Genomic DNA, 115,343 nt, shown 5'->3' with positions numbered 1-115,343 from the left:
GAAAGGCTTCCAGCAGCGGGCGAATCAACAGCACGCCGAGCTTCGCCGGTTTGAACACCACGGTGTTGCCCATGATCAACGCCGGGATCAGCGTGGTGAAGGTTTCGTTCAGCGGGTAGTTGTAAGGCCCCATGCACAAGGCGACGCCCAGCGGAACGCGGCGGATTTGCCCGAGGGTGTCCTGTTCCAGTTCGAAACGGCTGGAGCGGCGGTCGAGCTCCTTGAGGGCGTTGATGGTGTCGACGATGTAGTCGCAGGTGCGGTCGAACTCTTTTTCCGAGTCCTTGAGGTTTTTGCCGATTTCCCACATCAACAACTTCACCACCGCCTCACGCTGTTGGCGCATGCGCCCGAGGAAGGCCTCGACGTGCTGGATGCGTTCGGCCACGCGCATGGTCGGCCACAGCCCCTGGCCACGGTCGTAGGCACGGACGGCGGCGTCGAGGGCGGTCAGGGCGGTGTCGGCGTCCAGCAGAGGCGTGCTGCCGAGGATCACTTGTTCGTCGCCATTTTCGCCGGTCAGGTACACCGGGCTGCGGACCTGTGCGAGAGGACCGTTCCAGGTGCGCAGTTCGCCGTCGACCAGGTATTCACGCTGCTCGGTCTGGCCGTCGAGGCGGTATTTTTCCGGGATGTCGCTGCTGTCGGGAAACAGATTGCCAAGGATGTGTGCTGTGGTCATGTCGCTACCCCGTCTGGATTCTGTGATGCGCTGATGAATCGTTTTAGCAGACCTGGGCCTTGCTTGTCATGACTCATCTCAGCGTTTGCGCCGCGAGGTCCGCTGGATGGCGGGGCGGGTCATGGCCTCAGATGCCCCCCTTGTTGGCCCCCAATGCCCTCAACCCGGGCGCGCCGGTGCCTTAGTGTTGACCTCGCCTTGATCACAATAAAAAGGTGCCTTGCACTGCGGGGCACCACAAGAGAGGACCGCCATGCGGGCACGTCGATTCACTGAAAAGCCTAGCCGTTGTTTTGCGTTGGTGGGCTGTGTCTTCGCCGCACTGCTCAACGGTTGCGGCGATGAACCGAAAACCCCGACCACCCGCATCGAAGCGGCCAACGCCATGCCCACAGACGCGGCACTGGCCCAGGTCTACGCCAACAGTTGCAAGCTCTGCCACGCCAACCCCGCCGCCGGAGCACCGCTGACCGGCGATCAAAAAGCCTGGGAACCGCGGGTGCTGCAGGGTACCGACACGCTGCTCGATCATGCGATCAACGGCTACAACGGCATGCCGCCGATGGGCTTGTGCATGCAGTGTTCGGAGCAAGAGTTCCTGGCGCTGATTGCCTTTATGTCCGGTCAGTCCATCCCACAATAAGAACGGCAGGTGCACTCATGACGATGGACCTGACTCGACGTCAGTTACTGCAACGGGCGAGCGTCATCGGTGCCTTCACCGCGCTCGGCTCAACCCCGGCGCTGGCCGAGTTCCTGCGTGCACCGCGGCTGATTCCCTGGCGCAACTGGTCCGGCGGCCAGAGTTGCCTGCCGGCAGCGCGTCTGGCGCCAAAAAACCTCGATGAGCTGACCCAGGTGATTCGCCAGGCGCCCAGTAAAGTAAGACCCGTCGGCTCGGCCCATTCCTTCAGTGCGCTGGTGCCCACCGATGGCACGCTGGTGTCCCTGAGCTACTTCACCGGTCTGCTCGATCACGACCCCAACACCTTGCAGGCCGAGTTCGCCGCCGGCACGCCGATGTCACGCATGGGTACACCGCTCAAGGACATCGGCCAGGCCCTGCCCAACATGGCCGACATCGACTACCAGACCCTCGCCGGCGCCATCTCCACCTCGACCCACGGCACCGGCAAAGCCTTTCAGTCCTATTCGGCCCACGTCTGCGGCCTGCAACTGGTGACCGCCAGCGGCGAAGTTGTGGACTGCGACAGTACCCGCCATCCCGAAGTGTTCAGCGCGGCCCGTGTGTCACTTGGCGCTTTGGGCGTGGCCACCAGAATCAGGCTGCAAAACCGCCCGGCGTATCGTTTAAGAGAGCGCCAATGGATCGCCAGGACCGAAGAGTTGCTGGAGGACATCGACAAAAACACCCAGGAAAACCAGCACTGGGAAATGCTCGTGGTCACTCATTCCGACTACGCCTTGTCCATCGCCCTGAACGAAACCACTGACCCGGCCACGCCGCCGATCCCGGCGGATGAGGAGGGCGGCAACGAGTTCGTGACCCTGATCGAGAAGATCGACAAGTACGGCAGCGACTACCCCGACCTACGCCGCACGCTGCTCAACAACCTGCGCCACCTCGCCAGCTTCGATGACCGGGTCGGCGACTCGTTCGACATCTACGCCAACGTGCGCACCGTGCGTTTTAACGAGATGGAATATTCGGTGCCGGCGGAACACGGCCCGGCCTGCTTGCGGGAAATCCTCAAGCTGATTCAGGACAAGGACCTGCGCACCTGGTTTCCCATCGAGTATCGCTATGTGAAGGCTGACGATATTCCGCTAAGCATGTTCGAAGGCCGCGACAGTTGTTCGATCTCGGTCCACCAGCATTACCAGATGGATCATCACAACTTCTTCGCCGCCGTCGAGCCGATCTTCTGGAAATACAACGGCCGGCCGCACTGGGGCAAGTTGCATACCCTGAACGCTAAAAACCTGCAGCCGTTGTACCCGCGTTGGCGGGAATTCATTGAGGTTCGACAGGCGCTGGACCCCAGCGGCAAGTTTCTCAACGCGCACCTGTCGTCGATTCTGGGGGTGAGCTGATGGCCGTCAATCGTCGCAATTTTCTGCTTGGCACCTTGGGCGTGGGCGCCTTGCTGGTGGGTGTGGGCGCCTGGCTACGGCCGGGGGATCGAGGAGGGTCGTACAGCGATTATTTCCGCGCCTTGAACCGTGAACTGAAGGCTCACGGCCCGATGCGTCCGGTGATGCTGATCGATCTGGATCGCCTCGATCACAACATCGACGTGGTAATGAAGTCGGTGCAGCGCGCCGGTAAACATCTGCGACTGGTGGAGAAATCCCTGCCGGCGCCGGGGCTGCTGAGCTATATCGCCCAGCGCGCCGGAACGAAGCGCTTGATGTCGTTTCACCAGCCGTTTCTCAACCATGACGCCGTGCAGTTTCCCGACGCCGACATCCTGTTGGGCAAACCGCTGCCGGTGCGCTCGGCGCAGCTGTTTTATGAAACCCACAAAGGGCCGTTCGACCCGGCCAAGCAGCTGCAATGGTTGCTCGATACTCCCGAACGGCTCCAGCAGTACCTGGCTTTGGCGCAAGGATTGGGCACGCGGTTGCGGGTGAATATCGAACTGGACGTTGGCCTGCACCGTGGCGGCATCAGCGACCTGGGCGTACTCGGGCAAATGCTGACGCTGATCAGCGCCCACCCGCAACACCTGGAATTCGCCGGGTTCATGGGGTACGACCCGTTCGTGGGCATGGGTGTGCCGGGGATTCTCGGTTCGCCCGAGGAGCTGTTTGCCAAGGTGATGCAGATCTACCACCGCTGTGTCGATTTCACCCGTCAGCAGTATCCGGGGCTATGGCATGAAGGGCTGACGCTCAACACTGCCGGCAGTCCGAGTTATCGCCTGCATGAGAAGGAAAGTTTGAGCAGCGAAGTGTCGGTGGGCACGGCGATGCTTAAGCCGACGCACTACGATTTACCGTCGCTGGTGGAGCATGTGCCGGCGGCGTACATCGCCACGCCGGTATTGAAAAGCACCGGGGCGGTGAACATTCCGGCGCTGGATGACAAGTCGAAGTTGTTCTCGTGGTGGGACGCCAATCAGCGCGAGACGTTCTTTATTTACGGCGGCAACTGGATGGCCGAGTTCGAATCGCCCCAAGGCTTGCAGAGCAACAGCGTGTATGGGCGCAGTTCCAATCAGGAAATGGTCAATGGTTCCAGCGCCGTGGGGTTGGCGGTGGAGGATCAGGTGTTCTTGCGTCCGACGCAGACCGAGTCGGTGCTGTTGCAGTTTGGGGATTTGCTGGCGGTTCGCGAGGGAAAAATCGTCGATACCTGGCCGGTGTATGCCTGACTTTCGTTAAAAGATCGCAGCCTGCCCCCCTGACACACAAGTGCAGCAATGTTCAGGCAACAATGGCAAAGGACGCTCGACGAACAAGAACGACAGGGAGTCATCGATGGCATTCATAGAACCCGCAGGGCTTCAAGACACTGACAATTATCGCTGCCGCGAAGTGCAAACCGAATCCTGGCTGGCGCTGGCGGCCGGGATCGAAGCCGAGGTGGCGCAGTACTTCATGGTCAGCGCAAGGTGTGGCTGCTTCATGCAGGCCGCGCGCAGCCTCAACGTCAGGACGACCGTGTTACGCAAGCAACTGGGGCAACTGGAAGCGCAGTTGCAGCGTTCCCTGTTCAACTTCCAGGGCAGCAACCTGACCCTCAGCCGCGAGGGCCTGCAACTGCATGCCCAATTGATCGCGCTGGCCCACGAACGCACATTGCCGCTGGTCGAGCAGCCGCTGATTCGCCTGGCGGTGGCCGAGTCGATCCTGCATGACATCCTTGGCCGCGACCTGATTTCGCTGCTGCGACGTAACGCCAGCGTGCGCCTGGACATCATTTCTCTGGACAGCGAACTCGCCTTGCAAGCCGTCAGCGCCGACGTGGTGCTGTGGCTGGGAGCCGTTGATTCACCGTTGCCCGGGCCGACGTTTGCGACCGATGAGCCGCAACACCTGGCGCGACTGGACTATTTTCCGCACATTGCCAAACGCTATTCACGGGTGACGTCGCGGCCAGACAGCCTCGACGATCTGGCGGATTTCATGTTGGTGCACTGGCAGCATGACCGGCAGATCGACAGCTTTGCACCTTGGAACCAGCTGGTGGAGCAACGCCTGGCCGGGGTCGTGCAATTGCAATCCTACGAACTGATGCTGGAGATGATCCGATGCAGCGCGTGCATTGGCTTGCTGCCCGGCTACATCAGCCGTTTCGACCGCGCCCTGATTGCCTTGCCAGGCTTGTTCAGCGAACCGATGCAGCGACATGCCTGGCTGGCGGTCAATGCCGATTCCCGGCAACAGACCGAGGTGCAGGAACTTGCGCAGCTGATCCGCAACACCTTCCATGAGCGGCGGGACTGGTTCGAGCCTTAATGGCCAACGCTGGAGGAGGTCGCTGCCACAGGAGATCTCGCCAGTCAGGTCGATCGCGGGTTAGAGTCAGGGGCCACTCAAGGAAGAATCACCATGGCTCCGACCGACTCCATCATCACTATCCAACGCTTCAGCGAATCCCACATCGACGGCATCACCGCGCTCTACAACGACCCGGCCATTACCCGTCAAGTGCTGCAAATGCCGTTTCAGTCCACCGAGGTCTGGCGCAAACGCCTGATGCCGGAAAACGAACGGGTGGTGCAATTGGTGGCGCTGCATCAGGGTGTGGTCATTGGCAATATCGGCCTGGAGCAGTTCTCGCGCATCCGCCGCAGCCACGCCGGCAACCTTGGCATGGGCGTCGCGGTGGAATGGCAGGGCAAGGGTGTCGGCTCAAAACTGCTGGCGACGGCACTGGACATCGCCGATAACTGGATGAACCTGCGCCGGGTCGAACTCTCGGTCTACGCCGACAACGAAGCCGCCATCGGGCTCTACCGCAAGTTCGGCTTTGAAGACGAAGGCCTGTTCCGCGACTACGCCGTGCGTGACGGCGTGCTGGTGGATGCCTTGAGCATGGCGCGCCTGCGCGCCACGCCCAAGGTCGGTTGAGTCACTCGCCTAATGCAAACGCCACCGCCGCCTGTGCATGCAGTTCGGTGGTGTCGAGCAGGGGCAGGGCGCTGTGCTCGGGTTTGATCAGCAGGCCGATTTCTGTGCAACCGAGGATGATCGCCTGGGCGCCCCGGGCAGTGAGTGATTCGATGACTTGCTGATAGACCTTGCGTGACGCTTCGCTGATCACCCCGACGCACAGCTCGTCGTAGATGATCCGGTGCACTGCCTGGCGCTCCTCGGTTTCCGGCACCAGCACCGTCAGGCCCATGGCTGTCAGGCGATCCTTGAGAAAGTCCTGTTCCATGGTAAATGCGGTGCCCAGCAAGCCCACCTTGAGCGCTCCGGCCTCGACCGCCGCTTGACCGGTCGGGTCGGCAATGTGCAGGAACGGGATGCTGATCGCGGCCTGAATCTGCGCGGCCACCTTGTGCATGGTGTTGGTACACAGCACTACGCAGTCAGCGCCACCGGCCTCAAGCCTGCGCGCGGCATCCACCAGAATCGCCGCCGCGTCGTCCCAGCGCCCGGCATGCTGGGCCTGTTCGACAGGCCCGAAGTCGACGCTGTACATTAGCAATTGCGCTGAACGCAACGGCCCGAGGCGGTCGCGAACCTGCTGGTTGATCAGGCGATAGTATTCGGCGCTGGACTCCCAGCTCATGCCGCCGATAAGGCCGATAGTGCGCATGCTGTGCTCCTGTTTGATGGCAACCCTTTGATTGAGAGTCTCCCGTGGATTCGAGCGTCGATCTATCAGGAAATTTCACATGCTGAGCCAACGCCTGCTGGACGATCAACTGTGCCTGCAACTGCTGCCGCGGGCGGCGTACAGCGCACGGGACCCGGCGCAATGGCACACGCTCGGCGTGACCCTGGAGCGTCAGCAAGGCGTGCATGCCATCGATTCCGACCGGCGGGTGGACTTCGACACCTTGCCCGGCGTACTGGCGCGCACCCCGGTTGGCGTCGAGGTGTTTTCCGAATCGGCCAGTGGTGGCGAATACCTGCTGCTGCGGATGGACGAACAGTTTGCCCGTCAACACTTGCCTTCGGTTAATCACCGCGTGCAGTCCGCAGGCCACGGCCCGGCGCTGGGATTGGCGCGGACGTTGCGGCGCCTGCTGATCAATCCGCAGCCTGACCGGTTGGCCCTGGAACAAGCGGCGCTGGCGTTCGTCGGTCTGGCGAACGGACAAGCCGATGCTGCACAAAGGCTCACGCCCAAGGCGTTCAGCCAGGTTTTGGATCAGATTGCCGTGCAGTTCCATCAACCCCTGAGCCTGGAGCAGTTGGCCGCCACCTACGGGCACAACGAACTGCGCTTTCTGCGCGACTTCACCCGCGCTATCGGCCTCACGCCCCATGCGTATCTGGTCGAAGTGCGCCTGCAAGCGGCGCGGCGGCTGATCGAGCAAACGAATCTGTCCCTGGCCACTATTGCCCTGGATGCCGGCTTCGCCCATCAATCGCACATGGGCAGCGCCTTTCGCAAACACCTGGCCATGACGCCCAGCCAATACCGCTCGCGCTTTTAGTCGTACGCCGGCCGCTGGCTTCTGCCATGCTCAAAGTCCGCAGCACTGCTTCAATCAAAGGAACACCGCAATGGACGACATACGGCAACTGGGCGAGATGCTTCGCCACTACGCAGAAAGCGAAGCGCACAAGAAGCAATTGTTTGAATCGCAATCGGCCGTGTGGGCGACGCGCATTGGTGAGGTGTTCGATCAGATCCAGCAATGGCTGGAACCGGTCCAGGCGCCGAACCTGCTGGAAGTCAGCCGCGAGCTGTACGTCGCATCCGGGCCGAGCGTGCCGGTCGAGAGCTCGACCTTCAAGACCGAAAAACTGACGATTGTGATTGCCGGAAAACCGGTGGAGTTCGTGCCGGATGTAATGGGCGCCGGTGGCCAGATTTCATTGGCGGTCATGGGCTTGACCGCAGCGCGTTACGGCAGCATTTCACTGGTGTGCCTGCCGCCGTCCACCAGCTGGCAATGGCGCAAGACCAATGGCCTGAAAGACCCGGATACCTTCGCGTTTGATGCGGATTTCCTGGCCGTGCAATTGCAGAGCCTGATTCCCCGCGAGCGCGGTTGATCGAACACCTGACGCTGTGTGGCCTCAATGACTCTCGACGTTTAGCGTGTAGGTCCGTTGCGCCGCCTGGCCGGTGCACTGGGTGCCGTAAGTGTTGAGGTAAATCGAGACTTCATAGCGTCCGGGCTTTGTCGGTGTGCCGACGATAACGGCATGGTTCTGGCCCTCTTCATAAACCAGTTTCAACCCTTCAGGCAGCGGCTGCGCCGGGTCGACATAAAACCCGGCGACGGCGACGTTCGGTCTTTCTACCTCGACATCGACGCGATAAGGCTTGCCGGTTGTAGCACTCGCGAGACTGTCGGGTTGGATCGTCAGCGGTGCGCGCCCGGCGCAGCTCGCCAGGGTGCTCAGCTCACAGCCGCCGAGCAGCAGCGAGAGCGCGATTATTGAAAAAAGTGCACGTTTCATGGTGGCTCTTCTATTGGCGATCAAGAATCCTGCTGATTGCTTGAACCCAACCGCGAACGTTCCTGGCAGTGTGTTTTCAACGGGCGGATTCTAGATCAATCCGTCGTTGAAGGACGAGCATCTTCCCGCTGCCTTGGGACTTGATCGTTCCCACGCGCAGCAAAGGAATGCAGCCCGGGACGCTCCGCGTCCCATTGGAACGCGGAGCGTCCCTTGAGGCATTCCCACGCAGAGCGTGGGAACGATCGGTATCAGACTTCGAGGTTGCCCCACCCCGGTTTCGCCTCTTCCGGCGCCACCGCTTTCACCTTCTTCCCCGTCGCCAATTCCACCCGCCGTGCCACCTCCGGGTCATCGGCAAACGGCATCAGACTCGCCTCGTCGAGGCTCTCGGGCGTTTGGTGTTTCAGGCAATACTCGATTGCTAGCCAGAACCCCACGACCCCGAACAGATTCAACGCTATCTCGATCATCTCAAACCTCACGCAATCTGCGCTTCACGCTCGGCCATCGCCACGTCGGATACCCGCACGGTGCGCCAGCAGTTGTAGGCCATCAGCAGCATGCCGCTGAGGAAGAACACCCCGCCGGCAAACCGCACCACGAACCCCGGATGGCTGGCCTGCAAGGCTTCGACGAAGGAGTAGGTCAGCGTGCCGTCGTCGTTGATCGCGCGCCACATCAGGCCCTGAGTGATGCCGTTGACCCACATCGAGGCGATGTAGAGCACGGTGCCGATGGTCGCCAGCCAGAAGTGCAGGTTGATCAGCGGCGTGCTGAACATCTGCTCGCGGCCGAAGACTTTCGGCACCATGTGGTAGATCGCGCCGAAGGTGATCATCGCCACCCAACCGAGGGCGCCGGCGTGGACGTGGCCGATGGTCCAGTCGGTGTAGTGGGAGAGGGCGTTCACCGTTTTGATCGCCATCATCGGCCCTTCGAAGGTCGACATGCCGTAGAAGGCCAGGGACAGCACCAGGAAACGCAGGATCGGGTCGGTGCGCAACTTATGCCACGCGCCGGAGAGCGTCATCATGCCGTTGATCATCCCGCCCCAGCTCGGCGCCAGCAGGATCAGCGACATCGCCATGCCGAGGGACTGCGCCCAGTCCGGCAACGCGGTGTAGTGCAAGTGGTGAGGGCCGGCCCAGATGTAGAGGGTGATCAGCGCCCAGAAATGCACGATCGACAAGCGATAGGAATACACCGGCCGGCCCACTTGTTTCGGCACGAAGTAATACATCATCCCCAGGAACCCGGTGGTCAGGAAGAAACCCACCGCGTTGTGCCCGTACCACCACTGCACCATGGCGTCGGTGGCCCCGGAATACACCGGGTACGACTTGAACCAGTCCACCGGAATCGACAGGTGATTGACCACGTGCAACATGGCGATGACCACAATGAACGCGCCGAAAAACCAGTTGCCGACGTAGATGTGCTTGGTCTTGCGCTGCACCACGGTGGTGAAGAAAACGATGGCGTAGGCGACCCAGACCACGGTCATCCACACCGCGCCGGAGAACTCGATCTCGGCGTATTCCTTGGTGGTGGTGTAGCCCAGCGGCAGGGTGATCAGCATGATGACGATCACCGATTGCCAGCCCCAGAAGGTGAACGCGGCGAGTTTGTCCGAGTACAGCCGCACCTGGCAGGTGCGCTGCACGGCGTAGTAACTGGCGGCGAATTGCGCGCTGCCGGCAAAGCCGAAAATCACCAGGCTGGTGTGCAGCGGGCGCAAGCGGCCGAAGGTGGTCCACGGCAGGTCGAGGTTCATTTCCGGCCAGACCAGTTGCGAGGCGATAAACACGCCCATGGCCATACCCACCACACCCCAGACTATGGTCGCGACGACGAATTGGCGGACGACCTTATAGTTATAGGCCTGCCCGATTGTTGCTGTGCTCATGGTCAGTTCATCCATGCAAAGTCTTGCCAGGCCACCCGGTCTGGCATGGGATGCACTGTAGAAACCTCGCGGGAAACAAAACAGACTCAGGAAAACTCGATTTATACGGATCAGATTGAGGCAGTCCTGCGGCGATCTGACGCGCTCTGATACGGTTTTTTAGGTTTCAGGTGGGTCTGTAACGTGCTGCGCCGTAGGTTCATAGTCGCTTCATCGAAAACGGGCCGCAGAGCCCGATCAACCTTGATGAGGTGGCCACATGTATCAGTACGACGACTATGACCGGGCGCTGGTGTTCGAGCGGGTTGCGCAGTTTCGCGATCAGGTCGAGCGCTTCATGGCCGGTGAACTGAGCGAAGAAGAGTTCTTGCCCCTGCGTCTGCAGAACGGCCTCTACATGCAAAAGCACGCCTATATGCTGCGGGTCGCCATCCCCTATGGCACCTTGAACGCCGGGCAGATGCGCACCCTGGCGAGCATCGCCCGGGACTACGATCGCGGCTACGGCCACTTCACCACCCGGCAGAACATGCAGTTCAACTGGATCGAATTGGCGCAAGTGCCGGACATCCTCGAACGCCTGGCCCAGGTGGAAATGCACGCGATCCAGACCTCCGGCAACTGCGTGCGCAACATCACCACCGAAGCCTTCGCCGGGGTCGCGGCGGACGAGTTGATCGACCCGCGTCCCTTGGCGGAAATCCTGCGGCAATGGTCGACGATCAACCCGGAATTCCTGTTTTTGCCCCGCAAGTTCAAGATCGCCATCTGCTCGGCGAAACAGGACCGCGCGGCGATCATGATGCATGACATCGGCCTCTATCTTTATCCGGGCAGCGACGGGCAAATGCTGCTGCGAGTGATCGTTGGCGGCGGTCTGGGGCGCACGCCGATCCTCGGGTTGCAGATTCGCGAAGGCTTGCCGTGGCAGCATTTACTGTCCTATGTCGAGGCGGTGCTGCGGGTCTACAACCGCCACGGTCGGCGGGATAACAAGTACAAGGCGCGGATCAAGATCCTGGTGAAGGCGCTGGGCATCGACGCCTTCGCCAAGGAAGTCGAGGAGGAGTGGCAGCACCTCAAGGATGGCCCGGCGCAATTGACCGACGTCGAGTACGAACGGGTGGCCAGCGCCTTCGTCCCGCCGGTGTATCAAGCGTTGGCCGGCACCGACCTGGACTTCGGCACACGCCTGGCGCAGAACCCGGCCTTCGCCCGCTGGGTCGCGCGCAACGTGCAGCCACACAAAGTGCCGGGCTACGCCAGCGTCGTGCTTTCGACCAAACCAGGCATTGCTGCACCGCCGGGAGATGTCACCGCCGAGCAGATGGAGGCGGTGGCGGACTGGTCCGAGCAGTTCGGTTTCGGCGAGATTCGCATCGCCCACGAGCAGAACATCGTGCTGCCGGACGTGACTAAGGCTGACCTGTATGCCCTGTGGTGCCTGGCCTGCGACCAAGGGCTGGGCTGCGCCAATATCGGCTTGCTGACCGACATCATCGCCTGCCCCGGCGGTGACTTTTGCGCCCTGGCCAATGCGAAGTCGATCCCGATTGCCCAGGCGATTCAGGGGCGCTTCGAAGACCTCGATTACCTTCACGACCTGGGCGACATCAGCCTCAACATCTCCGGCTGCATGAACGCCTGCGGCCATCACCACATCGGCAACATCGGCATTCTTGGCGTGGATAAGAACGGCAGCGAGTGGTACCAGATCACCCTCGGCGGCGCCCAGGGCAAGAACAGCGCATTGGGCAAAGTCATCGGTCCGTCCTTCAGCGCCGCCGAAGTGCCCGACGTGATTGAGCGGATCATCGGCACCTTCGTCCGTTACCGCGAGAGCGAGGAGTTGTTTGTCGATACGGTGCAGCGCATTGGTCTGGAGCCGTTCAAGGAACGGGTCTATCCGAAAGTGCTGGAGGCGTCGGTATGAACAATCTGTTGCGGCTGGAGGAGGGTGTGGCGCGCATTGATGTGGATGATCCGTGGACGCTGGTGCGGGAAGTTGACGCCGAATTGCCTCCGGGGCGATTGATTCTGCCGTTGGCCCGTTGGCTGGATGAACCGACTCGGCACGCGGTTTGGCTGGGGCCGGACGATGAGGTCGAAAGCCTGAAATCCTGCTTCAACCTGCTGCCGTTGATCGCGCTGGACTTTCCCAGCTTTCGTGACGGACGCGGTTACAGCCAGGCGTATCTGTTGCGCACGCGACTGGGCTGGACTGGCGAATTGCGCGCGATTGGCGATGTGTTGCGCGATCAACTGAGCCACATGCGTCAGTGCGGGTTCGACAGCTTTGCGGTGCGTGAGGACAAGTCGGCTGAAGATGCGCTCAAGGGGTTGGCGGGGATGAGTGTGTTGTATGGGCGGTCGGTGATTGAGCCTCGGCCATTGTTCAGACGCCGCTGAGTTTTTTGTAGCAGCTGCCGAGCAACGCGAGGCTGCGTTCGGCGGCGAAGCCGTCGCAAACCCTGCGCACGCGGTTTACCTGAAAGATCGCGTCGGCTGATTTTACGACGGCTTCGCCGCCGAACGCAGCCTCGCGTTGCTCGGCAGCTGCTACAGGGGCGAGCGTGTTCAGGGAGGTTTTTGCTTGGGCCAGTACTGGCATTTTGGTAGAGTCCGCGCATTCGGCCGTTTTTTTGGCTGCATGGACGAAATCAAGAAGGGAGTCTGGCGTTGTGAGTTTCGGCAAGAAGATTTTAGGGCTGACGGCATTTCTGCTGATGTTGACCCTGTGGGCGGGCTACTTTTACGTGTTCCAGGAAAACCGCGGCGGGCAGTTGGGCGGCGCCTACGACAGCACCGCCTGGTGCGGCACGCCACCGTCGGCCGATGCGCTGTCTTTGGGCAAGGATCAACTGACCCTGCGCATCACCAACAACCTGCGCGGCGAGTTCATGCTCGGCGGCTCGGTGATCGTTTCCGAGCGCACCTTCAACCGCTACGACCTGGGTCGCAATGAATTGCGCCTGCGCCTGGAACCGCTGCAATGGTCCTTCGGCGCCACGCCGATCTTCCTCGAACAGGTGCGGATCAAACCCCTGAGCCGCAACCTCGCCGCCGACAATAAAAGCGCCTACGCCGAACTGGAATCGCGTCCGATCGGCGTGCAAGGGCGGGCCACCGAGTTTCCGTTCGACACCTATCGCTACGGCTACAAACCAGTGCTGTATTACCTCAAGGGTAACGAACGCATCGACCTGCGCTTCCGTCACATCACCACGCTGATGGAGATGTCGAACACCTTTACCCCGATCCAGAAATACAACCGCGTGGAATACATCAACGAGAAGAACTCGATGGTGCGCGATGAGGATTACAAGGCTTACAGCGCCAATGAATGCGCGTTCAGCGTTGAGCGCAAGGTCTCGTTCAAGGTGATCGTTTTGCTGTTGCTGCTAGTGATATGCCTGCCGTTGATGCACGTGTTTTACCGCGACGAGCCGGGGATCGATTTCCTGGCGACGCTGGTGGGGATTGGTGCGGTGCGGGTGATGCTGGTGGGGCCGTTGCAGGATTTCCAGTTGTACTCCATCGACTTCCTGTTTGGCGCGGCGATTCTGCTGGTGGGGACGGTGTCGTTGATCAAGGCGATGCGGGCCAATAGTCGGCGGGCGTTGGCGGCGCAGAGTGGGTCGTCCTGGTGATGATTGGTCCAGAGATTTGAGTTGGCTGAGCTGACGTCTTCGCGGGCAAGCCTCGCTCCTACAAGGATTGCGCAATCCCCTGTAGGAGCGAGGCTTGCCCGCGAAGGGGCCCTCGGATCAAACCACGATCATTTCAACGCCGGATCCCCCATATTCATCTTCTTCCAACCTTGCAACAGCACCTGGGCTTTCGGCTCCTTGCCGTTCTCCAGGTAATACTGGATCAACGACAACCGCGCATTGCGATTGGCGGGCTGCACCTTCAACAACCGCTCCAGCTCCTCGCACGCTTCATCCACTTTGCCACTGTCATGCAGCGCCACCGCCAGCACATAACCATACTGCGCACTCTGCGGTTCCAGCGTCGCAGCTTTGCGCAGCAGCGGCATGGCTTGCGCCGTTTGACCCGCACGAATCAACGACAATCCCTGGGTGTGCAATAGCAACGCCGCTTCCGGGTGTTCCTTGACGCTCTGTTCCAGCAGCGCTTGCGCCTCGGCACCGCGCCCACCGGCCTCCAGCCATTGCACCAGCGTCACCAGCGCCGGGTAGAAATCCGGGTCGCGCTTGAGCGCCGCACGTAGCAGCGGCTCGACATCCGCCGGGCGTCCACTGGCTTGATAGAGCATCGCCAGGTTGAGGTTGGCTTCGGCCCGTTCCGCCAGGCTCTTCTGTACATCTTCGTACTCGGCGATGGCCGCATTCCAGTTGGCCTGGGCACTGCCCAAACCATTGCGTGCAACGTTCAGCAGGTCCCGGGCGGCGACGATCCGTACCGCCTTCACCGGATCGCCGAGCAATGGCGTCAGCAATGGCGCGCGCTCTGCTGGCGGCAGGAACGCACTGATCACCCGCACTGCGCTTTCCCGCACTTGTGGCGCCGGATTGCTCAAGTCCGCCGTCGCCAGTTTCAACGCTTGCTCGCTCGGGTACAGCGGTAGCTCGGACAGCAGGGTCGCCCGTTGAATCGCTGGCAGGTTGCTGCGCTGTAATTGCTCGTACAAGGCCTGCGCCGCGCCCGGTTGACCATTGCGGATCAGCCACAGGCTTTCGTCATAACGCGGCGCTTGAACAGCAGACGCCGACGCTGTGTTCCAGAGCTTGAATTGCTCGGTCACCTTGTCCCCGGCCTTGCCCTGGTGACAGGTCAGGCACGCATCCGGTGTCCCCAGTCTCAAAGCGCGCTCGGGGTTGGGAATGCTGAAGCTGTGGTCATGCCGAAAGTCGTTGCCCATGTAGAACTTGCCCGGCAGGTGGCAATCCACGCATTGCGAACCCGGCTGACCCATGGCGTGGCGCGTGTGTTCGACGGAATCGTAGTTCTTCGCCTGCAGGCCCTTGCCATCGACACCTTCCTCCGCGGTCTTGCCGGCAGTGTTGTGGCATTGCAGGCATACGCCAGTGCCCGGCGCCTTGAGCTGGGTGCTGTGGGGGTTGTGGCAGTTACTGCAACGCACGCCCTTGTCGAACATTTTGCTTTGGGCGAAGGAACCGTGTTCGAACACTTCGTCCTTGATCTTGCCGTCCAGCGCGTACAGCTCACGGGTCAGAGTGCTCGGTAGGTAATCGTCCATCAGCCGGTTGCCAACGGTATAACCATCGCCCAATGGCGCGCGACGTGAGTGGCAGCGGGCACAGGTCTCGAGCTCGACCGTGGCGTTCTTGTCCTTGAGGTCGACGGCAAATCCGGAGTGGATCAGATCGGTTTTTTTCGCCGTCCATTCAACGTGATTGGACGCCGGACCGTGGCACGCCTGGCAGCCGACACCGAGGCTGTTCCAGTGACTCTCGAAGGTGTTTTTCGCCGCATCGAAATTGCGCTTGTAGCCGGTGGTGTGGCACTCGACGCACATGAAATTGGCGTTCTGGCTCGGCTTGCTCCAGTGCAGCGGATTCTTGAAGTTCACCCCCTGGCCCGGATAGAGATGAAACCACTTGTGCTTCTCGGTATCCCAGGCCACGCCGAGGGCTTGCAAGCGACCTTCGCCGACCTCGATCAGGTATTGCTGAAGCGGTGCGATGCCGAAGGTGTAGGCGGCCTTGAAGTCCGCGTTCTTGCCATCGATTCCCGGGGTGTTGACCCAGAACTCGTCACCCTTGCGCGAAAACACGGTGGTCTCTTTTTCCGCCTTGAAGGTGACGTTGTTGAAGTCCCCCAGCATCGTGTCGGCGGTGGCCGGCTGCATCGCCAATTGATGATGGGAGCCTTGCCAGTCCTTGACCTGCTCGGTGTGGCAGCCCTGGCATTGCTGCTCATCGACCATCGTCGCCGGTGCGGCAATTACCGCCGGTTTGGCCGGTTGAGCGATGGGCGTGCTGACGGGGGCAGGCTTCAAAGGTGCCGGCGTGCTGCTACTGAACAGAAACCAGCCAATCGCCGCCACGGCCAGCAGCAATACGCCGATGGTGACGGGAAACAGGTAGCGGTTGATCAGGGACGGACGCGAATCAGGGTTTGGGTTTGCAGCTTTATTTTTATGCTTCGGCATTGCGACTTCCGTAGTCCGAGTGCGTTGGCCGTTCAAGGCGCGCTTTGAAGCTCGGTGCAGCTTTGCCGGATGGCAAGCGCCTGTCAAATAGGCTTTGTGCGCTAAGCCACAGCCTTAGATGAATCTTCGATGATGCTGACGGCAAATTATTGATGTTTGGCTATAACTACCTAGTCCAGTCGCGTTATCGACCTCTTACAGGAGTAACAGCATGAAGCTTGCGTTAATGATGAGCACACTGTGTATCGCCTCGATCGGGGTGGTCGGCTGCTCCAGCAAAGTGGTCGAGCCCGACCAGTATTCGGGGTTTCTCAAGGACTACAGCCAGCTAAAGGAAGCCAAGTCGCCATCGGGCGCCGAGGTCATGCGCTGGATGGACCCGAAACTCAAAATCGACAAATTCACCAGCGTCTACATCGAGCCGACCCAGCTCTACCCCCAGCCACAACCGACCGTGAAAATTCCCCAGGCCACCCTCAATGGCATCACCGGTTATTACGACCAGGCGCTCAAGCGCGAACTGGGTAAATCCTTGCCATTGGCCGCCGGTCCAGGGCCAGGCGTGATGGTGGTGCGCGCGGCCATCACCGCCGTCAGCAGCAAGACTGAAGGCCTGAAACCGTATGAAGTGATCCCGATTGCGCTGGTGGCGGCGGCGGTCAGCACGGCCAGCGGGATTCGGGATCAGGAAACGACCTTGGCCACTGAGGCAGTGTTCCTCGATGGTGGCAACAACACGGTGGTGGCCCAGGTGGTGCGCAAAGGCACCGGCAAACCGCTGGAGAACGACACCCAGGTGATGAAGGCCGATGACGTGAAAAGCGTGATCGATGGGTGGGCTTCGGATTTGCATCAGTCGTATTTGAAACTTAAGTCCAAGTAGCCCTCACAGATCGTTCCCACGCTCTGCGTGGGAATGCCTCAAGGGACGCTACGCGTTCCAATGGGTCGCGGAGCGTCCCGGGCTGCATTCCGACGCGGAGCGTGGGAACGATCAGTCAGGGGGTCACTGCCCGACAAACCACCGGTAATACGGATTCCCGCCATCCCCGCGCATCACGTCACCAATGTCCCGCGCCCAGGCATCCCGATCCCCGTCATAGGCATGCAGACTCGCCCGATAAAACTGCATCAAGCGCTGGCGGTGGGCGTTCATCCGTTCGTTGAACCCCGCATCGACATTCACCAGGGTTGGCGCGACGTGCAAGTCGAGCAACGCCGGCAACACGCGGCTGATTTCCTTGGCCCGCACCCACGGCGCGTACTCGATGCGCGGGTGATCGTCGGTCACCGCTGGCGCGTCGGCGGCAAAGTGTTCGAGCCCTGCGCGGTCCGTCACCCACGTCGCGAGCAACGCCGCAGCCGAGCCAATGCCCACATCCTGCAAGGTGCTGCGAACGCTGTCCTGCTGGAAGCGCTGGGTGATCTTCGCCGCATCCAGCTCAATCGGTTCCATCGAACCCACCAGCAGCATTTCGTGGAACTCGCTGGTCCACAGGGTGGCGTAGGGGTAGACGTCGAGGAAGCTGCGCACCAGCGAGCGCGAGTCATCGATGTTCTGCGTTGGCAGCGGCAGCCACTGCGCAACCAAACCGTTTTTCTCCAGCCGACTGGCAGCCAACTGGTAGAAGTCCCGGGAATACAGATTGACCACGCCGGCAGCGGAGGGCGGTGGCGGTTCGAGGGTGATCAGGTCGTAAGTCTGCGGGTTGCGCAGCAGTTCCTGGCGACCATCGCGCAAGCGTACATCAACGCCCGGATCGCTGGCGGCATTGAAATTGCCCTTGAACAGCGGCGCAGCCTTGACCACCGACGGCAGCAACTCGGCGACCACTCGGTGGTCCAGCCCCGGATAACGGGTCAGGGCCCCAGCGGTAATGCCGGTACCGAAGCCGATCACCAGCGCCGACCGCGGCTCGCCGTTGTGGATCAGCAGCGGCAGCAGCGCCTGGATGCGCATGTAGCGCAGGGACGGCATGGCGTCGCCAGTGTTTGAAACACCTTGAATATACAAGCGCTGAAAGGCTTTCTCGCCCTTGCCCTGGGTGACCACCGCCACGGTGCCGCCGCGTCCTTCTTCGTAGAACGCCAGGCTCGCGTTGCGAGCGCCAGGGAGCAGGCTGGCGAGTTTGTTGACCGGGGTGAAGATCGCCAGCACCACGGACAACAGGCCGACCGCGACCACGGCCTGACGCCGGCCTTTCTTCACATGGTGACCTTTGCGCACCGCGAAATAGCCGATCCCGGCGGCGACAACCGCCAGCAGTCCGAGGGTGCGCACCAATCCGAGCCATGGAATCAGCAAGAACCCGCAGAGCATCACCCCGACAATCCCGCCAAGGGTGTTGAACGCCACCACCGCGCCGACATCCTGGCCGATTCGCTCACGGCCTACGCTTAAGCGCAACGCCAGTGGAAACGCCGCGCCCAGCAGCAGGGTCGGCACAAACACGATGCTCAGCGCCGCCACGGCAAAGCGGGTGCTCATGCCCACCAGTTCACTGGCGCCCAACGACAACACCCAGGCCTCGGCGACGCTTTGCGCGAGCACCAGCCAACGGCCGAGCAGGGCGATTTCCAACAGGGCGATCAACCCTGCACCGGCAATCAGCAAACCGAATACGCCCCAGGGATCACGAATGCGATCAACCCGCCGGGCCAGCAGCGCGCTGCCGAGAAACAATCCAGTGAGGTACGTCGCCAGCACCACGGCAAAGGCATAGGTGCGAGTGCTCATGAACTGCACGATCGATTGCGACCAGACCACTTCGTATCCCAGGGCCACGCCGCCCGCGATGGAGTACAGCCACAGGGCCAGGCGATCCGGGGCTTTGTCCGCGTGATGCTTCACCGGCGCGTCAGCCACAAAGGGACGGTGACGTTGAAACCACAACGCACCGGCGGCGGCCAGCAGGTTCAGCATCGCGGCGGCCAAGGCGCTGCCGCGCACGCCGAGAGTCGCGATCAGCACAAACGCCGCAAGCAACGTGCCGGCGATGGCGCCTGCGGTGTTAGCGGCATAGAGCTGGCCGCCAGCCTTGCCCAGTTGCTGCGGATCGGCGGCCAGCGAGCGCACCAATACCGGCAGCGTGCCGCCCATCAACAACGCCGGGAGGCCGACCAATGCGAAGGGCAGGACCCAGGCCAGTACGCCGATATGCTGCTCCAGCCAGGCGAAGGGACTGGCCGCCAGGCTCATGGCGAACGTCGCGCCGACGCCGATGATCGCCACCAACACTTCCAGCCCCGCATAGAGCAACACCGGCTGCTGCAAACGATCCGACCAACGTCCAAACAGCCAACCGCCCAAGGCCAATCCGGCAAAAAACGCACTGGTGCCGGTGGTGATGGCATACACCTCGACGCCCACCACCAGGGACAATTGCTTGATCCACAGCACCTGATACACCAGCGCCGCGGCGCCGGAAACGAACAGCAGCAGGGCAGGGATCAACAGCGCCGGGGAGGCGACATGCGGGGCAGGTATGGCCGACGACTTGCTGGCGACACGTGAGGACATTGCGGGGTGCCTTGTGCATGATCGTTCCCACGCAGAACGTGGGAACGATCAGGTTCAAAAAATAAGGCCGCCCGCCGATGAAGGCGAGCGGCGGTCCAGCGTTTTACTGTGCAGCCGGTGCCGCTTTCATTTTTTCTGCGATTTTCGCATCCACGGCAGCACGGATCTGGTCGATGCTGAAGCTCGCCGGTCTTTGGCTCGGTGGATACTCGATGAACGTCTGTAGGAACTCAGCCGATTTGGTCACCGCGACGCCTGCCAGGTAGACGTTTTTGGTGTTCCAGTCGTAGAACTGGTCCGACACCACGTCGGCCCGTTCATACGGGTCCATCCGCAGGTTGAGGATTTTCGGCACCCGCAGGCACACGAACGGCTCGCTCCAGACCCGGAAACCGCCCGGTTGGCGCTGCTCGCAGAACACCACTTTCCAGTTGTCGAAGCGCATCGACACCAGCACCCCGTCATCGTTGAAGTAGTAGAACTCCTTGCGCTCGCCTTTAGGCTGTTGGCCGGTCAGGTACGGCAGTTGGTTGAAACCGTCCAGGTGCACTTTGAAGTTGGTGCCGCCAGCAGTCGGCGTCCAACCCTTGAGCAGCTTGTCCTTGACCTGGGCATCGCCCGCCGCCGCGAGCAGCGTCGGGAACCAGTCCATGCCCGAGAACATCTCGTTGGAGACTTCACCGGCCTTGACCTTGCCCGGCCAACGAATGATTGCCGGTACGCGATAGGCGCCTTCCCAGTTGGAGTTTTTCTCGTTGCGGAACGGCGTGGTCGCCGCGTCCGGCCAGGAGAACTGGTTCGGCCCGTTGTCGGTGGTGTAGACGACGATGGTGTTGTCGGCGATTTTCAGGTCGTCGAGGGTTTTCAGCAGTTTGCCGACGTCGCCGTCATGCTCAAGCATGCCGTCCGCGTATTCGTTGCCCGGCATGCCGCTCTGGCCCTTCATCGAATCGCGCACGTGGGTGAACACGTGCATGCGCGTGGTGTTCATCCAGACGAAGAACGGTTTGTCCGCCTTGGCCTGTTTCTCGATGAACGCTTGCGCGGCCGCCGTGGTTTCGTCGTCGATGGTTTCCATGCGCTTGGTGGTCAGCGCGCCGGTGTCTTCGATCTTGCCGTCGGCGAAGCTGTGGATCACCCCACGCGGGGTGTTGGCCTTGACGAACTCAGGGTCATCCTTGGGCCAGTACGGGCGTTCGGGTTCTTCTTCGGCGTTGAGGTGGTACAGGTTGCCGAAGAATTCGTCGAAACCGTGGTTGGTCGGCAGGTATTCATCCCGGTCACCCAAGTGGTTCTTGCCGAACTGGCCAGTGGAATAGCCAAGGCCCTTGAGCGCCTGGGCGATGGTGATGTCGCGTTTTTGCAGGCCCACCGGGGCGCCCGGAATGCCGACTTTCGACAGGCCGGTACGCAGGGGCGTCTGGCCGGTGATGAAGGATGACCGTCCTGCGGTGCAGCTGTTCTCCGCGTAGTAGTCGGTGAACATCATGCCTTCCTTGGCAATCCGGTCGATGTTCGGAGTCTTGTACCCGACCACGCCCATGGAATAGGCGCTGATGTTGGTCTGGCCGATGTCGTCGCCGAAGATCACGAGAATGTTGGGTTTTTCAGCGGCCCCGGCAGTCGCCGAAAACGCCATGACCGAGGCTGCCACCAGGGCGAGTTTCGGTAGCCACTTGCGTATGCGAGTCATCTGACTTGCTCCTTTTGCTCACTTGCGTCGCCTCAGGGCGACCTACGTTTTATGCGGTCCTGCGTAACGCTGTTGTTATTGCACTTGCTCGGTGGTGGCCTCGAACGGGTAGATCCGCTGCCAGTCGGCAGCCATGTCCACGATAGTCCAGCCACGGGATTTTGCTTCGTCCAGCGCCTTGTCCAGCTTGCCGACCGGGGATTGACGGTCGTAGGCCCATTCGCGCTTGGCATCGGTGTGGTGCACCAGGCCCATGAAGCGTTTGCCGGGTCCGGCGGCAGTCCACTGCAGCATTTGCAGGTCGCCGTCGGAGTTGCCGAACGCCAGGATCGGGCGTCGGCCAATCACCGCGTCGATGGTCTCCGGTTTGCCCGGGCCGTCATCGTTGTGCGCCAGTTTGGCGGTGCGCAGGATCGATGGCTGGCCGTCCTTGAGCTGGTAGGCGGTGACGAAGGTGGTGCCGATCACTTGTTCCGGCGGGATGCCATAGACCTTTTCGGCGAAGGCGCGCATGAACGCGGTGTCGCCGCCGGAGACGATGTAGGTCTTGAATTGCTGGCCGCGCAGGTAGTCGAGCATTTCCAGCATCGGCTGGAAGATCATCTCGGTGTAGGGCTTGCCGGTTTTCGGATGGCGAGCCTGGCTCAGCCAGGTCTTGGCGTAGTCGTCGAAGGCTTCGGTGGTCATGCCGGTGTGGGTCGCGCCGAAGATTTTCAGGATGCCGTCCATGCCCGCAGCGGCCAGGGCTTTGTGATCGTTTTCCAGCACGGCTTTGAAGGGTTGGGTGGTTTTCCATTCCGGGTGCTGCGGCGCGGTGCGCTTGACCTCGTCGAAGGCGAACAGCAACTCGAAATACGCTGGCTGCTCGCTCCACAGGGTGCCGTCGTTGTCGAACACCGCGATGCGTTCGGCGGGTTTGACGAAGTCCTTGCCGCTTTGATCGGTGACCGCTTGCACGAATTCGATGATGCTTTGCTTTGCCGGGCCGTCGTTCCACGAAGGCAGCGGTTCGGTGGCCTGGGCCAGCAGCGGCAGGGCCAGGGTCAGCAGCAGGGTCAACCCGTAGCGGCGGCGGATCGATAGCGGGTGCGTCATGGGAAATCCTTCTCGTGAACGGGGTTGAGTGGCCGTAACGCGGGAGGCGCCGGGGCCTTGTGACGCTGGGCCTGACTTTGCAGCGTAGCCAAGGATTGCTTGAGCTGGCGCAGGGCCTGATCTTCGGTCGGCGTGCGGCCGTAACAGGCGCGCAACAGGGTTTGCAGGCGTGGGCCGAGGTCAGTCAGCTTCAGGCCCTGGCGGCTGCGCCGGAGCCACAGGTACAGGGCGCTCAATTGCGCGGGTTTGCCTTCGATTTGCCCGGGGATCTGCTGCCAGGCGTAGTCCGCCGATTGCAGCCACGCCGTTTGCCGGACCTGATGTCGCGCCTGTCGGGCGAGCCAGGCGCGGCGGACGAGCGGGCGGAGGAAGTGGCCAAGCAACGCCACGATCACCAGGATCGCCAGCCCGCCCAGCCAATGCCCGGACAGGTGCACGCGGCTCTGCTGGCCGAGTTTTTTCAGGTCTTCGCTGATGGAGAACACCGGGCGATAAGCGCTGTTGGCGGCGGCTTCAAACGTGACGGCCGGCACTTCGGCGGTGCGGGTCTGCCGGGTGCTGGCGTCCCACCATTTCACTTGGATGGCCGGCAGGCTGTAGCGACCTTGGGTGTCGATCCGGTAGGTCACGGTGTCGATGCGCTGCCCGCCGTTGAAGTGGCCGCGCCCATCGTCCAGGGTGCTGACCTGCGGGGCTTTCGGGTAACGGCTGAGGCCGCTGACCTCGGCCATTGACGGCGTCGGCAGTGACATCGCCAGGGCGCCATCCGCTTGCAGGGTCAGTTGCCGGGTGAGGCTGTCACCGACCTTCAATGGCGTTGCCGAGCTGAAAGTTTGTTGGCTGAAACGCAGACCGCTGGCCACCAGTACCGCTTCACCAGCCTGGAACCCTGGCGGTTGCGCGGCCGTGAAGTGCAGCGGTTGGCTCTGGGCGCTCAGTGGCGCACTGGCTTGGGCCGGCGTGGCACGTACGGTCAACGCCGGAATGTCGAAACCCTGGGCCAGGCTGGGCGTGATCAGGTAGCTGTAGCGCATACCGTTGAAGGATTTGCCGTCAAGGGTCTGGTTCAAGTGTTGCGCGTGACCGTTGGGCGGCATGACCAGCGCGCCGTTGAGTGTCAGGTCGGGCAAGGTCGGGGCGTCGGTGAACCAGGTGTCGGTAAGGACATCAAGCTGCAGCTCGACGAGGCCGCCGACCATGATCGAATCCACCGGTTGCACCCGGGCCTGCACCCGCAACAGGGGTTCATCGGCGAATGCAGTCGCCGACAACAGCCACACCAGCAACGCGCCAATAATCCTCATGGCGCCCCCCGGGTCTGCTGATCCTGCAAATTGAATTTCTGCTTCAAGAACTTGGCCGGCGATGTACTGAGGTTCTGCAACCACACCTCATCCGACGCCGCTTGTTCGGTCTGCACCGGTTTGCTCTGGCCCTTGCCCGGTGCCTTGTCCATCTTGATCTCGTCCGGCTTGACCTCGGGAGCGTTCTGCTCGGCGCTGTCGGTGTCTTTTTGCAAGGCGATGGCCAGTGCCAGATTAGCCGTCGCTTGCGGGAATTGCGGTTGCAACTTCAAAGCCTGGGTGTACGCGGCAATCGCCTGATCGAACTTGAAACGCTTCACGTAGATATTGCCCAGGTAGAAATACGCCTGAGGTGTTTCCAGTCGCGCAAAACTCGCCAGTGCCAGGTCGTAATCGGCGGCGTTGTAGGCGGCAATGCCTTTCCAGTACGGATCGACAAACAGCGCCGCCGCCTGCGGAAAATGCTGGTGCTCGAAGGCCCAACGACCTTGCTGGTCCCGGGTAAAAAATGCATCGGTGAGCCCGTTGGCTTCGGCGCTGGAAGGTTGCAGGCCAATGCCCAGCGCCAGCAGCAAACCGGCCATCCAGTTCAGGCTCCAACCCTTGCGCACGCTGAAGAACGCGATCAACAGCAGCGGCCAACACAGCCAATAACCGGCGTCTTTCCAGTGCAGTTCGCGCTGTTCGGCACTGGCACTCTGGAAATGCTGCTGGGCGTGCAGTTCGACCCAGTCGAGGTCATCGTTAGTCAGCGTCAGGCTGCCCAGTGGCGCATCCACCGCCGAGGCCAGTTGCTTGAGCGCCGCCTGATCGAAACGGCCCAGCGCCGGCCGCCCATTGCTGTCGGTGCGCGGCTGGCCGCTGGCGTCGTGGATGATCCCGCCGTCTTCGCTGCCGACGGCAAGGATCAGCACTTGCAACGGGCTGTTATCCAGCAGCTTGTTGAGACCGTTCAGCTGGGGCGTGTCTGCGCCATCGGTGATCAGCAACAACGTGCCCGGAGTTTTCTCGGCGGCCAGCAGGCGCTTGGCTTGCTCGACCACCGCGCCGACGTCTTTCCCGGACTTGGCGATCAGGTCAGTGCTCAAGGCCTGGATAAAGGTGTCGAGCAACGCTGGATCGTCAGTGGGCGGTAACACCAGGTGTGCGCTGCCGGCGTAGGCGATCAAGCCGCTGCGGGCCCCGGCGCGGCGCTGGATCAGGTCGTGGAGCTTGTGTTTCGCTGCTTCCAGGCGACTCGGTGGTACATCGCTGGCGTCCATCGATGGCGACAGGTCGATGGCGATGATCAGCGGCGCACGGTTTTCCAGGAAGTCCGGGCGATCCTGTTCCCAGGTCGGGCCGGCAGCAGCGAGGGCGCCGAGGATCAACAGGGCGCAGACCAGATGCACCGGGCGCAGCCGCTGCTGGTCCTGCGGCGTGATCAACAAGTGCGGCAGCAAGTGCTCGGCGATAGTGCCGCGCAAGCGCCGTTGCAGATCATGGCTACGGCGCCACAACAGCGGTAGCAGCGCGCCGAACAGTGCAAGTAAAAGCCACAGTGGGCGCAGGAAATGGAAGTCGCTGAGATTGATCTCCATCTCAGACCTCCTGCCGTTGACGGGCCATCGACAGGCGCGGACGGAGCAGGGCGCCCAGGTGATACAACGCCAGCAACGCCATTGCAGCGCCCAACGGCCACCAGAACAGATCACGTTTGGGCTGATGGCTGAGGGTTTTCACCTGATGCGGGGTGAGTTGGTCGAGGGTGCTGTAGACCTTATTCAGCGCCGTGCGGTCTTCAGCACGGAAGAACTTGCCGCCCGTGGCCTCGGCGATTTGCTGCAAGCCTTGCAGGTTGACCTTGGTCTCGCCTTCCGCCGTCGGGTCGCCGATGCCGATGGTGTGAATCACCACGCCCTTGGCTGCAGCCATCGCGGCGGCGTGGTCCGGGGTGATGGCGCTGCTGGTGTCGTTGCCGTCGGTGAGCAGGATCAGCACTTTCTCTTGTTCGTGGGCCTGATCCAACAGTTTCAGGCTCAGGCCGATGGCATCGCCGATGGCCGTATTGGGTCCGGCCATGCCGATGCCGGTGTCGTCCAGCAACAACGACAGGCTGGCATGATCGAGGGTCAGCGGCGCTTGCGGATAAGCGCCGCTGCCGAACACGATCAGGCCCAGGCGATCATCTTTGCGCTTGCCAATAAAGCCGTGGACCACCTCTTTGACGGCGGCGAGGCGATTGATCTTCTGACCGTTGGCATCGGTGAAATCGGTGGTTTCCATGGACTGGGAAATGTCGATGGCCAACATCAAATCGCGCACCGGTTGCTGACGCTCGATGGGTTTTTCGACGTAGACCGGGCGAGCCACGGCGATCAGCAACAGCGTCCAGACCAGCAGATTCAACAGCAGCTGCCAGCGGTTGTTGCGACTGCCGGGGGTGCTGGGCGCCTGGCCGATCGCACGGCTCATGGCGCTGAAGAATGGCACGCGAACGGCGCTGCGAGCCTCGCGGTAAGCGGGCAGGTAGCGGTAACCGAACCACGGCAACGGCAGCAGCAGTAACAGCCAGGGGTAATCAAACTGCCACATGATGATGCTCCACCCAGCGTTTGCAGGTGGCGAAGAGCTGTTGGCGGTGTTCGTCCGGTAGTGCCAGCAATGTCGCGTCGGGGGCGTAGGCCAGCTGCGCCAGTTGCTGGCTGAAATCGGCGGGCAGTGGTTGCGCACTGTGCCGCACCAGAAAAGCCTGCCAGTCATCACCTCCCAACGCACCCACCCCCTGTAGGAGCGAGGCTTGCCCGCGAAGAACGATGACGCGGTCTTTCAGAGGGACCGCGTAACGGCCTTCGCGGGCAAGCCTCGCCCCTACAGGATTGGGGATCGACAGGGCGACGCGTTTTAGCAGTTCAGGAAGTTCACGCAACGCACTCAAATCATCACTACGCCGTTGCAACTCCGCCAACCGCACCAACCCTTCCCGCCGATAACGATCCCGGCGCCATTGCCAAACCTTGCGCGCGCTCACCAGCAGCACCATGACCACCAACGCACCGAGCAACACCCACCAGCCCCACGTCTGCGGCGCGTAACTGACCGGCGCGGGCAATCCCAGCTCCTGGAGCTGTTCGATACTCGGAACGTTCGGGTTCATCGCCGGCCGCCGCTGAGTTTTCCCAATTCGGCGCGCAATTGTTCGTGGGCCGCGGTGGCGGTGCTGAACATCATCAGCGGCACCTGACTGCGGCGCAGCAACGTGGCGACGTCCTTGAGCCGCCCACTGAGAAAGTCCCCCAGCGGTTCATGCACCCGCCGCTGTTCCACCGCCAGTTCCACCTGCAACTGGCCCTGGGTCACCAGCAAACGCCCGTTGTTCGGCAGGTTCAGCGCCAAGGGGTCGTAGACCTGCATGGCGATCACATCGTTGTGGGCCGCCAGTTGCCGCATCAACTTCAAGGTGCGTTCGCCGGCCCCGGCAAAGTCGCTGACGATGCAGATCAAATGATCGTGACCGGCCACGGCCAGGCAATGCTGCAAGACCTTGTCGAGTTGATCTTCATCTTCAAAGTCCGGATTGGCGGCGTTCAGCTCCTGATTGTGCTGGGCGATGCGGCTGCACAGCGCTTCGAGCCGTTTACGGCTGCGCAGCGGGGCGATGCTGTCGATGCGTTGATCGTTGAACACCAGCCCGCCAACCCGGTCGCCGGCGTTGAACACCATCCACGCCGCGAGTGCGCCGAGTTCGGCAGCGATGGCCGATTTGAAGCTGTGTTGCGAGCCGAAGAACATCGACATGCGCTGATCCACCAGGATCAAGGCCGGGCGGTCGCGCTCTTCGGTAAACGTGCGCACCACCGGTTTGCCGGTGCGCAGGGACGCGCGCCAGTCGAGGTGACGCAAGTCGTCACCCGGCTGGTAGCGGCGCAACTCATCGAAATTCAAGCCACGACCACGCAAACGCGAGGCGTGGTTGCCGGCGAGGATGCTGCCTTGCGGCTGGCGCGTGAGGAAACTCAGGTCACGGGCCTTGAATTCCAGCGCCATCAACTGCGCCAGAGAGACATAGACCAGACCGTCGGTGTTCATGCGGGAATCGCCACTGTGTCGAGCAATCGATCCAGCACCTGATCCGCCGTCACGCCGTCAGCCACCGCGTCATAACTCAATTGCAAACGATGACGCAGCACCGGATGCACCACGGCGCGCACGTTGTCCGGCGAGACGAAATCCTGCCCTTGCAGCCAGGCATCGGCGCGGGCGCAACGGTCCAGGCCAATACCGCCACGGGGGCTGGCGCCAATGGCGATCCAGCGCCCGAGGTCGGCGTCGTAATCCGCCGGGTGGCGCGTAGCGTTGATCAAGTCGATCAGGTAGGTATCGATGGCCGGGGACACATGAATGCCGCTGACCTCACGGCGTGCAGCAAAAATCACTTCCTGCGACAGCGCAAAGCCCGGCACCGGCGCGGTCTTGGCGCCCAACGCAAACTCCTCTTCGCGCAACAGCCGCAGCACCTGGCTCTCGTTTTCCGCGCTCGGGTAATCCAGCAGCACTTTCATCAGGAAACGATCCATCTGCGCTTCCGGCAGCGGGTAGGTGCCTTCCTGTTCGATGGGGTTTTGCGTCGCCACGACAATGAACAGGTCCGGCAGCCCATGGCTGTTGCCGGCCACGGTGATCTGCCGTTCTTCCATGGCTTCCAGCAAGGCAGCCTGAACCTTGGCCGGGGCGCGGTTGATCTCATCGGCGAGGATCAAATTGCCGAACAGCGGCCCGGGCTGGAAGCGGATTTCGTTCTTGCCTTCAACTTGATGCAGCACCTCGGCGCCGGTGATGTCCGACGGCAGCAGGTCCGGGGTGAACTGGATGCGGCTCATCTTCGCGTCCAGGTGCTTGGCCAGGGCCTTGACCGTGCGGGTCTTGGCCAGGCCGGGCAGGCTTTCCAGCAACAAATGACCGTTGGCCAGGAGTCCGAGCAGGATCTGCCGGATCACCTGATCCTGGCCGAGGACGGACTCGGCGATACTGGCTTGCAGGGCGTTTAAATCAGTGAGTGCGGTCATGGCTGTCCCTCGCTCAAAACATAAAGGTCGGAATGACCGGGATAAACGACAAACGGCAATTCCAGCGGCGCTCCGTTACCAGGCGTACTGCAAGCGCAAGGTCCAGGTGTTGACGTCCGGTGAACCGGTACGCTCCGAAACCGTGTCCGAGTAGGCGATCAAACCGCCGAACTGCGGCGACAGCATGAACCCGACGCTGGCGCCGAACAGGCCGTTTTCCTGTTTGTTGTCCTGCCAGTCGCCGTTGATTCTGGTTTCGCCGCCACGGTTATACGTGGCGTCGAGCGAGGCCCATAACGCGCGGTTGAGGGTGTAGCTGTAGTGGGTTTCGATGGCGTAGAGCGGTTTTTGCTCAAGCTTGCCGTTGCCGTGATAGTCGTCGTTGTCGCCGTACATCGACACGTAGGTGTTGAACTCCAGCCAGGTCGGGCCGATGGGCGTACCGAAAGCAATTTCCGGCTTGAAGGCCCAGCGGTTGGAGCCGATGTTGATGATCCGGTCCTTGTCGTAATCCCCGGTCGGGGCGGTAATCCACAGCGCACCGGTGAGGAAGGTTTCCGGGGTCCAGTTGGCGAACTCTTCCTTGGTCAGCGCCGGGCCGCCGAACAGGTTGTGCACCAGCACAAACTGGGTGTCGGCCATGCCGCCGTTGTGCTTGGTGCCATCGAAAAACTGGGCGTTGTCGAACGACGCGGAAATGTCGGCGTAGGGTTGCAGGATCTGGATCGCACTGTTGCGCCCGTCCACCGCAAAGGATCGGGCGTAGCGGGCGATGTACAGGTTGGCGTCCAGGGACAGGCCATCGATCGGCAGCGCGGTGTCGATCGGCGTGTTGGTGTCGATGCGGTTGTAATAGCCGAACACCATGTTCAGGTCGGTCGGCAGGTTCTGCCAGTCGCGGGCGTTGTCGGCCTGGCTCAATAGCGGGGTCAGGGCCAGCGTCAGCGCCGTCATTCCTTTTCGGGGTGTCATCACGCGCATGCGTTTGCTCCTGCAATGTTGTGGGCCGCGGCTCATTTCTTAGGGCCCGACTTTATTGAGCAGCGGCATTTGCCACTGGCCGCTGGCAACTTCCGGTTTTGGCAGGTACAGGCGCAAAACCCCATAGAACGGGCCGTCCGGTGCAGGCAGCCAATTGCTTTGAAGGTCCTGGGCCGGTGCCTTTTGCTGGACGTACAGGGTCAAGCCACCGTCGGCATCGAGCTTGAGGTCGGGCAGCATCCGCGAGTTGATCAGGTAGCGATTCAGCGGGTTGGCCACCAGCAATTTGTTCTTGCCGTCGTACATCGTCAGGGACCAGAACGCATCAGCCGGGGGCAGGGCGCCCTTGTTGAAATGCAGGGTGTAGTCGTGTTTCGAGGCGTCCACCGGCTGGCCGTCCTTGTCGACGAAGTAACCAATGTAGTTCGCCTCTTCCGCGGAGCCGAAGATCCCCATGTTGGCGCCGGCGTAGCGGTACAGGTAGTTGCCGTTGAGGTGATCGCGAGTGCCGAAGAAATCGCCGCTGCTGACCTCGTGGGTATCGACCTTGGTTTTCTTGAACTCGGCGAATTCCGCCTTGGCGTCGCTGATGCCGTCTTCAAGCGCCTGGCGTTGATCAGCGGTGAAGTCCGTGAGCTTGAACGGCTCGCCGGCCTCGATCCCGATTTTGGCGAAGCGCGCCAGCAGGTCTTTTTCCGCGTCCTGGGCCGGGGCGAAGGCGAGCATGAAGTTCAGGTAGCGGAACAGGTCCGGGGTGTCGCTCATGGTCGGTGTCGGCTTGGGCCAGGCGACTTTCTTTGCGGCGGGCGGGGCTTTGTGTTTGACGTAATGGCTCAGGGTTTCGACCTTGTAGCCTTTCTGGATCTGCTTGACCTTGGCCAGGTCTTTGTCGTCGAACAACTGCGTGCGGAACAGCGCATAGGCGATGTTGCTTTCGCTGCGCACCAGGCGATCCATTTCCACCGGTTGCTGGCCCTGCCAGTTCGGCCCGGCAATCATGAAATGCCCGCCATTGTTGCCGGTGCTGCGGGTGCCCAGATAGGCAAAATTCTGCGTATAGGCGTCGATCAATTGCACGGAGTAATAGCGGTGCTCTTCAATCGGCGGCAGGGTCAACACCAGTGGTTCGGCGCGCAGGTCCATCCAGATGAACGAGTAGGGCGTGTCGGCATTCGGCGTGACAAACGCGGTGTCCTTGGCGGTGAAGGCCTTGGCGGTGTTGCCGATTTTATTGAACGGCGCCTTGAAGTTCTCGCCCGTGGTGTCCACGGCCTGGGTGTAGAGGGTCTTGTACATCTCCACCACCGGGAAACCGTACAAATAGGCTTCCTTGGCGATGCCCCGGGCTTCTTCCGGGGTGGCGGTGAAGTTGGCCCAGGTGCTGCCACTCAACAGGATTGAGAGACTGGCGAGTATCAAGCGTGGGGCTTTTTCAAGCTGCATGGGGTGTCCTTTCAAAGTAAGGCCTGCCACAGGTTTTGGGTTCGCCGTACATCTGTCCGACGGCGTCATTCCACCGCCGCAATGTCATCAAGCTTCCAGCTCTTGTCGAAATAGGCTTCGGTCGGCGCATACAAACGGAAGTAGCTGAACCAGTGTTTGCCCGGCAGGGTTTGTACCCAGTTGTTCTCGAACCCCTTGGGCGCGGTCGGGCCGAAGTACAGGTCCACCGAACCGTCGGCGTTCTTTTTCAGGTCCTGGCGGGATGACAGGTCGGCCTTGCGCTGTGGGTTATCGATCAGGCACCGGCTATTGATGTCGTAAACCGTCATCGACCAGAACTGCTTGGCCGGCGGATTAGCGCCGACGTGCAGGCGATAGCTCTTGCCGCCGTCGAGCCAGTTGCCCTTGGCGTCGGTATAAGCGCCGAGGTAGGTCTGGCCCAGCCCCGGGGTTTTCGAAACCATGCCTTTGGTGTTGGTGACCGCCTCGTAGAACCAGGCGCTGCGCTCCCACAACTGGTCGTAGTAGGCGACCCGTTGCGACGGCTCGGCGATGTTGAGCACGGTGTCCCACTGCCGGTCCTTCCAGTACTGCGCATCCGGGAAACGTTTGGCGAAGGTGTTGGCCTTGGCGATCAGTTCACCGACCTGTGCACCTTGCTCCAGGGCCTTGCGCTGGTTGTCGTTGGGGTTGAACGGTTTGTCTTTCTCGATGCCGAGGCTGGCGAGCATCGCCATATAGAAACGGTCACGTTCGTTGACCGGTTCTTTCTGAATGATCTGGTGCAAACGCTGCCAATACGTCAAACCTCGTGGCTGAGTGCCGGACCAGGCCTTGCCGCCGGGGGAGAGCAGTTTGGTCTTGCTCGGTTCGGCGCGTTTGGCGTAGGGGTACATCTTGAACTGTTCGACCAGCGCCTTGCCTTTCGCCGGGTCCGGATCGAGCACGCGAAAGCCCACCAGCACGTTCATGGTTTCGGATTTGGTCAGGTAATACTTGCCGGCGTCGGCCGGTGGCTCGGCGCCCGGTGGCAGTACCAGGTACTTGCCGCCCTTGCCCTTGTCCGGGCCGGTCTGGCCCATGTCGATGATCGCCCGTTGCCAGAAATCACCGATGCCGCCAGCGGTCGGGCCGGGCGGCAGTTCAATCACCAACGGGCCAGTTTCATTGAGGTCGACAAAACCGAGGATGTACGGCGTGGTGGCGTTGGCGGTGATCACACCGAGCTTGTCCTCGTAACTGTTGAGCACCATCAGGTCGCCGCTGTGGGCGCCAAGCTTGTCGCGGAATTCTTCCTGCCACTGGGCGTAGGACACCAGCGGCAAGGCCCACAGGTAACTCTGGGTCGCCTGCTGGAAATCCAGCTCGGCGTAGAGCTTGGCGATGGATTCATGGGCCGGCAGTTCACCTTCCATGGCCACTTTGCCGAGCCGTGTATCGAGGTCCTGGGCGTGCGCCTGGGCGCCCACGCCGCAGCTGACGAACGCCGCCATGATGCTGAAACCCGCCGCACGCAGTGCAATGTGCATATCTATGTCCTTATTTGCCGAAGGTGACGTTGATCCCGGCGAACAGTGTGAATTGCGGCAAACCATCGCCTTTGCGCTCGACTGTCCATTGGGGTTCTACGAAGGCGTTGAAGATGTTGGTCCCGGATTTCCAGACCTTGCCGCCACCCAAACCGATGGGGATGTAATGGGTGTCGTTCTTCAGGTCAAAGGTCCACGTGCCGGTGGAGCGCAGGTACCAACCCTTGGGCAGGTTATGGATGATGAAGGGCTGCAGCGTCGCGGTTTCGACGTGGGCGCGATCATGGTCGCCGGCGAACGAACTCTGGTACTGCACCAGCGCGCCCAGCAGGCCACGGGGTGACGAGTCGATGGCAATCGCGGCGAGGCCGGCCTGCCACTTGCCGGTGCCCAATTCATCCTGCTCGGCGGTGGGCGCTGTAATTTGCGGGCCGATGCCCAGCTGCACGCCGTCGGTCTTGAGCAGGAAAATATCGAACAGGTTCAGGTCACCGATGCCGGTGCTGTAGCCGTTGTGCGGGTCGGGTCGGGTGCTGATTGGCAAGGTCGCGCGCAGCAATTGCGGGACGCCGATGAAATCGTTGGGGGCCACCGGCAAGGTGCCGCGCAGCAAGGCATCGTTGGTGTGGACGTTGGTGTCGTAGAGTTTGGGCGTGTAGTAGTCCTGCAGATTGGCGCCCGGCGCCAGATTCAGCGGGTTGTTACTTTTATTGGCTTCCTCGGCGTTATCGGCGTGCGCACAAAAGGCAGACGCCAGGAGTGCCACCGATAAAAAGGCGTGGTTTCCCTGGATTTTCGACATGATTCCCCGGTTCCTTGGTGGCTCAGTGGACGAACTTGGCCATATTTTTGGCCTTTACTGCGTAGTCTTTTTCCTAATGAAGCCTGTAGGACACGTCTTTTGAAGCTAGCAGCTAACCGTGGGTTATCCAGTCGAAAGGGTTAATTCTTTGGTTTTGTGAGCGAATTGGCGTTTTTTCTGTGTACTAGAAAGTTAATAAGAAACAGTAGGTTGGCGGCGGGGGTTGATGCGGGACGTGAGGATTTACAGGGGGAGGCGGGCACGCAGGCTGTGCCCGCCGGGATATCGATTCAGCTCTTTTTCGACTGCGCCCGGATTCGTTCTTCCTGCTCACGCAACTGCGGCGTGAACTCGGGACCGAAATCGTCGGCCGAGTACACCGGACGAATCTCGATCTCGGCGTCTGTCCCCGGCATCGGGTTCGGACAGCGTTTGACCCATTCGATGGCTTCCTCTTTCGATTTCACGTCCCAGAGCCAATAACCGGCGATCAGCTCCTTGGTTTCGGCAAACGGACCGTCGATGACCGTGCGTTTTTCGCCCGAGAACCGCACGCGGGCGCCTTTGCTGCTGGGTTGCAGGCCATCGCATGAAAGGAGGATGCCAGCCTTGGCCAGTTCCTCGTTGTAGTTGCCCATCGCGGTCAGCAGTTCCTCGGTGGGCATCACACCGGCCTCGGAATCCGGGCTGGCTTTCACAATGATCATGAATTGCATGGTGTTATCTCCGTTGGAGGTGAGTGATTCACTGACTAGTCGAATGGCCGTTTCCTGAATCGACACCGTTGCCAACAAAAATTTGCAACGTACCGATATCCCATGATGCTTCCTTAGAAAGATGCTCCGACATCATGGTCCAAAAACATTGAGCCACAACAGCCTCGCTCCTACAGGGTTCTTGTGTCGCTTGTAAGTGGTGTATCCAATTTGTGCGTCGGCTTATCACAATTTGTATCCGGGCATAGGTCGTTGGGCCATTTCGTGGTTAACTTCGGCCTCTTCAAATTTTCCAACAACACCTCCAGAAGGACTCCGTTCATGGCTCAAGTCACTCTTAAAGGCAACCCGGTTCAAGTCAACGGCCAACTGCCACAAGCCGGTTCCAAGGCGCCAGCCTTTTCCCTGGTTGCCGGCAATCTGTCGGACGTGACCCTGGCGAGCTTCGCCGGCAAGCGCAAAGTGCTGAACATCTTCCCAAGCGTCGACACCCCGACCTGCGCCACTTCGGTTCGCAAGTTCAACGCCCAGGCCAACGACGTCGCCAACACCGTGGTGCTGTGCATCTCCGCTGACCTGCCATTCGCCCAGGCACGCTTCTGCGGCGCCGAAGGCCTGGAAAACGTGCAGAACCTGTCGACCCTGCGTGGCGCCGAGTTCATCGAAAACTACGGTGTTGCTATCGCTGACGGCCCGCTCAAAGGCCTGACCGCTCGCGCTGTCGTGGTGCTGGATGAAAACGACAACGTGCTGCACAGCGAACTGGTTAAAGAAATTGCAGAAGAGCCTAACTACGAAGCGGCACTCGCCGTTCTGAAGTAAGGCTTTTACAATTGTTAACGGCCTGGCTCTGTCCAGGCCGTTTTCATTTGTGCTTCAGTGTCTTAGCAAAACCTCCTGATACGTAAGCCAAAGGTAAATTGCCGGTAAAGGCGCTTTGCTTAATCCCCGCCAGTGCTTATCGTTCAGCCTCCCGTAGAAGAAGCCCACGCGCCCAATGGTTGATCATTCAATGCAATCCTCCTCCCGTAGTCCCCGTCGCTGGCTGTTCGGCCTGCTTGTCCTGTTGGTCGTCGCTGGTGTGTGCTGGAAATTCTGGCCTGCCGGTTCCGAGCATAAAGCAGGCGAAAAGCCGAAAGCCGTTGCCGGGCATACGGGCAAGTCCGGGGGCATGCGTCCGGGCTTTGGCGGCGCGACCGGGCCGATCCCGGTGCGGGTGGCCCCGGCGGTCAAGGGTGACTTCCCGCTGTATTACAAGGCATTGGGCACGGTCACGGCGCTCAACACCATCAATGTGCGCAGCCGCGTGGCGGGCGAGTTGATGAAGATTGCCTTCGAGGAAGGGCAGATGGTCAAGGCCGGGGACTTGCTGGCTGAGATCGACCCGCGTCCGTACCAGAACGCTTTGCTCCAGGCTGAAGGCACCTTGCTGCAAAACCAGGCGCAACTGAAAAACGCCCAGGTCGATGTCGAGCGCTACCGCGGCCTATATAAAGAAGACAGCATCGCCAAGCAGACCCTGGACACCGCCGAAGCACTGGTCGGCCAATACCTGGGCACGGTCAAGACCAACCAGGCGGCGGTCAACGACGCCAAGCTCAATCTCGAATTCACCAAGATCCGCGCGCCGATTACCGGGCGTGTCGGCTTGCGTCAGCTCGACGTCGGCAACCTCGTCGCTGCCAATGACACCACCGCACTGGCAATCATCACCCAGACCCAACCGATCAGCGTTGTCTTTACCTTGCCGGAAAATAGTCTCGACACCGTGCTCGCCCGCTACCACACCGGCGCCAAGTTGCCGGTGGAAGCCTGGGACCGTGGCGACATGAAAATCCAGGCCAACGGCGTGTTGCAGAGCCTGGACAACCAGATTGACGTCACCACCGGCACCCTGAAATTCAAGGCTCGTTACGATAACCGCGATCAGGCGTTGTTTCCCAACCAGTTCGTCAACGTGCACCTGCTGGCCGACACCCTCAAAGACGTGGTGCTCGCGCCCTCGGCAGCGATCCAGTTCGGCACCAACGGCACCTTCGTCTACGCCATGGACGGGGACAAGAAAGTCACGATCCGTCAATTGAAAGTCGGCGCCAGCGACGGCGACAACACCGTTGTTACCGAAGGTCTGGCGGTAGGTGATCGTGTGGTCCTTGAAGGCACCGACCGCCTGAAGGAAGGCAGTGAAGTGGAAGTGGTCAACGACAGCCAGGATGTACCGACCACCCCGACCGAACACCTGCAAGGCAAATCCGCGGCAAAAACCACCGAAGCCACCGCCAACGACAAGGTGAAGAAGGGCGCATGAACATCTCGCGGCTGTTCATCCTTCGCCCGGTCGCCACGACCCTGAGCATGCTCGCCATTATCTTGGCCGGCATCATCGCCTATCGTCTGCTCCCAGTGTCGGCGCTGCCTCAGGTCGATTACCCGACCATCCGCGTCATGACGCTTTATCCCGGCGCCAGTCCGGACGTGATGACCAGTGCGGTGACCGCGCCCCTTGAGCGCCAGTTCGGGCAAATGCCCGGCCTGACGCAAATGGCGTCGACCAGTTCCGGCGGCGCCTCGGTGCTGACCCTGCGTTTCAGCCTCGACATCAACATGGACGTCGCCGAGCAGCAGGTGCAAGCCGCGATCAACGCCGCGACCAATTTGCTGCCCAAGGACCTGCCGGCACCGCCGGTGTACAACAAGGTCAACCCGGCAGACACCCCGGTACTGACCCTCGCCATCACCTCCAAGACCATGTTGTTGCCCAAGCTCAATGATTTGGTCGATACGCGCATGGCGCAGAAAATCGCCCAGATCAGCGGCGTCGGCATGGTCAGCATTGCCGGCGGCCAGCGTCAGGCGGTGCGGATCAAGGTCAACCCCGAAGCCCTGGCGGCCAATGGCTTGAACCTGTCGGATGTGCGCACTTTGGTCGGTGCTTCCAACGTCAACCAGCCCAAGGGCAACTTCGACGGCCCGACCCGGGTGTCGATGCTCGACGCCAACGACCAACTGACCTCGCCCAAGGATTACGCCAACCTGATCCTCGCCTACGCCAACGGCGCGCCGTTGCGGCTCAAGGATGTGGCGGAAATTGTCGACGGTGCCGAGAACGAACGCCTTGCTGCCTGGGCCAATGAAAACCAGGCCGTGTTGCTGAACATCCAGCGTCAGCCCGGGGCCAACGTTATCGAAGTGGTCGACCGGATCAAGGCCTTGCTGCCGAGCATCACCGACAACCTGCCGGCCGGCCTCGAGGTCACCGTCCTGACCGACCGCACCCAGACCATCCGCGCTTCCGTCACCGACGTGCAACACGAACTGCTGATCGCCATCGCCCTGGTGGTGATGGTGACGTTCCTGTTCCTGCGCCGCGCCAGTGCGACGATCATTCCCTCGGTGGCCGTGCCACTGTCGTTGATCGGCACCTTCGGCGTGATGTACCTCGCCGGTTTCTCGGTCAACAACCTGACCTTGATGGCCCTGACCATCGCCACCGGTTTTGTGGTGGACGATGCGATCGTGATGCTGGAGAACATTTCCCGGTATATCGAAGAGGGCGACAGTCCGCTGCAAGCGGCGCTCAAGGGTGCCAAGCAGATCGGTTTCACCCTGATTTCCCTGACCCTGTCGCTGATTGCGGTACTGATTCCGCTGCTGTTCATGGCCGATGTAGTGGGGCGCTTGTTCCGTGAATTTGCCATCACATTGGCGGTGGCGATCCTGATTTCCCTGGTCGTCTCCCTGACCCTGACGCCGATGATGTGCGCGCGGCTGCTCAAGCGTGAACCGAAGGAAGAAGAACAGGGCCGTTTCTACCGCGCCAGCGGCGCGACCATCGACTGGATGATCGCCGCCTACGGACGCAAGTTGCAGTGGGTGCTCAAGCACCAGCCGCTGACCTTGCTGGTGGCCATCGCCACCCTGGGCCTGACGGTGTTCCTTTATATGGTGGTGCCCAAGGGCTTCTTCCCGGTGCAGGACACCGGGGTGATCCAGGGCATTTCCGAGGCGCCGCAGTCGATTTCCTTTGCGGCGATGAGCGAGCGTCAGCAGGAATTGGCCAAGGTGATTCTTGCCGATCCTTCGGTGGAGAGCCTGTCGTCCTACATTGGTGTGGACGGCGATAACTCGACGCTGAACAGCGGTCGCATGCTGATCAACCTCAAGCCCCACAGCGCTCGCGACCTCAGCGCCACCAAGATCATTGCGCGCCTGCAACCGGAAGTGGACAAACTGACCGGAATTCGCCTGTTCATGCAACCGGTGCAGGACTTGACCATCGAAGACCGGGTCAGCCGCACCCAGTACCAATTCAGCATGTCGTCGCCGGACTCGGAGTTGCTGAGCCTGTGGAGCGGTCGTCTGGTCGAAGCCCTGGCGCAACGGCCGGAGCTGACCGACGTTGCCAGCGATTTGCAGGACAAGGGCTTGCAGGTGTACCTGGTGATCGACCGCGATGCGGCGTCGCGGGTCGGAGTGTCGGTGTCGAATATCACCGATGCGCTGTACGACGCTTTCGGACAGCGGCAGATTTCAACCATTTACACCCAGGCCAGCCAGTACCGCGTGGTCCTGCAATCGCAGTCCGGCGAGAAGATCGGCCCGGACGCGCTGAACCAGATTCACGTCAAGACCACCGATGGCGGTCAGGTGCGCCTGTCGAGCCTGGCGCATGTCGAGCAACGCCAGACGCAACTGGCGATCACCCACATCGGCCAGTTCCCGGCGGTGATGATGTCGTTCAACCTCGCGCCCGGCGTGGCATTGGGGCATGCGGTGGACATCATCGATCAAGTGCAGCAGGACATCGGCATGCCGATTGGCGTGCAGACCCAGTTCCAGGGCGCAGCCGAAGCATTCCAGGCCTCGCTGTCGAGCACTTTGCTGCTGATCCTGGCGGCGGTGGTGACCATGTACATCGTGCTCGGCGTGCTCTACGAGAGCTACATTCACCCGATCACCATCCTCTCGACTCTGCCCTCGGCGGCGGTTGGCGCCTTGCTGGCGCTGCTGTTGACCGGCAATGACCTGGGGATGATCGCGATCATCGGCATCATTTTGCTGATCGGTATCGTGAAAAAGAACGCGATCATGATGATCGACTTCGCCCTCGACGCCGAGCGCAATCAGGGCATGGCGCCGGAGCAGGCGATTTATCAAGCGGCGCTGTTGCGGTTCCGGCCGATCCTGATGACCACCCTGGCGGCATTGTTCGGCGCGGTGCCGTTGATGCTGGCCACCGGGTCCGGCGCGGAATTGCGTCAACCCCTGGGTCTGGTGATGGTCGGCGGGTTGCTGGTCAGCCAGGTGCTGACGCTATTCACCACGCCAGTGATCTACCTGTACTTCGACCGCCTCGGTCGACGCTGGGGCCGCAAATCTGAAACCGTGGAAGCGGTAGAGCAGCCATGAACCTGTCCGGACCTTTCATCAAGCGCCCGGTCGCGACCATGTTGCTGAGCCTGGCGATCATGTTGCTGGGCGGCGTGAGCTTCGGCTTGCTGCCGGTGTCGCCGCTGCCGCAGATGGACTTCCCGGTGATCGTGGTCCAGGCCAGTCTGCCGGGTGCCAGCCCGGAAGTGATGGCCTCGACCGTAGCGACGCCGCTGGAGCGTTCCTTCGGCGCTATCGCCGGGGTCAACACCATGAGCAGCCGCTCCAGCCAGGGCTCGACCCGGGTGATCTTGCAGTTTGACCTCGACCGCGACATCAACGGTGCGGCGCGGGAAGTGCAAGCGGCGATCAACGCCTCGCGCAACCTGCTGCCCAGCGGCATGCGCAGTATGCCGACCTACAAGAAGGTCAACCCGTCGCAAGCACCGATCATGGTGTTGTCGCTGACGTCGGATGTGCTGGAAAAAGGCCAGCTCTACGATTTGGCCTCGACCATCCTGTCCCAGAGCCTGTCCCAGGTGCAGGGCGTCGGTGAAGTGCAGATCGGCGGCAGCTCCTTGCCAGCGGTGCGTGTCGAGCTCGAACCCCAGGCGCTGAACCAGTACGGCGTGGCCCTGGACGATGTGCGTAACACCATCGCCAACGCCAACGTGCGCCGACCCAAAGGTTCGGTCGAGGACGACCAGCGTTTGTGGCAAGTCCAGGCCAACGATCAGCTGGAAAAGGCCAAGGATTACGAGTCGCTGATCATCCACTACAACAACGGCGCGGCCCTGCGCCTGAAAGATGTGGCCAAGGTCAGCGATGGCGTCGAGGACCGCTACAACAGCGGTTTCTTCAACAACGACGCAGCGGTGTTGCTGGTGATCAACCGCCAGGCCGGCGCTAACATCATCGAGACGGTCAGCGAGATCAAGGCGCAGTTGCCGGCGTTGCAAGCGGTGCTGCCGGCCAGCGTCAAGTTGAACCTGGCGATGGACCGTTCGCCGGTGATCAAGGCCACGTTGCACGAAGCGGAAATGACCCTGCTGATTGCCGTGGCGCTGGTGATTCTGGTGGTGTTCCTGTTTCTCGGTAACTTCCGTGCCTCGTTGATTCCGACATTGGCGGTGCCGGTGTCGCTGGTCGGCACGTTCGCGGTGATGTACCTCTACGGCTTTTCCCTGAACAACCTGTCGCTGATGGCGCTGATCCTCGCCACCGGGCTGGTGGTGGACGACGCCATCGTGGTGCTGGAGAACATTTCCCGGCACATCGACAAAGGCGTGCCGCCGATGAAGGCGGCATACCTCGGCGCTCAGGAAGTCGGCTTCACTTTGCTGTCGATGAACGTGTCGCTGGTGGCGGTGTTCCTGTCGATCCTGTTTATGGGCGGGATCATCGAGAGCCTGTTTCGCGAGTTTTCCATCACCCTGGCGGCGTCCATCGTCGTCTCGCTGATTGTGTCGTTGACCCTGACGCCGATGCTCTGCGCCCGTTGGCTCAAGCCGCACACCCCGGGCCAGGAAAACCGTCTGCAACGCTGGAGCCAGCGCGCCAACGAATGGATGGTCGGAAAATACGCCACCAGCCTCGACTGGGTGCTGCGTCACCGCAGGCTGACCTTGCTCAGCCTGTTCGTGACCATCGGCGTCAACGTCGCGCTGTACGTGGTGGTGCCGAAAACCTTTATGCCGCAGCAGGACACCGGCCAGTTGATCGGCTTTGTGCGTGGCGATGACGGCCTGTCGTTCAGCGTGATGCAGCCGAAGATGGAAATCTTCCGTCGTGCCGTCCTGAAGGACGATGCGGTGCAAAGCGTGGCCGGGTTCATCGGCGGCACCAACGGCACCAACAACGCCTTCATGCTGGTGCGGTTGAAACCGATCAAGGAACGCAATATCTCGGCGCAAAAGGTCATCGAACGCCTGCGCAAGGAAATGCCCAAGGTCGCCGGCGCGCAGTTGATGCTGATGGCGGATCAGGACCTGCAGTTTGGCGGCGGTCGTGAACAGACCACCTCGCAATACTCCTACATCCTGCAAAGCGCCGATCTTGGCTCGTTGCGCGAGTGGTACCCGAAAATTGTCACGGCGTTGCGGGCCTTGCCGGAGCTGACGGCGATTGATGCCCGCGAAGGCCGTGGCGCACAGCAAGTGACTCTGGTGGTTGACCGTGACCAGGCGAAACGCCTGGGCGTGGACATGGACATGGTCACGGCGGTGTTGAACAACGCCTACAGCCAGCGGCAGATTTCGACGATCTATGACAGCCTCAACCAGTATCAAGTGGTGATGGAGGTCAATCCGAAATACGCCCAGGACCCGATCACCCTCAAGCAGGTTCAAGTGATCACTGCCGATGGCGCGCGGATTCCGTTGTCGACCATCGCCCATTACGAAAACAGCCTGGAAGACGATCGGGTCAGCCACGAGGGCCAGTTCGCCTCCGAGAGCATTTCCTTCGACATGGCCGAAGGGGTCACGGTGGAGCAGGGTACGGCCGCCATCGAGCGAGCGATTGCCAAGCTCGGCATGCCGGAAGACGTGATCGTTAAAATGGCCGGCACCGCCGACGCCTTTGCCGCGACCCAGAAGAGCCAACCGTTCATGATTCTTGGCGCGCTGGTGGCGGTGTATCTGGTGTTGGGCGTGCTCTATGAAAGCTACATTCACCCGCTGACCATTCTCTCGACCTTGCCCTCGGCCGGGGTTGGCGCGTTGTTGTCGATCTATGCCTTGGGCGGGGAGTTCAGCCTGATCTCGCTGTTGGGGCTGTTCCTGCTGATCGGCGTGGTGAAGAAAAACGCCATCCTGATGATCGACCTCGCGTTGCAGCTGGAACGGCATCAGGGCATGACGCCGCTGGATTCGATTCGCAGCGCCTGCCTGCAACGGCTGCGGCCGATCCTGATGACCACGCTGGCGGCGATCCTCGGCGCGCTGCCGTTGTTGCTCAGCCGGGCCGAAGGCGCGGAAATGCGCCAGCCGCTGGGCTTGACCATCATCGGCGGGCTGATCTTCAGCCAGGTGCTGACCCTTTACACCACTCCGGTGGTTTACCTCTATCTCGACAAACTGCGCCATCGCTTCAATAAATGGCGTGGGGTACGTACCGATGCAGCTCTGGAAACTCCGCTATGACTGACCGTTCGCTTATCACTCTGGCTGCACCGATTGCCTTGGCCCGGGGCTCGCGCTTGTTGAGCCTGGCGCTGTGCATGGCCCTGGTCAGTGCCTGCGCCGTCGGCCCGGATTATCAGCGCCCGCGCACTGCCGAGATCGCGCAGTACAAAGAAGCCGAGGGCTGGCGTCAGGCCAGTCCGAGTGACTCCCTGGCCCGTGGCGCCTGGTGGGAGTTGTACGGTGACCGGCAGCTCAATGGCCTGGTGGAGCAACTCAACAGTGCCAACCAGACCGTCGCCCAGGCCGAGGCCCGCTATCGCCAATCGCAAGCCTTGGTGAAAAGCGCCCGGGCGGCGTTTTACCCAACGGTCGACTTGAGTGCGGGCAAGACTCGCTCCAGTCAGGGCGCCGGCAGCAGCAGTTCCAGCCTGAGCAGTTCCGCCAGCGGGATTCGCAATACCTACAGCACCGAATTGGGCGTCAGTTGGGAAGCGGATATCTGGGGCAAGTTGCGCCGCGGGCTGGAAGCCGATACCGCCAGTGCACAAGCAAGCTTTGCCGATCTGGCGGCCATGCGCCTGAGCCAGCAGTCGGAGATGGTGCAGAACTACCTTCAGTTGCGGGTCATCGACCAGCAGAAACGGTTGCTCGAATCGACGGTCGTGGCGTACCAACGCTCGCTGCAAATGACCCAGAACCAGTACCGCGCCGGCGTCTCCGGACGTGACGCGGTGGCCCAGGCCCAGGCGCAGCTCAAAAGCACCCAGGCCGACCTGGTGGATCTGATCTGGCAGCGGGCGCAGTTTGAAAACGCTATTGCGGTGTTGATCGGCCTGCCACCGGCGCAGTTCAACCTCGCGGAAACCCAGGACATCCCGAAACTGCCGCAGATTCCCCTGAGCCTGCCGTCGCAACTGCTCGAACGCCGCCCGGACATCGCTTCCGCCGAGCGTTCGGTGATCTCCGCCAACGCCAACATCGGCGTAGCGAAAGCTGCGTACTACCCGGACCTGAGCCTGAGCCTCAGCGGCGGTTACAGCAGCAGTACGTCGAGCAACCTGATCAGCTTGCCGAACCGCTTCTGGTCGGTGGGGCCGAAATTGAACTTGCCATTGTTCGACGGTGGCTCACGCTCGGCGGAAGTCGATCGCAACGAAGCGCTCTACGACGAAACTGTGGCCAAGTACCGCCAAACCGTGCTCGATGGCTTCCGCGAGGTGGAAAACTACCTGGTGCAACTCAAGGTGTTTGAAGACGAAGCGGCGGTGCGCCAGGAAGCGCTGGACGCGGCGCGCGATTCCCTGCGCCTGACCGAGAACCAGTACAAGGCCGGGTTGATTGCGTATCTGGATGTAGTGGTGGTGCAAGCCACGGCGTTGAACAACGAACAAAGCGTGTTGAACGTGTTGCAGAGCCGGTTGATTGCCAGTGTGCAGTTGATTGCCGCGTTGGGCGGTGGGTGGGATGGGCAGTTGCAGGTGAGTGACAAGGAATAACCCGCACCGATCGTTCCTGCCCACTGCGCAGAGCGTCCCTGGCTGCATTCCCACGCAGAGCGTGGGAACGATCATCGGTGGTGTCAGGCCGATTAAAAGGTGTCAAACAAGCGTTTCATCGGCTTGATGGCCTTTTGATAATTTTGTCAGTGCGTTCTTCCGCGCAATCAGTACAATCGCCGACTTTGCCCCCCGAGAACGGATGCAGTACGGCGGGCTGTCACGAGAAATCCCATGCTCATCGGCACCTATTCCCCCACGCTGGTTTTCATTTCGCTGTGCGTGGCGATTCTCGCTTCGTACACCGCCCTTGACCTGACTGGCCGGATTGCCACGACCAAGGGCCGCGCCGTTCACCTGTGGACCGCCGGCGGCGCCGTCGCCATGGGCATTGGCGTGTGGTCGATGCATTTCATCGGCATGCTCGCGTTCAAATTACCCATCGACCTCGGCTACGATCTCAGCCTGACCGTGCTTTCGCTGGTCATTGCCATCCTGTCCTGCGGCTTTGCCCTGTGGCTGGTCAGCCAGCCGAAGCTGCCGGCCTGGCAACTGGCGTTCGGCGCGCTGGTGATGGGCGCCGGGATCAGCGCCATGCATTACACCGGCATGGCCGCCATGCTCATGGTGCCGGGCATCGATTACGACCCGACGCTGTTCGGCGCCTCGCTGCTGATTGCTGTGGGTGCGTCGGCCGCGGCGTTATGGATTGCCTTCCGCCTGCGCCAGCACACGCCCTACGTCGGCCTGATCCGTGGCGGCGCCGCGGTAATCATGGGCTTCGCCATCGTCGGCATGCACTACACCGGCATGGCCGCAGCACGGTTCCCGGACGGCAGCTTCTGCGGCGCCGCCCTCAGCGGCTTGAGCGGTAAAGGCCTGGACAATCTGGTGCTGATCACCACCCTCGCGGTGTTGAGCATTGCCTTGCTCACCTCGATCCTCGATGCACGTTTGGAAGCACGCACCGCCGACCTCGCGCACTCGCTGACCGAAGCCAACCGCGAACTCACCCAACTGGCTTTGCACGACACCTTGACCGGCCTGCCGAACCGCATGCTGCTGGCGGATCGCATCGAACTGGCCATGTCCAAGGTGCAAGAGCAGGGCGGTTGTTTTGCGCTGATGTTCATCGATCTGGACGGCTTCAAACCGGTCAACGATGCCTTCGGTCACCACATGGGCGACCAGTTGTTGCGTGAGGTCAGCCTGCGTCTGCGCGAAGACTTGCGCAGCCAGGACACGTTGGCGCGGATTGGCGGTGACGAGTTCGTGCTGCTGGTGCGCCTGAGCGAACCCAACGATGCGTTGAACCTGGCGGCGCGTCAGGTCGGCTTGATCGCGCGCTCGTTCCGGGTGGCCGAGCATGACCTGCAGATTTCCGCCAGCGTCGGCATCGCCCTGTACCCGGGCAATGGCCACACCGCCCAGGAACTGCTGATGAATGCCGACGCCGCGATGTACCACGCAAAAGGCGCGGGCAAAAACGGCCACAGCTTCTTCGATGCCTCGATGAACAGCAACGCACGCAAACAGCTGCAATTGCTGCAAGACCTGCGCGCGGCCCTGGAGCAACAACAGTTCAGCTTGTATTACCAGCCCAAATTCGACGCCAGCAATGGTCGTCCGGTCGGTGCCGAGGCCTTGCTGCGCTGGGAACATCCAACCCAGGGCATGTTGCTGCCGGACAAGTTCATCGAACTGGCGGAAAAGACCGGGCTGATCATTCCCATCGGCGACTGGGTGCTCAACGAAGCCTGTCGGCAGATGCGCGAATGGTATGTGCTCGGCTACACCGACTGGCGCATCGCCGTGAATCTCTCGGCGTTGCAGTTCTGTCACGCCGGCCTGGTCCAGAGCGTGGCCAAGGCCTTGGCCACGCACCATTTGCCGGCCAACAGCCTGACCCTGGAAATCACCGAAACCACCGCCATGAGCGACGCCGATGCGAGCATGACCGTGCTGCAGGAACTGTCGGAAATGGGCGTCGATTTGTCGATCGATGACTTCGGCACCGGTTATTCGAGCTTGATGTACCTCAAGCGTTTGCCGGCCAACGAACTGAAGATCGACCGGGGTTTTGTCCGGGATCTGGAACATGACAGTGATGACGCCGCCATCGTCTCGGCGATCGTTGCGCTCGGTCAGGCACTGGGTTTGCGGATTGTGGCAGAAGGCGTGGAGACCGGTGTGCAGCAGGACTTCCTGACCAAACTGGGGTGTGATTCGTTGCAGGGTTACCTGCTCGGGCACCCGCTGCCGGCGGAGCGTTTCATGATCGATATTCACCGTGGCGAGCAATTAGCGGCCGGCTGATCCCCCGTAGCAGCTGTCGAGCACCGCGAGGCAGCGTTCGGCGACGAAGTCGTCGCAAACCCTGCGCACGCGGTCTGCCTGATACACCGCGTTGGCTGATTTTACGACGACTTCGTCGCCGAACGCTGCCTCGCGGTGCTCGACAGCTGCTACGGGGTCGCTGCCATGACAATTGATGCAGGCCCATGCAAAACCCGCCAATGGCGGTTATTCTTGCCCCCGACTGCTTAAGCTTGAAATGGGGAATGTCAGCATGGAAAAAGTCATCGTCATCACCGGCGGCAGCCGCGGAATCGGCGCCGCCACGGCGTTGTTGGCCGCTGCGCAGGGCTATCGGATCTGTATCAACTACCTGGCTGACGAACAGGCTGCGCAAAGCGTGCTTGAGCAAGTCCGCGCGCTGGGTGCGCAAGCCATAGCGGTACGGGCTGACGTCAGCATCGAAGACGAAGTCGTCGCCATGTTTCACCGAGTCGACACCGAACTGGGCCGGGTCACGGCGTTGGTGAACAACGCCGGCACCGTCGGCCACAAGTCCCGGGTCGATGAAATGTCCGAATTCCGCATCCTCAAAATCCTCAAGACCAACGTCCTGGCGCCGATCCTCTGCGCCAAGCACGCGATCCTGCGCATGTCGCCCAAGCACGGCGGGCAGGGTGGCAGCATCGTCAATGTGTCTTCGGTGGCCGCACGCTTGGGCGCCCCCAGCGAATACGTCGACTACGCCGCGTCCAAAGGCGCGCTGGACACCTTCACCATTGGCCTCTCGAAAGAAGTGGCGGGTGAAGGGATTCGGGTCAACGCCGTGCGTCCCGGCTACATCTACACCGATTTCCACGCGCTGAGCGGCGATCCGGATCGGGTCAGCAAGCTGGAATCGGCGATCCCGATGGCCCGCGGCGGGCGCCCGGATGAAGTGGCGGAGGCGATTGTGTGGTTGTTGTCGGATAAGGCTTCGTATGCGACGGGGACTTTCGTTGACCTTGGTGGTGGGCGCTGACCCTGATCGTTCCCACGCTCTGCGTGGGAATGAATCCCGTGACGCTCTGCGTCACATCCGAAGCCAAACGCGGAGCGTCCGTGGCGGCATTCCCACGCAGAGCGTGGGAACGATCAGGCGGGGCGCGTGGGAACGATCACTGTCAGAACGACCTGACGATCCTGCCCAACGTCTCCATCGCCTTCTCCGAAGCCTCATCCCACGGGCTGCCGTAGTTCAGGCGAATGCAATTCCTGAAACGCTGGGTCGGTGAAAAGATCGGCCCCGGCGCGATGCTGATGCCTTGGGCCAGCGCCATCTGGAACAACTTCAACGAATCCATCTGCGGTGGCAGCTCCAGCCACAGAAAGTAGCCGCCGGCCGGCTGGCTGACGCGGGTCTGCGCCGGGAAGTAGCGGGCGATGGCGGCGAGCATGGCGCTTTGCTGTTCTTCCAGGGCGTAACGCAGTTTGCGCAGGTGGCGGTCGTAGCCGCCGTGTTGCAGGTAATCGGCGATGGCTGCCTGGGCCGGCATCGAGGCGCAGAGCGAGGTCATGAGCTTCAGCCGTTCGATTTTCTGCGCGTAACGCCCGGCGGCGACCCAGCCGATGCGGTAGCCGGGGGCCAGGCTCTTGGCGAATGAACCGCAATGCATCACCAAACCCTCGGTATCAAACGCCTTGGCCGGTTTCGGCGCTTGTTGGCCGTAATAGAGCTCGGCGTAGACGTCGTCCTCGATCAGCGGCACTTGATGGCTGCGCAACAATTCCACCAATTCCTGCTTCTTCGCCTCAGGCATGGTCGCGCCCATCGGGTTCTGGAAACTGGTCATGCACCAGCAGGCCTTGATCGGGTGGCGCTCCAGGGTTTGCGCGAGCACGCCGAGGTCGATGCCGTCCCGCGGGTGCACCGGGATTTCCACCGCTTTGAGCTTCAGGCGTTCCAGCACTTGCAGGCTGGCGTAGAACGCCGGGGCTTCGATGGCCACCAGGTCGCCGGGTTCGGTGACGGCTTGCAGGCACAGGTTCAGGGCTTCTAGGGCGCCGTTGGTGATCAGCAACTCTTCCATCGGCAACATCAGCCCGCCGACCATGTAGCGCAGGGCGATTTGCCTGCGTAGCTGCGGGTTGCCCGGCGACATGTCGGTGACGACCATGCGCGGGTCCATCTCCCGGGCGGCACTGGCCAGGGAGCGGGACAGGCGTTGCAGCGGGAACAGGGTAGGGCTGGGGAACGCCGAGCCGAACGGCACGGTGTTGGGGTCCTTGATCGAGTCGAGGACCGAGAACACCAGTTCGCTGACGTCGACTTTGGTGGACTCGTTGACCTGGCTGCTGATCACCGGCTCCGAGAACGGGCTCGGGGCGTGGGTGTTGACGAAGTAGCCGGAACGCGGCCGCGCCCGGATCAGGCCGCGCCGTTCCAGCAGGTAATAAGCCTGGAACACCGTGGACGGGCTGACCCCGTAGGTCTGGCTGGCGTAGCGCACCGACGGCACGCGCTGGCCGGGGCCGAGGACCCCGGAGCGGATCAGTTCAGCGATGTCATCGGCGAATTTTTCGTAGCGTTTCATCTAGAACCCGGTTTGAAATTTTTCATGTGTACACAGTTGTGGCGAGGGAGCTTGCTCCCGCTGGGGTGCGTAGCGCCCCCAAAATCTTTGCGACTGCTTCGCAGCCGAGCGGGAGCAAGCTCCCTCGCCACAATGGACCGCGCCTGACAATGGGCGGCATCTTAACGGCTCAGCGATTCATCGGCGCAACAAACCGGCTCTGCGCCACGCTGTAGATGTCCGGCTCATCGCTGTCGACAATCTTGAAGCTGATGGTTTGCGAGCTGCTGCTCGGCCGTTCCGTGGTCATCGCCACCGACAGCGGCACATCGACAATCTCGCCCGGCGCCAGGCTCAACTCAGTCTTGCCTTGCAGCTGGAAACCCTCGCCATCCACCAGGCTCAAGCGGTAATCCTGGCGCTGCTGGGTCTTGTTGATGACTTTGAGGCTGTAGATGTTCTCGATCAGGCCTTCGCTGTTCTCACGGTACATGCCACGGTCCTTGGTGACGTCCAGCGACACCATCGGCCGTTCCACCAGCGCTAGGGCCAGCGCGCCGATCATGATCAGCAGCACCGCCGTGTAACCGATCAGGCGCGGACGCAGCAGGTGGGTCTTGCCACCCTGCAACTCATGCTCGGAGGTGTAGCTGATCAGTCCGCGAGCGTAGCCCATTTTGTCCATGATCGAATCGCAGGCGTCGATGCACGCCGCGCAACCGATGCATTCCATCTGCAAGCCGTCGCGGATGTCGATGCCGGTCGGGCAGACCTGCACGCAGACCTGGCAGTCGATGCAATCGCCGAGGCCGACGTCGGCCGGTTTCACCTCGCGTTTGCGCGGGCCACGGTTTTCGCCGCGGGCCACGTCGTAGGAAATGGTCAGGGTGTCCTTGTCGAACATCACGCTCTGGAACCGCGCATACGGGCACATGTGCATGCACACCGCTTCACGCAGCCAACCGGCGTTGATGTAAGTGGCGCCGGTAAAGAAGATCACCCAGAACAGACTGACGCCGGCCATTTGCAGGGTCAGCAGTTCTTCGGCCAAGGGGCGGATCGGCGTGAAGTAACCGACAAAGGTCAGGCCGGTGAGCAGGCTGATTGCCAGCCACAGCGTGTGCTTGGCCGAACGCCGCAACAGTTTGTTCAGGCCCCAGGGCGCGGCTTGCAGCTTGATCCGCTGGTTGCGCTCGCCTTCGGTGATCTTCTCGCACCACATGAAGATCCAGGTCCAGGAGCTTTGCGGGCAGGTGTAGCCGCACCAGACCCGGCCCGCAAACACCGTGATCGCAAACAGGCCGAACGCGGCAATGATCAGCAACGCGGAAAGCAGGATGAAATCCTGCGGCCAGAAGGTCGCGCCAAAAATGTGGAATTTGCTTTCGGACAAGTCCCAGAGCACCGCCTGGCGGCCGCCCCAGTTCAGCCACACCGTGCCGAAGAAGGCGAGGAACAGGAAACCGGCACCGCTCATGCGCAAGGTGCGGTACAGGCCGGTGAAGCTGCGGGTGTGGATCAGGTTGTCGCTGGATTTGGCCTTCATCTTTGGACGCGAAGGCTCGTATGTCTCTACGGTTCGGACGGGGATTCTCTCGCTCATGGTCGTTCGCTCATCAGCCTCCATCAGGCCGGTGCACTATGAGCGGCGATCTGTTTGCATAACAGACTCAGGTATAGCAATAAAAAGCGGATCAGATGGGATTTGAACGGGTGCCTGCGACAACTTGATGCACCCGCGAACGCAGGCCGCAGGCGCCTATCCCAGGCGCCTGCAGGCGTTGTTGATCCGGGTCAGTCAAATCACCGAATCACTGTCGGTGGCCTTCAAATGCTTACGACCGTCAACGGCACCTGCTACGGTCAATGCGTCGGCTTCTGCTTCGGTGATGTAAATACGCTGGCCGTTGATCTCCACCGCCGACATGGCTTTTTCCGAGTCGGTGATGACGGTGACGTCGGGGCACAGGCGAATTTCTTCGCCGTTTTCGGTGGTGAAAAAGCAGGTTTGGCTTTCGATGCGCACGGTCATGGTTCTGTCCTTTTTTCGGCGGAGACTGAAACGTTAGGTCGCCAGCGACGGCTATCGTTCTGTGCAACCGATTAATGGTCGGCGCGGTCCACCCTCTATCAACTCTCACAAGGACTGCGCGATGGACGCCTGGTGGCATGAAGTTTGGGTGACGCTGCAAGCGGAGTTCGCCGACGTTGGCGACGCTTCGCAACTGACGCGCATTACCGTGCGCCTGCTGATGGCCGCGTTGCTGGGCGGCATTTTGGGTTTCGAGCGTGAGCACAAGGGCAAGGCTGCCGGGGTGCGCACGCATATGTTGGTGGCCCTGGGCGCAGCGCTGTTTGTGCTGGTGCCGCAGATGTCCGGCTCCCAGGCCGATGCCATGAGCCGAGTGGTGCAAGGGGTGATCGCCGGGATCGGCTTTCTCGGCGCCGGGACCATCCTGAAGAACACCGAAGGCGATGAGGGCCACGTGAAAGGCCTGACCACCGCCGCCGGTTTGTGGATGACCGCAGCCATTGGCGTTTCCGCCGGGATGGGCCGCGAAGCGACGGCGGTGCTCAGCACGTTGCTGGCATTGGCGATTTTCAGCGTGATGCCGATGGTGGTGCGGATGCTCGACAAGAACAACAACCGTGAACCGTAAGATCGTTCCCACGCTCCGCGTGGGAATGCCTCAAGGGACGCTCCGCGTTCCACTGGGACGCAGAGCGTCCCGGGCTGCATTCCCACGCGGAGCGTGGGAGCGATCTTACTCGGGGCTGACGATCACCGGCGGCATGGTCTCCGGCGGGTCTTCGCGAGGGGGCGGGGTGGTGCCCGGCGGCTCCTGTTCCGGGACCGGATCCGGCTCGGTCGGCGGTATCGTCGGGTTGTCGATGTTGGGATCAGGCGTTTCAGCCGGGATCGGAATGCTCATCGTTGAAGCCTCCTTGTTGCACATGGCGTGAGTCGTGCTTAAGTGAGTTGACCACCGCGTGCAGGTTTTGATTCCCACTAATACTCAAGCAAATCCCCGTGAACTTTTACCGGCGCCTGTCGCTCGGAACCTAAGTGAGTTCATTCCGGGACGGACCGGCCCACGGGGATGAACATCAGGCACAAGAGCGTCCTTGGGGGCGTAAAGGAGAGATGCTCGATGATCGCTGAAAAGCCGACAGAACTCAGCTACAACCCGCACATGCCGCTGTCGCAGGCGTTGTTGCTGCCGCGCATTGCGATTGAAAACGTCATGCCGACCCTCGATGGCGGGCAGTTTGCCGTCAAGGCAGTGGTCGGTCAGGACGTGCTGGTGACCAGCAAGGTCTTTGCTGACGGCCACGACAAATTGGCCGTGCGCATCCGCTGGCGCGGCGAGGGCGAGGAGTCCTGGCACAGCGAAACCATGGCGGACCTGGGCAACAACGACTGGCAGGGCCGGTTCCGGGTCGAGCGCCAGGGCCGTCACGTGTTCTGCATCGAAGCCTGGATCGATCAGTTCGCCAGCTTCTGTTATGAACTCGAAAAGAAACACACCGCGCGGGTGCCAGTCAGCCTGGAATTGCAGGAAGGCCGTACGATGGTGCAACAGGCCGGCGAGCGCAGCGAAGGTGAACTGAGCGAGCAACTGGCGGGCCTGCACCATGAACTGTCCGGGCTGCTCGAAACCGAGCAGGTCGCGCTGTTCCTGCACCAGCGTAGCGCCGACCTCATGGCCGAGGCCGATCACCGCGCCTACCTGAGCCTGAGCCAGGAATACCCGCTGGACGTCGAACGGGAAATCGCCCAGTTCGCCAGTTGGTACGAGCTGTTTCCGCGCTCGATCACCGACGATCCTGCACGTCACGGCACCTTTAACGACGTGCACTCGCGGCTGCCGATGATTCAGGACATGGGCTTCGACGTGCTGTACTTCCCGCCGATCCACCCGATCGGCCGCAGCTACCGCAAAGGCCCGAACAATTCCCTGACCGCCGGCCCCGACGATCCGGGCAGCCCGTACGCCATCGGCAGTGCCGAGGGCGGCCACGAGGCGATTCATTCCGAGCTGGGCACCCGCGAAGACTTCCGCCGACTAGTCGTCGCGGCGGCCGAGCATGGGCTGGAAATCGCCCTCGACTTCGCCATCCAGTGCTCCCAGGACCACCCGTGGCTGCAGCAGCATCCGGGCTGGTTCAACTGGCGGCCTGACGGCACGATCAAATACGCCGAAAACCCGCCGAAGAAATACCAGGACATCGTCAACGTCGACTTCTATGCCGCTGACGCCATCCCCAGCCTCTGGGTGGAATTGCGCGACATCGTAGTCGGTTGGGTCGAGGAGGGCGTGAAGATCTTTCGCGTCGACAACCCGCACACCAAGCCGCTGCCGTTCTGGCAATGGCTGATCGCCGATGTGCGGGCGCTGCACCCCGAGGTGATCTTCCTCGCCGAAGCCTTTACCACCCCGGCGATGATGGCGCGGCTGGGCAAGGTCGGGTATTCCCAGAGCTACACCTATTTCACCTGGCGCAACACCAAGTACGAGCTGTCGACCTATTTCAGTGAACTGAACGAGTCACCGTGGAGTGAATGCTTCCGCCCGAACTTCTTCGTCAACACCCCGGACATCAACCCGGCGTTTCTCCATGAGTCCGGACGCCCCGGTTTTCTGATCCGCGCGGCGCTGGCGACCATGGGCTCGGGCCTGTGGGGCATGTATTCGGGGTTCGAACTGTGCGAGGCGGCACCGATCCCGGGCAAGGAGGAATACCTCAATTCCGAGAAGTACGAGATCCGCCCGCGGGACTTCAATGCGCCGGGCAACATCATTGCCGAGATCGCCCAGCTCAACCGCATCCGCCGGCAGAACCCGGCGTTGCAGACGCACCTGGGGCTGAAGATCTACAACGCCTGGAACGACAACATTCTGTATTTCGGCAAGCGCAGCGCCGACGGCAGCAACTTCATTCTGGTGGCCGTCAGCCTCGACCCGCACAACGTCCAGGAAGCCAATTTCGAATTGCCGCTGTGGGAAATGGGCTTGCCCGATGACGCCAGCACTCAAGGCGAAGACTTGATGAACGGTCACCGCTGGACCTGGCACGGCAAGTATCAATTCATGCGGATCGACCCGGCGCATCAGCCGTTCGGGATTTGGCGAATTACCGTCTAGCACGATCGACACGATCATTCCCACGCTCTGCGTGGGAATGCAGCCCGGGACGCTCCGCGTCCCTTCCAGAGCCGAACGCGGAGCGTCCGTTGAGGCATTCCCACGCAGAGCGTGGGAACGATCTGGGTCGAGGCGTTTTCTGTTTTCAACAGGAGTTTCAAATGGCGAAGAAACCCAAGGCCACAACTTTTATCAAGGATCCACTCTGGTACAAGGATGCGGTGATTTACCAGGTTCACGTTAAGTCTTTTTTCGACTCCAACAATGACGGGATCGGCGACTTTCCCGGGCTTATCGCCAAACTCGATTACATTGCCGATCTGGGCGTCAACACCATCTGGCTGTTGCCGTTCTATCCATCGCCACGCCGTGATGACGGCTACGACATCGCCGAATACCGCGGCGTGCATTCCGATTACGGCACCATGGCCGACGCCAAGCGCTTTATCGCCGAGGCGCACAAACGCGGTCTGCGGGTGATCACCGAGCTGGTCATCAACCACACCTCCGATCAGCACGCCTGGTTCCAGCGTGCGCGCAAAGCCAAGAAAGGCTCGGCCGCCCGGGATTTCTACGTCTGGTCCGATGACGACCAAAAGTACGCCGGCACCCGCATCATTTTCCTCGACACCGAGAAGTCCAACTGGACCTGGGACCCTGTGGCCGGCCAGTACTTCTGGCACCGTTTCTACTCGCACCAACCGGACTTGAACTTCGACAACCCGCAAGTCATGAAAGCGGTGCTCTCGGTCATGCGCTACTGGCTGGACATGGGCATTGACGGTCTGCGTCTGGACGCGATCCCGTACCTGATCGAGCGCGACGGCACCAACAACGAAAACCTGCCCGAGACCCACGACGTCCTCAAGCAGATCCGTGCCGAAATCGACGCGAACTACCCCGACCGCATGCTGCTGGCCGAGGCCAACCAATGGCCGGAAGACACCCAGCTGTACTTCGGTGACGCCGACGCCATCGGCCTGAACGGCGACGAATGCCACATGGCGTTCCACTTCCCGCTGATGCCGCGCATGTACATGGCGCTGGCCCAGGAAGATCGTTTCCCTATCACCGATATCCTGCGCCAGACCCCGGAGATCCCGGCCAACTGCCAGTGGGCGATTTTCCTGCGCAACCACGATGAGCTGACCCTGGAAATGGTCACCGACAAGGAGCGCGATTACCTGTGGAATTACTACGCGGCCGACCGTCGGGCGCGGATCAACCTGGGGATTCGCCGCCGTCTCGCGCCGCTGATGGAGCGTGACCGTCGCCGCGTCGAATTGCTCAACAGCCTGCTGCTGTCGATGCCCGGCACGCCGACCTTGTATTACGGCGATGAAATCGGCATGGGCGACAACATCTACCTCGGCGACCGCGACGGCGTGCGTACGCCGATGCAATGGTCGATCGACCGTAACGGCGGCTTCTCCCGCGCCGACCCGGCCAGCCTGGTGCTGCCGCCGATCATGGACCCGCAATACGGCTACCTGTCGGTCAACGTCGAAACCCAGGCCGGCGACCCACATTCGCTGCTGAACTGGACCCGGCGCATGCTCGCCGTGCGCAAGCAGTCCAAGGCGTTCGGCCGTGGCACGCTGAAAATGCTCTCGCCGAGCAACCGACGGATTCTGGCTTACACCCGTGAATTCACCGGTGCTGACGGCAAGCACGAAATCATCCTTTGCGTGGCCAACGTGTCGCGCAGCGCGCAAGCAGCGGAACTCGACCTGTCGGCCTACGCCGGCATGGTCCCGGTAGAGATGCTCGGCGGTAACGCTTTCCCGCCCATTGGCCAGTTGAACTTCCTGCTGACCCTGGCGCCGTACGGCTTCTATTGGTTCGTCCTGGCGGCGGAAAACCAGATGCCGAGCTGGCACGTGGAGCCCGCGCAAAGCCTGCCGGACTTCACCACCCTGGTGCTGAAAAAACGCATGGAAGAACTGCTCGAAGCGCCGTCCCGCGGCACGCTGGAGCAGGACATCCTGCCGAACTGGTTGCAGAACCGGCGCTGGTTTGCCGGCAAGGACGCGGCCATCGACAAGGTCAACATTGCCTACGGCGTGCGCTTCGGCGATCCGCTGCACCCGGTGCTGTTGAGTGAAATTGATGTCACCAGTGGCGGCCAGACCAGTCGTTATCAACTGCCGTTCGGCTTTATCTCTGAAGATCAGGTCGGCGCGGCACTGCCGCAGCAACTGGCTTTGTCGCGGGTTCGGCGTGTGCGTCAGGTCGGCTTGATCACCGATGCGTTCGCCCTTGAAACCTACGTCCACGCGGTGCTTGACGGCATTCAGGCCAGCACTGTGTTGCAGTCCAGCGAAGGCGAGATTCGGTTCGAGGCGACCCAGGAACTGGAGAAACGCGGCCTGAGCGCAGAATCGGAAGTGCGCTACCTGTCCGCCGAGCAGTCCAACAGTTCGGTGGTGATCGGCAACAGCCTGGTGCTGAAACTGATCCGCAAAATCGCCTCGGGCGTGCACCCGGAACTGGAAATGAGCGCGTACCTGACCCACGCCGGTTTCGCCAATATTTCACCGCTGCTGGGTTCGGTAATTCGCCGCGATGGCAAGGGTGAAGACACGTTGTTGATGATCGCCCAAGGCTACTTGAGCAATCAGGGCGATGCCTGGGAATGGACCCAGAACAACCTCGAGCGTGCGTTGCGTGATGAACTGGCCGATGCCATGTCCGAGCAGGAGCAGCACTACAACGCCTTGGGTGAGTTGCGCGATTTCGCCGGCATGCTCGGTCAACGCCTGGGGGAAATGCACCAGATCCTGGCGGCGCCGAGCGACAACCCCGACTTCGCCCCGCAGGTCACCACGGCGAAAGAAGCCCTGGCCTCGGCCAAGGACGTGGCGGCGCAGCTGGAACACGCGCTGAAGTTGCTCAAGCAGCATCAAAGCGAATTGAACCCGGCCGACAAAGCGCTGGTCACTCATTTGCTGGACAACAAAAAAACCATCCTCGGCCATGTCCAGGAACTGGGCAAGAAAGCCGTCGGTGGATTGCGGATTCGCGTGCATGGCGACTTGCACTTGGGCCAGGTGCTGGTGATCAAGGGCGATGCCTACCTGATCGACTTTGAAGGCGAACCGGCGCGGCCGCTCAGCGAGCGCCGGGGCAAGCACAGTCCGTATAAAGATGTCAGCGGTGTGCTGCGCTCCTTCGACTACGCCGCGGCGATGGCGATCAACGTGCACAACGTCGACAACACCGCCGATGCCCAAGCGGCGCGGCAACGGGTCGCTGATCGCTATCTAATTGAAGCGCAGCAGGCATTTATCGACGCTTATCGGCTGGCGGCAGCTAGTCTTGCTCATGCGTGGCAAGATCCTGAAGGCGAGGACGCCGCACTGGCGTTGTTCGGCCTGGAGAAGGCGGCCTACGAAGTGGCTTATGAGGCGGAAAATCGCCCCACCTGGCTGCCGGTGCCGTTGCACGGTTTGTATGGGTTATTGAGTGGGCTCAAACCCTTTTCCGATCTTGGTGGAGAGTAGTCATGAGTTTCTCGAACAAGGAACAGGGGCATCACAAAGAAGCGCTGCTACCCAGGGCGCGAGACATTGATGCGCTGGTACGCGCCGAACACCACGACCCGTTTGCGATCCTCGGCCCCCACGGCGATGAGCATGGCGGGCAATTCATCCGCGCCTATCTGCCCGACGCATTGAGCGTGCAGGTGTTGGCCAGGGATTCCGGCGAAGAGCTGGGCAGCCTTGAAGCCACCCAGACGCCGGGGCTGTTCGTCGGCCACTTCGACCGCGCCCAGCCCTATCTGCTGCGCACGCGCTGGGCCGGTGGCGAGCAGGTTGCGGAAGATCCTTACAGCTTCGGGCCGTTGCTCGGTGAGATGGACTTGTACCTGTTCGCCGAAGGCAATCACCGCGACCTCAGCGCCTGCCTCGGCGCGCAACTGAAGAACGTCGATGGCGTCGATGGCGTGCGCTTTGCGGTATGGGCGCCGAACGCCAAGCGTGTTTCCGTCGTGGGCGATTTCAACGTCTGGGACGGCCGTCGGCATCCGATGCGCTTGCGCCATCCGACCGGAGTCTGGGAATTGTTCATCCCACGCCTGCAAGCGGGGGAGGCGTACAAGTACGAAATCCTCGGCACCCAGGGCATTCTGCCGCTGAAGGCCGACCCAATGGCCCTGGCCACGCAAATGCCGCCGGACACCGCGTCGAAAGTCGCGGCTCCGTTGCAAATCGAGTGGCAGGACCATGAGTGGATGCAGGCGCGCGGCGACAAGCAGAAACCCAGTGCGCCGCTGTCGATCTACGAGTTGCACGCCGGTTCGTGGCAGTGCGAACTGGACGATCTGGGCGAGGTCGCCCGTCAGTACACCTGGCATGAGTTGGCCGACCGGTTGATTCCGTATGTGAAGGAACTGGGCTTCACCCACATCGAACTGATGCCGATCATGGAGCACCCGTTCGGCGGTTCCTGGGGTTATCAATTGCTCTCGCAATTTGCCCCGAGCGCCCGTTACGGCACGCCGGATGACTTCGCCGCGTTCGTCAACGCCTGTCACCAGGCTGACATCGGCGTGATCCTCGATTGGGTGCCGGCGCATTTCCCGACCGATACCCACGGCCTGGCGCAGTTCGATGGCACGGCGTTGTACGAGTACGCCAACCCGATGGAAGGCTTTCACCAGGATTGGGACACGCTGATCTACAACCTCGGGCGCACCGAAGTGCACGGCTACATGCTCGCTTCGGCGCTGCACTGGCTCAAGCATTTCCACGTCGATGGCCTGCGGGTCGATGCCGTGGCGTCGATGCTCTATCGCGATTACTCGCGCAAGGCCGGCGAATGGGTGCCGAACCGCCATGGCGGTCGCGAGAACCTGGAAGCCATCGACTTCCTGCGCCACCTAAACGACGTGGTGGACCTGGAAGCGCCCGGTGCGTTGGTGATCGCTGAAGAATCCACCGCTTGGCCAGGTGTCAGCCAGAACACCCAGCAGGGTGGTCTCGGTTTCGACTACAAGTGGAACATGGGCTGGATGCACGATTCGCTGCATTACATCCAGCAGGACCCGGTTTACCGCGCCCATCACCATAACGAGCTGAGTTTCGGCCTGGTGTATGCGTGGTCCGAGCGTTTCATCCTGCCGATTTCCCACGATGAAGTGGTGCACGGCAAGCATTCGCTGATCGACAAGATGCCCGGCGACCGCTGGCAGAAGTTTGCCAACCTGCGTGCTTACCTGAGTTTCATGTGGGCGCACCCGGGCAAGAAACTGCTGTTCATGGGCTGCGAGTTTGGCCAGTGGCGCGAGTGGAATCACGATCAGCAACTGGATTGGTACCTGTTGCAATACTCCGAGCACAAAGGCGTGCAAAAACTGGTGGGCGACCTCAACCGGTTGTACCGCGAAGAACCGGCGCTGCACGATCAGGACGATGCGCCGCAAGGCTTCCAGTGGTTGATCGGCGATGACGCGGTCAACAGCGTTTATGCCTTTATGCGCTGGAGCAAGGACGGTCGGCCCGCGCTGGTGGTGGCCAACTTCACGCCGGTACCGCGTCCGGCCTATCGCATCGGCGTGCCGTTTGCCGGGCGCTGGGCCGAACTGATCAACAGCGATGCCGACACCTATGCCGGTTCCAATTATGGCAATGGCGGCGGGGCGTTTACCGAAGAAGAACCGAGCCATGGCCAGGCATTGTCGCTGGTGTTGAACCTGCCGCCGCTGGCGGTGCTGATCCTGCGGCCGGAGGGTTGATCCTCTAACACCGCGTCGCTCCCTTCGCGGGCAAGCCTCGCTCCTACGGAATTGATCGTTCCCACGCTCTGCGTGGGAATGCCTCAAGGGACGCTCCGCGTTCCAATGGGACGCGGAGCGTCCCGGGCTGCATTCCTTTGCTGCGCGTGGGAACGATCAACCCGTAAGGCTTCACCACCGCATCCGAACCCCCAAACTGCCAATCAACCCGTTCAAATCATTGTCATCCACATCACTGCTGTAATCGGCGCTGACGTACAGGCTGACGGCGGGCGTGACCCTGGCCACCAACCCCAATCCCACATCCACGGTCGATGAATTGCGACTGCTGCTGATCTTGTCCACCTGATCCAGCGTCACGGTATTGCCGGTGTACACCGTGTGCCACAAGTTGGTCCGCACATAGGGTTCGACGGGCAGGCCATTGATGTCGTAACTGCCTTTCAACCGCGCACCGACCCGGCCGCTCCAGGACGTCAGGTCGCTGGATGAGGCGTTATTGGCCCCGGCATAGGGCGTGTCCAGGGTAATACGCTGGTTGATCAACTGCGCCTGGGGTTCCACCACCCAGTTCTCGCCCAGGCCAATGGGGAAGCCACCTTCCACCGACACCGTCATCGCGCTGCCCTCGGCGGTTTGCCGCATGCCCTGAGCATCGCGGCTGAAGCCGTTGACCCGGCCTCCGCTGGCGGTCAAATCGACGTGCCAGCCTTGTGGTCCGGTCAGGCTCCAGTAGGCGCCCAGACTCTGGCCTTGCAGGTTGAGGGTGTCATTGCCCGGATCGGCCATGGCGCGGCCGGTCAATAGGCCATCGCTATTGCCCTGGTACTGACTGGTGCCACCGATCAGCCCGACCCGTTGCACATGACCGCTGCTGCTTTGCAGGGTCAGGAGGGCCGGGCCTTTGAATTCGTCGGCGCCTGAGGCCGTAAAAGCCCCGGACAGAACATCGGTTTCTGCCCGGCGCGAAGCCTGGCCATAGAGTTGATCCCAGGCAGCAGGCGCGGCGTCTTCAGTGCTCAGGTGTGAACTTCGCAAGTCCGGGTTGAAGGTGTAGCGGCCAGGGTAGGTGGCGGCGACGTTGGGCAAGGTCAGTGTCGGCACTTCCTGGCGATACCAGGGAGTGGCGTCGTCCTCGGCAGGACCGGCCTGTACATCCATGGATGAACACAGCAGGAGTGTGCTCGAGACGGTGCAAACAGTGAATCTGATCTCTTGGGGGGTGAATGAAGTTTTCATGGAGGTCTACCTTGCAAACGCATGCCGTTTCTCGCTTTGGCGTCTCTCCTACCCCGAATGAGGGGCGACCGAATGGAATGAGGCAAGCCTGTGGCCGCCCGTTTTCGCGGGTGTCTGAAGGTTTGTCCCTGGTGTATTTCCGGGGGTAGTAACGTGTAGCTAAGAAGACCTGTGACCTTGCGTCAAGAAAATGGCCGATAAATGGTAGGGCTATTTTAGCGGTTACAAGTGTCTGTTTTCCGGCGTGTCCATAAGTGATTGTTTGTACAAAAAATCATCAAGAAACCCTCAAGCCAGCGGCTTTTGATAGTTGGCTAAACACCTACCAACTCAACCTGACGCCGACATTGCCCACCACGCCGCGCAACTGATTGCTGTCAATATTGCGGGTGTAATCGGCACTGGCGTACACGCTGACGGAAGAGGCGAGGCTGAGCACCACCCCGACACCGAGATCGGCACTGGAGGACTTTTGTTCGCTCTCGATCCGGTCGACATGATCGAACGTCACCGTGTCGGTCCCCGAGAACGTGTGCCACAGATTGGCCCGCAGATACGGCTCCAGCGGCCGGCCACTGACTTCATAGCGACCCTTGAGGCGCGCACCGAGGCGACCGGTCCAGGCGCCGTCGGAGTCGAAGGACACCCGGGAAATGCCGTCGTCCTGACTGTCCAGGGAGATTTTCTGGTGAATCACTTGCGCCTGGGGTTCCACCACCCAGTTGCCGGCCAGGGCGATCGGGTAGCCGGCCTCTGCCGACAGCGTCAGGGCGTGACCACGGTTGTCGAGCTTGAGCCCGCGCTCGGAACGGTTATCGCCGTCGAACCGCGTGCCCATGACCACCGTATCGACGTACCAGCCCTTGGGATCGGTCAGCGTCCAGTACAGGCCGTAGCTGTCGCCTTCCAGTTCCACGCTGCCGGCACGCTTGCCTTCAAAGCCTTCGTTGAAACCGTCGACATCGCCCTGTAAGCGGGTGTGCCCGACGAAGAACCCGGTGCGCTGGGTTTGCCCGCCGTCGGTTTGCGCGCTGTACAAATCGTTGCCCACTTGAAAACCGTTTAGCGAACCGTTGAGCCGTGGCGTCACGGTGCCGGCCCAGGTCTGGTCGAAGTTCTTGCCATAGACCCGCGCCCAACCTGCGCTGAAGGCGCCGGTCTCGGTGAGCAGGCGCTGCTCGCCCTGGCGATCGTGGAAGGTGCCGAGGGCGCTGAGGGTCAATTGCGCAGCGGCCGGTGGCAGCACCGACCAGGTCGGGACTTCCGGGCGGTACAAGGGAATCGGCGCTGCGCCGGGGACGGCGGCGGGCAACACCGGCAGCGGCGAACTGCCGGCCGGTGCGGCGGGCACTGTGATCAGGGTCGGTGGCAGGGTCGGGTCGGCGTTGGGAATGCTGATGACCGTGGGTGTCGCTGCCGCCGCCACGAGGATCGGGGGCAAGGTTGGATCGGGGTTGGGAATGCTGAAGATCGTCGGCGTGGCTGCAGCCACAGGTGTCGCCACCGCCGGCACGATAATCGGAGGCAAGTCTGGATCGGGATTGGGAATGCTAAAGGCCGCCGCCGGCGCGACCACCGCTGAGCGCAGGTACCAACTGTTCTCGGTGCCTGCGGTGACGCCGCCCTTGAACAGACGGTAATCGTAGGCGCCCGCCGACACTGTGCTGTTGAGCACAAACGCGCTGTTATCGCTGACGGCCGTGCCTTGGGCCTGGACCAACTGGATGCCGTTCTGCTGGGTCAAACCGCCGACGCCGCCCAGGTTGCTGACGCTGATCACGGTGCTGCCGGTCAACGTGCCGTTGTTTACCACCAGTTTGTCGCTGGGGGAACTGTCGTCGCCGACCACGCTTTGCAGCCGCAGTTGGCCGTTATTGCCGGCGTAATTGCCCTGGACGGTCAGGGTGTCGTCGGTGCGGGTGTTGCCGCTGGCCAGGTCAATCACCCCGTCGTTGTTCAGGGTCGCGAACTGCCCGGCGGTAAACGGTGTGATGCTGCCCTGAGTCGATGTCAGGGTGCTGCTCGCATCGATATTGAACACCCCGGTGCCGCTGGCGCTGTCGCCCAGGACGAAGTTGCCGGCCAGGTCGAATCGCGAGCCGTTGCTCAGGTTCACCGTTTCCCAGTTGATGTAGCGGGCGGGGTTGGCGGTGGCGGTGCGGTCGAAGGTCAGCAGGTCGTTACCGGTTCCGCCGTCGATACTCGGGGTGAGGGCGAGGATGCTTTCATCGAGGTTGCTCAGAGTCGCGCGGTCGTTACCTTCGGCCATGAGAATGGCTGAGCGGATAATGCCGCCACCGCTCCAGTTCAAAATGTCATCGCCGACACTGGCGCGGATTTCACCGACGATCTCGCCGCCGGTCACTGTGATGCTGTCGTTGCCGCCGCTGACGCTGATATTGCCGCCGATGAAACCCCCGGAAACGATGATGGTGTCGGTGCCGAACCCGGTCACCAGGTTGCCGAGGATCTGCCCGCCCGACAGGTCGAAAATATTGTTGTCGAGTTTCATGTCGACCCGGCCGATGGTGCCACCGGTCATCCGCGCCACGTCGCCGTCCTCGAAGGCGCCGGTGATCGTGCCGCCGGTCATCAGGAAGGTGTCACGGCCATCGCCCTGGGCCAGGGACTGAATCGTGCCGCCGCTCATGACGAAGTCGTCGATGCCGTTGCCCTGGCTCACGGCGCCGGTGATTTGCCCGGCGCTGATGCGCAGGCGGTCGCTGCCATCGCCCAGATCGAGCGCGCCGGCGAGGGTGCCGGAGTTCATGTCGAAGGTGTCGCTGCCGGCGCCGAAGGTCACGTTGCCATTGATGCGGCCCGTGCCGTTGGCGGGGAAAGTCAGGCTGTTGTTGCCCGCCAGATCGGTCAAGGCACCGCTGGTGCCGCTGTCGCAGGTGAAGGCATCGTTGCCGGGGCCGGCGATCAGTGAGCAGGCGCCGGAGGTGGGGGGACTGACGAAAATCAGGAGTGAAGCAGGAACAACGAAGACCTGCGGCATTGTCCGCAGCAGCCAGGCATAGCGACTCATGGTGAATCCCTTCTCGTGTTTCGGGGGATGTCATCCTTGGTGGTTCGCCGGACTGTAAAACAACCCTAATTCATGAACTGCGTGAGGCACGCGCCCTAACGAATTGAATGTGCTAGTCCTTAAGCTTTTTTAAGGTGTAGACGCATTCTTTGACCAAGGGGAGCGCTACTGACGAATGGTTCTGTCAACCCTGACACCGTGGCGAGGGCTTGTTGTGGCGAGGGAGCTTGCTCCCGCTGGGCTGCGAAGCGGCCCCCGCTTTTGCTTGAAGCGCGGGACTGCTGGCGCAGTCCAGCGGGAGCAAGCTCCCTCGCCACAGGGTACTCAACCGACTTACATCACTTACAGGTGCACTTCCACCGCCAACGGCAAGTGGTCCGACAGGTGCGTCCAGGGCCGGTTACCGAGGATGGTCGGGTGATGGCTGCTGGCATTGCGCAGGTAGATGCGGTCCAGGCGCAGCAGCGGAAAGCGCGCCGGGTAGGTCTTGGCAGGGCGGCCGTGATGGCGTTCGAAAGCTTCGTGCAGGTAGTCGCGTCGGGCGAGGGCGGCATTGCCTTGCAGCTGCCAGTCGTTGAAGTCGCCGGCGATGATCACCGGTGCATCTTCGGGTAAGGACTCGAGTAGTTGGCAGAGCAGCTGAAGCTGCAATTGCCGATGGCTTTCGAGCAGGCTCAGGTGCACACAGATCGCATGGACTTCGGCGTGGCCCGGCACGTCCAGTACGCAGTGCAGCAAGCCGCGGCGTTCGGGGCCGGTGATCGAGACGTCGAGGTTGCGGAATTCGCGGATCGGGTACTTCGACAACAGCGCGTTGCCGTGGTGGCCGTCGGGGTAGACCGCGTTACGGCCATAGGCGAAATCACTCCACATGCTGTCGGCGAGAAACTCGTACTGCGACATCTGTGGCCATTCGTGGTAACGGGAGGAGTGACGCTCGTGTTCGCCGATCACCTCCTGCAGGAACACCAGGTCCGCCGAGGTACTGCGTACTGCTTCACGCAATTCCGGGAGGATGAAACGGCGGTTGAGCGCGGTGAAGCCTTTGTGGGTATTGACCGTCAGCACGCGCAGTCGATGGATGGCGGTGGGTGTGTTCAAGGGCACCGATTGGCGCGTGCGGTGTTCTGAATCGCTGGTCACGTTGGCTCCTCTGAATCCAGGCTGCATAAGTATGCGACTGATGGAGCAGCGGGCAGTTCAGCGGGATTCTCTGTCGGAGCAAGGCTTGCCCGCGATGGCGTCTTTGAGATCGATATCGCGAGCAAGCATTGCTCCTGCAGGGCACGTTCAGACAAACACTATTTCATACGGCAAACGAATCCGCTCCAGCAGCGCCTTGGGCAGCAGCGGCGCAATGCCGATGGCCGGTTCGCCATCGAGTTGGCTGGCATAGGCATGGGTCGCGTGGCTTTTGCGGGCGATGGTCCAGGAGTCGATGCGCAACTTGCGGGCCCGGTGCCAGGGGATCTGCCCTTGGTCGCGCGTCGGCAAGTGCCAGGCCCAGACCGGCATTTCGTAGAACGCCACGCCGACGATCGCCGCGGCCCTGGCAGCTGCCCGGCCGACAGCGTCATGGTCATCGGTGCCGTCTTCGCGCCAGGTGCTGAACAGCACATCGCCGGGGCGCAGGTAGCGCGCAATGTAGTGACTCAATTGTTGTTCGCGCTCGACCAGGGCGTTATCGGTAAAGCCGCCACGAATCCATTTCAGGCTGTGCATCGGCAAGCCGAGGCGGCGCAAGGCTTCGACACTTTCCTGGGGGCGGAACACGCTCAAGCGCTTTTCCGACCATTGCTGCGAGCCCGGATGGCTGGCGCTGCCGTCGGTGATCGAGATCAGTTGCAGGGGATGGCCAAGGGTGGACAGCAGCTGCAACAAGCCGCCGCACATCACCACTTCATCGCCGGGGTGGGGCGCGATCACCACGGCGCGGGCGCCTTCGGGGACCAGGGTCTGGGTGTTGATGACGGGAATGTTGTCCAGTTGCGCGGCGTTGTTCCAGATTTGTGAAGGCAGGCTACTTTCGCTGAGGTAAACCGTTTTCATGGGCTACGTCCTTGTTCTGTCTCGCCCTCAGTCGTGCAACGCTTGATCGATCAAGCCCGGCAGACCCGTGAAGGCTGGTTGATAGCAATGTGCCGCGCTCCGAACCCTGGATTGCAGCCAACAGAGTATTGCTCATGCAGCTCTGTTCGTCGCCTCGCTGTGTCATCTGATATGGTTTTTTTATTCAATCTGTACCATGTTCCGCAAAAAATCCCCGAAACCACCCCGTGCACGGCTGTCCAGTCGGGCGCTGGTCAGCACTTGCGGCTGATGGCTCCAGGCGATGTTCGCCCCGCTGAGTTCCAACTGGCGCACCAGTTGCACATCTTCATCGCAGGCCAAGGCTTCAAACCCGCCGGCGCGCCGATATGCCTCGGCACTGATGCCCAGGTTGGCGCCGTGGATATGCCGGTGACCGTCGCGGGCCTGATAATGCTGGTGATAGTGAATTTGCGCCGACTGATCGAACTCGGCAGTCCACTGATCCACCGTGACTGTGCCGCACACCGCGTCGGCGCCCAGGGCCAGTTGCGCCACCAGCCAGTCCTTGGCGACCAGGCTGTCGGCGTCGGAACAGGAAATCCAGCGCGCGCCCTGTTCCAGCAGATAGCGCGCCCCGGCGGCCCGGGCCTGACCAACATTGCGCGCCTCGATCGCCAGGCTGTGCACCGGGTATTGCTCGACGATCCGCGCGGAACGGTCAGTGCAACTGTCGAGCACCACCAGCACCATCACCGGTTCACCCTCCAGCCGTTCATGACACCCGGCGCGCAGGGCGGCGCGGATGCAGCCTTCGAGCAGGTCTTCCTCGTTGTGTGCCGGGATCAGGATTCCAATCATCGCAAGCCCTCCAGAGCCGCCACGGAGCGAGGTTCTCGGCTCCAGAGTTCCAACAGGAAATCCGCTTCCTGATGCAGGACCAGGCGCGGCAGGTGCAAATGTTCGTGGAGCAGGTCATGGACCTGACGGGCGTTCAGCGGGCAGCCGTCGATGGGCGGACGCCAGTGACAGGCGAGCAGTTGACCGTCGGCCGTCAGCGACTGTTCGGCCTTGGCAATCAGGCGAATCAGGTCGTCGGCATCCAGGTAATAACCGATCTCGCTGATCACAATCAGGTCGAATTGCTCTTCAGGCCAATCGCCGGGCAGACGGCTCTGGCGCACTTCGGCGTGATCGAACAGGCTCAGGCGCGTGCGGGCCAGGGCGACAGCGGCGGCTGCGGTGTCGCAACACAGCAGGCGATCGCAACGGCTGGCCAACTCCGCGCTCAGCTCACCGTTGGCGCAGCCGGGTTCGAAGATCGCACGGTAATGCGGTCGGGGCAGGGCGGCGAGGGTGATCGCGCGTTTGCGTTGTTCGTACCAACGTTGGCGAAACGCCCAAGGGTCATCGTTGCCCGAGAACAATCCGTCGAAATAGCGATCCTCGACACTCATACAAACACCACTTCGAACGGTTGCAGTAATCGCTCCAGCACGTAGGGCGGCAGCACAGGTGGGAGACCGATCTGCGGGTCGCCTTCCAACTGGCTGGCGAAGGCATGGATTGCGTGACGCTTGCGTGCGATCAGTGGCGGGTCGAGCAGAATCTTGCGCGCGCGATGCCACGGCACAAAACTGTCTTCCGGGGTTGCCCAGTGCCAGGTCCACACTGGCAATTCATGCAGCGTCGCCCCCACCCGTTTCGCCGCCTCGGCACTCGCACGGCCTACGGCTTCATGGTCGCAATGACCGTCCTCGCGCCAGGTGGTGAACACCACATCGTCGGGCCGCAAATGCCGTTCGATGAAATCGCCGAGCTCAGCTTCCCGAGCCGCCACCTGACTGTCGGCAAAGCCGCCCCGCAACCATTTCAGGCTGTGCAGTGGCAGGCCAAGTCGGCGCAAGGCTTCGGCGGATTCCTGCGGGCGCACGGCGCTCAAACGCTCCACCGGCCAACGCCGGGAGCCGGGGTGACTGGCGCTGCCATCGGTGACCGAGATCAGCTGCAAGGGCCGGCCCGCATCGGCGAGTAATTGCAGGAAGCCGCCGCAACCGAGGACTTCGTCGTCCGGATGCGGGGCGATGATCACGGCGCGCGAACCTTCCGGCACCAGATCGAGGATGTCGATCACCGGCAGTTGCGCCAGATGTTCAGAGGTTTGCCACAGGTGCAGGGGCGTGCCCTGGCCGACGATGGGGTTGGCTTTCATAACGTCCACGCCCCGTTGCTGACCTGTTCGCCGAGGGCAGCGAGATCCCGTTCGGCGTGGCTTTGGCGCAGGAACACCGGCAGGTCGGCCATCAATTGGGCAAATTGCCGATCCTTGCAATAAGGCCCGGCGCCGAGGGCATGGCCGACGTGCAACATGACCTGCTCGGCGCTGTGCTCGATCACCGCACGGGCGCGTCGGGCCAGCAGTTCGGCGTTGTCCGTGGGATTGGCGTCGATGGTCAGCGCACTGACCCGCAACACTTCGGCCGCCGCGTGCAAGGCACTGTCGACCGCGCCGAGATGGGCGAGGGCATGGGGTTCCGGGCGTTGCGCGCAATGCCGGCGCAGGCGCTCGGCAATGCTCTGGGCTGCGCCATACCAGCAAGCGGCGATGCCGATCCCGCCTTGCCAGAACCCCGGCCGCTGCAAGTAGTCGCCGGGGTTGCCGATGGCTTGCGCTTCGGCCCCTTCGAACAACACTTCAACGCTGCCGGTGGCGCCCATGCCCACTGCTTGCCAGCCATCCGTGGTGACGTTGACGCCCGGTTGATCCAGCGCCACCGCGACCAATTGCTGCCGTTCATGATCATCCCACGCCGTGAGCAAGGCATGGCTGAGCACCGCCGCGCCCGAACACCAGGCCTTGCGCCCATTGAGCAGCACCATATGCCCCGAAGGACTGACCCGAACCTTGGCCTGCGGCGGTTCGGCGGCCCACATGCCCCACGTGCTGGCCGGTGTCGGCGACCCACCGAGTTGCTGGATGATCGCCAACGCGTCGGTATGGCCCTCATACAATTTGCACAACCCGAGGTCATGACCGCCGACCTCGGCCAGACGCTGGAAACGCGCCAATGTCTGGCCATCGCCGGGCAGTGGCAGCCGATCGAGACCGGCCTCCACCATTGCCCGCAAGCACCGGCCTAGCGCTTGAGTGTCAGCGTAGTCCGATGGTTGCTGTTGAAGAAATGCCTGGAGGTCCATTTCACTCGTCTTCCTCATGCTGCAATTCGAACAGCAGCAGCGAACGGCCGGTGACCGAATATTCGTGACCGATCTCAAAGCGTTCCTGACCGCGAATCGACGGTTGATTGGTGTCGATCATGCAGGTCCAGTGACCACCATCCGGCACTTCGGGCAAGGTGAAGTTGACGATGTCGTGGTGGGCGTTGACCACCAGCAGCAGCGTCGCATCGCCGCCCTTGCGGCGGATGCCGGTTTCCTGGGCGCGACCGTCGAGCAGCATACCGAGGCAACGACCGTGGGCTTCCTGCCATTGCTCGGTGGACATCTCGCTGCCGTCCGGGGCCAGCCAGGTCACGTCCTTGACGCCGATGTCCTCGTTGTAATTCCCCACCAGGAAGCGCCCGCGACGCAGGATCGGATAGGCCAGGCGCAACTTGATCAGGCGTTTGACGAACTTGAGCAAGGCCTTGCCGTCATCGCTCAAGTCCCAGTTGACCCAACCGATGTCACTGTCCTGGCAGTAGGCGTTGTTGTTGCCGTCCTGGGTGCGGGCGAACTCATCGCCGGCCACCAGCATCGGCGTGCCCTGGGACAGCAGCAGCGTGGCGAAGAAGTTGCGCATCTGCCGCTGGCGCAGTTCGTTGATCTCTGGATCATCGGTCGGGCCTTCGACGCCGTGGTTCCACGACAGGTTGTTGTTGCTGCCGTCCTGGTTGTTCTCGTCGTTGGCTTCGTTGTGTTTGTCGTTGTACGACACCAGGTCGTTGAGGGTGAAACCGTCGTGGGCGGTGATGAAATTCACCGAGGCATACGGCCGCCGCCCACGCTGGTTGAACATCTCGCCGGAGGCGGTCATGCGGCTGGCAAAGTCTGCCAGTTGGCCGTCATCGCCTTTCCAGAACGCACGCACGGTGTCGCGGAATTTGTCGTTCCACTCGACCCAGCCCGGCGGGAAGCCACCGACCTGATAGCCGCCGGGGCCGCAGTCCCAGGGCTCGGCAATCATTTTCACTTGGCGTAATACCGGGTCCTGGCGGCAGGCGACGAGGAAGCTGTGGCGTTCGTCAAAGCCGTCGTGATAACGCCCGAGAATGGTCGCCAGGTCGAAGCGGAAACCGTCGACGTGCATTTCCGTGGCCCAGTAGCGCAACGAGTCAGTGACCATTTGCAGCACGCAGGGGTGACTCAAATCCAGGGTGTTGCCGGTCCCGGAATCGTTGATGTAGAAACGTTTGTCGTCGGGCATCAAGCGGTAGTACGAGGCGTTGTCGATGCCGCGCATCGACAGGGTCGGGCCTTGTTCGTTGCCCTCGGCGGTGTGGTTGTAGACCACGTCGAGGATCACTTCCAGATTCGCTTCGTGCAGGTGCGCGACCATTTCCTTGAACTCGGCGATCTTGCCGCTGGCCAGGTAGCGCGGGTCCGGGGCGAAGAAGGCGATGCTGTTGTAGCCCCAGTAATTGGTCATGCCTTTGTGCAACAGGTGCTGGTCGTTGACGAAGGCGTGGATCGGCAGCAATTCCACGGTCGACACGCCGAGCTTGCGGATGTGCTCCAGCACGTCATCGACCATCAACCCGGCGAAGGTGCCACGCACGTTCTCGGGGACGGAAGGGTGACGCATGCTGATGCCGCGTACGTGAGTCTCATAAATGATCGTTTTGTCCCACGGCACGCTGACCCGATGGTCGTGGCCCCAGGTATGGGCCGGATCGATGACTTTGCACTTGGGCACGAACGGCGCGCTGTCGCGTTCGTCGAAACTGAGGTCGGCATCTTTATGGCCGATGGTGTAGCCGAACAGCGCTTCCGACCATTTCAACTGGCCGACCAATTGCTTGGCGTAGGGGTCGATCAGCAGTTTGTTGTGGTTGAAGCGATGACCGTTGGCCGGGTCGTATGGACCGTAGACACGGTAACCATAGATCAGCCCCGGGTGGGCGTCTGGCAGGTAGCCGTGGTAGATCTCGTCGGTGTACTCCGGCAGTTCGATGCGTTCCAGTTCGACTTCGCCGGCATCGTCGAAGATGCACAGTTCGACCTTGGTGGCGTTGGCGGAAAACAGCGCGAAGTTAACCCCCAGGCCATCCCAGGTCGCGCCCAGCGGGAAGGGCAAGCCTTCACGGATTCGCGAGGCCTCGGCTTGAGGTTCTGGCGCGGCTTTCTTTGGATTGGTCATAGATGCTCCTGCAAAAAGGGGTGACGTAAACGGTGCCGGTCGGTCTTGACGTGTAGGGCTGCCAAAGGCGGCTCCTACGGGGGAACGGTGGCGTTCCGGTTTTTTGCGGGCGAACGCGCCCACAGTGGCGAGCGAACCCGCCACGAGATCAGTCAGTTCAAAAGCGTGAAACGTCAGACCGCTGGTGGTTTCTTCGCGGTACGTGGTTTCTTCTCGGCGGCTTTTTCCCCCGGCGGGGTTACTTTGGCAGCCGCGGCCGGTTTGGCCTTGGCCTTCACTGCCGGGGCCTTGCTGTCGAGCTTGCCGTTAGCCTTGCTGGCGGCCGGGGTCTTGCCGGTGGCAGCCTTCGACGATTTCTTGGGCGCCAGGGCTTCCGCTTCCGCCAGTTTGCGCGCCATCTCCCAATGACGTTCTTCCTGGCCTTCGGGCTTGCCTTCGGACTCCCAGATTTGATAGGCAAATTCGCGAACGCGTTTATCTTCGGTACTCATCGCAATGCTCCTGAACTGAACTCAAGTGTGGATAGTTTGGATAAAGAGATTGACCGGGAAATCCCCCAGCGCGGCGCTGATGTTCAGCTCCCTGTGATTTGTGACTGCTACGGTGGAAAAAAGTCCCTTCAGGTTTTCGTCCGGGGCGGCGAACGGTAATTTGACCCGCGTATCGCCCCACTGCAGCGCGTCCACCTGAGGCGTGGCACTGTTTTCCAGCAACCCGGCGCTACGGATCGGCACGATCACGATGGCGCGGCTGCCTGGCAGCGAGCGCGTAAAGGCCAACACGCGATGCGCCTGGTTGCCCACTACCTCAAGTGCCTCGTAAGTCCCTTGGCGGAACAACTCGGCATGCTCGGCCCGCCAGTTCAACGTGCGGGCGATCAGTTGCTGCTTGATGCGCCCGTCACGCCAGCTCGCCAATAGCTCGGGCAGGTCCGGTGGCGATTGCAGAGACTGCTGGCGACTGGCGTAATCCACCGGCCGGCGGTTGTCCGGATCGACCAGGGTAAAGTCCCAGTAGTCGTCGCCCTGATAGAGGTCCGGCACCCCCGGCACCGTCATGCGCAGCAAGGTTTGCGCCAATCCATTCAGCGCACCGGGTGCGGCAATGGCCTGCGCCGCGTCGCCGAGGGCCGAACGCAAGGGCTGACCTTCGGCGCTCAGCAACAGTCGATTGAGAAAGGCTTCGGTAGCCTGCTCGTAAGCATCGTTCGGTGCGCTCCAGCTGCTTTGCAACTTGGCTTCGCGCAAGGCTTTTTGCTGCCACTGCCAGAGGCGCTTGGCATAGTCCGCCAGCGCCGTTTGATCGTCACTGCGCAAGTCCAACGGCCAACTGCCGAGGATCGCCTGATAGAGAATCAACTCGTCACCGGCCGATGGCGTGCTGTCGTCGCTGCGCAGTTCGCGCGCGAGGTTGCGCCAGTGCTCGACCTGTTCGGCATACCAACCGCTGCGCTCACTCAACACCGCGAGCCGGGCTCGGGTGTCTTCGCCGCGCTTGTGGTCGTGAGTCGCCGTGGCCAGCAGATTGTTTGGAAAGGTGTCGAGCCGATTGCGGCACACGGCATGGAAGTCGCTGACCGGCGCACTGAACTGCTCGGTGCTGAAGCCCACGTCGTTGCGCGACAGTAACACCGCCGAGCGATAGAACGCCGTGTCTTCCACAGCCTTGGCCGCCGCCGGTGAAGTCAGTTGCTGAAAGCGCACGCAGGCATGCTTGAGGATCTTGCGCTGGCGGCCCACCGGGCGTTTGCGCCACGGCTCGCCGCCGAGCCAGCCGGCCAGGCAATCGAGCACTGGCCAGTCGGCCTCGCTCAAGGTCAGCCGCGCACCGTCCATGGCTTGCTGGAAAAACACATCGTCTTCAGCCGAGCGGCCACGGGGGCTGATGTAGGTGCGGTACACCGGGAAATGCACGATCAATTCCTGCAACGCCCGACGGATCGCACCGAGGGTCAGGTCGCGGGTCATCAGGTCATCCCTGGCCACTTGCAGCAGGGCCTGGGCAACACTTTCGAAATCCCCGGCCAGCGAACCGTTGAGAATTTGCTGGCGTGCCAGTCGCGCTTCCTGGATGAACTCGGCGGGGCGTTCGCTGTGACGGCTCCACAATTCACCCAGGGTTTCGGCGCCGGCCGGATCGTGTTGCAGCAACGACAACTGGTTCATGAACTCGTAACCGGTGGTGCCATCCACCGACCAGTCGCGGTGCAGGGTTTCACCTTCGCCGAGGATCTTCTCGACGTAGATCGGCAAGTGCCGCTGCGGTGACAGGCTGTCGACGCGACGCCGTAGTTTGCGGCAATAACCCCGCGGGTCGGCGAGGCCGTCGATGTGGTCGATGCGCAGGCCGTCCACCAAGCCTTCGGCAACCAGCTCGAAGATTTTTGCGTGGGTCGCTTCGAATACGGCCGGGCGTTCGACGCGCAAACCACCGAGCTCGTTGACATCGAAAAAACGCCGCCAGTTGATGTCGTCCGCCGCCGTGCGCCAACTGGCCAGGCGATAACTCTGGCGCTCCAGCAGGTTGTGCAGGTTCTGGAAGCCTTCTGTTGTCTGCGAGTCATACGTGCTGATTTGCTGTTGGATGGCGTGCAGGATGGCCGGGTCGGCCGCCAACTCGCGCAGTTCCTCTTGCAGGGGAATCGCCAGGCTGTGGGCATCGGTCTGGTAGCTCAGGGCTGCAAATCGATCGGACAGAAATTTCAATTGCTCGGTCTGTTCGGCATTCAGCTGTTCGCCGGGCTTGAGCAGTTCGCCGTACCAGGTCGGGCAGATCGGGAAGTGATGATCGTAGTGCTCGACATAAAACGCACCGTGCGCCGCATCGAAGCGCAAGGGCAGGGTGCCGTCCTGCAACGCCACGCCGTAATCGCTGCCGAGGAATGGCAGCAACAATTGGCCCTCCATCAACGGGTCCGGCGAATGCCACTGGATGTCGAAAAACTCGCCGTAGGGACTCAGGCGCCCCCATTCCAGCAAATCCAGCCACCACGGGTTATCGCCACCGCCGACGGCCATGTGGTTGGAAACGATGTCGAGGATCAGCCCCATGTTCTGCTGGCGCAAGGCATCGACCAAACGGCGCAACGCCGCTTCGCCGCCGAGCTCCGGGTTGACCGTGGTCGGGTCCACGACATCGTAGCCGTGCATGGAACCGGCCCGGGCGCTGAGCAGCGGCGAGGCGTAGACATGGCTGATGCCCAGGCGGGCGAAGTACGGCACCAGCGGCACCGCATCGTCGAGGGTGAAACCTTTATGAAATTGCAGCCGCAAGGTTGCCCGCAGCGGTTGGATCAGCGCCTGGTTCATTGGTCACGCTCGGCCGCCTGAAGTCGCGCGCAGGCGAGCAGTTCCAGGCGTCGGGCGGCGTCCAGGTGATCGAGCAAGGCTTCGCTGCCACCGGCCAGACGCCGCGACCAGTTGGGGTGCGTATCGATGGTGCCGGGCAGGTTGGCTTGCTGTTCGATGCCCAGGGCATCCTCCAGCGGTAGCAACACCAGCGGCGCCCGGGTGTGGCCGAGGAAACGGATCGCCGCGTCGAGCACCTGATCGGCTTCGTGGGACTCTTCGCGAAAGTTCTGCGGGTCCTCGCTCAGCACCCGACGCAGGCCTTCGCGCTCGCGTTCGCGATGGTGGCGCCATTCGATCTCGCCGTTGGCATCGACCAGGCCGAGGCGGGCATTCCAGTCGATATCGTGGCCGTGCCACCAGCCATTGATCGTTGGCAGATCATGGGTGCTGGTGGTCGCCAGGGCGTTGTCCGGCCATTCGAGGATCGACTTGAAATGGCTGTTGTCCTGTTCAAACAGCAGCACGCGCATGCCGAGGATCGAGCGCGCGATGAGTTTTTCCCGCAGGCCATCGGCCACGGTGCCCAGGTCTTCGCCGAGGACAATCGCCTGGTGCCGGTGGGATTCGAGGGCCAGCAGACGCAGCAGGTCATCGACGGGGTAATACAGATAAGCACCGTCGGCTGGCACGGAGTCGTTGGGGATCACCCACAACCGTTGCAGACCCATCACATGGTCGATGCGCAGGCCGCCAGCATGGGCGAAGTTGGCCCGCAGCATTTCGATAAAGGCACGGAAACCATTGCGCACCAGACCTTCGGGAGAGAACGCGGAAATCCCCCAGCCCTGGCCGGAACGGTTGAGGATGTCCGGCGGCGCGCCGACCGTCAGCGAGGCGAGTAATTCGTCCTGGCGGCTCCAGGCCTGGCTGCCACCGCCATCGGCGCCGACCGCGAGGTCAGCCACCAGGCCGATGCCCATGCCGGCGCTGATGGCTGCGCTTTGCGCCCGCGCCAGGCAGCGGTCGATCAGCCATTGGCAAAAGGCGAAGAAGCCGATGCGGCCGGCGTTTTCTTCGGCAAAGTCGGCGAGGGCGGCGCTGCGTGGGTCTTGCCATTGCTCAGGCCAGTGCCTCCAGTCCAGGTCTTCACCGCGAGCGGCCCGGGCTTCCTGGATGGCTTCGAAACGGCAGTGGTTTTCCAGCGCTTCGCCGCCGGCATGGCGGAAGCTGCTGAAGTCTTCGTGCAAGGGATGTTCGCCCTGGACAAAACCTTCGTACAGCGCCTGCAACAGCCGATGCTTGGCTTCGGCGGCGACCGGCCAATTGATCAGCGGCAGGGCTTCCAGTGCTTGCAGTTGCTCGGCCAGCCCGGTGGCGTCAATCGCATCACGCAAGGCGCGCTCGCCGAGGATCGCTCCCGGCGCCGCGTACAAGCTATTGAGGAACAAACGGCTGGACGGTGAATACGGGCTGTAGCGATGGGTGTCGCTGCTGAACATCGCGTGCATCGGGCTGATCGCCAGCGCCTCGGCACCTCGTTCGCCGGCCACGCGGGCCAGGTCTTCCAGCGCTTGGGTATCGCCGAAGCCGCCATCGCCGGAGCGGCGCAGCGAATACAACTGCACGCTCAGGCCCCAGGTGCGCGGGATCGGGCTGTCGACCGCATCGCCTACGCTGTAGCAGCGCTCGGGCGCCACGGCCAGGGTGAAGGATTGTCCGTCGATGTCGACGTGCTGATAACCGACCGGAATCAAACCCGGCAGGACCGCGGCGGCATCGAGTTTCATGTGCAGGCGCGAACCGTCTTCGAGGTGCACTTCGCACGGGGTTTCAGGTTCGAAATAGCGCGCCAGGTCGAGGCCTTTACCGACGTCTGCGGTGATCAGCGGCGGCAGGTGGCGGGTCTGTTGAACTTGCTGCAATTGCAGCAGGCTGGCGTCGATTTCCTGAGCAGTGCCGGCCGGATGGCCAAGCCCGGTCAGAACCGCGCGCAGCGCCGCCGGGGCGACTTTCTGTGGGCGACCGTTGGCGTCGATCCAGTCGACTGCCAGGCCAGCACGGCTGGCCAGTATTTCCAGTTGCGCATCGCTCATAGGCGCTCTCCATCAGGTAGCAAAGGGTTTGCAGCCGTGAGGCTGACGAGCACGCAAAATGGGGCGAGGCTGCTCTGGTTCAGCAGGTCGGACGCGGGAGGGTGTTCAAACAACAGCAACGCGTCGGCCTGTGGAGGGTGGACCACGGGCGCGTCGCTGAGGTTCAGGTCAATACGCAGCAGACTGCCGTTGCCCAACTGCCAGCGAGCGCTCACTGCGCCTTCGGCCAGCACCTCGGCCCCTAGCGCGCGGGCGCCGGGCAGGTGCGGGATGATGTGCTCGTGGCGCAGTTTCAGCAGCTGCCGATACAGGTCGTGAATGGCCTGTTGCGCCGGTTCATCGGCCGGGCGCGGCTGTGACGCCTCGAAGGTTTGCGGCGCATTGGGATCGGGGATTTTTTCGCGTTTGTGCGGATCCTTGAATGCGCTGAAGGCCGCGAATTCATTGCGCCGGCCTTCGCGCACCAGTTCCGCCAGTTCACCGTGGTGACTGGTGAAAAACAGGAACGGTTGCTCAGCTGCAAACTCGTCGCCCATGAACATCAACGGGATCATCGGCGACAACAGCAGCAACGCGGTGGCGGCTTTCAGCGCATCGGTCGGGGCCAGTTGATGCAGGCGTTCACCAAAGGCGCGATTGCCGATCTGGTCGTGGTTTTGCAGGAACAACACAAAAGAACTCGGTGGCAGATGACCGCTAGGCTCACCCCGTGACTCACCGTGACGATTGACGTGGCCTTGGAACACAAAACCTTCGCTCAGGCAGCGCGCCAGTTGCTCAGTGGGGTTTTCGGCGTAGTCGGCGTAATAGGCGTCGGTTTCGCCGGTCAGCAGCACATGCAGGGCGTTGTGGCCGTCGTCGTTCCACTGCGCGTCGAAACCTTGTTCCAGCAGGCTGGCCTGATTGTGTTCGTTTTCCAGGTTCAGCCACACATGGCGGCCTGGCGTGGTCTGGCGGCGGACCCGTTGCGCCAGTTCCTGGAGGAAGTCCGGGTCTTCGATGGCGTGCACCGCGTCCAGGCGCAAACCGTCGAAGCGGTATTCCTGCAGCCACATCAGCGCATTTTCGATAAAGAAGTCCCGTACTTCGCGGCGGCGGAAGTCGATGGCCGCGCCCCACGGCGTGTGTTTGTCTTCGCGGAAGAATCCCTTGGCGTAGCGATGCAGGTAATTGCCGTCGGGGCCGAAGTGGTTGTAGACCACGTCGAGAATCACCGCCAGGCCATGGCCGTGGGCCGTGTCGATCAGGTGCTTGAGTTGTTCGGGGGAACCGTAGGAGGCCTGGGGCGCGTAAGGCAGGACGCCGTCGTAGCCCCAATTGCGCTCGCCGGGGAATTGCGCCAGCGGCATCAGTTCGATGGCGGTGATGCCCAGCTCGACGAGGCGCGCCAAGTGCTGCTCGACGGCACTGAAACCACCGAGGGTGCCGACGTGCAGTTCGTAGATCACCGCTTCATTCCACGGCCGACCTTGCCAGTCGTGGTGTTGCCAGTGGTAGGCGAGGGGATCGACCACCACGCTGTGGCGGTCGAGGTCCCCGGCCTGGGCGCGGGAGGCCGGGTCGGGCACCTGCTGTTCACCATCGATGTTGTAGCGGTATCGCGTGCCGGCCGGGCAGCGGGTCTTGATCACAAACCAGCCATCGGCCTGGGGTTGTAGCGGTATGGATTGTCCATCATCCAGTTCGACACTGACGTCAAACGCATCTGGCGCCCACAAGGCAAAACGCGTGTGTTCTGCGTCCAGCATGATTGCGCCGTGGGGCCAGGTCTCAAGGGTCCGTAACGGCATCTTTGAAAACCTCTTTTTTATTTATGGCCCGATTTGCCCAAGGCTTTCGCCACCAGTCGTTCGTAGAGTTCGGCGTAGGGTTCGACGGCCTTGCACCAGTTGAACGGTGCGGCCATGGCGCGGCAGCGCATGGCGTTGAGCAGTTCCGGGAAGGCAAATACCTTGAACGCGCGGCCCACGGCTTCGCGGTAGCTCTCGACCGTGGATTCGTCGAACAGGAAGCCAGTCACGCCGTTTTCAATGGTGTCGGCCAGGCCGCCGGTGTTGCGAGCCACCGGCAACGAGCCGAAGCGCTGGGCGTACATCTGGCTCAAACCGCAAGGTTCGTAGCGCGAAGGCATCAGCAGGAAATCACTGCCGGCGAACATGCGGCGGGCGTCGGTTTCATTGAAGCCGATACGCACCCCGACCTGGCCGGGAAAGCGCAGGGCCAATTCACGCATGGCTTGTTCTTCTTCCGGCTCGCCACGGCCGATGATTGCGATCTGGCCGCCGTTTTCAACGATGAAATCGGCCACCGCTTCTGTCAGGTCGAGGCCCTTCTGGTAGACCAGGCGCGAGACCACGGCGAACAGCGGACCTTCGGAGTCTTCGAGGCCGAACAACTCACGCACATGGGCGGCGTTGACCGCTTTGCCGTCCCAGTCGCCGATGGTGAACGGGCAGAACAGGTGCGGGTCGGTGGCCGCGTCCCAGCTTTCATCGATGCCGTTGGGAATCCCGCTGAGCAGGCCCTGCTGGGTCTTGGCGGCGAGAAAACCGTCGAGGCCACAGCCGAAGGCTGGCGTGGTGATTTCCTGGGCGTAGGTGGCGCTAACGGTGGTGATGTGGCTCGCATAGGCCATGCCCGCCTTGAGGAACGACATCTTGCCGTAGAACTCCATGCCTTCCTGTTGCAGCGCGTGCATCGGGATACCCAGTTCCGGGCAGGAGCCGAGACTGGTCACGCCTTGATAGGCGAGGTTATGGATGGTGAACAGGGTCGGGGTGCGCTGCCCACGCCAGTGCATGTAGGCAGGGGCGAGGCCGGCCGGCCAGTCATGGGCGTGCACCAGGTCCGGGCACCAGTGGATTTGCGCAAGGTTGGCGGCGATATCGGCTGCGGCCAGGCCCAGGCGGGCGAAACGAATGTGGTTGTCCGGCCAGTCGCGACCGTTGTTAGCGCCGTAGGGCGAACCTTCGCGCTCGTAGAGTTCGGGGCAGATCAATACGTAAATGACCAGGCCGTCCGGCATGTCCATGCGCCCGATCTTGCAGGGCGGCAATGCGGCATGACCGCCAAGTTCACCAATGATGTGGATCGGGTTCTCGCTGTGCAGCACTTGCGGGTAACCGGGGATCAACACACGCACGTCGTGCAAGTGCGCCATGGCCCGAGGCAGCGCGGCAGAGACGTCGCCCAGACCGCCGGTTTTCACCAAGTCGGCGATTTCCGAAGTGACGAACAGGACTTTTTTCTTGTTGGGGTTCTGACTGGCGACGGGGGCCAGGGTCTTGGTGCCGGGGACGCTGACTACTTTGGTGCTCGGGGCATTCACGGCGCTCGATTCGCCGACCTGCTGATGAGCACGTTCTCCCTGAATATCTAAAGCCGCACTAATCATATGAATCTCCCGTGTTGTTGATCTAATTCTAGGCCTGGCACAAACGGTGTTCGTGGCCAAATCCTGTGGCCGGGCGCAAACGCGCTACGCATCGAGGAGCAATGGCTGCCCAATACGCTAAAGCACAAAGGGTGGAGCGGCTCATACAAGGGTTACTGCAAGGATTGCACCAGTCGGAACGCCCCCGTCTAAGAGAGGACTCTGCACAACACGCAAAAGTTTCGACTATTTTCCCGCTTTGTGACCGACCGGTTTCAACCCGCGAAAATCAGTCTAGGCCAGAACTTAGAGCGGCACGGAGCAAATGGCAAAATTGTTCGACAATCGGTTTAAAGAGGTACGGACGTACTGATTTGGAGGGCAAACGCACCGACGAAGGGCATGTTTTTTTGGAATAGCGGGCCAAAATGTCACGGGGGATTCATATCGGTGTGCACGGGGAGCGAGTGTTTTGCACCGTTGCGGTGCACAGATCGCAGCCCTGTAGGAGATGCCGAAGGCTGCGATCTTTTGATCTTTGCTTTATTTCAACAACCGGATCGGTGCGCCCGCCGCCCAACCCTGTATATCCTCGATCATCTGCGAAAAAAACTGTTGGTAATTCTGTCGACTGACATACCCGACATGGGGCGTAGCCAGCACATTCTCCAGCGTGCGGAACGGATGATGTTCAGGCAACGGCTCCTGCTCAAATACATCCAGCGCCGCACCGGCCAGTCGATTTTTCTGCAACGCCTTGATCAGCGCCGCTTCATCGACAATCGGCCCACGGGCGGTGTTCACCAGCAGTGCAGTGGGTTTCATCCAGTCCAGAGCCTGAGCATCAACCATCCCGCGACTACGGTCGCTGAGCACCAGGTGCACCGACAGCACGTCAGCCTGTTCGAACAGCTCCTGCTTGTTCACATAGGTCACGCCGGCTTCAGCGGCGCGTTCGGCGGTGAGGTTTTCGCTCCAGGCGATCACGCGCATGCCGAACACCTGGCCGAACTGCGCCACGCGCTGACCGATGCTGCCCAGGCCGAGAATCGCCAGGGTCTTGCCATGCAGGTCGCCGCCCAGGCCTTGCTGCCAAAGCCCGGCGCGCAAGGCGTTGGCTTCGGCGACGAGGTTGCGGGTGGCGGCCATGATCAGCGCCCAAGTCAGTTCCGGGGCCGCATGTTTGTAGCTGTCGGTGCCGCTGACCTGAATCCCCAGCGCGGCGGCGGCTTTCAGGTCCAGCGCCGCATTGCGCATGCCGCCGGTGACCAGCAGTTTCAGCTTGGGTAAGCGGCGCAGCAGGTCTTCGTCGAACCGCGTGCGCTCGCGCATCACGCAAATCACCTCGAACCCGCCCAGGCGTTCGGCCAGGACATCGTTGTCGGCCGGGTAATCGTGGATAAAACTGACTTCGCCAAGGCTATCGAGCACTGACCAGTCCACCACGCCACTGGCCACGTCCTGCCAGTCATCGATCACCGCAATCTGCACTGCCATCAGCCTTACCTCATCCGCGAACAGGGTTGTATTTGCTTAGCCAGCCCAGCAGGGCCTGGTGGAATTTCGCCGGTTCCTCCATCTGTGGCGCGTGGCCCAGGCCGGGGAATTCGATCAGCGTCGATTGGGGAATGAGCTGGGCCACCTGCTTGCCGAGCACTTCATAGTGACCCATTTTCGCCTTGACCGCCGGTGGCGCGATGTCCTTGCCGATGGCGGTCGTGTCGGAGGTGCCGATCAGCAACAGCGTCGGCACTTTCAAATCCTTGAACTCGTAGTACACCGGTTGGGTGAAGATCATGTCGTAGATCAGCGCCGAATTCCATGCCACCTGGGCCTTGCCCGGGCCTTTGCTGAGACCGGCGAGCATGTCGACCCAACGGTCGAACTCGGGCTTCCAGTGCCCGGCGTAATAGGTGCTGCGTTCGTATTCGCGGATGCCGTCGGCGGTGACTTTCAGTTCACGGTCGTACCATTGATCAACGGTGCGATACGGCACGCCGAGGGCTTTCCAGTCTTCCAGGCCAATCGGGTTGACCAGCGCCAGTTGCTCGACCTGTTCCGGGTATTGCAGGGCATAACGGGTGGCGAGCATGCCGCCGGTGGAGTGCCCGAGCAGGGTGGCTTTCTGGATGCCCAGCGCCTTGAGCAACTGCTGGGTGTTGGTCGCCAGTTGCTGGAATGTGTATTGGTAATTGTCTGGCTTGCTGGAGGTGCAGAAGCCGATCTGGTCCGGGGCGATCACCCGGTAACCGGCTTCGCTCAAGGCCTTGATCGAACTGTCCCAAGTGGCGCCGCAGAAATTCTTGCCGTGCAGCAGCACCACGCTGCGCCCATTGGCCTTGCCATGGGCGGCGACGTCCATGTAACCCATTTGCAGGGATTTGCCTTGGGATTGAAAGGCAAAATGCTTGACCGTGTAGGGATAGTCGAAGCCTTGCAACTCCGGGCCATACGCCGGGCCTTCGGCGTGGGCCAGGACGGGCAGCGCGGCGGTCAGCAGCAGGCAGGGCAGCCAGCGGGAAGGGGACATAGGTTAACTCCATGGGAAATGCACGGATGCTGGAAGGGCATGATTAGGGCGACATTAAACACAGGCAATCAACGACCCTGATCGTTCAACTCATCCAGCCCAGGGTTGCCAGGGCCAGCACGGCGTAACGGGCGCCCTTGGCGAGGGTCACGATCAACAGGAACCGCCCCAGCGGCTCGCGCATAACGCCCGCCACCAGGGTCAGCGGATCGCCGATCACCGGCACCCAGCTGAGCAACAACGACCAATGGCCGTAGCGCTGATAATGTTTTCGGGCTGTTTCAAGATGCCGCGGGCTGACCGGAAACCAGCGTCGCCCGCGAAAGCGCTCGATGCCGCGACCCAGCCACCAGTTCAGCAGTGAGCCGAGGACATTGCCCAGGGTTGCGACGGCCAGCAGCGACCAGAGCCAATATTGGTCGCTTAGCAACAGCCCCACCAGCACCGCTTCGGACTGCAACGGTAGCAGCGTCGCGGCACCGAATGCCGATAAAAACAACCCGATGTAAGCGCCCAACATCAATGGGCGGGGTAGTCCGCCACCACGGTGTCAGTCCCGTCCTTTTTCAGGCCGATGATTTGATAAGCGTCGCTCATGCCGTCCATTTCCATGCCAGGCGAACCCATGGGCATGCCAGGCGCGGCGACCCCCAGCAGATCAGCACGCTTGCTCAGCGCCAGCACTTGCTCGGCCGGCACATGGCCTTCGACGAACTTGCCGTTGATCAACGCGGTATGACACGACGCCAGGCGGGGCGGCACGCCGTGCTGTTGCTTGAACGTGCTCATATCGGCTTCGACATGATCCTCGACCTTGAAGCCGTTGGCTTCCAGGTGGCTGATCCATTTCTTGCAGCAGCCGCAATTCGCATCGCGGTGCACTTCGATCGGGATCAGGTCGGCGGCCTGGGCCAGGGAGGAGAGAAACAAGGCGCTCAGGGCGAGCAGACGCAGGTGGGTTCGCATGGGAAGGTCTCGACTCGGGTGGCGGTCAAAAAAAGAGGCATTTTGACTGCTTTAGCCAATGAAGAGGAGTGAGAGTGTTTCGAAGTAATACGAGAACGACACCAATCCTGTAGGAGCGAAGCTTGCTCGCGAAGGCGTCGCGTCAGCCAACATCATCGTTGGATGTACCGTCGCTTTCGCGAGCAAGCTTCGCTCCTACAGGGATTTTGTTGACTATCGAACCTTGAACCGTCCCATGATTGAGCTCACCCGGCTATTGGCTTCCAGCAACTGCTGAGTATTGAGTTCACTCGCGTGACCACTTTTCACCAGTTCATCCACCATATGGCGGATCTGCACCATGCTGCGGTTGATCTCTTCGGTCACGGCGCTTTGCTGTTCGGCGGCGGTGGCGATCTGGGTGCTGAGGCTGTTGATGTGGCTGACGGAGCCGGCCATTTCATCCAGCCCGGAGTTCACCCGCGCCGTCGCGTCGGCGGCGGACTGGCAACTGGCCTGGGTGTTTTCCATGGCCGCTACCGAGGAACTCACGCCTTGGGTCAGGCGCTTGAGCATTTCGTTGATTTCCGAGGTGCTGGCCTGGGTCCGGGCGGCGAGGGCGCGGACTTCATCGGCCACCACCGCAAAACCACGACCCTGTTCACCGGCGCGCGCCGCTTCAATCGCCGCGTTAAGCGCCAACAGGTTGGTTTGCCCGGCAATCGCGCCGATCACCCCGAGAATCTCGGTGATCCGTTGCGCGTCCTGCTGCATGTTTTCGACTTTATGGGTGGCGCTGGCCACTTCTTCAATCAATGCCACGACACTGCTGGAGGCTTCACCCACCACGACTCGAGAGCGATCCGCGTGTTCGCTGGCGCGCTGGGTGAACGACGCGGTTTCGGCGGCGTTCTGCGCCACGCTGTCGGCGGTGGAGCTCATTTCGGTGATGGCGGTAACCGTCTGGTCGGTTTCCGAAGCGTGACGCACCAGGATCTGACTGGTGTGCGCCGAAGTCCGTTGCAGGTTGTCCAGGCTCGACGCCATGGCGCCGGTGGCCTGGGTCACTTCGCCGATCATGTTCTGCAAGTAGATGATGAAGGCATTGACCGAATGGCCGATGGCCCCCAGTTCGTCTTCGGCGCGAATGGTGATGCGCTTGGTCAGGTCGGCGTCGCCGGCCGACAGTGCATCAATGTTGGCCTTGAGAATCTTCATGCGGTTGATCAGTTGGCGAATCGCGTAGATCTGCAGCAGGACCAGCAGGATCACCATTGGAATCTGCAACAGGCTCAAGGTGTTCAGGACATCGTCACGCTGGGCGGTGATCAGTTTGGTCGGCAGGGCAGTGGCGAGGAACCACGGCGTGCCTTCGATCGGGCGCATGAAGAAGGTATTGGCTTCGCCGTTGTTGTCGAATTCGACCCGTTGTGCCTTGTCGCGGTTCTGCAAGCCGGCCTTGACCTGGCTGGCGAACGGCGAGTTGCCGGCCAGCTCACTGATGTTCTTCAGCACGACCGGCCCGCTGATGCGCGAGCTGTTGCTGATGATTTTGCCGTCGGCTTCGACGATCAGCATCTCGGCGCCGAGGTCTTTTTCCTTGCGCGCGATCAAGTCGTTGAAGAAGCCCAGGGTCACGTCGATGGTCGACACGCCGTAGGCCACGCCATTTTTCTGGATGGCCATGGCGCAGTTGGTGCGCGGCTCGGCGCTGGCGTCATCTTTATAGGCCGCGGCCCATGCGCACTGACCGCGAGGGGTGGCCATGCCGCCCTTGTACCAGGTCTGGTCGTAATAGTTGGGTGCGGCGTCGCTGTTCCAGAAGGTGTTCACCGCCAGTTTGCCGGAGCTGTCGCGGTGCCAGAAGGTGCTGAACTTGTTGCGTCCCGCTTCACGCTGGCCGGGCAGTGGCCAGATCCCGCCGCCAAACACTTTCAGCTCGCCGTACTGGTCCACCAGGCCGGGCAGCACCGTATCGATGGCGGCGCTGTCGAGCAGGGGAATGGTCTGGGTGATGCTGCGTTGCTGGGATTGCACCTTGTTCAGTTCGCCCTGGATCTGCTCGGCGACTTCGGCAATGCGATTGAGGGCCACCTGTTCTTCGGTGTGGCGCAGCTTCGGCGCGACCAATTGGCTGATGCCCACGACCGTGAGCACCGAGAGCAGCAGGATGAACAGGACCAGAAACAGCGTGTAGCGAGCCTGAATGGTACGAAATGCGGGCATGGGACCGGTCCTTGTGTTGCGTTTTTATTGTTGGAGTGTCGTGTTTGAAAAGGGGCTATCCAAGGCTTATCGGCCCGCCGGTGGCGAGCTTTAGTACGGACGTGCACGAAATGAGGTAGAGGGACAAACGGTACAGGAGAGGTGAGTGTCGAAACCGGTACAAACGGACAGACCCTGTAAAAAATGACAATCAATGTAGTGGCTATACCATGATCAAAAATTTCATCCAGGCCAATAAAACCGGGCACTTGGTGCTTTGTATCGAAAATGTACGATAATTGTAAAAAGTCGAAATATTAGTAGGTGGACCGTCGTTTCGCGCCGATACTTCCCCGCAATCATCTCGCTTAAACAAGGATTTTTTATGTTCTCGCAAGGACATCCGAAACTCGTCGCGCTGGCAGGAGTACGGTCATGACTATTGGTGTGGTCGGTAGCTGGACTGCCAAATCGGGCCTGCTGGTTCGCCAGGGTTCACCCAATTCCAAGCCGGTGTCCCAGAGTGCCAAGGTGCGGGAAATCCTGACCATGGTCGGCACCAACCCGACGATCCTCGATCGGGCGAAAATGGATGGCTTGCAACTGTTCAAGCAGGTCAAGGGTTTCGATCCGACGAACATCTCGACCAAGCAACTGGGCAACATGAGTACCTTTCTCAAGCAGAACGGCATCATCGGCGATGTGACCGCGCTGACCTTGCTCAACGCGGGTTCCCAGTTCGACAAGTTTGGTATTCCGACTGATCCCGACGCCAAGTTCAACGCGCTGGAATACTTTGCTACGCAACTGGACTCGATCCAGAACAACAACCTCAAGGGCAACAAGTACGCCAACTACCTGGTTCCTGAGTTCAAGAAAGCGATCTACGTGCTGCAGAACCTGAAGACCTACGGCGAAGGTAACGGCACGACCGTCAAGAAGAAGGACAAGTAACCTTCTGCCCCGATCAACCTATCGAGCGGGGCAGAAGTCGATGGCTCAGCGGTCGAGCAGCTTCATGACCTCTTCCGGGTAACGCAGGCCGGCGGTGGCATCGGCCGGGAAGATCGCTTCCAGCGCCTGCAGCTCGCCGGCACTGAGTTTCACGTCGAGCGCCGCGACATTTTCCTCCAGGTATTTACGTTGCTTGGTCCCGGGAATCGGGATCAGGTAATCGCCTTGCGCCAGGACCCAGGCCAACGCCAGTTGCCCGGCGGTCACGCCCTTGTCGGCGGCCAGTGTTTGCACCTGCTGCACCAGCAGCAGGTTTTTCGCGAAATTCTCCCCTTGAAAACGCGGGCTGAAGCGGCGGTAGTCATCCGCGGCGAAGTCGTCCGGGCTTTTCAGTGCGCCGGTCAGAAAGCCGCGACCCAGCGGGCTGTAGGGGACAAACGCGATACCCAGACGCTGGCACGCCGCCAGGCAACCGTTGTCTTCCTGATCGCGGCTCCATAACGAATATTCACTTTGCAACGCGCTGATCGGATGCACCTTGTGCGCCCGTTCCAGCGTGGCCGCCGAGGCTTCACTCAAACCCAGGTAACGCACCTTGCCGGCCTGCACCAGGTCGGCCATGGCGCCGACGGTTTCCTCGATGGCCACTTGCGGGTCGATCCGGTGTTGGTAGTACAAGTCCAGGGTGTCGACGCCCAGGCGCTTGAGCGTGCCATCGATCGACTGGCGGATGTATGCCGGGCGGCCATCGACACCCCGCGCGGTCGGGTTGGCCGGGTCGCGCACGATCCCGAACTTGCTGGCCAGGAACACCTGGTCGCGCTTGCCGGCAATGGCTTTGCCGATCAGCTCTTCATTGGTGTGCGGGCCGTACATGTCCGCGGTGTCGAGCAGGTTGATCCCCAGTTCCAGCGCCCGGTGCAGGGTAGCGGTGGCTTCACGGGTATCGGTGCCGGTGGTGTAGAAATCGGTCATGCCCATGCAGCCCAGACCGATGGCGCTCACGTGTGGTCCGTTCTTGCCCAATTGACGTGTTTGCATCAGATCAGCTCCTTGAAAGGTGAGCCGTCATTGTTCACCTCGACACAAAGCAGATAAACCGGCTAAAACTGCTATCACTATTCGTTATTTCTAAATAATCGGCAGGTACAGCAGAACCATGGACCGTCTCAACGCCATGCGCGTGTTTACCCGGATCGTCGAGTCGGGCGGCTTCGCCAAAGCGGCGGACAGCCTGCAAATGCCCCGGGCCTCGGTGACCATTCTGATCAAGCAATTGGAAGCCCACCTCGGTGTGCAACTGTTGCAGCGCACCACCCGGCACATCAGCCTGACCCTCGACGGCGCGGCGTATTACCCGCGTTGCGTGCGCCTGCTGGCGGATCTTGAGGAAACCGAAGCGGTGTTTTCCGCGGCCCGGCACAACCCCAAGGGCTTGTTGAGGGTGGACATGCCGGCGGGGATCGGGCGGCTGATCGTGATTCCGGCATTGCCACAGTTCACTGCCAGGTACCCGCAGATCGAACTGGAAATCAGCTTGAATGACCGCACGGTGGACCTGATTCGCGAAGGCGTGGATTGCGTGCTGAGGGGCGGCTCACCGCTGGATGAGTCACTGGTGGCGCGGCCGCTGGTCATGCTCGATCAGGTCACCTGTGCCAGCCCCGATTACTTGCAGCGTCATGGCGTGCCCCGGAGCCCGTCGGATCTGCAGGGTCATCAGATGGTGGAGTATTTCTCCGCCACTACCGGTGCGCGCTTCGGCCTGGAGTTTGTGGTCGAGGGGCAGGTGCAGCAGGTCAATCTGCCCAGGCAGGTGTCGGTCAACAGCGCCGATGGGTACATGGCGTCGTGTGAGGCCGGGTACGGGTTGGTCCAGGCCCCGTACTACCACGTTGCACGGCAATTGGACGAGGGGCGCCTGTGCGAGGTGCTCAGGGACGCGCCGCCACCGGGCATGCCGCTGACGGCGCTGTACCCGCCACACCGCCAGTTATCCCGGCGGGTGCGGGTGTTTGTCGACTGGCTGGTTGAGCTCTGCGCGCAACCGGGCCAGCATTTTTACCGAAGCGTCTCAGGCCGCTGAACGGGTGGCTTCGGCGCGTGTGGCGAGTTGCAGATTGTGATGCAGCTGTTGCATATGCGGGCAGAGCAGGTCCAGGTGGCGCACCCGGGCGCCGCGATGAAACAGGGCGAACCATCGGCCTTGATCAGGTGCGGGGATCAGCCCGCAGAAGACGAAACCTTTACTGTTCAATCGCTCACTGTCCTCGGCAAAGTTCGCTGACAGGGCCAGCCTGGCCGACATCAGCCAGCTCCCCGGCAATTGAGCCAACTGATCGAGCAGGCGTTTGCCCAGGCACTCGATGACGACATCCACGCGTTGGTGATGCTGTTTCATTTGCAGGGGCCGCGACGGGGAGTCCGGCACGCGCGGGTCGATACCGAACACCGAGCCCAGATGCTGCACGAACGCCCGGCAGCTGTCCGGCCAGGCAATATCGGGTAGCGGGCATGCACGCTCGGCGAGCGGATGAACACCGACGACAATGGTTTCCGGCAATGCCTCGGCGAAAGGCGAGGGCACGTAGTCCGGGAGCAAGCCGGTGCTATGGAACCCCAGTGTGTGCGCCATGCGCTGGGTGTAAGGGTGGTGGGTGACTTGTTTGATCAGGACACACCGGCCGGTGACCGCAGCGCATTGTTCCAGCAACTCACGGCCCAGACGGGTCGCGATGCTCTGTCCGCGCGTCGCCGGGTGCACGACGCTGAGGGCCAGTTCGGGGTTGTCGGTCGGGTGTTTGTCCCGGCATAACGCGGCATGACCGAGGACCTGCGAGCCCTCCACCGCGAGCATCGATTGCCAGCGACCCTCGTTGTTGTGCTGGGTGATCAACTTCGGCAGATACACATCCGGCTGCACGTAGTGATCGCCGTACACCTGTCGAAAAAGTCCGCTGACCGCCGTGGCATCGGAGGGCCTGAAGGGGCGGAAAATCAACTGACTCATGGCCCCGCCTCCGGTACAGGCGTGTACACCCGCAAGTCGAGGACTCGCAGTTGTTTGCCCGAGCGCGGGTGCAGCGCGAGATCGGTAATGGCACAGGGACTGACCTGGAAATCCAGCAGACCATCCTGGTCCAGGAGGTCGATGGCGGGGTAGTGGGCGATGAGTGCCTGGCGCAACGCCAGACTCTGCGCTTCGATGTTCCGGGCGCCGTCTTCGGGCACCCAATGCACACTCAACAGGTCTTTGTATTCGACCTGTTCAATACGCAATTGCCACTGATCGCTGTGGGTCATGCGCTGGATGATGTCGTGTATTTCGTCGGTCAACAGCGACATTACCCCCACGCGTACACGCTGACTGTGAACGCTGCGGCCCCTGAGGGCGAATTTGCGCCTCGGCGTTTCAGCAGGCTCAAGCCAGCAGGCGCGATCGCCCACCGGGTAGCGCAACAGCGGCATCAACCGACGATTCAGGTTGGTCACCACCAACAGGCCCACGCGGTTGCACTCGTCAATGATTTCGCCGCTGAGTTCGTCGATGATCTCCAGCACCGTGTGATGGTCGAACACCCGATGTTCGCCCAGTGCACAGTCACGGTCGCAGCTCCCGATCAAGCCGGCGTCGACACTGGCGTAACCGATGGAGGCGACGCGGGCATTGGGGAAGACCTTGGCGAAGATCGCCAGTTGCCCGGCAAATACGCTTTCCCCACCGTAGAGCAGGGTGGCGACACCGTCCAGCACGCGACCTTGTTCTGTCAGGTACGCCGCATACTTGAGCAACTGGGCCGGTACGCCCGACAGGACATTGATCCTGTGGTCGCTGATCGCCGCTGTCAGCCCCTGGAAATCGACGTGGCCGGTAAACGGGAATTCACTGATTGCAACCCGGACATGGGCCAGTGAATCGTGGATAAACAGGAAACTGGCGCACAGGTCCCCGGCAAAAAACAGATTGGCAACCCGGTCGCCATTGTTCAGTTGAGACGACAGGTTTTCACCGAAAGCGGTGACCAGCGTTTGCCATTCATCGTGAGTGTAAACCGCCAGCTTGCCCACGCTGGTGGTGCCCCCGGTTTTAAACAACAGCCCATCTTCGACAGTCGCTGTCAGGACCGGCCATTGTTTTAAATCATGGCTGCCGGCCCAATAGTCACTTGCGTCGATGACGGGAATATCGTTTAACGTGAATCCCTGCGGGGGTAAATATTTAAGATGGTGGTTATAGAAGCGTGAATGTTCGCGTATGTATTGCACCAATTGTTCAAGCGTAAAAAGTTCTTTCATTGGAATTCCATTCCCGGTATCAGGCGTCTGGTTAAATAATTAACTGCCGATAAAATTTATTGTTGTTTGCGCCGATCGATCACTAACGGCGTCTTGCCGCTGTGGCTGTTGCGTTCAAACTGGGTGGCTGCGCACGTATCAACTTCCAGTATCAACAAAGCGCCCGTTACTGCTGTATTCAGCGGGGGATCGGACAACAGTTGGTCGTGAACCTGTTGCACGTCGCCATCGGCACGGACCCTCAGGCGTTCGACTCCGTCAGGCCCATGGTCGAGCACTAGCTGAATAGGCACACCTGCACAGCGCACCAGGTGTGAAGGCGAAATGAATTCGGTGCCGATCCGCAGCCATTGCCCATGTCGCTCCAGCAACTCGAACCGTGGCGAACTTAGCCCGCAGGGGCAATCCCCGGGAACCCAGCGCCCGGTGTCACCCACTTCGTAGCGCCGCACGGTCTGCGTGTCGCGGGCCCGTGAAGTGAACAGCAGGCGTCCGACTTGACTGTCGCGAACAGGCACATCCTGTTCCAGCTCAACGATTTCCAGATGCTGGGTATCGCACATCAAGTGAAAGATGCCATCGCTGGTCGCCGTGCAGGCATGGCCCATGGGGCCGGCGTCGACGGAGCCGTAAATTGCCGAGCGAATCGTCGACACCCCGCAGCTTTCCATCAACTGGCGGCTGGCCAGTCCGGGATGCTCGCCACCGAGGAACACTTTGCGGATCCCTGCGTACGCCCGCAGGGTCGCCTGTTCATTGAGGAACAGCCGGTGCAGGGTGCTTGGCATGCCGATCAATACACTGACTTTGTGCTGCACGATCAGCCGGGCGATTTCGCTGAAGTCATCGTCATGGGGCGCGCCCATGGGGAAATGGGCGGCGTCCATGAGGTGCAGAATCCAGGAAAAACTGGAAAAACCGCCGTACAGGCCGCCGCCGTAGAACAGGTTCATGACCCGGTCCTGTGCCGGATCAAGTCCGGCAGCGAACAGGCCGTCAGCCGCTGCACGCATTTGCCGTTGAAAGTCGCGATAGCTGAAACCGGCCAGCGCCGGCGTACCGCTGCTGCCGCCGGAGCGAAAGTACAGTTGCGCCGTCCGGGCGATGGGCTGGGTCTGGAAGGCGTGTTTGTCCATGATCGCAAAGCCCGTCGTGTCCAGGACGGGTGGCAGTGCGTCGAGGCTGGCATGAGTGTTCAGCACATCCGCGGGCAGGCTTACCGAGAGGCGGCGACTCAAGCGAGTCAGCGCGTACACGCCATCATGGGGCTCACCGGCGTAGCCTTCGTGGATCGACTTGGCTGGCGCAATGCGGGTGACGCCAGCATTAACCAGCGTTCGCACCAGCGCCGCCGTTTGTGCCGGAGGGCAAATCAATGCGCAGCTTTGCAGCACAGTGCGCCAAGGCAGCAGCGTTTCGGCAATCAGCGGCTGTGGCACCGGTTTGAGCACCAGGGTGCGAAACAGCGGGGAGGGGGCGAGGGTTCGATGATGTTCCCAGATGACTCGCCATCGCGCTTCGCTCCAGACCCCACCGGTTTGCCCGGCAAAATTCTGCTCCAGCCGCGCCATCGCACAGCGGGTGGTGATTTCCGCGGCCTCTTGATCGGTTGGAACCAGCGCCGGCCAGTGCGCACCGCGACGTTTGAACGCCTCGGCCAGGCGCGATCCGATGTCGTGCAGAACGACCGGGTCGTCACTGTCCACCAGCACCCATTGCGGGCTGGAACAGGCTTGTTGATCGAGGCGACAGACTTCGTCCACCAGGGCATCCAGTGCGTCCGGCTGCGCCGCTTCGGGCGAAAGATAAGCGAAACTGATGCGGTGCCCCCAGTCGATCCAGCGACAGCCGATGGGCACTTGCTGACGAATCGCCCTGAGCGCAGTTTCGCCACCCCACGCCGCCACGGCATCGGCGCGGGTGCAGAGGCGCGCAATGTCCGCGGTCGCCACCGGCAGCACCGCGATAAAGTCGGCCAGCCGGCCACTGTTGTCGCACCGGCCGAGGGCGCCCAGCAGGCGGGCCGTCAGCCCCTGATCGCTGGAACTGGGACGCAGCCAGTTGATGTTCCCGGCCAGCAGACTTTCCAGTACCGCACAAAACGCCAGCATCGGCGCATTGGCCGGTGTGATGTGCACCACCAGCCCCAGCGGGTGCCAGCTTTCGAAGCGTGGTTGCCGGTAGTCGTTGCGTCGCAGGGAGCGCGGTTGTACGCCCAGTTCGCGCTCAAGCTTGCTGTTCAAATGCTCGGGCTGGCAGAAGTCGATCAGTGCCAGGCGTTGATCGTCCTCCAGGCCGACGTCCAGTTCGCCAGCCTGTAATTGCCGGGCAAAGCGCGCGGCCGAAGCCACGACGATGTCGCTGTCGACAGGCGCCATCAGTAATCGTGGCAAGGCCTGGTGCAGACGGTCCAGGGCGGTATCGAGGGCAAGGTCGGCGTGCAGGTGGCCATTGATCAAAAACATATCAAGCCCTCCCCAGCAGTTCGGCCGCGGCCATGGCGCAGCTGCGGCCGGGACTGGTGCCGGCGCGTCCATGCAGCTGGAACCAGTCGGTGGCCAGGCCGCAACCGCAGGTCGCGCCGGGATACAGGGTGGCCAGGTCACTCATCACCACGGCATGGGCCGGGCTCGACGAAATATAGGGCGATACGAAATTCAAAAGGCCGCTTTGGCCATAAGGCTGGACACTGAAGTCGGATGGATTGCGCACGAACACCTTCGAGTAAACCGGTACATGGAAATGGTGATGGGCGCATTCGATATAGGGCACGGCGTGCTCGACCGCGCCATAGCCGTCGCGGCAGCGCGCCGGGTCGATGCCCAGTTGCCGCGCGATCCGTTCATAAAGCCGGGTCCGGGGGATCTCCTGCGCGGCGTGGTTTTTCCAGCCGCCGCCGAGAAATACCAATGATTCTGCCGGCAATTCAAGTGGCGCGATGTCGGTCGCTTCCATCCGTTGCAGCGCCTGCCAGAGGAACGCCGGAAAGCCGAAAATGCGCACCGGCAGTTGTTCTTCGGCGAAGGCCTGCAACGCGCGAATCACACCAAAAAGGTCGAATTCGTGGCCATTGCCGGTGCGCCGCAAGCCGTAGACGACTCGATTGGCAGGCGCATAACGGCACAGGAACTGATCGGTGTAGGCGGTGCCGAGGCGGTTGTCAGGCTCGGGTTCGTAGCTCAGCAGCAGGTAATTGCAGGGGGTGTCCGGGGTGTCCCAGCCGTACTGCTGGAAAATCCGTGTGACCATGCCCTGGGCCGCGGCCATGCTGCGATCGTCATAGCGCATGCGGCTTTTCTGCCCGCTGGTACCGGAAGAGGTCAGTTCCAGCGCGCCTTCGCCGGTGGGGCTCAACAGTAGATGCTGCTTGAAAAAGTTGGCGAAGATCGGCGGCAGTCGCGACCAGTCTTCCAGCGTGTCCAGGGCCTGGGCATCCAGGCCGTGGGCGTGCAGCCAACGTTCGTAGCCGGGGGTATGGTGGCAATGAAACAGGCTGATTTCAGCCATGGCGCGATCGAACAACCCCGGCGGCAGGCCATCCAGGTTGTAAGGCTGCGCCAGCGCACAGAGTGCGTCGGTGTAGGGCAGGTTAATCATCAAAACTCCTTTTTGATTGTTTAATTCAGACGGCGACCGAGTGGCGGCACCGTCGCAGGAAAGCGTGCAGCGGCACGAGGCATACAAGCCCCGCAATTGCGGCGATCAAGGCAAACGACTCCAGGCTGTCACCGGCACCGAGCGCCGCAATCAGTGACCCGGCCCCGCCCATGATCGAGATCGAGATCATGCCGATCATGGCCGACACCAGCCCTTTGCTGTCCTCGCTGGAAAACAGCGCCAACCGGTACAACGCGGCATTGCTCATGCCCAGGCCGACGGCGTAGATCGCCAGGCACCCGACCAGTAACCCGATCGAAGCACCCTGGAAACCAACGATCAACAGCGCGACGAGCCCGGCGCAAAACGGCCAGAGTGCATAGCGAATCAGCTGTGGCAGGGCTGATCGGGCGATCAGGCGGTCGAGCAGCAGATTGCCGAGAATGACCGCGCCGAACACCGGGATCTGCCAGAGCCCGTAATGCAGAGGCGATAAACCCTGGCCCTGGATCAACAACAGTGGCGACAGGCCGATCCAGGCAATCAGCGGCAGGCTCATCAGCCCCAGGGCGACGGACGACAGCACAAACGCCCGGTTGCGCAACAACCTGCCGTAGCGGCGTACGGTTGCGCGCACGTCAAAGGGTTTGCCAGGGGCGACGGTGCCCGAGGTTCGCGGCATGAAGACATACAAGCCAATCCACACCGCCAGGGCGGCGATACCGAGCACCAGAAACAGCTCCCGCCACGACAGCCATTGCAGTAGCACACTGCCGAGCAACGGACCCAACAGCGGCGAAAGCAGGGCAATGTTCCCCAGCCACGCCATAATCCGCACCGCGTCGGCCTCGCAGAACACCTCTTGCAAGGCGGGATAACTGACGGCGATGACAAAGCCCAGACCCATGCCCTGGATCAGCCGCAAGCCGTTGAATGCCTCGATGCCTTGCACCCAGTACGCCGCGGCGCAAGCCAGGGCAAACAGCGCACTGCCGAGGAGCAGTAACGGACGACGGCCGTATTGATCCGACAGCGGGCCGATCAGCCATTGCAGCAGCACACCGCCGGTCAAATACAGGGTGAATGCATACGGAACATGCTCGGGGCTGGCCTCCAGTTGTTCGGTCACGGTCAACATGGCGGGCATGATCAAATCGCTGGCCATATAGGTCAGTAGTTCAAACACGGCGATAGCCAGGCAAAAACCGGTCAGTTGAAAGGGGCGGGTATTAATCAGTGATGAGTGCATGGCGTCCTTATCGATACTTGAAGTTCAAGCAGCCACTTCTGTCGCTGCGTATCGAGAGTAAACAGGGATGCATACGCGCTCTAGCGAGCGATTGAGACTTGGGGTTTCAATGGATTGCCATGTATTGCAAGTTGTCGGGACACGTCACGGCAGAGGAAAGTTTGGATCCAAACTTACATGGATGCGATCAATACGCTGTAAGAAAAATGCCCGCAACAGGGCGGGCATTTGTTCAGGATTGATTTAAAAAGCTTGTCTGTCTTACGTGGCCTTCAGGGATGTGGACTACCGGTGCTGGTAATAACCCGGTCCGCCCCGATCGTAATGGTGGTCGCCGTGCCAGCCTCCGTGGGGAAAAATGATACAGCCGCTCAGGGACAGGAGCGCGATCAGGGGAATCAGCAGTGTGATTCGACGAAGCATTTCAGAATCCTCATGGTTAGCGCCGCAATGAAGCCAAAACTCTTCATCGGCTGTAACATGAGACTCCGTTCAAGCCTGTTCATCCCCGCCCGAAGGTAGGGGCTTGGCATGAAAGCGGATACAAACCGGATACATTTCAAGCTTCAGGAACCCGCAATGACCCAGTCGCAACGTTTGAAATACTCGATTCTGATCTCCCTGGTGGTCCTGGGGATCATGTTCGGCCTTTCCTATCTGCAAAACGCAGGGATCATCAGCGAGAAGCTGTTTCAGTACATCGCCATCGGCGTGGCCGTGATCGTGGTCGTCGTCAATGGCGTGATGCGCCGCAAGGTCAAGCCTTGAGCGACGCGCCTGCAGCGGATTCGCTATAGAGAATGGCAATGGCCTGCGGATGCAGGCTATAGCTCTTGTCCGGATTGAGCGTGATCACGCCCTCGCTGCATAACCGCTTCAAGACCTCCCGCACACTCAGGAAGGACAGGGGAATATCCAGGTCCAGCAAATGCGTGTGCACGCCGCGCACGCCCAGGTTGCGCTCGCTTTCGGCGGCGCTGAGCAGGGCGTCGATGACTTTCAGGCGAATGAGGCTGGTTCTCAGGCCAAAGCTCTTGAGCAGCACTCTGATTCGTTCGTTTCCGTGGCGCTCGGCCCGTTCAAAGATCCCGGAGCCGTGGCTCATGGAAACGCTCTTTGGCGCATGGCTACCGTCCGTTGGCAGTTGCGAGTTGTACATGCAAAAACTCCTTTTCAGAGCCTGATCAGGAAAAAAGTGATGGTGCTCTCAATCATTAAGACGAACGAGCTCGGCAAATCATGAAGGCTTTGATGTAGAAAATTTGTCGAGGCCATGTGAGCGCTATGTGATGGGGCCGCCGCTGATCGTTGCGCCGCCTAAATTTCCTGATGATTTTTTCGTTCCTAAGGCCAGGCACATTCCGTGTTGTCCACAGGATGTGATTTTCCAAGCCTATGTCCAGCAGGAGCGAGCGTGATTATTAGCAGGCAGTTAACCCGGTTAAGTCTGGCAGGTGTGTTACTGGGGTTGAGTCTGGCGGCAAGCGCGCGCAGTGCGCCGGAACCGTCGTCCGTCGATATTCGCCGCACCAGCTTCGGCGTGCCGCACATTCGTGCTGAGAACGAGCGCGGGCTCGGTTACGGTATCGGCTACGCCTATGCCCAGGACAACCTGTGCCTGATGGCCAACGAGATCGTCACCGTCAACGGCGAACGCTCGAAGTATTTCGGCCCGGACCAGTTCACCCTCGAAGAACGCGCCAACCTGGCCAGCGACCTGTTTTTCAACTGGCTCAACACGCCGCAAGCGGTCGCGGGTTTCTGGCAGGCGCAAACCCCGGAAGTAAAGGATCTGATCGACGGTTACGTGGCGGGCTACAACCGCTCGCTGGCCGAGCGCCAGGCCCAGGGTTTGCCGGCGCAATGCCAGGGTGACTGGGTCCGGCCGATTGCCGCCCAGGACCTGGTGAAGCTGACGCGGCGCCTGCTGGTCGAAGGCGGGGTCGGGCAGTTTGCCGAAGCGCTGGCCGGGGCCATGCCGCCAGCGGCCGTCGCCCAAGGGGCGGGTGGCGCGCCGTCGTTCCTGGCGGCCGCCGAGCGTCAGCAACGCTTTGCCCTCGACCGTGGCAGCAACGCAGTGGCGATTGGCAGCGAACGCTCGTTCAACGGTCGCGGCATGCTGCTGGCCAACCCGCACTTTCCCTGGGTGGGCGGGATGCGCTTCTACCAGATGCACCTGACCATTCCCGGCAAACTGGATGTAATGGGCGCGGCCTTGCCCGGTCTGCCGATGATCAACATCGGTTTCAACCAACACCTGGCCTGGACCCACACCGTCGATTCGTCCAAGCATTTCACTTTGTATCGCTTGGAACTGGACCCCAAGGATTCGACCCGGTACCTGCTCGATGGCAAGTCCCTGCCGCTGGACAAGCAGACCTTGACGGTCAACGTCAAACAGCCCGATGGCCAACTCAAGCCGGTTTCCCATGTGGTCTACAGCTCCAAATTCGGCCCTGTGGTGCAGTGGCCGGGCAAGCTCGATTGGGACAATCAGTACGCCTACAGCCTGCGCGATGCCAACCTGGAAAATGACCGCGTCTTGCAGCAGTGGTACGCGATGAACCGCGCCACCAGCCTCAAGGATTTGCAAGCCTCGGTGCACAAGATCCAGGGTATCCCGTGGGTCAACACCCTGGCCGCGGATGATCAGGGGCAGACGCTCTACATGAATCTGTCGGTGGTGCCGAACGTCAACGCCGACAAACTGGCCAAGTGCAGCGATCCGCGCGCCGGGTTGCAGATGATCGTGCTCGACGGCTCCAACAGTGCCTGTGGCTGGGACATCGACCCGAATGCCGCGCAAAAGGGCATTTACGCGGCGGACCAGTTGCCGCAGCTGCTGCGCAAAGACTTTGTGCAGCATTCCAACGATTCCGCGTGGCTGGCCAACCCGGCGCAACCGCTGACCGGTTTCTCGCCACTGATCAGTCAGGACAGCCAGCCGTTGGGGCTGCGCTCGCGTTTTGCCCTGGATCGCCTGGGCTCGCTGGCCAAGGCAGGGCCGGTGGCGGCGGCGGATCTGCAACGGATGGTGATGGATGATCAGGTGTATCTGGTGGCACAAGTCATGCCAGACCTACTGAAGTTCTGTGGCACGGATCTGGGTGCGGATGCCGCGACACTTACACCAGTGTGCGCCAGCCTGAAGGCGTGGGATGGCCGGGCGAATCTGGACAGCGGTCTGGGGCTGGTGCATTTCAATATCGTCATGGAGTCGTTGCAGCCATTACCCGGCGTCTGGCGTGTGGCCTTCGACCCGAAAGACGCGCAACACACCCCGCGCGGACTGGCGTTCGAACGACCAGAAGTGGCCAAAGCCATCCGCGAGGCGATACTCGCGTCCGTGGAACTGACCACCCATATGGGAATCAAGCCGGACAGCCGCTGGGGCGACATTCAGGTGGTCAGCAGCGGCGGACAGCAAACCGCGATCCACGGTGGGCCGGGCACATTGGGCATCTACAACGCCATCCAGAGCGTCCCGAGAACCGACGGCAAACTGGAAGTGGTCAGCGGCACCAGTTACCTGCAAATCGTGACCTTTGATGACAAAGGTCCGCACGCCCAGGGATTGCTGGCGTTCTCGTTGTCCAGTGACCCGGCGTCGAAATATGCCCGGGACCAGACGCAGGCGTTCTCGAAAAAGCAGTTGAGTGTGTTGCCGTTCACAGAGCAGCAGATCAAGGCGGATCCGCAATATCAAGTGCAGACGCTTCGCGAGTCGGATGAAAAAGCCGGGAAGGTGGCCGCTCAGTAAACACCGCACGACCGGTTGCAGCAAACACGAAGGCCGCACCCCTCAGGGGCGCGGCCTTCAGCTTTTTGGCGCTTGTTGCGGAATCGAATTGAGCACCGGATTGCCGTTCTCGTTGCGAGTCAGGTAGACCGGCAACACCCGGGGCAGGGACGCCACCAGGCTGTTGAGTTCCTTGACGTTGTAGATGCCGCCGATGCGGATCGCCGCCGTGCTGCTATCGGCCACCATCAACGGTTTGCTCAGGTAACGATTGATCAGCGGCAACGCCTCGCTCAGCGGCAGGTCATCGAGCACCAGTTTGCCGCTGCGCCAGGCCAGTGAATTGTCGTTGGCGTAGGTCTGGCTGATCTGCGGCATGTAGTCGCCGTGACGAAAACGCGCCTGCATCGCCGGCCCCAGGCGCAACCCGTCGCCGTTCTGGTGGTCATTGCTGGTCACCAATACCGAGCCTTCAATCAGGTTGACCCGCACCTGGTCTTCATACAGCCAGACGTTGAATTGGGTCCCGGTCACCCGGATCCTGCCTTCGGCTGCCTTGACGATGAAGGGATGGGTCATGTCGTGGCTGACGCTGAAAAACGCTTCACCTTTTTTCAGCGTGACCCGACGTTCATCCTTGTAATTGCTGAAGGTCAGTTCACTGCCCAGGTTCAGCTCCACCTGGCTGCCGTCGCTCAGGGTGACGTGACGCACCGTGTCACTGGCTTCGAAATGCTGATAGGCATTGGGCACCCACCCGAGGTTCCAGCCGGTGTACGCCGCCAGCGGCAATGCCAGGGCGCAGACGGCCGCGGTGATGCCGAAGGTGCGCCAGCGCGTCGAAGGGCGGGCGGGCGGTACCGGCCGGGCGGATTCCGGGTGCGGCAGATCGCCCGCGACTTCCCAGATTTCCAGCATGGCTTCGAACTCGAACGCATGCAGCGGATGAGCTTCGCGCCATTGTTCGAACGCCTGGCGCTCCTCGGCCGTGCAGTCGATGGCGTGCAGACGCATGCACCAGTGCGCAGCGGCATCGGTGATGGCGTCGTATTCGGCTTCCGAGAGGGTGTGTTCGGTCATTGACTCATCCTGATTTGCTGCATTCTAACCTTTGGGGCAACGTCGCGAGAACATCCGTCATGGCAATTACCCATCAAAGTGGAACTTATTTTTTTCCGTGAGGCCCTAAAAACAGGACATCACCACGCAGTATCCACAAATGGAGTGAAAAAATGATCAAGAAAACCTTAGCTGCCGTCATTGCCGCTGCGACATTGCTCAGCGCCGGTGCCGCCATGGCGGATCGGCCCGGCGCAGGCTGGGTCACGATCGAGAAGGCCATCGAAACGGCGAAGACCAAAGCCGGTTACGTCGAGGTCTATGAGATCGAAGCCGATAACAACGGTTACTGGAAGGGCGAGGGACGCAAGGCGGACGGCGTGGTCTACGAATTCCGTATCGACGGCGCCTCGGGCAACATACTGCGCGATCAGAAAGACTGATAAAACGAGGGCATTGACCTAACGTCAATGCCCTTTTTTTGCGCTTTTTCTGCTTCAAGGGGTGCTGGTGTGCAACTGGCGCCCCAAGTGTGTGATTAACCAGGACACCGAGTCCGCGTTGGCCAATTGCACGGCGAGCCGGACCTCGGCATTACGTTTGAACGTCTCGCGGGCATCGGCGATGGTCAGCTGCCCGGTCAATGCCACGACCCGATTCATCGCTCTGCTGGTGTCTTCGTACAGGGTGTCGCCCAGGTCCTCCCATTCCTGGGTGTCAGAGTTGAAAACCGAAAACAACTGCGGCATCGGCGACTGGCTCGACAACGCCTGGTTTTGCAGTGCCGTGAGTTCAGCGCGCAGCAATGTGGCCCGGGGTGTCGTGGTCTCGATCAGATCGACAAAGGGCCGTGTGACGTCCAGATAGGAAATGTCCTCGGTCTTGCAGACGATATGCGACAGCTCATGGATCAACGTCGCGGCACGGGCATGGGCACGGATCGGAAATGCAGCGTCGGTCAGGTAATTGCGGTAGTGGTCGAAATTGGGCAGGAAAAACTTCTCTGCCAGATAAATCCGGTGTTCCGGATCCGAGGGCACGGTAAAGCCAAACGTACCCTCGCGATCGTGTGTGACACGGCCCACGGCCAGACGCTTGGACTTGGCGTCTCTAAGGGAAGGATGAAGCAGGGCGGCGAAGATCTCCTCGACGACTTTTTCAATCTGGGTGACATGCTCGGGCAAGATCTTCGGTACATCGATGAAGTCCATGATCAGCCGATGCACCGCCGTCACCTGATCACCCTCGGCGTTCAACAGCCGCAGGTTTTGCAGACTGTTCCAGGCGTAGGTGGTGGCCAGGTCCAGGCTTTCATCGATCAGCCGGGCGCGGACCGGGAACAGCTGACGAATCTGCTCCATGCCTTCAGCCTCGACATTCATTCCGTCCTGGACGGTCATCCACGTACGCAAGCGCCTGAGCATGCCGAAGCGCGGTGCCTGGCCTTGCGCCTGAATCTCCAAACCCCACTGTTTGGTCGACCCCAGTTGACGCAGATACGGCCCATAGCCGTTGTCACTGTGAATGCGCCAACGCTTGCCGCACTTTTTCAGCGGATAGACTTTGCCGTCCACGGCCCCGAACGTTTTGTCAGTGGCCGCTTCGGTGTAAAGCCCGAGGGCGGTGTCGTGGAGCAGCGTGCTCAGGTCGGTGTCGGTACTTTCGTGGCGCTGCAAGCGGGTGCGCTCCACGGCGGTGATGTCGATGTCGTGCCAGGGTGTCGCAGCGGTCGGCACCGGCGGTTCAGTGGCGCTCGACGGTACGGTGTCGTGCACTTCCATCGACTGGCGCAACATCGCCAGTTGCGCGATGCCGCTGATAAACGCCTTCAGCGCGAGGCCCCATCGGTGCTGCTGGAGCGCCTCGGCGGAGACCTTGATCTCGCGATAACTGCGCCAGACCGTGAGCGGATAGGCCAGTTTGCCGGTCAGGAAGGTAAACGCCTGGTCCAGATCCTCGCCCAGGACCCGCTTGATGGTGGCCCAGTCACCCTGATGGTCGTTGTCGGACTGACTGCCCAACAGTTTCTCCAGCAGATGCGCGTTGTCGTTGAACAGGTGCTTGAACAGGGCGCCCTTGATCGGGCTGGACGCTAGGCTCACGGTGTCGCTCAGCAGGCTTTTACCGCGAGCCCGGTCCGCCACGGGCAACGTCTTGAGCACCCAGTCTTGCAACGCGCCCGCCGATTTCAGTTCCTCCAGTAAAGCGTCTTCACTGGCATATTCCTTGAGTCCATGCCGCGGACTGTAAGGCGCGAGGAGGACCACCGGGCCCGCTGTGTTTTTCCCGGGGCCGATCAAATACACGCCCGTCGTCTTGATTGCCGCGGTACCGGCCGCCCCCAGCAACGCCAGGGGGCGGATGATCGCATTGGCGCCTTTGACGGCCTCACGGGCCAGAGCGTCGGGCATGTCCATGATCTGCCGCACGAAGTCGTAACCGGTCTGGCTCAGGCGCTCCTGGAGTTTTTCCCCATGGGCGTAGTGCATCAACTGCCAGGGCACTTGCGCGGCGAAACGTTGCCGACGCAGCTTCGCATCGGCGTGGGTTTCGGCCAGTTCGGCACTCAGCAGGGCCTGTTGCAACTGGCCTGGATTGAGGTTGCGCACCAAGTCTTTGACGTACGTTTCGTCCAGCCCTGTGGACAACGCTGTGGTGCCCAGCGCGCTGAGGCTCAAGCTCAGGCGGTCGAGGTCGTGCAGGTGCGTCAGGGCAAAGGCCGACAGGGTCTGGGTTTCAGCGACCGCCGTAAGGCGCGATTTGACCTGCACCCCGACGGTGTCCGGGTCGATGTCGAACGTGTCGGCCTTGAGCTGGGCGTGCAAGGCTTTGTGGGCGGTGCGCGGCAGGGTCGGGATGTCGCTGAGGTAGTCTTTGTCCTGTGCGGCGTTATTCAGGTATTGCTGAAGCAGTTCGGCGTGTTCGATCTGATCTTCGATGGACGCCCTGGCCAGCCAGGCCGGGAGTTTTTGCTGGGTGAGCAGCGACTGGACAATGTCGGTCGGCCGTTGCAGCCCGGTCTGCGGCGTTCGCAGCGCCACCCGTTTCAGTAAATGGCCCTGGGGCGTGGCGGGCAGGGGCGTGGCCAGTGCGCGCTTGAACCCTGCCTGGTCGAGGTCCACATAAGCGTTTTGTACATGCTCGAGAAAGTGCCCATGCACCAGTTGCAACGGGGCCAGGGTGTAGGTGTGGCCGGGTTGTCGTTGACTGGGGGGCAGATTTTCCAGCAGCTCGGGACGCCGGTCGTCATTGCGCAGCCTGCGCTGCAGTTCGGCCAACAGCGGTGGCAAGGCGCTGAAGGCTTCGAAGCCCCGGGCCGGCGTCCACAGCAAGGCTTTGCCCGAATGCACCGGGTCCAGTCCGCCGCGTTCGGTGAGCACGAAGCAACTGGCCAACGGCAGCAACCCCGGATCGTTGGCGGTCTTGAGCGCCAGGGAAAACACATCGGGCAGGAAGCCGTTCAAGGCGCCGCGCTGCTGGCGAACCGGTGTGTCGAGCACTGTTTCCAGGATGGCCTGGTCCGTGGCATCCAGCGTCCGCGTGACGCCGCGCAGCTGCAGTTCGCTGCGCAGCGCCGTCGCCAGGGCCTGCGTGAACGTCGGCCGGAGTTGCTCCAGCGAAGTGGCCACGTGAGCTTGTGCCTGGCTGAGCGTCCGAACGGTGGAAGGCAAGGGCGGATGGGTCTGTCGCAGTCGATCAAGCGCCTGCTCGGCCTGGGTCAACAGCGTCAATTGCTGCTTTGCCGATTCGGCGCGCACAGTGGCCGGTCGAGCACTCCAGCGCTGGTCGGCGCGGGTGCTCCAGCGTCCGTTTACATTCCCGGCCAACAGTCGCTTATCGAGCAGGGCGCGTACATCCAGAGCGTTGTCGATCAGGGCGTGGGGGGCGAGCCGGCCTTCGTTTTCGCGGTAGCGGCTCAAGGCGAAGGACAGGTTGTGCATCTGCTTGCCCAGAATATCCGCCATCAAGCCCGGGAACACCGGACCGCTGAGCGGTTCTGCGAGCACCTGGCGTTGCGTGGCCTCCAGGGACAGCAAGACGCCGCGCTCTTCTGCGTGCAAAAACTGCAGCAGGTGATCTTCATGACCGGCGCTGTCGAGCATCGCCAGCACCGTGCTTTTGAGAATGTCCACCGTGGACGTTGCCTCTATTCCGCGCTGGGAATACAGGAAGGCGCCAGTCTTGGTGGTGTCGCTGATCATCACGGTATGGGCCAGTTCGACATAATGTTTGAACGGTGCCGTGATGCGCGGCTTGTCGATGCGCAGTTTCGCCGCCTGCGGTTCATCGGTACCCGCCAGCAGCACATTCATCAGAAGCTGATATTCCTCGGCACTCAACAGCCCTTGCTGGCGCTTGAGCAAGGCATCGACGCAATAAGTGTTTTGCAGGCTCTCGGCGAAAAACGCCGAGCGCGCCAGGCCGTTGGCCATGGGGCTGTTCCAGAAGGTCTCGAGCTGACTGCGCAAATACGGGGTCAGACTCTGCGCGATTTCCTTGATCGCGCTTTCCCAGGCCTGATGGTCGGCATCGCTGTTCAAATGATGGCCGGGGCGGGTAAACCGTCGGTAATCGCCGTCCGGCCACTGGTTGGTCAGGTAGTAATGCAGCACCGCATCGGTCAATGCCAGCGATGACACCCGCCGCTGGTATTCAGTGTCGTCAGGGCCGTCGGACGGCGAGCCGCTGAAACTGTCGAGCCGCGTCAGGCGTGGGTCCAGGGTCGGGAACGGTTTGCGCAGCGTCATCGTCAGTGCCTGATCAAGCATCGCGCGCAGTGTCGGCATCAGCACCAGTTCGCCGAGCATGGCCGTGACGTTGGCTTGCTGATTGGCCTCGATCAGGAGTTGCTGGTCCTGAAACACGGCGCCGTCGATCGGTTGCGTCGACACCACGACGCTTTTCGCCGCACTGACGGTTGTTCGCTGTTCGATCGAGAGAAATCGCAGCAGCGCCTGTTGGTCCGACGCCTCCTTGAGCCAGCCTTGGAGCTTTGCCTTGAGTTCTGCCATGTCGGCAAATTTGATCAGGCCTTTCCAGGGGGTGTAGAGCGTCGCCTCGCCGTCGTCGGGTTTACTCATGGCGAACGCCCCGGCCAGGGGGATGGCGGTACCGTCGCCCGGGGTCAACAGCAGGCGTGCGGCATGCATTGCCGGCTTGTTCGCAACGCGGGAAGCATCGGTGGCGAGGTAAATCGCGTTCAGCCACTTGAGGTCATCAAGGGTCAGTTTCAGGGCTTTTTCACGATCACCCGGTTGTCGGGCATTGGACGCCAGTTCGGCCTCGTCAAAAAAATAAGGCAGTGGGGGAGCAGTCATGGTTTTCCTCAATGGGTTGCAATCGGCAGTGATCGCAGGCGCTTGGATTGAGGCAAAACAGTAGAGCCGTCGGGCGGCGCAGGTGCGGTACATATTGCTTGGCTTGATCGGGTGGTCGAGGCTTGACAGAGCACCGGTACAACAGCGCTTAATCGGCATCTATTTTGTATTCCACCCTGTTGCCCGCACTCAAAAATAAAATTGGAGCTACAGATGACCGCAACGCCCGAAACGGCCGTCAGTTCGAACACGCAAACGCTCGATTTCGACGGGCTCGTTCAACTGCTCGAGCAAATCTTCCTGCGCCATGGCACCTCGGCCGACGTCGCCCGAACCCTGGCCCTCAACTGCGCCGGCGCCGAGCGCGACGGCGCCCACAGTCACGGTGTGTTCCGCATTCCCGGATATGTGTCGACGCTCAACAGCGGCTGGGTCGATGGCCAGGCCGTGCCGGTGGTCGAGGACGTGGCTTCGGGCTTCGTCCGGGTCGATGCCGGCAACGGCTTTGCCCAGCCGGCCCTTGACGCCGCCCGAGCGTTGTTGGTGGAGAAAGCCCGCAGCGCCGGGATTGCCGTGCTGGCGATCCGCAACTCCCATCACTTTGCCGCGCTCTGGCCGGACGTCGAGCCCTTTGCCTATGAAGGCCTGGTGGCCTTGAGCGTGGTCAACAGCATGACCTGCGTGGTGCCTCACGGTGCCGATCGTCCGTTGTTCGGCACCAACCCGATCGCCTTCGCCGCCCCAAGGGCTGACGGCGATCCGATTGTCTTCGACCTGGCCACCAGCGCCATTGCCCATGGCGACGTGCAGATTGCCGCACGCAAGGGCGAGCGTCTGTCGCCGGGCATGGGTGTCGACAGCCTCGGCCAGCCGACCCAGGACCCGAAAGCGATTCTTGAAGGCGGTGCGTTGCTGCCGTTTGGCGGGCACAAGGGTTCGGCGCTGTCGATGATGGTGGAGCTGTTGGCGGCGGCTTTGACTGGCGGCAATTTTTCCTTCGAGTTCGATTGGTCGAACCATCCGGGCGCCAAGACACCGTGGACCGGGCAATTGCTGATCGTGATCGACCCAAGCAAGGCCGCCGGGCAGAACTTCGCCGAACGCAGCCAGGAACTGGTGCGGCAGATGCACGGCGTGGGGCTCAAGCGTTTGCCGGGGGATCGGCGTCATCATCAACGCGCCAAATCGGCGGCTGAAGGTATTCAGTTAGAAGCTGATGTGCTGGCCAATCTGCGGGAACTCGCCGGGCTCTGAAGCCCTGCGCACGCGGTCAACCTGGCACACCGCGTAGTCTGACTTCACGACGGCTGCGCCGCCGAACGCTGCCTCGCGGTGCTCGACAGCTGCTACAAGGAATCGCGGGTACAAAAAAGGCGAGCATCACGCTCGCCTTTTTTATGCCGGACCGATCAACGACGCCCGAGCAACAACCCGACCACCAGGCCAAACCCGGCGGAAATCGCCACGGTTTGCCATGGATGGCCACCGATATAGCTTTCAGTGGCGTCGACCGCCGGTTTGGTTCGTTCGCGCACACTGGTGACCGATTCCAGTGCCTGTTGCAACTTCTGGGCGACTTGCCCACGCAAGGTGTCGGCTTCCTCGCCAACCAAAGTGGCGCTGCTTTTGAGCAGTTTGTCCGATTCTTCGATCAGCGCCTGAAGTTCGCTGAATGCCTGATCCTTGATTTGGTCTGCGGCAGCTTGTACGGGAGTTTTGCGGGCCATTGAGTATCTCCTTGCGGGTAAGTGGGCAGTGAACAATGGAGTCTGCGGCGCTTGAAAAAGTTGCAGTCATTTTGCGTACAGGTTCGACCCTGAGGAAAAATCCAGGGTCGGACCTTTCCTCCTACAGTGTAAGATGTCGCCTATTTTACGCCGCAGGTATTTCCCATGAGCTTCAATCTGGCCGACAAACCCCTTGCCGAGCGCGCTGCGCTTGAAGACGAAAAATCCCGTCTGTTCGACCTCTGGCAAAGCAACCTGGGCAAGTCCAAGGGCGAAGCCGCACGGTTGTTCGGTGAACGGGCCAAGCGCAAAGGCAAATGGGCCGAATGGGTTCGCTCCGAGCTCGACCTCCTGTCGCCGCCCGAGTACGCCAACATGGTGCGCAGTGAAGTCAATCGCTTGATGGCCGCCAAATAACTCCCGGCTGACCCATCAATTACGGCGCGCAAAACCCTATAGGAGCGTCGTTGAGACCGCCATCGTGGGCGAAGCTCGCGACAATCGCTTCGCGCACCTTCAGCACCACCGGATCAAGCTGCGTGCTGGTGCGCCAGCCCAGTTCAATCGGGTAACGCGGCAGCGCCAGCGGGCAGGGCAGCAGCGCCAGGCCGCTGAGTGCCGCAATGCTTTGCGCGGCGTGGGCCGGAATGGTCGCCACCGCCTGACTGCCCTTGAGCAGATGCGGCAGCGCCGCAAAGTGCGTGGTCGAGGCGCACACCCGACGACTCAGCCCCAACGCCGCCAGTCCCTCATCGGTGATCCCGATAAAACCACCCGACGACACCAGAATGTGCTCGCGCGCGACAAACTCCTCCAGGCTGAGCGTCTGCTGCCCCGGCGCCAGGCTGATCGGGTCCACCAGGCACAGATAACCCCCTTCGCCCAACACCTGCCGGCTGAGCAGACGCTCGGCAAACCCGCCAGCCGTAATCGCCAGATCGATGCTGCGTTCCATCAAGGCCTGGGCCACGATCTGGCTGTGGGTCTGGCGGAAGATCAGCCGCAATTTCGGCGCGGCCCGGGCTATTTTTTCAATCAGCCGCCGCCCGTAGGCGATCTCGAAGTCATCCGACAAACCCACGGTCACTGAACGACCTTGGTAATCACTGGCCGCCGGGTCGACCATCGCCAGACTCTGCCGGCATTTATTCAACGCATCGCTGACCACCGGTTTCAACTGATTGGCCTTGAGCGTCGGCGCCAAACCGCGGCCGGTGCGCACGAACAACTGATCGCCATACACCTCCCGCAACCGCCGCAAGGCAGCACTGACCGCCGATTGCGTAACGCCCAGGCGCAGCGCGGCACGGCTGGCGCTGGACTCCTCGTGCAAGGCTTCGAAGACTTTCAGCAGATTGAGATCGACAGTGGCGATATTCATGGTGTTCATATCATTCAGCAGTGAACGGGGCTTTATTCATGATCCGGCGGCGGCAGAGAATGAGCAACACCTCAATCCCCACGGAGTCATCGTCATGTCCAAGTCCATCGTTGCTGCCCTGCAAATCGGCGCCTTGCCCGGTGGCAAGGGCGAAACACTGGAACAGATTCTTTCCTGGGAGAACGCCATTATTGAATCTGGCGCCGCCCTGGTGGTCATGCCCGAAGCGCTGCTGGGTGGCTACCCCAAAGGCGAAGGATTCGGCACGCAATTGGGTTATCGCCTGCCGGAAGGGCGCGAGGCATTTGCGCGGTACTTCGCCAACGCCATCGACGTGCCCGGCATCGAGACCGAAGCCCTGGCCGGGTTGGCGGCGCGCACCGGGGCCAATCTGGTGCTTGGCGTGATCGAGCGCGCCGGCAGCACCTTGTATTGCACGGCGCTGTACTTCGATCCTGTGGGCGGGTTGGTAGCCAAGCACCGCAAGTTGATGCCGACCGGCACCGAACGGCTGATCTGGGGCAAGGGCGATGGCTCGACGTTGCCGGTGATCGACAGCCAGATCGGGCGCCTCGGCGCGGTGGTGTGCTGGGAAAACATGATGCCGTTGCTGCGCACCGCGATGTACGCCAAAGGCGTCGAAGTGTGGTGCGCGCCGACCGTGGATGAGCGGGAAATGTGGCAAGTCAGCATGCGCCACATTGCTCATGAGGGCCGTTGCTTTGTGGTCAGTGCGTGTCAGGTGCAGGACTCGCCACAAGCCTTGGGACTGGAGATCGCCAACTGGCCGGCGGATCGTCCGTTGATTGCCGGTGGTAGCGTGATTGTCGGGCCGATGGGCGACATTCTGGCCGGGCCGCTGCGGGGAGAGGCGGGTTTGCTGACTGCTGAAATCGACACCGATGAGTTGATCCGCGCGCGTTACGACTTCGACGTGGTCGGCCACTATGCGCGGCCGGATGTGTTCGAGTTGAGCGTGGATGAGCGGGCCAAACCGGGCGTGCTCTTCACCGCATAACCCACGATGGGTCAACGAAACCCCTGTAGGAGTTGCCTTCGGCAGCTCCTGCAGGATGGCGTTCGCTTATTTACGGGGTGTCATTCGCGCTATTTATTGAATGTTTGCAACCACTCTTCGCGAGTGATTTCCCAGATGTCGCGCTGGAATCGGCCGCTGACGAAGTTGTCTTCATCGCTGCGAATCAAGCGCATGCCGGCCCGTTCCGAGAGTTTGCGCGAGCCGATGTTGGGTGTCGCTTTCGGCACGCGCATCAGCGGCCGGCCAAGGGTCTGGAACCAGTATTCGGTCACCGCTGCACTGGCTTCGGTCATCAGGCCCTGGCCCTGGCAGTGGGGTGCCAGCCAGAAGCCACGGTTGTTGTCCTGATGGTCCATCAGGCTGACATTGCCGATCAATTGCCCGGGCGCCGATTTCAAGCGGATCGACCAGTGCCACTCTTCGCCCCTGGCAATCGCCGGCAGGGCAATGTCGCGCAGATAGGTCAACGCGCCGTCGGCCGGATAGGGCCACGGCACGAGGGCATTGAGATAGCGCACCACTTCCCAGTGCGGGAACTGCTGCTGGATGGCGGGGGCGTCGGCCAGTTCCAGCGGGCGCAGGATCAGGCGTTCGGTGTAGAGCGTGGGTGTGACTTCCATGGGTGCTGGCTTCCTTGTGAATCTGTACTCAACGATATCGCAATGGCCAAATTTACCAGGTCGCCGCGCTCGACCCCGGAAAACTCAGCTTGCCGGTATCGACAAACCGCATCGTGCCAAACAACCCGCCAGCCAGTTTGCCGCGCAATACGTACGGCAGGTTGTCGAGGGTTTGGGTCTGGCTCAGGCCCAGGGTCTGGCGCAATACCGAAAACGCTGAGACGCTGACCGGCACGGTCAGCACGGCTTCGGAAAAACGCGGTATCGAGCCCGACTGATCGCTGACCCCCGACGCCAATGGCCGGCCGTTGACTTCCAGGTCCAGGGCGACGCCGTTGTAGTCGATCGCAGTTTCATTGGGGTTTTGCACGCGGATCTTCACCGCGAAGCGCACTTCCAGGTCCTGGCTTTGCAACGGTTCGATGCCGACCACGTTGATGTTCAGCGGATCGCGATTGGGGAACAGCGCGCAGGCGCTCAGGGAGAGCAACAGCAGGGACAGGGACAGGGCAAGAAGTCTGCGCATCTAAAGGCTCTCGACAGAAAAAGGGACTGAACCGCCATCGGCCAAAACCTGGCGGTTCACCTGTGCGACCACGCTCACTGTGAGGGGTTCGCTGCAAGCTGTCACTTGTTCGTGATTGCCCGTGGTTTCAGTGGCCCTTGACCGGCGTCGGCAAGGTCACAAGGTTGACGTAGCCGTCCCAGAACTGTTTCTGGTCAATGGCGAACACCACCTTGGCTTTTCGCGTGCCCACCGGTGGGCTCTTCTTGTAGCCCAGTGCCCGGCCGTAATCGGCGCCGAACTGCGCGTCGACATCGACCCACAAATCCCGGGACTCGGTGACGATGCCCGGCTCGACCAGAAACAGCGCTGGCAGGCTGTCCCAGGTGAAGCTGTGATACGCCGGATCCTTGTCGAACAGCGCGCCGAATTCATGCTTGTACAGGTCGGCAATCGGCCCCGGTTTCGCGATCACCCGTTTGTACACCGCGGCATCGAACGTGACCTTCTCGCAGACATCGTTGGGGAAGATCACGTGTTCGATGGGCGAGCGCAGGACGATTTTTGCCGCCTCGGGATCGAACCACCAGTTGAACTCGGCGGCCGGCGTGGTGTTGCCCGGAATCTCGAGGGCGCCGCCCATGTACACGATGCGTTTGATCAGCGGCACGATGTCCGGTGCGGAACGGATCGCCAGCGCGATGTTGGTCAGCGGCCCGACCGCCAGCAGCGTCACCTCATGGGGATTGGCGCGTACGCTGTCGATGATGAACTGCGCGGCGGTTTCCTTGCGCAGTTTGGTGTGGGTGGCCAGACCGTCCGGTGGTGCGATCAGTTGCGTGGCTGACGTCGGGCGCGGCGCCTTGAATGCGCCCGGCCAACCGGCGCCGAACAAGGCTTTTTCCTGCTCATAGGTGGCGAAGTCATGCAGCAGCGGATACGCCGCGCCGGAATAAACACCAACGTCTTTTTCCACGCCCATGCGCTCGACAGCCTTGAGCGCGTCGACCTGTTCCTGATCGACCCAGGCGTTGCCGCTGACCAGGGTCATACCGAGCAGGTCGATGCGTTTTTGCGCGTGTAACTGGGCGAGCATGATGAAGGCCTGGCCGTCATCGTTGAGCACGTTGAAGTCGGTATCGAAGATGACTTTCTCCGCCGCTTGCAGGGACCCGGCACACAGGCCGGCGGCGACAAGCAGGGCACAGCGTTTGATCAAACCTTGCATGAGGGACACACCTGATAGGTTGGAAATGAACACCTGTGGGAGCAAGGCTTGCCCGCGATGACGTCCTTGAGATCGCCATCGCGAGCAAGCTCGGGGGGTTAGCGGTTAACCAGTTTGGCCGGCAACGCGATCACCAGGAAACTGCTGAGGATCAAACACCCGGCAAAGAACCATAGTGCCCCCGCGCTGCTGCCCGTGACATCGATGGCCACGCCCATCAGCGAATTGCTCACCAACCCGGCAATGTTCGCCACCGAGCAGGCCAGGGCAAACCCGGTGGCCGCCGCCGTGCCCTTGAGAAACGTCGCCGGCAGGCTGAAGAACACCGGCACCGCACCGATGATCGCCGCCGAGGCAATGGCGAACAGCGCCACGGTCGCCACCACGTTGTGCACGAAGAACGGCGCACTGGCCATGGCCGCCGCACCGACCAGGAACGGCACAATGATGTGCCAGCGCCGTTCGCGGTGTTTGTCCGAGCTGGCGCCGATCAGCAGCATGCCCAGCAACGCGGCGACGCTCGGCAATGCGGTGAGAATGCCGATGTGGAAGGTGTCGACGATCCCGGCGTTGCGGATAAAGGTCGGCATCCAGAACCCCATGGCGTAGGCGCTGAGCAGGATCGAGAAATCGATGCCGCCGAGCATCCATACTTTCAGGTTGAAGAAACCGTCGCGAAAGCTGTGTTTGCTGTCGCTGGCACCGGCCTCATCGGCGCGCAGCTCCTGTTCCAGCAGGACTTTCTCTTCATCGTTGAGCCACTTGGCTTGTTGGTAGTTGTTAGGCAGCGCCCAGAACGTCAGCACGCCGAGCAACACGCTGGGCACCGCTTCGATCAGGAACAGCCATTGCCAGCCGTGCAAACCGCCGAGGGTGTCGAAATGGCTCATCACCCAACCGGACAGCGGCCCGCCAATCACGCTGGACAGCGGCAAGCCGATCATGAACAACGCAATGATGCGGCCACGGCGATAGGTCGGAAACCAGGTGGTCAGGTAATACAGGACGCCCGGCAGAAAACCCGCTTCAGCGGCGCCGAGCAGGAAACGCAGGACATAAAACTGGGTGGTGGAGGTCACGAGCATGGTGCAGGCCGAGAGCAGGCCCCAGGTGATCATGATCCGGGCGATCCAGATCTTCGCGCCGACCTTTTCCAGCACCAGGTTGCTCGGCACTTCAAACAGGATGTAGCCGACAAAAAACAGCCCGGCGCCGAGGCCGAACGCGGTTTCGCTGAAGTGCAGTTGATCGAGCATCTGCAGTTTGGCGAAGCCGATGTTGATCCGGTCGAGGTACGCGGCCAGGTAGCAGAAGCACAGGAACGGAATCAGCTTCCAGGTGATCTTGTGGTACAGCGCTTGAATCGGGTCGGCGACCGTGGTCGCGGGTGCTGCGTTCGCAATGGGCATCGGATGTCTCCTGGCGGTGACTTATGGTTTTTATACAGCCGCTTTTTCCAGCGCTCTGGCGCGCTGAAAGCGGCGTCCAAAGGCAGTGTCAGAAGACTGGGCGCTCGCTCGTGGGCGAGTTGGGCTCAGTTTTTTTCGTTTGGGTTTGGCAGGCCCGATACCAGCCAGACAATCTTCCGTCATGCACTGTTTTTGTGGCGAGGGAGCTTGCTCCCGCTCGAGTGCGCAGCACTCGCAAAATCAGTCGGTGCGACGACCATTTTGGGGCTGCTTCGCAACCCAGCGCGAGCAAGCTCGCTCGCCACAGGACAGTGTTCGACTGGAGGTCTTGACTGTGTGGCCGTTGTCCCTTTCAAACCCGACAAGACCAGCGCTCTAACTGGCGCGGGTTCTTGTGGCACGCATTACATTTTTTCGAAGTGGGCGATGGCCTCCCGCTTGCTGACGACATCGCCGTACTTGCTGTCGATGTCGAACAGGTTGGCTTCGTGGGGCGCCGGATGCCGATCGCCGACACACTCGCGCACGACGATGGTGCGGAAACCGTGTTGCACCGCGTCCACCGCCGTCGCCCGAATGCAGCCGCTGGTGGAGCAACCCGCCAGCACCACGGTGTCGATGCCTTGGGCGTGCAGCATCGAGGCCAGGCTGCTGCCGAAAAAGGCGCTGGCGTACTGTTTGCTGATCACCACTTCATCGTCCGTTGGCAGCACCTCTTCGCAAAACGCCGCCAGGGGATTGCCCTCGACCATGTCCTTCATCACCGGCGCCTTCTTCACCCAGATCCCGCCATCGGCGAAATGGCCGGGATGGTAGCGGATATTGGTGTGCACCACCGGTATGCCCTGACGACGAGCACTGCTCAGCAACTCGACGCTTTCAGCCACGGCACTGACCACACCGGGGGCGAACAGCGGCGCGCCTTCGGTGGTGTAGCCGCGCATGAAATCGATCATCAGCAGCGCAGACTTCTGCCCGAAACCGATGCGCTG

90 protein-coding genes (2 of these 90 cut by a window edge) are annotated in these 115,343 nt (G+C 61.5%); 30 read left to right on the top strand and 60 right to left on the bottom strand.

Annotated features, from left to right (window positions below; all coding sequences use genetic code 11):
• Positions 1–682: the beginning of an NADP-dependent glyceraldehyde-3-phosphate dehydrogenase gene (locus tag HKK53_RS05785; RefSeq protein ID WP_169369962.1), read on the bottom strand. The gene continues 944 nt to the left of window position 1, outside the view; 682 of the gene's 1,626 nt are visible here — the first part of the coding sequence; the start codon lies at positions 680–682; its stop codon lies beyond the left edge, outside the window.
• A gap of 253 nt (positions 683–935) precedes the next feature.
• Here HKK53_RS05785 and HKK53_RS05780 point away from each other — a divergent pair, with 253 nt between their 5' ends.
• From HKK53_RS05780 to HKK53_RS05760, 5 genes are all read left to right on the top strand, one after another.
• Positions 936–1,325, top strand: a complete 390-nt coding sequence (locus HKK53_RS05780) for a c-type cytochrome (protein ID WP_169369961.1) — start codon at positions 936–938, stop codon at positions 1,323–1,325.
• A 17-nt stretch (positions 1,326–1,342) separates the two neighbouring features.
• Positions 1,343–2,737, top strand: a complete 1,395-nt coding sequence (locus HKK53_RS05775) for a D-arabinono-1,4-lactone oxidase (RefSeq protein ID WP_442962279.1) — start codon at positions 1,343–1,345, stop codon at positions 2,735–2,737.
• Positions 2,737–4,020 carry a DSD1 family PLP-dependent enzyme gene (locus tag HKK53_RS05770; RefSeq protein ID WP_237150704.1) on the top strand — a complete coding sequence of 428 codons (1,284 nt, stop codon included), beginning with the start codon at positions 2,737–2,739 and terminating at the stop codon, positions 4,018–4,020. The genes HKK53_RS05775 and HKK53_RS05770 overlap by 1 nt, the downstream gene beginning before the upstream one ends.
• Positions 4,021–4,126: 106 nt before the next feature.
• Positions 4,127–5,107, top strand: coding sequence for a LysR family transcriptional regulator (locus tag HKK53_RS05765; protein WP_169369960.1), 981 nt, complete (start codon positions 4,127–4,129; stop codon positions 5,105–5,107).
• A 93-nt stretch (positions 5,108–5,200) separates the two neighbouring features.
• On the top strand, positions 5,201–5,722 hold the full coding sequence (locus tag HKK53_RS05760; RefSeq protein ID WP_169369959.1) for a GNAT family N-acetyltransferase: 522 nt from the start codon (positions 5,201–5,203) through the stop codon (positions 5,720–5,722).
• Position 5,723: 1 nt separating this feature from the next.
• Here the strand turns inward: HKK53_RS05760 and HKK53_RS05755 are convergent, their stop codons facing one another.
• Positions 5,724–6,416, bottom strand: coding sequence for an aspartate/glutamate racemase family protein (locus tag HKK53_RS05755; protein ID WP_169369958.1), 693 nt, complete (start codon positions 6,414–6,416; stop codon positions 5,724–5,726).
• 79 nt (positions 6,417–6,495) lie between these two features.
• Here HKK53_RS05755 and HKK53_RS05750 point away from each other — a divergent pair, with 79 nt between their 5' ends.
• A complete protein-coding gene (locus HKK53_RS05750; protein ID WP_169369957.1) occupies positions 6,496–7,263 on the top strand; it encodes a helix-turn-helix domain-containing protein in 768 nt (255 codons plus the stop codon).
• 70 nt (positions 7,264–7,333) lie between these two features.
• Complete coding sequence (locus HKK53_RS05745; RefSeq protein ID WP_169369956.1) at positions 7,334–7,828, top strand: hypothetical protein; 495 nt, start codon at positions 7,334–7,336, stop codon at positions 7,826–7,828.
• A 24-nt stretch (positions 7,829–7,852) separates the two neighbouring features.
• Here HKK53_RS05745 and HKK53_RS05740 read toward each other — a convergent pair whose 3' ends face one another.
• The 3 genes from HKK53_RS05740 to ccoN form a co-directional block, all read right to left on the bottom strand.
• Positions 7,853–8,239 carry a putative Ig domain-containing protein gene (locus HKK53_RS05740; RefSeq protein ID WP_169369955.1) on the bottom strand — a complete coding sequence of 129 codons (387 nt, stop codon included), beginning with the start codon at positions 8,237–8,239 and terminating at the stop codon, positions 7,853–7,855.
• A gap of 251 nt (positions 8,240–8,490) precedes the next feature.
• Positions 8,491–8,712: a cbb3-type cytochrome c oxidase subunit 3 gene (locus tag HKK53_RS05735; protein WP_169369954.1), complete on the bottom strand. Its 222-nt coding sequence runs from the start codon at positions 8,710–8,712 to the stop codon at positions 8,491–8,493.
• Positions 8,713–8,720: 8 nt separating this feature from the next.
• Entirely contained in the window at positions 8,721–10,148 is a 1,428-nt protein-coding gene (ccoN, locus tag HKK53_RS05730) for a cytochrome-c oxidase, cbb3-type subunit I (protein WP_169369953.1), read from the bottom strand.
• A 259-nt stretch (positions 10,149–10,407) separates the two neighbouring features.
• On the opposite strand from ccoN, the gene HKK53_RS05725 reads away from it, so the two are divergent.
• Positions 10,408–12,081 carry a nitrite/sulfite reductase gene (locus HKK53_RS05725; protein ID WP_169369952.1) on the top strand — a complete coding sequence of 558 codons (1,674 nt, stop codon included), beginning with the start codon at positions 10,408–10,410 and terminating at the stop codon, positions 12,079–12,081.
• Entirely contained in the window at positions 12,078–12,557 is a 480-nt protein-coding gene (locus HKK53_RS05720; protein ID WP_169369951.1) for a DUF934 domain-containing protein, read from the top strand. Before HKK53_RS05725 ends, HKK53_RS05720 begins: the two co-directional genes overlap by 4 nt.
• Here HKK53_RS05720 and HKK53_RS05715 read toward each other — a convergent pair.
• Positions 12,544–12,759 (bottom strand): hypothetical protein, encoded by a 216-nt coding sequence (locus HKK53_RS05715; RefSeq protein ID WP_169369950.1) that lies wholly within the window; start codon positions 12,757–12,759, stop codon positions 12,544–12,546. The genes HKK53_RS05720 and HKK53_RS05715 overlap by 14 nt on opposite strands.
• 70 nt (positions 12,760–12,829) lie before the next feature.
• On the opposite strand from HKK53_RS05715, the gene HKK53_RS05710 reads away from it, so the two are divergent.
• Positions 12,830–13,798: a hypothetical protein gene (locus HKK53_RS05710; protein WP_169369949.1), complete on the top strand. Its 969-nt coding sequence runs from the start codon at positions 12,830–12,832 to the stop codon at positions 13,796–13,798.
• A 128-nt stretch (positions 13,799–13,926) separates the two neighbouring features.
• Here HKK53_RS05710 and HKK53_RS05705 read toward each other — a convergent pair whose 3' ends face one another.
• The gene (locus HKK53_RS05705) at positions 13,927–16,287 is read right to left on the bottom strand and encodes a tetratricopeptide repeat protein (RefSeq protein WP_169369948.1); all 2,361 of its coding nucleotides are present in this window, start codon (positions 16,285–16,287) and stop codon (positions 13,927–13,929) included.
• A gap of 211 nt (positions 16,288–16,498) precedes the next feature.
• Here HKK53_RS05705 and HKK53_RS05700 point away from each other — a divergent pair, with 211 nt between their 5' ends.
• Positions 16,499–17,170: a DUF3313 domain-containing protein gene (locus HKK53_RS05700; RefSeq protein WP_169369947.1), complete on the top strand. Its 672-nt coding sequence runs from the start codon at positions 16,499–16,501 to the stop codon at positions 17,168–17,170.
• Positions 17,171–17,293: 123 nt separating this feature from the next.
• On the opposite strand, the gene HKK53_RS05695 is transcribed toward HKK53_RS05700, so the two are convergent.
• From HKK53_RS05695 to HKK53_RS05630, 14 genes are all read right to left on the bottom strand, one after another.
• Positions 17,294–19,807, bottom strand: coding sequence for a fused MFS/spermidine synthase (locus HKK53_RS05695; protein WP_169369946.1), 2,514 nt, complete (start codon positions 19,805–19,807; stop codon positions 17,294–17,296).
• Positions 19,808–19,910: 103 nt separating this feature from the next.
• Complete coding sequence (locus tag HKK53_RS05690) at positions 19,911–21,500, bottom strand: arylsulfatase (protein WP_169369945.1); 1,590 nt, start codon at positions 21,498–21,500, stop codon at positions 19,911–19,913.
• A 75-nt stretch (positions 21,501–21,575) separates the two neighbouring features.
• Positions 21,576–22,595: an HAD family hydrolase gene (locus HKK53_RS05685; protein WP_169369944.1), complete on the bottom strand. Its 1,020-nt coding sequence runs from the start codon at positions 22,593–22,595 to the stop codon at positions 21,576–21,578.
• On the bottom strand, positions 22,592–23,899 hold the full coding sequence (locus tag HKK53_RS05680; protein ID WP_169369943.1) for a BatD family protein: 1,308 nt from the start codon (positions 23,897–23,899) through the stop codon (positions 22,592–22,594). Before HKK53_RS05680 ends, HKK53_RS05685 begins: the two co-directional genes overlap by 4 nt.
• Positions 23,896–25,479 carry a VWA domain-containing protein gene (locus HKK53_RS05675; RefSeq protein WP_169369942.1) on the bottom strand — a complete coding sequence of 528 codons (1,584 nt, stop codon included), beginning with the start codon at positions 25,477–25,479 and terminating at the stop codon, positions 23,896–23,898. The genes HKK53_RS05680 and HKK53_RS05675 overlap by 4 nt, the downstream gene beginning before the upstream one ends.
• Before the next feature lies 1 nt (position 25,480).
• On the bottom strand, positions 25,481–26,473 hold the full coding sequence (locus tag HKK53_RS05670) for a vWA domain-containing protein (RefSeq protein ID WP_169369941.1): 993 nt from the start codon (positions 26,471–26,473) through the stop codon (positions 25,481–25,483).
• Positions 26,460–27,035 carry a DUF4381 domain-containing protein gene (locus HKK53_RS05665; protein WP_169369940.1) on the bottom strand — a complete coding sequence of 192 codons (576 nt, stop codon included), beginning with the start codon at positions 27,033–27,035 and terminating at the stop codon, positions 26,460–26,462. The genes HKK53_RS05670 and HKK53_RS05665 overlap by 14 nt, the downstream gene beginning before the upstream one ends.
• Entirely contained in the window at positions 27,032–27,967 is a 936-nt protein-coding gene (locus tag HKK53_RS05660) for a DUF58 domain-containing protein (RefSeq protein ID WP_169369939.1), read from the bottom strand. Before HKK53_RS05660 ends, HKK53_RS05665 begins: the two co-directional genes overlap by 4 nt.
• Positions 27,964–28,944: an AAA family ATPase gene (locus HKK53_RS05655; protein WP_169369938.1), complete on the bottom strand. Its 981-nt coding sequence runs from the start codon at positions 28,942–28,944 to the stop codon at positions 27,964–27,966. Before HKK53_RS05655 ends, HKK53_RS05660 begins: the two co-directional genes overlap by 4 nt.
• Positions 28,945–29,019: 75 nt before the next feature.
• Positions 29,020–29,916 (bottom strand): transporter, encoded by an 897-nt coding sequence (locus HKK53_RS05650; protein ID WP_237150794.1) that lies wholly within the window; start codon positions 29,914–29,916, stop codon positions 29,020–29,022.
• A gap of 48 nt (positions 29,917–29,964) precedes the next feature.
• Entirely contained in the window at positions 29,965–31,368 is a 1,404-nt protein-coding gene (locus HKK53_RS05645) for a DUF1254 domain-containing protein (RefSeq protein ID WP_169369936.1), read from the bottom strand.
• Positions 31,369–31,433: 65 nt separating this feature from the next.
• A complete protein-coding gene (locus HKK53_RS05640; RefSeq protein WP_169369935.1) occupies positions 31,434–32,897 on the bottom strand; it encodes a DUF1254 domain-containing protein in 1,464 nt (487 codons plus the stop codon).
• 10 nt (positions 32,898–32,907) lie between these two features.
• Positions 32,908–33,699: a hypothetical protein gene (locus HKK53_RS05635; protein WP_169369934.1), complete on the bottom strand. Its 792-nt coding sequence runs from the start codon at positions 33,697–33,699 to the stop codon at positions 32,908–32,910.
• Positions 33,700–33,989: 290 nt separating this feature from the next.
• On the bottom strand, positions 33,990–34,415 hold the full coding sequence (locus tag HKK53_RS05630) for a YciI family protein (RefSeq protein ID WP_169369933.1): 426 nt from the start codon (positions 34,413–34,415) through the stop codon (positions 33,990–33,992).
• Between the two features lie 321 nt (positions 34,416–34,736).
• On the opposite strand from HKK53_RS05630, the gene tpx reads away from it, so the two are divergent.
• The 7 genes from tpx to HKK53_RS05595 all read left to right on the top strand — a co-directional run bounded on the left by tpx (position 34,737) and on the right by HKK53_RS05595 (position 47,722).
• The gene (gene tpx, locus HKK53_RS05625) at positions 34,737–35,237 is read left to right on the top strand and encodes a thiol peroxidase (protein ID WP_008030203.1); all 501 of its coding nucleotides are present in this window, start codon (positions 34,737–34,739) and stop codon (positions 35,235–35,237) included.
• A gap of 175 nt (positions 35,238–35,412) precedes the next feature.
• A complete protein-coding gene (locus tag HKK53_RS05620) occupies positions 35,413–36,723 on the top strand; it encodes an MdtA/MuxA family multidrug efflux RND transporter periplasmic adaptor subunit (protein ID WP_169369932.1) in 1,311 nt (436 codons plus the stop codon).
• Positions 36,720–39,824 (top strand): MdtB/MuxB family multidrug efflux RND transporter permease subunit, encoded by a 3,105-nt coding sequence (locus HKK53_RS05615; RefSeq protein WP_169369931.1) that lies wholly within the window; start codon positions 36,720–36,722, stop codon positions 39,822–39,824. Before HKK53_RS05620 ends, HKK53_RS05615 begins: the two co-directional genes overlap by 4 nt.
• Entirely contained in the window at positions 39,821–42,928 is a 3,108-nt protein-coding gene (locus tag HKK53_RS05610) for an efflux RND transporter permease subunit (RefSeq protein WP_169369930.1), read from the top strand. The genes HKK53_RS05615 and HKK53_RS05610 overlap by 4 nt, the downstream gene beginning before the upstream one ends.
• Positions 42,925–44,406 (top strand): efflux transporter outer membrane subunit, encoded by a 1,482-nt coding sequence (locus HKK53_RS05605; RefSeq protein ID WP_169369929.1) that lies wholly within the window; start codon positions 42,925–42,927, stop codon positions 44,404–44,406. The genes HKK53_RS05610 and HKK53_RS05605 overlap by 4 nt, the downstream gene beginning before the upstream one ends.
• A gap of 234 nt (positions 44,407–44,640) precedes the next feature.
• Positions 44,641–46,722 carry a putative bifunctional diguanylate cyclase/phosphodiesterase gene (locus HKK53_RS05600; RefSeq protein WP_169369928.1) on the top strand — a complete coding sequence of 694 codons (2,082 nt, stop codon included), beginning with the start codon at positions 44,641–44,643 and terminating at the stop codon, positions 46,720–46,722.
• Positions 46,723–46,975: 253 nt separating this feature from the next.
• The gene (locus HKK53_RS05595) at positions 46,976–47,722 is read left to right on the top strand and encodes an SDR family oxidoreductase (RefSeq protein WP_169369927.1); all 747 of its coding nucleotides are present in this window, start codon (positions 46,976–46,978) and stop codon (positions 47,720–47,722) included.
• A 142-nt stretch (positions 47,723–47,864) separates the two neighbouring features.
• On the opposite strand, the gene mapR is transcribed toward HKK53_RS05595, so the two are convergent.
• The 3 genes from mapR to HKK53_RS05580 all read right to left on the bottom strand — a co-directional run bounded on the left by mapR (position 47,865) and on the right by HKK53_RS05580 (position 51,285).
• Positions 47,865–49,274 (bottom strand): GntR family transcriptional regulator MpaR, encoded by a 1,410-nt coding sequence (gene mapR / locus HKK53_RS05590; protein ID WP_169369926.1) that lies wholly within the window; start codon positions 49,272–49,274, stop codon positions 47,865–47,867.
• 169 nt (positions 49,275–49,443) lie between these two features.
• Entirely contained in the window at positions 49,444–50,856 is a 1,413-nt protein-coding gene (ccoG, locus tag HKK53_RS05585; protein ID WP_169369925.1) for a cytochrome c oxidase accessory protein CcoG, read from the bottom strand.
• A 195-nt stretch (positions 50,857–51,051) separates the two neighbouring features.
• Complete coding sequence (locus HKK53_RS05580) at positions 51,052–51,285, bottom strand: DUF3203 family protein (protein WP_169369924.1); 234 nt, start codon at positions 51,283–51,285, stop codon at positions 51,052–51,054.
• A 121-nt stretch (positions 51,286–51,406) separates the two neighbouring features.
• Here HKK53_RS05580 and HKK53_RS05575 point away from each other — a divergent pair, with 121 nt between their 5' ends.
• Positions 51,407–51,913 carry an MgtC/SapB family protein gene (locus tag HKK53_RS05575; protein WP_169369923.1) on the top strand — a complete coding sequence of 169 codons (507 nt, stop codon included), beginning with the start codon at positions 51,407–51,409 and terminating at the stop codon, positions 51,911–51,913.
• A gap of 105 nt (positions 51,914–52,018) precedes the next feature.
• Here the strand turns inward: HKK53_RS05575 and HKK53_RS05570 are convergent, their stop codons facing one another.
• Positions 52,019–52,210, bottom strand: coding sequence for a hypothetical protein (locus HKK53_RS05570; protein ID WP_169368738.1), 192 nt, complete (start codon positions 52,208–52,210; stop codon positions 52,019–52,021).
• Between the two features lie 195 nt (positions 52,211–52,405).
• Here HKK53_RS05570 and HKK53_RS05565 point away from each other — a divergent pair, with 195 nt between their 5' ends.
• From HKK53_RS05565 to glgB, 3 genes are all read left to right on the top strand, one after another.
• Positions 52,406–54,400, top strand: a complete 1,995-nt coding sequence (locus tag HKK53_RS05565) for an alpha-1,4-glucan--maltose-1-phosphate maltosyltransferase (protein WP_169369922.1) — start codon at positions 52,406–52,408, stop codon at positions 54,398–54,400.
• 161 nt (positions 54,401–54,561) lie between these two features.
• Complete coding sequence (gene treS, locus HKK53_RS05560; RefSeq protein WP_169369921.1) at positions 54,562–57,903, top strand: maltose alpha-D-glucosyltransferase; 3,342 nt, start codon at positions 54,562–54,564, stop codon at positions 57,901–57,903.
• A 2-nt stretch (positions 57,904–57,905) separates the two neighbouring features.
• Positions 57,906–60,137: a 1,4-alpha-glucan branching protein GlgB gene (glgB, locus tag HKK53_RS05555; protein ID WP_169369920.1), complete on the top strand. Its 2,232-nt coding sequence runs from the start codon at positions 57,906–57,908 to the stop codon at positions 60,135–60,137.
• Positions 60,138–60,308: 171 nt separating this feature from the next.
• Here the strand turns inward: glgB and HKK53_RS05550 are convergent, their stop codons facing one another.
• From HKK53_RS05550 to HKK53_RS05460, 19 genes are all read right to left on the bottom strand, one after another.
• Positions 60,309–61,376: an autotransporter domain-containing protein gene (locus HKK53_RS05550; protein ID WP_169369919.1), complete on the bottom strand. Its 1,068-nt coding sequence runs from the start codon at positions 61,374–61,376 to the stop codon at positions 60,309–60,311.
• Positions 61,377–61,698: 322 nt separating this feature from the next.
• Positions 61,699–64,407: an autotransporter family protein gene (locus HKK53_RS05545; protein WP_169369918.1), complete on the bottom strand. Its 2,709-nt coding sequence runs from the start codon at positions 64,405–64,407 to the stop codon at positions 61,699–61,701.
• A gap of 342 nt (positions 64,408–64,749) precedes the next feature.
• Complete coding sequence (locus tag HKK53_RS05540; protein WP_429527000.1) at positions 64,750–65,577, bottom strand: endonuclease/exonuclease/phosphatase family protein; 828 nt, start codon at positions 65,575–65,577, stop codon at positions 64,750–64,752.
• 120 nt (positions 65,578–65,697) lie between these two features.
• Positions 65,698–66,456 carry a PIG-L deacetylase family protein gene (locus HKK53_RS05535; RefSeq protein WP_169369916.1) on the bottom strand — a complete coding sequence of 253 codons (759 nt, stop codon included), beginning with the start codon at positions 66,454–66,456 and terminating at the stop codon, positions 65,698–65,700.
• A gap of 180 nt (positions 66,457–66,636) precedes the next feature.
• Entirely contained in the window at positions 66,637–67,296 is a 660-nt protein-coding gene (locus HKK53_RS05530; RefSeq protein WP_169369915.1) for a glycosyltransferase, read from the bottom strand.
• On the bottom strand, positions 67,293–67,892 hold the full coding sequence (locus tag HKK53_RS05525; RefSeq protein ID WP_169369914.1) for an SAM-dependent methyltransferase: 600 nt from the start codon (positions 67,890–67,892) through the stop codon (positions 67,293–67,295). Before HKK53_RS05525 ends, HKK53_RS05530 begins: the two co-directional genes overlap by 4 nt.
• Positions 67,889–68,647, bottom strand: a complete 759-nt coding sequence (locus HKK53_RS05520) for a PIG-L deacetylase family protein (protein ID WP_169369913.1) — start codon at positions 68,645–68,647, stop codon at positions 67,889–67,891. Before HKK53_RS05520 ends, HKK53_RS05525 begins: the two co-directional genes overlap by 4 nt.
• On the bottom strand, positions 68,644–69,633 hold the full coding sequence (locus HKK53_RS05515; protein ID WP_169369912.1) for an acyl-CoA dehydrogenase: 990 nt from the start codon (positions 69,631–69,633) through the stop codon (positions 68,644–68,646). The genes HKK53_RS05520 and HKK53_RS05515 overlap by 4 nt, the downstream gene beginning before the upstream one ends.
• A gap of 1 nt (position 69,634) precedes the next feature.
• A complete protein-coding gene (glgX, locus tag HKK53_RS05510) occupies positions 69,635–71,794 on the bottom strand; it encodes a glycogen debranching protein GlgX (RefSeq protein WP_169369911.1) in 2,160 nt (719 codons plus the stop codon).
• A gap of 173 nt (positions 71,795–71,967) precedes the next feature.
• Positions 71,968–72,285: a DUF2934 domain-containing protein gene (locus HKK53_RS05505; RefSeq protein WP_169369910.1), complete on the bottom strand. Its 318-nt coding sequence runs from the start codon at positions 72,283–72,285 to the stop codon at positions 71,968–71,970.
• A gap of 21 nt (positions 72,286–72,306) precedes the next feature.
• Entirely contained in the window at positions 72,307–75,102 is a 2,796-nt protein-coding gene (locus tag HKK53_RS05500; RefSeq protein ID WP_169369909.1) for a malto-oligosyltrehalose synthase, read from the bottom strand.
• Positions 75,099–77,177 (bottom strand): 4-alpha-glucanotransferase, encoded by a 2,079-nt coding sequence (gene malQ, locus HKK53_RS05495; protein WP_169369908.1) that lies wholly within the window; start codon positions 77,175–77,177, stop codon positions 75,099–75,101. Before malQ ends, HKK53_RS05500 begins: the two co-directional genes overlap by 4 nt.
• On the bottom strand, positions 77,174–78,967 hold the full coding sequence (gene treZ, locus HKK53_RS05490) for a malto-oligosyltrehalose trehalohydrolase (protein WP_169369907.1): 1,794 nt from the start codon (positions 78,965–78,967) through the stop codon (positions 77,174–77,176). The genes malQ and treZ overlap by 4 nt, the downstream gene beginning before the upstream one ends.
• Positions 78,968–78,984: 17 nt before the next feature.
• Positions 78,985–80,571 (bottom strand): glycogen synthase GlgA, encoded by a 1,587-nt coding sequence (glgA, locus tag HKK53_RS05485; RefSeq protein WP_169369906.1) that lies wholly within the window; start codon positions 80,569–80,571, stop codon positions 78,985–78,987.
• A gap of 522 nt (positions 80,572–81,093) precedes the next feature.
• Positions 81,094–82,047: a D-2-hydroxyacid dehydrogenase family protein gene (locus tag HKK53_RS05480; RefSeq protein WP_169369905.1), complete on the bottom strand. Its 954-nt coding sequence runs from the start codon at positions 82,045–82,047 to the stop codon at positions 81,094–81,096.
• Between the two features lie 10 nt (positions 82,048–82,057).
• A complete protein-coding gene (locus HKK53_RS05475) occupies positions 82,058–83,080 on the bottom strand; it encodes an alpha/beta fold hydrolase (protein ID WP_169369904.1) in 1,023 nt (340 codons plus the stop codon).
• 85 nt (positions 83,081–83,165) lie between these two features.
• Positions 83,166–83,600, bottom strand: a complete 435-nt coding sequence (locus HKK53_RS05470) for a YqaA family protein (protein ID WP_169369903.1) — start codon at positions 83,598–83,600, stop codon at positions 83,166–83,168.
• Positions 83,600–84,046, bottom strand: a complete 447-nt coding sequence (locus HKK53_RS05465) for a DUF411 domain-containing protein (protein WP_169369902.1) — start codon at positions 84,044–84,046, stop codon at positions 83,600–83,602. Before HKK53_RS05465 ends, HKK53_RS05470 begins: the two co-directional genes overlap by 1 nt.
• A gap of 213 nt (positions 84,047–84,259) precedes the next feature.
• Complete coding sequence (locus HKK53_RS05460) at positions 84,260–86,251, bottom strand: methyl-accepting chemotaxis protein (RefSeq protein ID WP_169369901.1); 1,992 nt, start codon at positions 86,249–86,251, stop codon at positions 84,260–84,262.
• Positions 86,252–86,665: 414 nt separating this feature from the next.
• Here HKK53_RS05460 and HKK53_RS05455 point away from each other — a divergent pair, with 414 nt between their 5' ends.
• The gene (locus HKK53_RS05455; protein WP_169369900.1) at positions 86,666–87,184 is read left to right on the top strand and encodes a hypothetical protein; all 519 of its coding nucleotides are present in this window, start codon (positions 86,666–86,668) and stop codon (positions 87,182–87,184) included.
• A gap of 45 nt (positions 87,185–87,229) precedes the next feature.
• Here HKK53_RS05455 and HKK53_RS05450 read toward each other — a convergent pair whose 3' ends face one another.
• Positions 87,230–88,225: an aldo/keto reductase gene (locus HKK53_RS05450; protein ID WP_169369899.1), complete on the bottom strand. Its 996-nt coding sequence runs from the start codon at positions 88,223–88,225 to the stop codon at positions 87,230–87,232.
• 118 nt (positions 88,226–88,343) lie between these two features.
• On the opposite strand from HKK53_RS05450, the gene HKK53_RS05445 reads away from it, so the two are divergent.
• Entirely contained in the window at positions 88,344–89,270 is a 927-nt protein-coding gene (locus HKK53_RS05445) for a LysR family transcriptional regulator (protein ID WP_169369898.1), read from the top strand.
• Here HKK53_RS05445 and HKK53_RS05440 read toward each other — a convergent pair.
• From HKK53_RS05440 to HKK53_RS05420, 5 genes are read right to left on the bottom strand one after another with little or no spacing between them, the layout of a single operon-like run.
• A complete protein-coding gene (locus HKK53_RS05440; RefSeq protein ID WP_169369897.1) occupies positions 89,259–90,194 on the bottom strand; it encodes a GNAT family N-acetyltransferase in 936 nt (311 codons plus the stop codon). The two genes, HKK53_RS05445 and HKK53_RS05440, sit on opposite strands and share 12 nt — an antisense overlap.
• Positions 90,191–91,480: a phenylacetate--CoA ligase family protein gene (locus tag HKK53_RS05435; protein ID WP_169369896.1), complete on the bottom strand. Its 1,290-nt coding sequence runs from the start codon at positions 91,478–91,480 to the stop codon at positions 90,191–90,193. The genes HKK53_RS05440 and HKK53_RS05435 overlap by 4 nt, the downstream gene beginning before the upstream one ends.
• Positions 91,481–91,536: 56 nt before the next feature.
• Positions 91,537–93,945, bottom strand: coding sequence for an acyl-CoA reductase (locus HKK53_RS05430; RefSeq protein WP_169369895.1), 2,409 nt, complete (start codon positions 93,943–93,945; stop codon positions 91,537–91,539).
• A gap of 1 nt (position 93,946) precedes the next feature.
• Positions 93,947–95,077: a LuxE/PaaK family acyltransferase gene (locus HKK53_RS05425; protein WP_169369894.1), complete on the bottom strand. Its 1,131-nt coding sequence runs from the start codon at positions 95,075–95,077 to the stop codon at positions 93,947–93,949.
• Positions 95,078–95,102: 25 nt separating this feature from the next.
• Positions 95,103–96,326, bottom strand: coding sequence for an MFS transporter (locus tag HKK53_RS05420; RefSeq protein ID WP_169369893.1), 1,224 nt, complete (start codon positions 96,324–96,326; stop codon positions 95,103–95,105).
• A 579-nt stretch (positions 96,327–96,905) separates the two neighbouring features.
• Between HKK53_RS05420 and HKK53_RS05415 the strand changes: the two genes are divergently transcribed.
• Positions 96,906–97,094 carry a hypothetical protein gene (locus HKK53_RS05415; RefSeq protein WP_054046397.1) on the top strand — a complete coding sequence of 63 codons (189 nt, stop codon included), beginning with the start codon at positions 96,906–96,908 and terminating at the stop codon, positions 97,092–97,094.
• Here the strand turns inward: HKK53_RS05415 and HKK53_RS05410 are convergent.
• Complete coding sequence (locus tag HKK53_RS05410) at positions 97,084–97,485, bottom strand: fe2+ zn2+ uptake regulation protein (protein ID WP_169369892.1); 402 nt, start codon at positions 97,483–97,485, stop codon at positions 97,084–97,086. The two genes, HKK53_RS05415 and HKK53_RS05410, sit on opposite strands and share 11 nt — an antisense overlap.
• 255 nt (positions 97,486–97,740) lie before the next feature.
• On the opposite strand from HKK53_RS05410, the gene pvdQ reads away from it, so the two are divergent.
• Complete coding sequence (gene pvdQ, locus HKK53_RS05405; protein ID WP_169369891.1) at positions 97,741–100,086, top strand: bifunctional acylase PvdQ; 2,346 nt, start codon at positions 97,741–97,743, stop codon at positions 100,084–100,086.
• Positions 100,087–100,143: 57 nt separating this feature from the next.
• Here pvdQ and HKK53_RS05400 read toward each other — a convergent pair whose 3' ends face one another.
• Positions 100,144–101,145, bottom strand: a complete 1,002-nt coding sequence (locus HKK53_RS05400; RefSeq protein WP_169369890.1) for a FecR family protein — start codon at positions 101,143–101,145, stop codon at positions 100,144–100,146.
• A gap of 152 nt (positions 101,146–101,297) precedes the next feature.
• On the opposite strand from HKK53_RS05400, the gene HKK53_RS05395 reads away from it, so the two are divergent.
• Entirely contained in the window at positions 101,298–101,567 is a 270-nt protein-coding gene (locus tag HKK53_RS05395; protein WP_169369889.1) for a PepSY domain-containing protein, read from the top strand.
• A 54-nt stretch (positions 101,568–101,621) separates the two neighbouring features.
• Here HKK53_RS05395 and HKK53_RS05390 read toward each other — a convergent pair whose 3' ends face one another.
• Positions 101,622–106,442, bottom strand: a complete 4,821-nt coding sequence (locus HKK53_RS05390; protein WP_169369888.1) for a dermonecrotic toxin domain-containing protein — start codon at positions 106,440–106,442, stop codon at positions 101,622–101,624.
• A 213-nt stretch (positions 106,443–106,655) separates the two neighbouring features.
• On the opposite strand from HKK53_RS05390, the gene HKK53_RS05385 reads away from it, so the two are divergent.
• Complete coding sequence (locus HKK53_RS05385; protein ID WP_169369887.1) at positions 106,656–107,696, top strand: Ldh family oxidoreductase; 1,041 nt, start codon at positions 106,656–106,658, stop codon at positions 107,694–107,696.
• A 155-nt stretch (positions 107,697–107,851) separates the two neighbouring features.
• Here HKK53_RS05385 and HKK53_RS05380 read toward each other — a convergent pair whose 3' ends face one another.
• Positions 107,852–108,169 (bottom strand): DUF883 family protein, encoded by a 318-nt coding sequence (locus HKK53_RS05380; protein WP_169369886.1) that lies wholly within the window; start codon positions 108,167–108,169, stop codon positions 107,852–107,854.
• 165 nt (positions 108,170–108,334) lie between these two features.
• Here HKK53_RS05380 and HKK53_RS05375 point away from each other — a divergent pair, with 165 nt between their 5' ends.
• The gene (locus HKK53_RS05375; protein WP_054046380.1) at positions 108,335–108,586 is read left to right on the top strand and encodes a hypothetical protein; all 252 of its coding nucleotides are present in this window, start codon (positions 108,335–108,337) and stop codon (positions 108,584–108,586) included.
• 19 nt (positions 108,587–108,605) lie between these two features.
• Here HKK53_RS05375 and HKK53_RS05370 read toward each other — a convergent pair whose 3' ends face one another.
• Positions 108,606–109,559, bottom strand: coding sequence for a LysR family transcriptional regulator (locus HKK53_RS05370; protein WP_169369885.1), 954 nt, complete (start codon positions 109,557–109,559; stop codon positions 108,606–108,608).
• A gap of 85 nt (positions 109,560–109,644) precedes the next feature.
• On the opposite strand from HKK53_RS05370, the gene HKK53_RS05365 reads away from it, so the two are divergent.
• Positions 109,645–110,568, top strand: a complete 924-nt coding sequence (locus tag HKK53_RS05365) for a carbon-nitrogen hydrolase family protein (RefSeq protein WP_169369884.1) — start codon at positions 109,645–109,647, stop codon at positions 110,566–110,568.
• An 89-nt stretch (positions 110,569–110,657) separates the two neighbouring features.
• Here HKK53_RS05365 and HKK53_RS05360 read toward each other — a convergent pair whose 3' ends face one another.
• From HKK53_RS05360 to HKK53_RS05340, 5 genes are all read right to left on the bottom strand, one after another.
• Complete coding sequence (locus tag HKK53_RS05360) at positions 110,658–111,209, bottom strand: GNAT family N-acetyltransferase (RefSeq protein ID WP_169369883.1); 552 nt, start codon at positions 111,207–111,209, stop codon at positions 110,658–110,660.
• A 52-nt stretch (positions 111,210–111,261) separates the two neighbouring features.
• Positions 111,262–111,735 (bottom strand): LEA type 2 family protein, encoded by a 474-nt coding sequence (locus HKK53_RS05355; RefSeq protein WP_169369882.1) that lies wholly within the window; start codon positions 111,733–111,735, stop codon positions 111,262–111,264.
• Positions 111,736–111,862: 127 nt separating this feature from the next.
• Positions 111,863–112,942 (bottom strand): nucleoside hydrolase, encoded by a 1,080-nt coding sequence (locus HKK53_RS05350; RefSeq protein ID WP_169369881.1) that lies wholly within the window; start codon positions 112,940–112,942, stop codon positions 111,863–111,865.
• Between the two features lie 98 nt (positions 112,943–113,040).
• A complete protein-coding gene (locus HKK53_RS05345; protein ID WP_169369880.1) occupies positions 113,041–114,351 on the bottom strand; it encodes an MFS transporter in 1,311 nt (436 codons plus the stop codon).
• Between the two features lie 404 nt (positions 114,352–114,755).
• A protein-coding gene (locus tag HKK53_RS05340; RefSeq protein ID WP_169369879.1) for an N-carbamoylsarcosine amidohydrolase crosses the window boundary here: on the bottom strand, positions 114,756–115,343 show its 3' portion. 45 nt of this gene lie beyond the right edge of the window; the window shows 588 of its 633 coding nt (coding positions 46–633); its start codon lies off the right edge, out of view; its stop codon occupies positions 114,756–114,758.

This window comes from Pseudomonas sp. ADAK7, from assembly GCF_012935675.1.
In the GTDB taxonomy this organism is placed as follows: domain Bacteria; phylum Pseudomonadota; class Gammaproteobacteria; order Pseudomonadales; family Pseudomonadaceae; genus Aquipseudomonas.
Note: the sequence above shows the minus strand (reverse complement) of the source record. Positions and strands in the feature narration are given on the sequence as shown.

Coding starts and splice junctions, on each gene's coding strand:
- glgB (WP_169369920.1), top strand. CDS start 57,906: ATGAGTTTCTCGAACAAGGAACAGGGGCATCACAAAGAAGCGCTGCTA.
- HKK53_RS05545 (WP_169369918.1), bottom strand. CDS start 64,407: ATGAGTCGCTATGCCTGGCTGCTGCGGACAATGCCGCAGGTCTTCGTT.
- HKK53_RS05425 (WP_169369894.1), bottom strand. CDS start 95,077: ATGATTAACCTGCCCTACACCGACGCACTCTGTGCGCTGGCGCAGCCT.
- HKK53_RS05740 (WP_169369955.1), bottom strand. CDS start 8,239: ATGAAACGTGCACTTTTTTCAATAATCGCGCTCTCGCTGCTGCTCGGC.
- HKK53_RS05600 (WP_169369928.1), top strand. CDS start 44,641: ATGCTCATCGGCACCTATTCCCCCACGCTGGTTTTCATTTCGCTGTGC.
- glgA (WP_169369906.1), bottom strand. CDS start 80,571: ATGATTAGTGCGGCTTTAGATATTCAGGGAGAACGTGCTCATCAGCAG.
- HKK53_RS05595 (WP_169369927.1), top strand. CDS start 46,976: ATGGAAAAAGTCATCGTCATCACCGGCGGCAGCCGCGGAATCGGCGCC.
- HKK53_RS05540 (WP_429527000.1), bottom strand. CDS start 65,577: ATGCAGCCTGGATTCAGAGGAGCCAACGTGACCAGCGATTCAGAACAC.
- HKK53_RS05410 (WP_169369892.1), bottom strand. CDS start 97,485: ATGTACAACTCGCAACTGCCAACGGACGGTAGCCATGCGCCAAAGAGC.
- HKK53_RS05700 (WP_169369947.1), top strand. CDS start 16,499: ATGAAGCTTGCGTTAATGATGAGCACACTGTGTATCGCCTCGATCGGG.
- HKK53_RS05635 (WP_169369934.1), bottom strand. CDS start 33,699: ATGTCGAAAATCCAGGGAAACCACGCCTTTTTATCGGTGGCACTCCTG.
- HKK53_RS05670 (WP_169369941.1), bottom strand. CDS start 26,473: ATGTGGCAGTTTGATTACCCCTGGCTGTTACTGCTGCTGCCGTTGCCG.
- HKK53_RS05630 (WP_169369933.1), bottom strand. CDS start 34,415: ATGCAATTCATGATCATTGTGAAAGCCAGCCCGGATTCCGAGGCCGGT.
- HKK53_RS05570 (WP_169368738.1), bottom strand. CDS start 52,210: ATGTGCAACAAGGAGGCTTCAACGATGAGCATTCCGATCCCGGCTGAA.
- HKK53_RS05575 (WP_169369923.1), top strand. CDS start 51,407: ATGGACGCCTGGTGGCATGAAGTTTGGGTGACGCTGCAAGCGGAGTTC.
- HKK53_RS05550 (WP_169369919.1), bottom strand. CDS start 61,376: ATGAAAACTTCATTCACCCCCCAAGAGATCAGATTCACTGTTTGCACC.
- HKK53_RS05705 (WP_169369948.1), bottom strand. CDS start 16,287: ATGCCGAAGCATAAAAATAAAGCTGCAAACCCAAACCCTGATTCGCGT.
- HKK53_RS05755 (WP_169369958.1), bottom strand. CDS start 6,416: ATGCGCACTATCGGCCTTATCGGCGGCATGAGCTGGGAGTCCAGCGCC.
- HKK53_RS05620 (WP_169369932.1), top strand. CDS start 35,413: ATGGTTGATCATTCAATGCAATCCTCCTCCCGTAGTCCCCGTCGCTGG.
- HKK53_RS05725 (WP_169369952.1), top strand. CDS start 10,408: ATGTATCAGTACGACGACTATGACCGGGCGCTGGTGTTCGAGCGGGTT.
- HKK53_RS05665 (WP_169369940.1), bottom strand. CDS start 27,035: ATGAACCCGAACGTTCCGAGTATCGAACAGCTCCAGGAGCTGGGATTG.
- ccoG (WP_169369925.1), bottom strand. CDS start 50,856: ATGAGCGAGAGAATCCCCGTCCGAACCGTAGAGACATACGAGCCTTCG.
- HKK53_RS05745 (WP_169369956.1), top strand. CDS start 7,334: ATGGACGACATACGGCAACTGGGCGAGATGCTTCGCCACTACGCAGAA.
- treS (WP_169369921.1), top strand. CDS start 54,562: ATGGCGAAGAAACCCAAGGCCACAACTTTTATCAAGGATCCACTCTGG.
- HKK53_RS05760 (WP_169369959.1), top strand. CDS start 5,201: ATGGCTCCGACCGACTCCATCATCACTATCCAACGCTTCAGCGAATCC.
- HKK53_RS05715 (WP_169369950.1), bottom strand. CDS start 12,759: ATGCCAGTACTGGCCCAAGCAAAAACCTCCCTGAACACGCTCGCCCCT.
- mapR (WP_169369926.1), bottom strand. CDS start 49,274: ATGAAACGCTACGAAAAATTCGCCGATGACATCGCTGAACTGATCCGC.
- HKK53_RS05445 (WP_169369898.1), top strand. CDS start 88,344: ATGGACCGTCTCAACGCCATGCGCGTGTTTACCCGGATCGTCGAGTCG.
- HKK53_RS05685 (WP_169369944.1), bottom strand. CDS start 22,595: ATGACGCACCCGCTATCGATCCGCCGCCGCTACGGGTTGACCCTGCTG.
- HKK53_RS05465 (WP_169369902.1), bottom strand. CDS start 84,046: ATGCGAACCCACCTGCGTCTGCTCGCCCTGAGCGCCTTGTTTCTCTCC.
- HKK53_RS05640 (WP_169369935.1), bottom strand. CDS start 32,897: ATGCACATTGCACTGCGTGCGGCGGGTTTCAGCATCATGGCGGCGTTC.
- HKK53_RS05645 (WP_169369936.1), bottom strand. CDS start 31,368: ATGCAGCTTGAAAAAGCCCCACGCTTGATACTCGCCAGTCTCTCAATC.
- HKK53_RS05675 (WP_169369942.1), bottom strand. CDS start 25,479: ATGGAGATCAATCTCAGCGACTTCCATTTCCTGCGCCCACTGTGGCTT.
- HKK53_RS05430 (WP_169369895.1), bottom strand. CDS start 93,945: ATGTTTTTGATCAATGGCCACCTGCACGCCGACCTTGCCCTCGATACC.
- HKK53_RS05615 (WP_169369931.1), top strand. CDS start 36,720: ATGAACATCTCGCGGCTGTTCATCCTTCGCCCGGTCGCCACGACCCTG.
- HKK53_RS05470 (WP_169369903.1), bottom strand. CDS start 83,600: ATGTTGGGCGCTTACATCGGGTTGTTTTTATCGGCATTCGGTGCCGCG.
- HKK53_RS05650 (WP_237150794.1), bottom strand. CDS start 29,916: ATGACACCCCGAAAAGGAATGACGGCGCTGACGCTGGCCCTGACCCCG.
- HKK53_RS05435 (WP_169369896.1), bottom strand. CDS start 91,480: ATGAAAGAACTTTTTACGCTTGAACAATTGGTGCAATACATACGCGAA.
- HKK53_RS05380 (WP_169369886.1), bottom strand. CDS start 108,169: ATGGCCCGCAAAACTCCCGTACAAGCTGCCGCAGACCAAATCAAGGAT.
- HKK53_RS05750 (WP_169369957.1), top strand. CDS start 6,496: ATGCTGAGCCAACGCCTGCTGGACGATCAACTGTGCCTGCAACTGCTG.
- HKK53_RS05690 (WP_169369945.1), bottom strand. CDS start 21,500: ATGACTCGCATACGCAAGTGGCTACCGAAACTCGCCCTGGTGGCAGCC.
- HKK53_RS05350 (WP_169369881.1), bottom strand. CDS start 112,942: ATGCAAGGTTTGATCAAACGCTGTGCCCTGCTTGTCGCCGCCGGCCTG.
- HKK53_RS05460 (WP_169369901.1), bottom strand. CDS start 86,251: ATGCCCGCATTTCGTACCATTCAGGCTCGCTACACGCTGTTTCTGGTC.
- HKK53_RS05440 (WP_169369897.1), bottom strand. CDS start 90,194: ATGAGTCAGTTGATTTTCCGCCCCTTCAGGCCCTCCGATGCCACGGCG.
- HKK53_RS05375 (WP_054046380.1), top strand. CDS start 108,335: ATGAGCTTCAATCTGGCCGACAAACCCCTTGCCGAGCGCGCTGCGCTT.
- HKK53_RS05390 (WP_169369888.1), bottom strand. CDS start 106,442: ATGACTGCTCCCCCACTGCCTTATTTTTTTGACGAGGCCGAACTGGCG.
- ccoN (WP_169369953.1), bottom strand. CDS start 10,148: ATGAGCACAGCAACAATCGGGCAGGCCTATAACTATAAGGTCGTCCGC.
- HKK53_RS05605 (WP_169369929.1), top strand. CDS start 42,925: ATGACTGACCGTTCGCTTATCACTCTGGCTGCACCGATTGCCTTGGCC.
- HKK53_RS05515 (WP_169369912.1), bottom strand. CDS start 69,633: ATGGACCTCCAGGCATTTCTTCAACAGCAACCATCGGACTACGCTGAC.
- HKK53_RS05610 (WP_169369930.1), top strand. CDS start 39,821: ATGAACCTGTCCGGACCTTTCATCAAGCGCCCGGTCGCGACCATGTTG.
- HKK53_RS05400 (WP_169369890.1), bottom strand. CDS start 101,145: ATGACCGAACACACCCTCTCGGAAGCCGAATACGACGCCATCACCGAT.
- HKK53_RS05360 (WP_169369883.1), bottom strand. CDS start 111,209: ATGGAAGTCACACCCACGCTCTACACCGAACGCCTGATCCTGCGCCCG.
- HKK53_RS05775 (WP_442962279.1), top strand. CDS start 1,343: ATGACGATGGACCTGACTCGACGTCAGTTACTGCAACGGGCGAGCGTC.
- HKK53_RS05520 (WP_169369913.1), bottom strand. CDS start 68,647: ATGAAAGCCAACCCCATCGTCGGCCAGGGCACGCCCCTGCACCTGTGG.
- HKK53_RS05525 (WP_169369914.1), bottom strand. CDS start 67,892: ATGAGTGTCGAGGATCGCTATTTCGACGGATTGTTCTCGGGCAACGAT.
- HKK53_RS05530 (WP_169369915.1), bottom strand. CDS start 67,296: ATGATTGGAATCCTGATCCCGGCACACAACGAGGAAGACCTGCTCGAA.
- tpx (WP_008030203.1), top strand. CDS start 34,737: ATGGCTCAAGTCACTCTTAAAGGCAACCCGGTTCAAGTCAACGGCCAA.
- HKK53_RS05420 (WP_169369893.1), bottom strand. CDS start 96,326: ATGCACTCATCACTGATTAATACCCGCCCCTTTCAACTGACCGGTTTT.
- HKK53_RS05680 (WP_169369943.1), bottom strand. CDS start 23,899: ATGAGGATTATTGGCGCGTTGCTGGTGTGGCTGTTGTCGGCGACTGCA.
- HKK53_RS05415 (WP_054046397.1), top strand. CDS start 96,906: ATGACCCAGTCGCAACGTTTGAAATACTCGATTCTGATCTCCCTGGTG.
- HKK53_RS05565 (WP_169369922.1), top strand. CDS start 52,406: ATGATCGCTGAAAAGCCGACAGAACTCAGCTACAACCCGCACATGCCG.
- HKK53_RS05770 (WP_237150704.1), top strand. CDS start 2,737: ATGGCCGTCAATCGTCGCAATTTTCTGCTTGGCACCTTGGGCGTGGGC.
- malQ (WP_169369908.1), bottom strand. CDS start 77,177: ATGAGCGATGCGCAACTGGAAATACTGGCCAGCCGTGCTGGCCTGGCA.
- HKK53_RS05395 (WP_169369889.1), top strand. CDS start 101,298: ATGATCAAGAAAACCTTAGCTGCCGTCATTGCCGCTGCGACATTGCTC.
- HKK53_RS05535 (WP_169369916.1), bottom strand. CDS start 66,456: ATGAAAACGGTTTACCTCAGCGAAAGTAGCCTGCCTTCACAAATCTGG.
- HKK53_RS05365 (WP_169369884.1), top strand. CDS start 109,645: ATGTCCAAGTCCATCGTTGCTGCCCTGCAAATCGGCGCCTTGCCCGGT.
- HKK53_RS05475 (WP_169369904.1), bottom strand. CDS start 83,080: ATGTCCCCTTCCCGCTGGCTGCCCTGCCTGCTGCTGACCGCCGCGCTG.
- HKK53_RS05780 (WP_169369961.1), top strand. CDS start 936: ATGCGGGCACGTCGATTCACTGAAAAGCCTAGCCGTTGTTTTGCGTTG.
- HKK53_RS05735 (WP_169369954.1), bottom strand. CDS start 8,712: ATGATCGAGATAGCGTTGAATCTGTTCGGGGTCGTGGGGTTCTGGCTA.
- HKK53_RS05345 (WP_169369880.1), bottom strand. CDS start 114,351: ATGCCCATTGCGAACGCAGCACCCGCGACCACGGTCGCCGACCCGATT.
- HKK53_RS05450 (WP_169369899.1), bottom strand. CDS start 88,225: ATGCAAACACGTCAATTGGGCAAGAACGGACCACACGTGAGCGCCATC.
- HKK53_RS05455 (WP_169369900.1), top strand. CDS start 86,666: ATGACTATTGGTGTGGTCGGTAGCTGGACTGCCAAATCGGGCCTGCTG.
- HKK53_RS05385 (WP_169369887.1), top strand. CDS start 106,656: ATGACCGCAACGCCCGAAACGGCCGTCAGTTCGAACACGCAAACGCTC.
- HKK53_RS05580 (WP_169369924.1), bottom strand. CDS start 51,285: ATGACCGTGCGCATCGAAAGCCAAACCTGCTTTTTCACCACCGAAAAC.
- treZ (WP_169369907.1), bottom strand. CDS start 78,967: ATGCCGTTACGGACCCTTGAGACCTGGCCCCACGGCGCAATCATGCTG.
- HKK53_RS05655 (WP_169369938.1), bottom strand. CDS start 28,944: ATGACCGCACTCACTGATTTAAACGCCCTGCAAGCCAGTATCGCCGAG.
- HKK53_RS05370 (WP_169369885.1), bottom strand. CDS start 109,559: ATGAACACCATGAATATCGCCACTGTCGATCTCAATCTGCTGAAAGTC.
- HKK53_RS05355 (WP_169369882.1), bottom strand. CDS start 111,735: ATGCGCAGACTTCTTGCCCTGTCCCTGTCCCTGCTGTTGCTCTCCCTG.
- HKK53_RS05505 (WP_169369910.1), bottom strand. CDS start 72,285: ATGAGTACCGAAGATAAACGCGTTCGCGAATTTGCCTATCAAATCTGG.
- HKK53_RS05500 (WP_169369909.1), bottom strand. CDS start 75,102: ATGAACCAGGCGCTGATCCAACCGCTGCGGGCAACCTTGCGGCTGCAA.
- HKK53_RS05660 (WP_169369939.1), bottom strand. CDS start 27,967: ATGAACACCGACGGTCTGGTCTATGTCTCTCTGGCGCAGTTGATGGCG.
- HKK53_RS05480 (WP_169369905.1), bottom strand. CDS start 82,047: ATGGCAGTGCAGATTGCGGTGATCGATGACTGGCAGGACGTGGCCAGT.
- HKK53_RS05695 (WP_169369946.1), bottom strand. CDS start 19,807: ATGTCCTCACGTGTCGCCAGCAAGTCGTCGGCCATACCTGCCCCGCAT.
- HKK53_RS05765 (WP_169369960.1), top strand. CDS start 4,127: ATGGCATTCATAGAACCCGCAGGGCTTCAAGACACTGACAATTATCGC.
- glgX (WP_169369911.1), bottom strand. CDS start 71,794: ATGACCAATCCAAAGAAAGCCGCGCCAGAACCTCAAGCCGAGGCCTCG.
- HKK53_RS05720 (WP_169369951.1), top strand. CDS start 12,078: ATGAACAATCTGTTGCGGCTGGAGGAGGGTGTGGCGCGCATTGATGTG.